81 protein-coding genes and 1 pseudogene are annotated in these 103264 nt (G+C 70.6%); 42 read left to right on the forward strand and 40 right to left on the reverse strand.

Translation table 11 applies throughout. The features are described from left to right. Positions 1 to 248: 248 nt before the first annotated feature. The gene (locus ACIQTP_RS01220; protein ID WP_403395105.1) at positions 249 to 1253 is read right to left on the reverse strand and encodes a hypothetical protein; all 1005 of its coding nucleotides are present in this window, start codon (positions 1251 to 1253) and stop codon (positions 249 to 251) included. A 323-nt stretch (positions 1254 to 1576) separates the two neighbouring features. Between ACIQTP_RS01220 and ACIQTP_RS01225 the strand changes: the two genes are divergently transcribed. Next, positions 1577 to 2104, forward strand: a complete 528-nt coding sequence (locus ACIQTP_RS01225; RefSeq protein WP_403395107.1) for a universal stress protein — start codon at positions 1577 to 1579, stop codon at positions 2102 to 2104. Positions 2105 to 2287: 183 nt separating this feature from the next. Next, entirely contained in the window at positions 2288 to 2857 is a 570-nt protein-coding gene (locus tag ACIQTP_RS01230) for an acetate uptake transporter (RefSeq protein ID WP_054232866.1), read from the forward strand. 154 nt (positions 2858 to 3011) lie between these two features. On the opposite strand, the gene glmS is transcribed toward ACIQTP_RS01230, so the two are convergent. Further along, positions 3012 to 4829: a glutamine--fructose-6-phosphate transaminase (isomerizing) gene (glmS, locus tag ACIQTP_RS01235; RefSeq protein ID WP_402041360.1), complete on the reverse strand. Its 1818-nt coding sequence runs from the start codon at positions 4827 to 4829 to the stop codon at positions 3012 to 3014. Between the two features lie 13 nt (positions 4830 to 4842). Next, positions 4843 to 5100, reverse strand: coding sequence for a hypothetical protein (locus tag ACIQTP_RS01240; RefSeq protein ID WP_075029205.1), 258 nt, complete (start codon positions 5098 to 5100; stop codon positions 4843 to 4845). A 164-nt stretch (positions 5101 to 5264) separates the two neighbouring features. Here ACIQTP_RS01240 and ACIQTP_RS01245 point away from each other — a divergent pair, with 164 nt between their 5' ends. After that, the gene (locus tag ACIQTP_RS01245) at positions 5265 to 6830 is read left to right on the forward strand and encodes a purple acid phosphatase family protein (protein ID WP_403396059.1); all 1566 of its coding nucleotides are present in this window, start codon (positions 5265 to 5267) and stop codon (positions 6828 to 6830) included. A gap of 146 nt (positions 6831 to 6976) precedes the next feature. Here the strand turns inward: ACIQTP_RS01245 and ACIQTP_RS01250 are convergent, their stop codons facing one another. Next, positions 6977 to 7846, reverse strand: coding sequence for a DUF4429 domain-containing protein (locus ACIQTP_RS01250; RefSeq protein ID WP_403395110.1), 870 nt, complete (start codon positions 7844 to 7846; stop codon positions 6977 to 6979). An 85-nt stretch (positions 7847 to 7931) separates the two neighbouring features. Between ACIQTP_RS01250 and ACIQTP_RS01255 the strand changes: the two genes are divergently transcribed. After that, the gene (locus tag ACIQTP_RS01255) at positions 7932 to 9518 is read left to right on the forward strand and encodes a beta-N-acetylhexosaminidase (RefSeq protein ID WP_403395111.1); all 1587 of its coding nucleotides are present in this window, start codon (positions 7932 to 7934) and stop codon (positions 9516 to 9518) included. 58 nt (positions 9519 to 9576) lie between these two features. Here the strand turns inward: ACIQTP_RS01255 and ACIQTP_RS01260 are convergent, their stop codons facing one another. The 10 genes from ACIQTP_RS01260 to ACIQTP_RS01305 form a co-directional block, all read right to left on the reverse strand. Then, positions 9577 to 11349: an IucA/IucC family protein gene (locus ACIQTP_RS01260; protein ID WP_403395113.1), complete on the reverse strand. Its 1773-nt coding sequence runs from the start codon at positions 11347 to 11349 to the stop codon at positions 9577 to 9579. Next, positions 11346 to 11915, reverse strand: coding sequence for a GNAT family N-acetyltransferase (locus ACIQTP_RS01265; protein WP_403395115.1), 570 nt, complete (start codon positions 11913 to 11915; stop codon positions 11346 to 11348). The genes ACIQTP_RS01260 and ACIQTP_RS01265 overlap by 4 nt, the downstream gene beginning before the upstream one ends. Beyond that, positions 11912 to 13198, reverse strand: coding sequence for a lysine N(6)-hydroxylase/L-ornithine N(5)-oxygenase family protein (locus ACIQTP_RS01270; RefSeq protein WP_403395117.1), 1287 nt, complete (start codon positions 13196 to 13198; stop codon positions 11912 to 11914). Before ACIQTP_RS01270 ends, ACIQTP_RS01265 begins: the two co-directional genes overlap by 4 nt. After that, on the reverse strand, positions 13182 to 14639 hold the full coding sequence (gene desA / locus ACIQTP_RS01275) for a lysine decarboxylase DesA (RefSeq protein WP_403395119.1): 1458 nt from the start codon (positions 14637 to 14639) through the stop codon (positions 13182 to 13184). The genes ACIQTP_RS01270 and desA overlap by 17 nt, the downstream gene beginning before the upstream one ends. A gap of 153 nt (positions 14640 to 14792) precedes the next feature. Further along, positions 14793 to 15647: a siderophore-interacting protein gene (locus ACIQTP_RS01280; protein WP_403395121.1), complete on the reverse strand. Its 855-nt coding sequence runs from the start codon at positions 15645 to 15647 to the stop codon at positions 14793 to 14795. A 79-nt stretch (positions 15648 to 15726) separates the two neighbouring features. Further along, the gene (locus ACIQTP_RS01285; RefSeq protein WP_403395123.1) at positions 15727 to 16773 is read right to left on the reverse strand and encodes an ABC transporter substrate-binding protein; all 1047 of its coding nucleotides are present in this window, start codon (positions 16771 to 16773) and stop codon (positions 15727 to 15729) included. A gap of 137 nt (positions 16774 to 16910) precedes the next feature. Further along, positions 16911 to 18071, reverse strand: coding sequence for an acyl-CoA dehydrogenase family protein (locus tag ACIQTP_RS01290; RefSeq protein WP_075029291.1), 1161 nt, complete (start codon positions 18069 to 18071; stop codon positions 16911 to 16913). An 11-nt stretch (positions 18072 to 18082) separates the two neighbouring features. Next, a complete protein-coding gene (locus ACIQTP_RS01295) occupies positions 18083 to 19039 on the reverse strand; it encodes a hydroxymethylglutaryl-CoA lyase (protein ID WP_403395125.1) in 957 nt (318 codons plus the stop codon). Continuing rightward, positions 19036 to 21102 carry an acetyl-CoA carboxylase biotin carboxylase subunit gene (locus ACIQTP_RS01300; protein WP_403395127.1) on the reverse strand — a complete coding sequence of 689 codons (2067 nt, stop codon included), beginning with the start codon at positions 21100 to 21102 and terminating at the stop codon, positions 19036 to 19038. Before ACIQTP_RS01300 ends, ACIQTP_RS01295 begins: the two co-directional genes overlap by 4 nt. Before the next feature lie 14 nt (positions 21103 to 21116). Next, positions 21117 to 22733, reverse strand: coding sequence for a carboxyl transferase domain-containing protein (locus ACIQTP_RS01305; protein ID WP_403395129.1), 1617 nt, complete (start codon positions 22731 to 22733; stop codon positions 21117 to 21119). 98 nt (positions 22734 to 22831) lie between these two features. Between ACIQTP_RS01305 and ACIQTP_RS01310 the strand changes: the two genes are divergently transcribed. The 5 genes from ACIQTP_RS01310 (at position 22832) to ACIQTP_RS01330 (ending at position 27266) form a co-directional block, all read left to right on the forward strand. Next, positions 22832 to 23434, forward strand: coding sequence for a TetR/AcrR family transcriptional regulator (locus ACIQTP_RS01310; protein WP_403395131.1), 603 nt, complete (start codon positions 22832 to 22834; stop codon positions 23432 to 23434). A gap of 290 nt (positions 23435 to 23724) precedes the next feature. Further along, a complete protein-coding gene (locus tag ACIQTP_RS01315; protein WP_168491811.1) occupies positions 23725 to 23880 on the forward strand; it encodes a hypothetical protein in 156 nt (51 codons plus the stop codon). A 261-nt stretch (positions 23881 to 24141) separates the two neighbouring features. Then, a complete protein-coding gene (locus ACIQTP_RS01320) occupies positions 24142 to 25299 on the forward strand; it encodes an acyl-CoA dehydrogenase family protein (protein WP_054232884.1) in 1158 nt (385 codons plus the stop codon). Between the two features lie 46 nt (positions 25300 to 25345). Next, the gene (tesB, locus tag ACIQTP_RS01325) at positions 25346 to 26218 is read left to right on the forward strand and encodes an acyl-CoA thioesterase II (RefSeq protein ID WP_403395134.1); all 873 of its coding nucleotides are present in this window, start codon (positions 25346 to 25348) and stop codon (positions 26216 to 26218) included. A 52-nt stretch (positions 26219 to 26270) separates the two neighbouring features. Next, positions 26271 to 27266, forward strand: coding sequence for a cation diffusion facilitator family transporter (locus tag ACIQTP_RS01330; protein ID WP_403395136.1), 996 nt, complete (start codon positions 26271 to 26273; stop codon positions 27264 to 27266). A 16-nt stretch (positions 27267 to 27282) separates the two neighbouring features. Here ACIQTP_RS01330 and ACIQTP_RS01335 read toward each other — a convergent pair whose 3' ends face one another. The 3 genes from ACIQTP_RS01335 to ACIQTP_RS01345 form a co-directional block, all read right to left on the reverse strand. Continuing rightward, positions 27283 to 27951 carry a hypothetical protein gene (locus tag ACIQTP_RS01335; RefSeq protein WP_403395138.1) on the reverse strand — a complete coding sequence of 223 codons (669 nt, stop codon included), beginning with the start codon at positions 27949 to 27951 and terminating at the stop codon, positions 27283 to 27285. Positions 27952 to 28014: 63 nt separating this feature from the next. Then, positions 28015 to 28803, reverse strand: a complete 789-nt coding sequence (locus ACIQTP_RS01340) for a phosphatase (protein WP_403395140.1) — start codon at positions 28801 to 28803, stop codon at positions 28015 to 28017. A 156-nt stretch (positions 28804 to 28959) separates the two neighbouring features. After that, on the reverse strand, positions 28960 to 30531 hold the full coding sequence (locus tag ACIQTP_RS01345; RefSeq protein WP_403395142.1) for a PucR family transcriptional regulator ligand-binding domain-containing protein: 1572 nt from the start codon (positions 30529 to 30531) through the stop codon (positions 28960 to 28962). A gap of 203 nt (positions 30532 to 30734) precedes the next feature. Here ACIQTP_RS01345 and ACIQTP_RS01350 point away from each other — a divergent pair, with 203 nt between their 5' ends. The 3 genes from ACIQTP_RS01350 (at position 30735) to ACIQTP_RS01360 (ending at position 35140) form a co-directional block, all read left to right on the forward strand. Continuing rightward, positions 30735 to 32222, forward strand: coding sequence for a sodium:solute symporter (locus tag ACIQTP_RS01350; protein ID WP_403395144.1), 1488 nt, complete (start codon positions 30735 to 30737; stop codon positions 32220 to 32222). 234 nt (positions 32223 to 32456) lie between these two features. Then, complete coding sequence (gene speB, locus ACIQTP_RS01355; protein WP_402041415.1) at positions 32457 to 33461, forward strand: agmatinase; 1005 nt, start codon at positions 32457 to 32459, stop codon at positions 33459 to 33461. After that, positions 33458 to 35140 (forward strand): thiamine pyrophosphate-binding protein, encoded by a 1683-nt coding sequence (locus tag ACIQTP_RS01360; RefSeq protein WP_403395146.1) that lies wholly within the window; start codon positions 33458 to 33460, stop codon positions 35138 to 35140. The genes speB and ACIQTP_RS01360 overlap by 4 nt, the downstream gene beginning before the upstream one ends. A gap of 312 nt (positions 35141 to 35452) precedes the next feature. Here the strand turns inward: ACIQTP_RS01360 and ACIQTP_RS01365 are convergent, their stop codons facing one another. Beyond that, positions 35453 to 36256 carry an endonuclease I family protein gene (locus ACIQTP_RS01365; protein ID WP_402041424.1) on the reverse strand — a complete coding sequence of 268 codons (804 nt, stop codon included), beginning with the start codon at positions 36254 to 36256 and terminating at the stop codon, positions 35453 to 35455. Between the two features lie 200 nt (positions 36257 to 36456). Next, positions 36457 to 38757, reverse strand: a complete 2301-nt coding sequence (locus ACIQTP_RS01370) for a glycosyltransferase family 39 protein (RefSeq protein WP_403395148.1) — start codon at positions 38755 to 38757, stop codon at positions 36457 to 36459. A 257-nt stretch (positions 38758 to 39014) separates the two neighbouring features. Here ACIQTP_RS01370 and ACIQTP_RS01375 point away from each other — a divergent pair, with 257 nt between their 5' ends. The 3 genes from ACIQTP_RS01375 to ACIQTP_RS01385 all read left to right on the forward strand — a co-directional run bounded on the left by ACIQTP_RS01375 (position 39015) and on the right by ACIQTP_RS01385 (position 44100). Beyond that, complete coding sequence (locus tag ACIQTP_RS01375) at positions 39015 to 39953, forward strand: serine hydrolase (protein WP_403395150.1); 939 nt, start codon at positions 39015 to 39017, stop codon at positions 39951 to 39953. A gap of 44 nt (positions 39954 to 39997) precedes the next feature. After that, positions 39998 to 40168, forward strand: a complete 171-nt coding sequence (locus ACIQTP_RS01380; RefSeq protein ID WP_403395152.1) for a hypothetical protein — start codon at positions 39998 to 40000, stop codon at positions 40166 to 40168. A gap of 200 nt (positions 40169 to 40368) precedes the next feature. Continuing rightward, positions 40369 to 44100, forward strand: coding sequence for an ABC transporter ATP-binding protein (locus tag ACIQTP_RS01385; protein WP_403395153.1), 3732 nt, complete (start codon positions 40369 to 40371; stop codon positions 44098 to 44100). A gap of 19 nt (positions 44101 to 44119) precedes the next feature. Here ACIQTP_RS01385 and ACIQTP_RS01390 read toward each other — a convergent pair whose 3' ends face one another. After that, positions 44120 to 44596, reverse strand: coding sequence for a hypothetical protein (locus tag ACIQTP_RS01390; protein ID WP_352046936.1), 477 nt, complete (start codon positions 44594 to 44596; stop codon positions 44120 to 44122). A gap of 230 nt (positions 44597 to 44826) precedes the next feature. Between ACIQTP_RS01390 and ACIQTP_RS01395 the strand changes: the two genes are divergently transcribed. Together ACIQTP_RS01395 and ACIQTP_RS01400 are read left to right on the forward strand one after the other, a co-directional pair. Next, positions 44827 to 45153 (forward strand): hypothetical protein, encoded by a 327-nt coding sequence (locus ACIQTP_RS01395; RefSeq protein WP_403396061.1) that lies wholly within the window; start codon positions 44827 to 44829, stop codon positions 45151 to 45153. Between the two features lie 107 nt (positions 45154 to 45260). Then, entirely contained in the window at positions 45261 to 46709 is a 1449-nt protein-coding gene (locus ACIQTP_RS01400) for a S28 family serine protease (protein WP_403395156.1), read from the forward strand. A 68-nt stretch (positions 46710 to 46777) separates the two neighbouring features. On the opposite strand, the gene ACIQTP_RS01405 is transcribed toward ACIQTP_RS01400, so the two are convergent. Together ACIQTP_RS01405 and ACIQTP_RS01410 are read right to left on the reverse strand one after the other, a co-directional pair. Then, positions 46778 to 47410, reverse strand: a complete 633-nt coding sequence (locus ACIQTP_RS01405; protein WP_403395158.1) for a hypothetical protein — start codon at positions 47408 to 47410, stop codon at positions 46778 to 46780. Between the two features lie 159 nt (positions 47411 to 47569). Next, complete coding sequence (locus tag ACIQTP_RS01410) at positions 47570 to 49393, reverse strand: glycoside hydrolase family 3 protein (protein ID WP_403395160.1); 1824 nt, start codon at positions 49391 to 49393, stop codon at positions 47570 to 47572. 396 nt (positions 49394 to 49789) lie between these two features. Between ACIQTP_RS01410 and aroA the strand changes: the two genes are divergently transcribed. Further along, positions 49790 to 51031, forward strand: coding sequence for a 3-phosphoshikimate 1-carboxyvinyltransferase (aroA, locus tag ACIQTP_RS01415; RefSeq protein WP_403395162.1), 1242 nt, complete (start codon positions 49790 to 49792; stop codon positions 51029 to 51031). Here the strand turns inward: aroA and hemC are convergent, their stop codons facing one another. Further along, a complete protein-coding gene (gene hemC, locus ACIQTP_RS01420; protein WP_403395164.1) occupies positions 51032 to 51967 on the reverse strand; it encodes a hydroxymethylbilane synthase in 936 nt (311 codons plus the stop codon). It lies immediately after the preceding gene. Between the two features lie 83 nt (positions 51968 to 52050). After that, the gene (locus ACIQTP_RS01425) at positions 52051 to 52851 is read right to left on the reverse strand and encodes a sugar phosphate isomerase/epimerase family protein (RefSeq protein ID WP_403395166.1); all 801 of its coding nucleotides are present in this window, start codon (positions 52849 to 52851) and stop codon (positions 52051 to 52053) included. Between the two features lie 149 nt (positions 52852 to 53000). Here ACIQTP_RS01425 and ACIQTP_RS01430 point away from each other — a divergent pair. Beyond that, a pseudogene (locus ACIQTP_RS01430) lies at positions 53001 to 53156 on the forward strand (hypothetical protein); the annotation flags it as partial. Positions 53157 to 53324: 168 nt separating this feature from the next. Then, a complete protein-coding gene (locus tag ACIQTP_RS01435; protein WP_403396063.1) occupies positions 53325 to 53642 on the forward strand; it encodes a hypothetical protein in 318 nt (105 codons plus the stop codon). 4 nt (positions 53643 to 53646) lie between these two features. On the opposite strand, the gene ACIQTP_RS01440 is transcribed toward ACIQTP_RS01435, so the two are convergent. Further along, positions 53647 to 54579, reverse strand: coding sequence for a GNAT family N-acetyltransferase (locus ACIQTP_RS01440; protein ID WP_403395168.1), 933 nt, complete (start codon positions 54577 to 54579; stop codon positions 53647 to 53649). A 275-nt stretch (positions 54580 to 54854) separates the two neighbouring features. Between ACIQTP_RS01440 and ACIQTP_RS01445 the strand changes: the two genes are divergently transcribed. After that, positions 54855 to 56282, forward strand: coding sequence for an alkaline phosphatase family protein (locus ACIQTP_RS01445; protein ID WP_403395170.1), 1428 nt, complete (start codon positions 54855 to 54857; stop codon positions 56280 to 56282). A 284-nt stretch (positions 56283 to 56566) separates the two neighbouring features. On the opposite strand, the gene ACIQTP_RS01450 is transcribed toward ACIQTP_RS01445, so the two are convergent. Further along, on the reverse strand, positions 56567 to 57616 hold the full coding sequence (locus ACIQTP_RS01450) for a LacI family DNA-binding transcriptional regulator (RefSeq protein WP_099922543.1): 1050 nt from the start codon (positions 57614 to 57616) through the stop codon (positions 56567 to 56569). A gap of 286 nt (positions 57617 to 57902) precedes the next feature. Here ACIQTP_RS01450 and ACIQTP_RS01455 point away from each other — a divergent pair, with 286 nt between their 5' ends. From ACIQTP_RS01455 to ACIQTP_RS01465, 3 genes are read left to right on the forward strand one after another with little or no spacing between them, the layout of a single operon-like run. After that, positions 57903 to 59054 carry a Gfo/Idh/MocA family protein gene (locus ACIQTP_RS01455; RefSeq protein ID WP_168491754.1) on the forward strand — a complete coding sequence of 384 codons (1152 nt, stop codon included), beginning with the start codon at positions 57903 to 57905 and terminating at the stop codon, positions 59052 to 59054. Then, entirely contained in the window at positions 59051 to 60205 is a 1155-nt protein-coding gene (locus ACIQTP_RS01460; RefSeq protein ID WP_403395173.1) for a dihydrodipicolinate synthase family protein, read from the forward strand. The genes ACIQTP_RS01455 and ACIQTP_RS01460 overlap by 4 nt, the downstream gene beginning before the upstream one ends. After that, a complete protein-coding gene (locus tag ACIQTP_RS01465; protein WP_403395174.1) occupies positions 60202 to 61032 on the forward strand; it encodes a sugar phosphate isomerase/epimerase family protein in 831 nt (276 codons plus the stop codon). Before ACIQTP_RS01460 ends, ACIQTP_RS01465 begins: the two co-directional genes overlap by 4 nt. A gap of 29 nt (positions 61033 to 61061) precedes the next feature. On the opposite strand, the gene ACIQTP_RS01470 is transcribed toward ACIQTP_RS01465, so the two are convergent. The 6 genes from ACIQTP_RS01470 to ACIQTP_RS01495 form a co-directional block, all read right to left on the reverse strand. Next, positions 61062 to 61448 (reverse strand): DUF937 domain-containing protein, encoded by a 387-nt coding sequence (locus tag ACIQTP_RS01470; protein ID WP_403395176.1) that lies wholly within the window; start codon positions 61446 to 61448, stop codon positions 61062 to 61064. A gap of 222 nt (positions 61449 to 61670) precedes the next feature. Then, a complete protein-coding gene (rbsD, locus tag ACIQTP_RS01475; RefSeq protein WP_402041480.1) occupies positions 61671 to 62060 on the reverse strand; it encodes a D-ribose pyranase in 390 nt (129 codons plus the stop codon). Beyond that, on the reverse strand, positions 62057 to 62956 hold the full coding sequence (locus tag ACIQTP_RS01480; RefSeq protein ID WP_403395178.1) for a ribokinase: 900 nt from the start codon (positions 62954 to 62956) through the stop codon (positions 62057 to 62059). The genes rbsD and ACIQTP_RS01480 overlap by 4 nt, the downstream gene beginning before the upstream one ends. 99 nt (positions 62957 to 63055) lie before the next feature. Beyond that, complete coding sequence (locus tag ACIQTP_RS01485; protein ID WP_403395180.1) at positions 63056 to 65005, reverse strand: substrate-binding domain-containing protein; 1950 nt, start codon at positions 65003 to 65005, stop codon at positions 63056 to 63058. Next, entirely contained in the window at positions 64995 to 66539 is a 1545-nt protein-coding gene (locus ACIQTP_RS01490) for a sugar ABC transporter ATP-binding protein (protein WP_403395182.1), read from the reverse strand. The genes ACIQTP_RS01485 and ACIQTP_RS01490 overlap by 11 nt, the downstream gene beginning before the upstream one ends. Then, on the reverse strand, positions 66536 to 67570 hold the full coding sequence (locus ACIQTP_RS01495; RefSeq protein WP_060901924.1) for a LacI family DNA-binding transcriptional regulator: 1035 nt from the start codon (positions 67568 to 67570) through the stop codon (positions 66536 to 66538). The genes ACIQTP_RS01490 and ACIQTP_RS01495 overlap by 4 nt, the downstream gene beginning before the upstream one ends. Positions 67571 to 67784: 214 nt before the next feature. On the opposite strand from ACIQTP_RS01495, the gene ACIQTP_RS01500 reads away from it, so the two are divergent. Beyond that, positions 67785 to 70049, forward strand: a complete 2265-nt coding sequence (locus tag ACIQTP_RS01500) for an ATP-dependent RecD-like DNA helicase (RefSeq protein ID WP_403395184.1) — start codon at positions 67785 to 67787, stop codon at positions 70047 to 70049. A 406-nt stretch (positions 70050 to 70455) separates the two neighbouring features. Further along, positions 70456 to 71745, forward strand: a complete 1290-nt coding sequence (locus tag ACIQTP_RS01505) for a citrate synthase (protein ID WP_403395186.1) — start codon at positions 70456 to 70458, stop codon at positions 71743 to 71745. Positions 71746 to 72352: 607 nt separating this feature from the next. On the opposite strand, the gene ACIQTP_RS01510 is transcribed toward ACIQTP_RS01505, so the two are convergent. The 4 genes from ACIQTP_RS01510 to ACIQTP_RS01525 all read right to left on the reverse strand — a co-directional run bounded on the left by ACIQTP_RS01510 (position 72353) and on the right by ACIQTP_RS01525 (position 76945). Next, positions 72353 to 74638, reverse strand: a complete 2286-nt coding sequence (locus ACIQTP_RS01510; protein ID WP_403395188.1) for a heavy metal translocating P-type ATPase — start codon at positions 74636 to 74638, stop codon at positions 72353 to 72355. A 200-nt stretch (positions 74639 to 74838) separates the two neighbouring features. Next, entirely contained in the window at positions 74839 to 75078 is a 240-nt protein-coding gene (locus ACIQTP_RS01515) for a heavy-metal-associated domain-containing protein (RefSeq protein ID WP_402041505.1), read from the reverse strand. 64 nt (positions 75079 to 75142) lie between these two features. Beyond that, positions 75143 to 76093, reverse strand: a complete 951-nt coding sequence (locus ACIQTP_RS01520) for a PrsW family intramembrane metalloprotease (protein WP_403395190.1) — start codon at positions 76091 to 76093, stop codon at positions 75143 to 75145. A 153-nt stretch (positions 76094 to 76246) separates the two neighbouring features. Further along, complete coding sequence (locus ACIQTP_RS01525) at positions 76247 to 76945, reverse strand: TetR family transcriptional regulator (protein ID WP_403395192.1); 699 nt, start codon at positions 76943 to 76945, stop codon at positions 76247 to 76249. Between the two features lie 190 nt (positions 76946 to 77135). Between ACIQTP_RS01525 and ACIQTP_RS01530 the strand changes: the two genes are divergently transcribed. After that, on the forward strand, positions 77136 to 79598 hold the full coding sequence (locus ACIQTP_RS01530; protein ID WP_403395194.1) for an MMPL family transporter: 2463 nt from the start codon (positions 77136 to 77138) through the stop codon (positions 79596 to 79598). Positions 79599 to 79641: 43 nt separating this feature from the next. Next, a complete protein-coding gene (locus ACIQTP_RS01535) occupies positions 79642 to 80676 on the forward strand; it encodes a zinc-dependent alcohol dehydrogenase family protein (protein ID WP_403395196.1) in 1035 nt (344 codons plus the stop codon). 97 nt (positions 80677 to 80773) lie between these two features. On the opposite strand, the gene ACIQTP_RS01540 is transcribed toward ACIQTP_RS01535, so the two are convergent. Then, the gene (locus ACIQTP_RS01540; protein ID WP_054231835.1) at positions 80774 to 80971 is read right to left on the reverse strand and encodes an AlpA family transcriptional regulator; all 198 of its coding nucleotides are present in this window, start codon (positions 80969 to 80971) and stop codon (positions 80774 to 80776) included. A 562-nt stretch (positions 80972 to 81533) separates the two neighbouring features. Continuing rightward, positions 81534 to 82463, reverse strand: a complete 930-nt coding sequence (locus ACIQTP_RS01545) for a sugar phosphate isomerase/epimerase family protein (RefSeq protein WP_403395198.1) — start codon at positions 82461 to 82463, stop codon at positions 81534 to 81536. A 122-nt stretch (positions 82464 to 82585) separates the two neighbouring features. Here ACIQTP_RS01545 and iolC point away from each other — a divergent pair, with 122 nt between their 5' ends. The 10 genes from iolC to ACIQTP_RS01595 all read left to right on the forward strand — a co-directional run bounded on the left by iolC (position 82586) and on the right by ACIQTP_RS01595 (position 98176). Next, positions 82586 to 83569, forward strand: coding sequence for a 5-dehydro-2-deoxygluconokinase (gene iolC, locus ACIQTP_RS01550; RefSeq protein ID WP_403395200.1), 984 nt, complete (start codon positions 82586 to 82588; stop codon positions 83567 to 83569). Further along, positions 83566 to 84543, forward strand: a complete 978-nt coding sequence (locus ACIQTP_RS01555; protein ID WP_403395202.1) for a deoxyribose-phosphate aldolase — start codon at positions 83566 to 83568, stop codon at positions 84541 to 84543. Before iolC ends, ACIQTP_RS01555 begins: the two co-directional genes overlap by 4 nt. Positions 84544 to 84550: 7 nt before the next feature. After that, positions 84551 to 85435, forward strand: coding sequence for a 5-deoxy-glucuronate isomerase (iolB, locus tag ACIQTP_RS01560; RefSeq protein ID WP_403395204.1), 885 nt, complete (start codon positions 84551 to 84553; stop codon positions 85433 to 85435). Beyond that, complete coding sequence (gene iolD, locus ACIQTP_RS01565) at positions 85432 to 87315, forward strand: 3D-(3,5/4)-trihydroxycyclohexane-1,2-dione acylhydrolase (decyclizing) (RefSeq protein WP_402041533.1); 1884 nt, start codon at positions 85432 to 85434, stop codon at positions 87313 to 87315. Before iolB ends, iolD begins: the two co-directional genes overlap by 4 nt. 14 nt (positions 87316 to 87329) lie before the next feature. Beyond that, positions 87330 to 88832: a CoA-acylating methylmalonate-semialdehyde dehydrogenase gene (gene mmsA, locus ACIQTP_RS01570; protein ID WP_403395206.1), complete on the forward strand. Its 1503-nt coding sequence runs from the start codon at positions 87330 to 87332 to the stop codon at positions 88830 to 88832. 445 nt (positions 88833 to 89277) lie between these two features. Further along, entirely contained in the window at positions 89278 to 90687 is a 1410-nt protein-coding gene (locus tag ACIQTP_RS01575) for an APC family permease (RefSeq protein ID WP_403395208.1), read from the forward strand. A gap of 172 nt (positions 90688 to 90859) precedes the next feature. Then, positions 90860 to 93514 (forward strand): alpha/beta fold hydrolase, encoded by a 2655-nt coding sequence (locus ACIQTP_RS01580; protein ID WP_403395210.1) that lies wholly within the window; start codon positions 90860 to 90862, stop codon positions 93512 to 93514. Beyond that, positions 93511 to 94374, forward strand: coding sequence for an ABC transporter permease (locus ACIQTP_RS01585; protein WP_217566591.1), 864 nt, complete (start codon positions 93511 to 93513; stop codon positions 94372 to 94374). Before ACIQTP_RS01580 ends, ACIQTP_RS01585 begins: the two co-directional genes overlap by 4 nt. Positions 94375 to 94548: 174 nt before the next feature. Continuing rightward, complete coding sequence (locus tag ACIQTP_RS01590) at positions 94549 to 96126, forward strand: von Willebrand factor type A domain-containing protein (protein WP_403395212.1); 1578 nt, start codon at positions 94549 to 94551, stop codon at positions 96124 to 96126. Between the two features lie 130 nt (positions 96127 to 96256). Next, complete coding sequence (locus ACIQTP_RS01595; RefSeq protein WP_403395213.1) at positions 96257 to 98176, forward strand: AMP-dependent synthetase/ligase; 1920 nt, start codon at positions 96257 to 96259, stop codon at positions 98174 to 98176. Between the two features lie 82 nt (positions 98177 to 98258). Here ACIQTP_RS01595 and ACIQTP_RS01600 read toward each other — a convergent pair whose 3' ends face one another. Then, positions 98259 to 98666 (reverse strand): rodlin, encoded by a 408-nt coding sequence (locus tag ACIQTP_RS01600; protein ID WP_403395215.1) that lies wholly within the window; start codon positions 98664 to 98666, stop codon positions 98259 to 98261. A gap of 254 nt (positions 98667 to 98920) precedes the next feature. Then, entirely contained in the window at positions 98921 to 99331 is a 411-nt protein-coding gene (locus tag ACIQTP_RS01605) for a rodlin (RefSeq protein WP_403395217.1), read from the reverse strand. A gap of 251 nt (positions 99332 to 99582) precedes the next feature. Here ACIQTP_RS01605 and ACIQTP_RS01610 point away from each other — a divergent pair, with 251 nt between their 5' ends. From ACIQTP_RS01610 to ACIQTP_RS01625, 4 genes are all read left to right on the forward strand, one after another. Then, positions 99583 to 99996 (forward strand): rodlin, encoded by a 414-nt coding sequence (locus tag ACIQTP_RS01610; protein ID WP_403395219.1) that lies wholly within the window; start codon positions 99583 to 99585, stop codon positions 99994 to 99996. Between the two features lie 283 nt (positions 99997 to 100279). Continuing rightward, entirely contained in the window at positions 100280 to 100537 is a 258-nt protein-coding gene (locus ACIQTP_RS01615) for a chaplin (RefSeq protein ID WP_403395221.1), read from the forward strand. A 128-nt stretch (positions 100538 to 100665) separates the two neighbouring features. Beyond that, positions 100666 to 101514, forward strand: coding sequence for a chaplin (locus ACIQTP_RS01620; protein WP_403395223.1), 849 nt, complete (start codon positions 100666 to 100668; stop codon positions 101512 to 101514). A 211-nt stretch (positions 101515 to 101725) separates the two neighbouring features. Further along, entirely contained in the window at positions 101726 to 103141 is a 1416-nt protein-coding gene (locus tag ACIQTP_RS01625) for a glycoside hydrolase family 26 protein (RefSeq protein ID WP_403395225.1), read from the forward strand. Positions 103142 to 103264: the final 123 nt, after the last annotated feature.

Genomic DNA, 103264 nt, shown 5'->3' on the forward strand with positions numbered 1-103264 from the left:
TGACCAGTTCGGCAGTCGGCAGAATGTCGACATGGCAACTTGGCGTGAAGCATTCGATCACGAAGCGTTGCACTCGTGGGCCTTGCAGGGAAGTGCGCCTCGTGTCAGTGGCCAATCCCCATAGGGTGCGCGCGCCCTCCAGAGGGCTTTCGGTGCAGGTGGAACGCGGGTTGGGGGGTCGTTCGAGCAAGAGATGCACGGGTGACCGAAGTTGGCTGAAAAGAAGCGGGGGCGTGCGCGGAAACCGGTCAGTCAACCGGCTTCTTTCCTCCGCCGTGACGGCCGCCCCTGTGCGCCCCCGGGCCGCTACTGCCCTGCAAGCCGTTCATGATGTGCGAGTCGGCCAAATCCTGTGTGCCACGGTGCCGTGCGGGGCGTTCGAGCGGGGCGCCGCCGCGAGGGGTGTCGCGGTGTGTGTCCTGGTCGCGTGTGTCCCGGCCCCCGGCGTCCCGGACACGGGTGTCCGGATCCTGTGCGTCCCCGTTCCACTCGCTCGGGTCCCACGTGATCAGGTCCTGCGGGGTCAGGTCCCAGGTGATCAGGTTCTCCGGGTGCCCGTCTCGTTCGGCCGGGTTTCCCGGGGTCCGCTCCCGTCCGGCCGGGTTCGCCGTGCCCTGGGCCTGCACGCCAGGATTCCGTCCGTCCGGATTCCGTCCGTCCGGATTCCGTCCGTCCCAGCCCCCCGCGTCCCAGCCCCCTATGTCCCAGCCCCCCGCGTCCCGGCCCCCTGTGTCCCAGCCCTCTGCGTCCCAGCCCCCCGTGTCCCGGTCTCGTGCGGCCCGGTCCCGCGTGGCGCGGCCCTGGTCGCTCCGCGCCCGGGCGCCGGGGGTGGTCCCCTCGGCGTGGGCCGTCTCGCCATGGACCCCGTCGTCCCGGGTGCCGCCGTCTCTCTCCCCGCGGGGCGCCTGGGTGCGGCCCCGGCGGCCACGCCCGGGGCGGCCGTGGTGGTGGGCGCCGCCGTGGAGGCCGGTCCTGCTGTGCCGGGCCCGGGGTGCGGCGGCCTCATCGGCGCGGAGACGGGCCGCGACGCGCTCGGACTGGTGCAGGAGGAGCCGACAGGCACCGGTCACGGCCGCCAGGCCCAGCGCCGTACCGGCCGCGCCGGCGAGGGAGGTGCCGAACCCGACGAGGACGACGGGGACCAGGACGCAGCTGAAGGCCGCCCACCGCACCACCTCGCTTGCCGTGTCCGGCCCGGGCGACGTGGCGTGCGCCGGAGAGGAGGGGTGGGACGCGGTCTCTGGTCCTGGCACGGTCTGCTCCCTGGTTCCCTGGTACTCCAGTGCTCTCCATGGCGGTGGCTCATCGGTTCAACGCGTGTTCGACCCGCCGGTCACCTACGAAAGACCTCGAGCCTGGGTGAACCCTGTGCAAACCGCCTGTACGGGGCAGCAACCATTGCGTTAAGGGCGCCTCTCATGCATGCTCCGGGGAACGCCGCGCAGTGCGCGCGAGATCTGGGCAGAGGAGGCGTGCCGCCGTACCCTTGGGGGTATGGGGTTGGGAAGATGATTCCCGGACACAGCTCTGCCGCACTTTTCGTCCCCACCACGAGGATCTAAACGCCGAGATACCCATGGCCGGTCACGAATTCTTCGATCCCGCGAACCGCAAGCGCCCGCTCGCCGATCCCACGGCGGCCGAGCCCCTGGCGGCGGAAGAACCCCGCCAGCCCTGCGATCCTGCCTTCAAGCACGGCGTCGTCGTCGGTTTCGACGGCTCGACGTCCAGCGAGCGCGCCCTCGCCTACGCGGTCGGCATGGCCCACCGCTCCGGCTCGGGCCTGATCATCGTGCATGTCGCGAACCGGCTGCCCACCACGGTGTGGGCGGGCTGTGAACCACCGGTCTTCGTCGACGTGCCCGACCACCGCACCGAGGTGCTCGGACTGGAACTCGCGTGCGCCGAATATCTGGCCGAGGTGCCCTGGATCCTCGTCGAGCGCGGCGGTGACATCTGTCACGAACTCGAAGAGGTCGGGCGGGAGTACGAGGCGGACGCGATCGTCGTCGGCTCCACGCACGGCATCGTCGGGCGCATCTTCGGCTCGGTGGCCGGACGGCTCGCGAAGCGTGCGCAGCGCCCGGTGATCGTCATCCCCTGACGCGTCCCCCGGGCGCATCCCCTGACCTACCGTCAACTCCCTTTGGCGGGTGCCTGAAACGGCATGAATCTACTCGCGCGTAGAGGTGGTTTGTGCCCTTGTGAAGGGTACATACCGGTCACCGGACCAACCGCACGGCCGGTACCACGCAGCACAACTGCACATGCATGAAGGGAGCCCGCCGTGGACAAAGACGTCTCCGCGGGAAGCATCACCTCGACCCTCGGCCACCTCGCGCTCGGCCTCACCCTGTTGCTCTTCGGCCTCGGTAACACCCAAGTGATCGACGGCGTGACAGCGGCCGACTCCGTCTCCCTCGCCACCTACGTCGGTGGCATCGCGCTCTTCGTAGCCGGGCTGTTCGCCTTCCGCGACCACGACGCCTTCACCGGTACGGCGTTCACGGCGCTCGGCGCGTTCTGGTTCACCTGGGGCGTCACGGCCGGCACGCAGATGTCCGCCAACGCGACCGGTCTCTTCCTGCTCCTGTTCGCGCTTGTCGCGCTCAGTCTGACCGCCGGCGCGAGCGGCGCCCCCCTTCTCACCCGAGGAACGTACGCGCTGCTCTTCGTCGCCCTTCTCCTGCTGGCCGTCGGGCAGTTCGGCGACAGCGGAGGTCTGGGAAAGGTCGGCGGCTGGTTCGCCGTCGCGGGCGGCGCGCTCGCCTGGTACGGGGCCACGGCGGCCATGGCTCACTGGCCCACCGCACTGCCCGGACGCGCCGCCGGCCGGGGGGTGACGGCCACCGGCTGAGGCTGGCGCGGGCCGGGGCATGGGCGGCCCCGGCCCCCTGAAGGAACGGGTCCCTGTGCGCCGGTGGCGTTGGCACAGGGACCCGTTCTCTTTGGCGTTCGGCTGCGGGTGGTGGGGGTTGCTCGCGCAGTTCCCCGCGCCCCTGCAGGGCTCTCTACTCCACCGTCACCGACTTGGCCAGGTTGCGCGGCTTGTCGATGTCGCGGCCCAGGGCCAACGCCGTGTGGTAGGCGAGGAGTTGCAGCGGGATGCCCATGAGGATCGGGTCCAGCTCGTCCTCGTTCTTCGGGACGACGATCGTCTGGTCGGCCTTCTCCTGCTCCTGGTGCGCCACCGCGAGGATCCGGCCGCTGCGGGCCTTGATCTCCTCCAGGGCGGCGCGGTTCTTCTCCAGGAGGTCGTCGTCGGGGACGATCGCGACCGTGGGCAGCGCGGGCTCGATGAGCGCCAGCGGGCCGTGCTTGAGCTCGGAGGCCGGGTAGGCCTCGGCGTGGATGTACGAGACCTCCTTGAGCTTCAGGGAGGCCTCACGGGCCACCGGGTAGCCCCGGACGCGGCCGATGAAGAGCATCGAGCGGGCCTCGGCGTACTCCTCGGCCAGCTTCTTGATCTCGTCCTCCTGCTCCAGGATCTCGGAGATCTGCGCGGGCAGCTTGCGCAGGCCCTCGATGATCCGCTTGCCGTCGCGGACCGACAGGTCGCGGGTGCGGCCGAGGTGCAGGGCGAGCAGTGCGAACGCGACGGTCGTGTTGGTGAAGCACTTCGTCGAGACGACACAGACCTCGGGGCCCGCGTGGACGTACATGCCGCCGTCCGCCTCGCGGGCGATCGCCGAGCCGACGACGTTGACCACACCGAGCACCCGCGCGCCCTTGCGCTTCAACTCCTGCACGGCGGCCAGTACGTCGTACGTCTCACCGGACTGCGACACGGCCACGTACAGGGTGTCGGGGTCGACGACCGCGTTGCGGTAGCGGAACTCGGAGGCCGGCTCGGCGTCCGCGGGGATACGGGCGAGCTCCTCGATCATCTGGGCGCCGATCATGCCCGCGTGGTAGGAGGTGCCGCAGCCGAGGATCTTCACGCGGCGGATCTGGCGCGCCTCACGGGCGTCCAGGTTCAGGCCACCGAGGTGCACGGTGGAGAACCGGTCGTCGATACGGCCGCGCAGCACCCGGTCCACGGCCTCGGCCTGCTCGTGGATCTCCTTGTGCATGTACGTGTCGTGGCCGCCCATGTCGTACGAGGCCGCCTCCCACTCCACGGTGGTCGGCTCGGCCGTCGTACGGGTGCCCTCGGTGGTGTACGTACGGAAGTCGTCGGCCTTGAGGGTGGCCATCTCGCCGTCGTCCAGCGTCACTATCTGGCGGGTGTGGGTGACCAGGGCGGCGATGTCCGAGGCGACGAACATCTCCTTCTCGCCGATGCCGAGGACGACCGGGGAGCCGTTGCGGGCCACCACGATGCGGTCGGGGAAGTCGGCGTGCAGGACCGCGATGCCGTACGTGCCCTCGATCACCCTCAGTGCGTCGCGGACCTTGTCCTCGAGCTTCTCGGCCTGGGAGCGGGCGATCAGGTGGGTGAGGACCTCGGTGTCGGTCTCCGAGAGGAACTCGACGCCGTCCGCCTCGAGCTTCTTGCGCAGGTCGGAGGCGTTGTCGATGATGCCGTTGTGGACGACCGCGACCTTGCTGTCGGCGGACATGTGGGGGTGCGCGTTCACGTCGGAGGGGGCGCCGTGGGTGGCCCAGCGGGTGTGGGCGATGCCGGTGGTGCCCTTGAAGCGTGCGGGGACCTTGGCCTCAAGATCACGGACCCGGCCCTTGGCCTTGACCATCCTCAGGCCGGTCGACTTCGGCGTCGTGACGACGATGCCCGCCGAGTCGTAGCCGCGGTACTCCAGGCGCTGGAGGCCTTCGAGCAGCAGCGGCGCCACGTCACGCCTGCCGATGTATCCGACGATTCCGCACATGTATATGTATTCCTCAGCCGTAGACAATGCGGCGCAGCTGCCTGAGCGTGAGCTCCGGCGGCGCGACCGCGCGGTACTTCAGGTCCGCCTCGATCCGTTCGAAGATCGTCGCGTTGACCAGGCCCTGCGCCTGGAGCTCGCGGTGGCGGCGACGGACGTAGTCCTCGGTCGTCTCGTCGAAGTAGGCGAGCACGTCCTGGACCACCCGCAGTGCCTCGCCCCGGTTCAGGGGGGTGGAGCGCGTCAGGTGATCAACAAGTTCGTCGTGCACCCGTTGATCCTGGGGTACCAAGAGCCGATTCGCAAGAATCCTGCCCGATATCGGGCAAGTGGCTGTTGAAGGTCTTATGGGGGTCTGTTTGCAAGCTGTCCATCCTGTGTCTTGTGCCGCGTCGATTGCCGGGAGCAACTTCTGTGGCCATGGACACTCCACGCATGGGCGTACCGGAGAAGCTCGCCGAGCGCATGACCATGGCAGAGCAGCACGAGTATCTCCGCGCCAAGTTCTCCCGGCGCAACATGATCAGAGGCGGGGCCGTGACCCTCGGCGCCGTCGCGGGCGGCACCTTCGTGCCCGGCGCCGTCGCACAGGCCGCTGCACCGACGCGGGCCGCCACCTCCTCGGCCGAGAAGGTCGACGGCGCCCTCGTCGCGCCCTTCGGCCGTCACCTCGCCTTCGGCAACGACCCGCGTACGGAGATCACGGTCTCCTGGCAGGTTCCGGCCGAGGTGAAGAAGCCGTTCCTCCGCATCGGTGCCCACCCCTGGGACCTCTCCCGCAAGATCGAGGCCGAGGTCCGCACCCTCTACACCCCGGCGGGCGTCGGCGCGAGCGGCGACCACACGCAGTACTACCTGCACGCCAAGCTCACCCACCTGCGCCCCGGCAAGACGTACTACTACGGCGTCGGCCACGCGGGCTTCGACCCGTGCGCGCCTCACCTGCTGGGCACGCTCGGCACCTTCACCACCGCGCCCTCGCACGCCGAGCCGTTCACCTTCACGGCCTTCGGCGACGAGGGTGTCGGCTACCACGGCCTCGCCAACGACGCCCTGCTGCTCGGCCAGAACCCGTCCTTCCACCTGCACGCCGGCGACATCGCGTACGCGGACCCGGCCGGCGCGGGCAAGAAGGAGGACACCGGCTTCGACTCGCGCATCTGGGACCAGTTCCTCGCCCAGACCGAGACGGTCGCCAAGCAGGTCCCGTGGATGCCCGCGTACGGCAACCACGACATGGAGGCCTGGTACTCGCCCAACGGCTACGGCGGCGAGGAGGCCCGCTGGACGCTTCCGGACAACGGTCCCGACAAGAAGAACCTGCCCGGCGTCTACTCCTTCGTCTACGGCAACACGGCGATCATCTCGCTGGACGCCAACGACATCTCCTTCGAGATCCCGGCGAACCTGGGCATATCCGGAGGAACGCAGACGACATGGCTCGAGGGCCAGCTCAAGAAGTTCCGGGCGTCCAAGGACGTCGACTTCATCGTGATCTTCTTCCACCACTGCGCGTACTGCACCTCCACGGCGCACGCCTCGGAGGGGGGCGTGCGACAGGAGTGGGTGCCGCTGTTCGAGAAGTACACGGTGGACCTGGTCATCAACGGCCACAACCACCAGTACGAGCGCACGGACGTCATCAAGGGCAACGCGGTCACCAAGAAGCTGCCGATCGGCGGCACGGCGTACCCGGAGACCGACGGCGTCGTGTACGTGACGGCGGGCGCGGCCGGGCGCAGCCTGTACGCGTTCACCGCCCCCGAGTCGTACGAAGGTCACGAGAACGAGGTCGACTCCGTCGCCTCCTTCATCAACCTCAAGGACGGCAAGCAGAACGAGACGGTCGCCTGGTCCCGGGTGCGCTACCTCAACTACTCCTTCCTCCGGGTGGATGTCACGCCCGCGCACAAGGGGCGGCTGGCCACGCTGACGGTCCGGGGGATCGCCGAGACGGGTGCGGAGGTCGACCACTTCACGGTGGCCCGTCGCGCTCGGTGAATTTGTCTGCGGGCTGAGTGTGGCTGGTCGCGCCCACGCGGCGGAGCCGCACATGTCACAGCCCCGCGCCCCTGAAGGGGCGCTCCACTCGTCGTACGCCTAGAAGGCAGGGTGGGACGACCTCGGGCGGTCCTCGTCGCGGATTTCTACATGCGCTTGAGGACCGCCCGTTTGGCCGTGGCGAACTCCTCGTCCGTCAGGACTCCGGACTTGTGGAGGTCGCCCAGTTCGCGCAGGCGGCGGAGCAGGGCGTCGTGGTCGTCCTCCGGGGCGATCGCGGCGGCCCGCTCCGCCGCCTGCGCGGCTTCCGGGGAGGCCGTGGGATGCGGGAGCCGGGCCTGTACCGCCGCCGCGACCAGCGCCATCAGCGGGTCCTTCTTGAAGCCCCACAGCTCCACGGAGTTGGGGTCGTACTTCGGCGGCGCCTTGGTCTCCGCGCCGCGGACGGTGAAGCGGAGGTAGCCGTTCTCCAGGCCGACCGCGGGGTGCCACTCGACGGTGGTGAGGTCGGTGAGGGCGAGCGAGCGGGCTCCGGCGGCGGACTTGGAGTCCTCGGTCTTCCAGTTCCACTCCAGGCGCACCTGCTCGCCGTCGAAGCTCGCGGTGCCGTCGCCGGCGGAGACGGACAGCGGCACGGAGGGGCCCGGGAGCAGATAGCCGTCGACCGGGCCGGCCGGCACCTGGTCCAGAAGCAGCGCGTCGCGGACCTCGTCCACGACGTACTCGGCGACGCCGTAGCGGTCGGACTCCACGGTGAGCTGGTAGGGGTCGTTCGGCTCGGCGAGCTTGCCGCCGGTCGCCTGGAGCAGCGGGTCGGCGCCGTCGCGCAGCCGGAGCCGCAACCGCCCGCTCTTCTTGCCCTGTTCGAAGGAAATCCCCGCCAACGCTCCCAGCGGGACACTCAGTTCACCCAAGGTCTTGCGGAGCAGGCTCACGTTCTTGTCGCGCCCCGGAGTCAGCCGCAGCGCGTCGCCGTCGAAGGTCCACGTCCCGTCCTTCTGGATGATTTCCGCCATGAGGGGGATTGTTTCACCGGGTCTGCGGAAGAGTGGTCTACACCCATTCGCAATTCATTTGCAGGGTCCTTCGAAGGGAGCGCATGTGAGACAGCACAGAACGCCCCGTCTTCTCGGTACGCTGCTGCTCGTGGCGGCCACCGGCATCTCAGTCGCCGGTGCGGCACACTCCGAGTCGGGCCGCACCGCGACCCCGCTCGGGCAGGTGGTGCCGGCCCCCGCCTCGGTCCACGCGGGCGGAACCCCGTACCGCATCACCGACGGCACGCGCATCCGGGTCGAGGAATCGCCTCAGGCCCGCCGGGTCGGGGCGTATCTGGCCGACGTCCTGCGTCCCTCCACCGGGTATCGACTGCCCGTCACCACGCACGGCACGGGCGGTATCCGGCTGCGGATCGCGGCGGGGTCCACAGGCGCCGAGGGCTATCGCCTGGACAGCGGGCACAGCGGCGTCACCATCACGGCCGCCGCGCCCGCCGGCCTCTTCCACGGCGTCCAGACGCTGCGCCAGCTGCTGCCCGCCGCCGTCGAGAAGAACTCCGTGCAGCCCGGCCCCTGGCTCGTCGCGGGCGGCACCATCAAGGACAGCCCGCGCTACGGCTACCGCGGCGCGATGCTCGACGTCTCCCGGCACTTCTTCGGCGTCGCGCAAGTCAAGCGGTACATCGACGAGTTGGCGCTCTACAAGGTCAACAAACTGCATCTGCACCTGAGTGACGACCAGGGCTGGCGCATCGCGATCGACTCCTGGCCGCGGCTCGCCACGTACGGAGGGTCCACACAGGTCGGCGGCGGGCACGGGGGTTACTACACCAAGGCCGACTACAAGGAGATCGTGCGGTACGCGGCCTCCCGCTATCTGGAGGTCGTCCCGGAGATCGACATGCCGGGCCACACCAACGCCGCGCTCGCCTCGTACGCCCAGCTGAACTGCAACGGGACCGCGCCTGCGCTCTACACCGGCACCGACGTCGGGTTCAGCTCGCTGTGCGTGGCGAAGCCGGTGACGTACGACTTCGTGGACGACGTCGTGCGGGAGCTGGCGGCACTCACGCCGGGCAAGTACCTCCACATCGGCGGGGACGAGGCCCACTCCACCAGCCACGCCGACTACGTCGCCTTCATGGACAAGGCGCAGCCGGTCGTCGCCAAGTACGGGAAGACGGTGGTCGGCTGGCACCAGCTGACCGGGGCGCACCCGGCGAAGGGCGCGATCGCGCAGTACTGGGGGCTCGACGACACCAGTGCCACGGAGAAGGCGCAGGTCGCCGAGGCCGCGCGGAACGGGACGGGGCTCGTGCTGTCGCCCGCCGACCGGGTCTACCTCGACATGAAGTACACCGCGGACACCCCGCTCGGGCAGGACTGGGCGGGCCTGGTGGAAGTGAAACGGTCGTACGACTGGGATCCGGGCGCCTATCTGCCGGGAGCGCCGGCTTCGGCGATCCGGGGCGTCGAGGCGCCGCTGTGGACGGAGACCATCGTCACAGGGGCCGACATCGACTACATGACCTTCCCGCGGCTGCCCGGCGCGGCCGAACTCGGCTGGTCGCCCGCGTCGACGCACGACTGGGACACCTACAAGGTGCGGCTCGCGGCGCAGGGGCCGCGCTGGAAGGCCCTGGGGATCGGCTACTACCGCTCGCCCCAGGTGCCCTGGCCCACGGCGTAAGCGGCGTCAACGCGAGAGATGGGGCTCAGGAGGACCGTACTCCTGAGCCCCACCGGTTTCAGAGACCCGCGATCGGGTTCTTCAGGCTGCCGACCAGCTGGAGCGCGCCGGACGGATCGGCCAGATCCACCATCTGCTTGTTGTCGCGCAGCTGGAGCCGGTTCAGGCAGGACAGCGCGAACTCGGGCGCGAACATGTCGTACTGCCGGAACTTGTCGGCGAGTTCGGGCGCCGACTCCTGGTACTCGCGTACGGACTCGGCGACCGTCCGCCAGAAGTCGTCCTCGTCGAGGATGCCCTCGCCCGCCAGGTCGGCCGCCAGGAAGCGGAAGAAGCAGTCGAAGACGTCCGTGAAGATCGACAGGAGTTTCTTGTCCTCGGGGACCTCGACGCGGATCCGCTCGACCACGGGCGGCAGCACCGCCTGCGGGTCCATGACGGCGATCTCCTCGGCGATGTCCTTGTAGATCGCGCGCTGCACGGCGCCGTCCTTGAGGACGAGGATGACGTTCTCGCCGTGCGGCATGTAGACCAGGTCGTAGGCGTAGAAGCTGTGCAGGAGGGGCGTGAAGTAGGCGCGCAGATAGCGGCGCAGCCACTCCACGGGGGGCAGCCCGGACCGCTCGATCAGCGCCCCCGCGAAGGAGGCGCCCGTGTGGTCGACATGGACGAGGGCGGCCATGGTGGCCAGGCTCTCGCCCTCCTGGAGCGCGGGGACCGGGCTCTCGCGCCACAGGGCCGCGAGCATTTTGCGGTACGGGGAGTAGCGGTCGGTGGCGGCCTCGTACTCGAGGTGGCGGTAGCCGACGGCGGCCCGTTCGCGGATGATCGACAGGCCGGTGGACTTGAGTACCGGGTCGTTCTCGACGAGCTGGGCCAGCCAGTCGTTGATCGCCGGGGTCGCCTCCATGTAGGCGGCGGACAGACCGCGCATGAAGCCCATGTTGAGGACGCTCAGCGCCGTCTTCACATAGTGCTTCCCGGGGCTGGTGGTGTTGAAGAACGTCCGGATGGACTGCTGGGCCAGGTACTCGTCGTCGCCCTCGCCGAGGCAGACGAGATGCCGCTGGGCGACCTCGGCCGCGAAGGTCACCGAGAGCTTGTTCCACCACTGCCAGGGGTGGACGGGGATGAGCAGATAGTCCTCGGGGTCCAGGCCCTGTCCGGTGAGGGTGGCGGCGAACCGCTCGACCGTCCGCGCGCCCAGCTCCTCGCGTACGAAGGACTCGTACTCGATGCCCACACCCGCGGTGAAGGCGGCCCGGGAGCGGTGCGCGGCCAGCCACACCAGCCGGATCGGGCTCGCGGCCTCGGGCGCGTACGAGAGGTACTCGTGCACGCCGAAGCCGAGCCGCCCGTTGTTGGCGACGAAGCAGGGGTGGCCCTCGGTCATGCCGGTCTCGATCTCCTGGAAGGAGGCCTTCGCGAGTTCGGCGGACGGGATCTGCGGCTTGGTGAGTTTGAAGCAGGTGCCCGAGAGGGTGGAGGAGATCTCCTCCAGGTAGACCGGCAGCACCTCGTCGCTCAGGCCCAGCGACGTCTTCAGCTCGATGAAGAAGTCGAGTGCGGCGAGCGGGAGTTCGGCCCCGTCGCGATGGCGGGTGATCGACTCGGGATCGACCTGCCAGTGGTCGAGGGTGCGCAGGGCGGCGGTGAAGCCGTAGCGGGTCAGGCCGTCGTCGCTGCGGACGACGTACCCGCCGTCGCCGTCGGACTCCGGAGTGATCAGGCGCTCGTGCGCGAACTCGGCGAGGGCCTTGCGGACGAGGAGGCGGTTGGCGCGCTCCCAGCGCTCGGGGGAGAGGTGGGCCACGGCGTCGGCGAGGCTCATCCGGCCACCCCCGTCGTCTTCTCGAACCGCTCCCGGGTGCAGAAGCTCAGCAACGCCCTTTTCTCCGGCTTCTCTATCTCGCGCTCGGGCACGAACCCGACGGCTTCGTTCAGCGCGTGCACGGCCGTGTTGCGCACGTCGGGCTCCACGACGACCCGCGCGGTCGTCGGGTCGGCGAACAGGTGCTCCATCACCGCGGTGATCACCGCCCTGGTGAACCCGTGCACCGGCGTCTCCGTCGGCGCGACCAGGAAGTGCATGCCGACGTCTCCGGGCGCGGGCTCGTACAGACCGACCAGCTCCACGCGCGCCGGGTCGTACCTCTCCATCAGGAACACGGGTTCGCCGTCCAGCGACCCCAGGAACGCCTCGTGGTACTCACTGGCCGCGATGGCCGTGTACTCGCGCTCCACGTCGTGCAGTTTCGCCTCCTGCATCATCCAGAAGGCGGCCTTGGGATGCGTCACCCAGCCGTGCAGCAACTCGGCGTCCTGGATGGGGTCGAGGGGGTGGATGGCGAAGGTGCCCACGTCGGTGGTCGTGTCTGTACGGCTCGTGGTGCTCATACGGCGAACTCCTGGAACGCGATCGTCTTCTCGACCGGGTAGTACTCGGTGCCGAGCAGTTCACGGATGATGGACGCGTTGCGGTACGCGCCCATGCCCAGGTCGGGGCTGGTGATGCTGTGGGTGTGGACGCCCGCGTTCTGCAGGAAGACGCCGTGGCCCGTGGTGTCGATGGCGTAGTTGCGGGCCACGTCGAAGTTGCCGCGGGTGTCGTAGCGCAGCCGGCCCTGGACCGGCTTCAGGAACTCGGGCTCGGCGTACTTGTAGCCGGTGGCCAGGATCAGGCCCTCGGAGCTCAGCTCGTAGTCCTTGCCCTGCTCCTCCTGGCGCAGACCCAGGGTGTACGTGCCGTTCTCGTGAGCGGCCGTGTTCAGGGAGGAGTTGGTGAGCAGTCGGGTCGGGACGGGCCCGCCGAGGTTCTTCTGGTAGAGCAGGTCGAAGATCGCGTCGATCAGCTCGCCGTCGATGCCCTTGAACAGGCCCTTCTGCTCCGTCTGGAGGCGGTAGCGGGTCGGCTCGGGCAGCGCGTGGAAGTAGTCGATGTACTCCGGGGAGGTCATCTCCAGCGTGAGTTTGGTGTACTCGAGCGGGAAGAAGCGCGGGGAGCGCGTGACCCAGTTCAGCCGGTAGCCGTGGACGTCGATCTCGCTGAGCAGGTCGTAGTAGATCTCGGCGGCGGACTGGCCGCTGCCGACGAGCGTGATCGACTCCTTCGCCTGGAGCTCCCGCCTGTGCTGGAGATAGCGGGAGTTGTGGATGAAGTCGCCGCCGAGGTCCGCGCAGGCCTCGGGGATGTACGGGGGTGTTCCGGTGCCGAGGACCAGATGGCGGGCGCGCAGCACCTCGCCGGCCGTCGTCCGTACGTGGTACAGATCGCCCTCGTACGTCACTTCCTCGACCGTCGTGCTGAAGCGGACGCTGCTCAGTTTCGAGGCGGCCCAGCGGCAGTAGTCGTCGTACTCGACCCGCAGCGGATAGAAGTTCTCGCGGATGTAGAAGGAGTACAGCCGACCGGACTCCTTCAGGTAGTTGAGGAAGGAGTACGGGGAGGTCGGGTCGGCGAGGGTCACCAGGTCCGACATGAACGGGGTCTGGAGGTGCGCGCCCTCCAGGAACATCCCGGAGTGCCACTCGAAGTCCGGCTTGGACTCCAGGAAGACGGCGTCCAGTTCGGCGATCGGCTCGGTGAGGCAGGCGAGGCCGAGGTTGAAGGGCCCGAGCCCGATGCCCACGAAGTCGTACGTCTTTCCAGTGGCTTCGACGGATTCAGGAAGCGCGGTCAAGGGACTCTCCCAGGTACTGCTCGGCGTGGCCGGCGATCAGATCGAGTACGGCGGCGATGTCGTCGGCCGTGGTCTCGGGGTTGAGCAGGGTGAACTTCAGGTAGTGGCGGCTGCCGACCTTGGTGCCCGCGACGACGGCGTCGCCGGAGGCGAACAGGGCCTTACGGGCGTACAGGTTGGCGCGGTCGATCTCGGCCGGGTCGGTGACGGCGGCCGGGATGAAGCGGAAGACGAGGGTGGACAGGGACGGCTCCACGACCACGTCGAAGCGGGGGTCGGCGACGAGCAGCTTCCAGCCCTCCTGGGCCAGGTCGCAGACCTCGTCGAAGAGTTCGCCGATGCCGTCGGCGCCCATCACGCGCAGCGTCATCCACAGCTTGAGGGCGTCGAAGCGGCGGGTGGTCTGGAGGGACTTGTCGACCTGGTTGGGGATGCGCTCCTGGACCATGCGGCGCGGGTTCAGGTACTCCGCGTGGTAGGTGGCGTGGCGCAGGGTGGCGGCGTCGCGGACCAGCACGGCGGAGGAACTCACGGGCTGGAAGAAGGACTTGTGGTAGTCGACGGTGACGGAGTCGGCGCGGTCGATGCCGTCGAGGCGGTCCCGGTTCTTGAGGGAGGTGAGCAGTCCGCAGCCGTAGGCCGCGTCCACGTGCATCCAGGCGCCGAACCGGGCGCACAGCTCGGCGATCTCGGGCAGCGGGTCGATGGAGCCGAAGTCGGTGGTGCCGGCGGTGGCGACGACGGCCATCGGCACCAGGCCGTCGCGTTCGCAGCGCTCCAGCTCGTGGGCGAGGGCGAGCGTCTGCATGCGCTTGTCCTGGTCGACGGGGATCGAGACGACGGCGTCCGCGCCGAGGCCCAGGAGTTTGGCCGACTTCCTGACGCTGAAGTGGCTGACCTCGGAGGCGAAGATGCGGAGTCTGGCCGCGTTGACGCCCGGTTCGCTCCCTGGCTTGGCCTCCTCGCGGGCCAGCAGCAGGGCCTGGAGGTTGGACTGGCTGCCGCCGCTGGTGAACACGCCGTCGGCGGCCGGGCCGAGGCCGATGCGCTCGTTGGTCCAGTCGATGAGCCGACGTTCGATGAGGGTGCCGCCGGCCGACTGGTCCCAGGTGTCCAGGGAGGAGTTGACGGCGGACAGGACGGCCTCGCCGAGCACGGCGGGTATGACCACCGGGCAGTTGAGGTGCGCGAGGTAGCGCGGGTGGTGGAAGTAGATCGCGTCCCGGAGGTAGACCTCTTCGAGCTCGTCGAGAACGGCGCTGGTGTCGTGCAGCGGGCGGTCCAGGTCGATCCGCTCGATACGGGGAGCGAGGGCGTCGACCGTGACACCCGTGAACGGTCGGTCGGTGGTGGCGAGTTTGGCCGCCACCCGCTCGATTCCTTCGGTCACGGAGCGGCGGTACCGCTCCGCGGTCGTGTCATTGAGCAGGTGCGAGCGCATGTGGGGGTCCTCCGTGCGGGAGAGTCCGAGCGGGACGGGTGGGGCGAGGGCTGGGCCGGGACGAGAAGAGGGGCGGGGCTCCGGCATTAACTTAGGTTAGCCTAACCTAAATTGATCTGCGACCCCGCCCCACCTGCGTCTTTTCGTGAACGGTCACTCCTGCTCGCGCAGTTGCTCCTCGGTCAGCCCGCGCCGCCAGTAGCCGACGAAGGTGACCCACCTGCGGTCGATGCCGCGCTCGCGCACGAGATGACGGCGCATCTCCTTCACGCACCCGGACTCGCCCGCGATCCAGGCGTACGGGTTCTCGGTGGGCGGAAGCCGGGCGGCACGCACCGCGTCGACGGCCATGGGGGCCCCGTCGTCGCGCACGAGCCAGGTGATCTCCGCCTCGGCGATGACCGGCAGGTCCTGGACGTCCGCCGCGTGCTGGACCTCCAGCCAGGCCCGGACGCGGGTGCCGGCGGGCAGGGACTCGAGGATCGCGGAGGCGGCGGGCAGCGCGGTCTCGTCCGCCCACAGGACGACCAGGTCGGTGCCGGCGGGCGGGCGGAAGCGGATCGCCCGGTTGTCCTCGACCGCCGGGCCGAGCAGTACGACGCGGTCACCGGCCGCCGCACGGGAGGCCCACTGGGATGCAGGACCCGCGGGGACCTGGGCGTCCGGCTCCACACCGTGCAGAACGAAGTCGATGTCGATCTCGCTCGTACGGCCCCGGGCGTCTGGGCGCAGCGCCCGCAGCGTGTACGAGCGCATCACCGCCCGTTCGCCGTCGGGGAGTTCGCGCCACCCCTGCCACCAGCTGTCGCCCAGCTCGTAGGGGACGGCGGGCTCGGTCTGGCCGGGGTGCGGCAGGAAGAGGGAGAGGCTCTGGTCCCGGCCATGGGAGGCGAAGGCCACCAGGTCGTCACCGGCGAAGGTGATCCGGACCAGCGACGGACCGAGCCGCCTCGTCCGTACGACCTGGAGGGAGAAAAAACGGAACGGGGCGGCTACGGCCGTCGTCATAAGTGCTCCTGAGTCATCGTCAGGGGTTCACGTCCGGGGTTACTTCGGGGGTTCGCGGCAGGGATGCGCCACGCGGGCGTCAGGCGACCTTCCTGGCCTTCTCGATCGCCTCGGCGAGGTTGTCGAGGAGCGGGGTGCACTTGTCGTACGACACGATCGGCTCGGGGGAGCGGGCGATGACCTGGCCGGCCCTGACGGCGGGCAGCTTCTTCCAGGTGGCCTCGGTGATGTCGGCCGGCTGGATGGTCGCGCTGCGGTCGTCCATGACGATGACGTCCGCCGGGTACTTGTCGACGTTCTCCCAGCTCAGGTTCTCGAACCAGCCGCCGCTGGCCTTCAGGGCCTTGGCGGAGGGCTCGACGATGTTCACGCCGAGCGCCTTGAAGTACTCCAGGTCGATGGAGAGGTTCGAGCCGGAGACGTAGAAGATGTCCTGGCTCGCGGAACCGGCGAGCACCTTGATCTCGGGGCGGGCCTTGGCCGCGGCGCGCAGCCGCGCCGCGGCCGTCTCGAACTTCTTCTTCGCCTCGGCGATCTTGGCGGACTTCTCGTCGGCGCCCAGCGACACGGCGAGCGCGAGCATGCGCTGCAACGACACGGGCATCTGGCGGTCGTAGACGGAGATGCCGACGCTCGGGGCGAGCTTGAGGATCTTCGCCTTGGACTCCTCGGGGACGTACCAGAGGGTGCCCGCGGAGTCGAACATGGTGGAGATCAGCACGTCGGGCGCGAGGGCCGCGTACTTCTCGATGTTGAACTGGCCCCACTCGTTGCCGAGGACGGTCAGCTTGCTGACGTCCATGTCGCCGGCCTGGACGTCGGCCTTGCCGTCCTTGGTCGTGGTCGGGCCGAAGACGCCCTTGACCTCGACGCCGTAGTCGTAGAGGGCGGCCGCGACACCGGTGAAGGCGACGATGTTCGCCGGGACCTTGTCCAGCTTCACCGTTGTGCCGCGGTCGTCCTTGAAGCTCCAGGGACCGGACTTGGCGGCGGCCTTCGTCGACTCCGAGCCACCGTTTTTGCCGTCGTCGTCGCCACAGGCGGCGAGGACGGCGCCGAGACCGAGGGCGCCGCCGGCGGCGAGGATGCCGCGGCGGGTGAGGCGGGTGGCACGGGCGTTGGACATGTGTGTGGCTGCTTTCGGCACGGGGCGGTAGCGCCCGCCGGACAAGTTCGAAGGTAGGTTAGCCTAACCTCACCACTTGTCGAGGGCAGGCGCCGTCCGCCCCGCAAGGGCCGCCTCCCTGCGGCTGACCGTGTTCGTCAGCCCGTCAGTCCCAGTTCCCTCGCGATCAGCATCCGCTGTACCTCGCTCGTGCCCTCGCCGATCTCCAGGATCTTGGAGTCGCGCCACATGCGGGCCACCGGGTACTCGTTCATGAAGCCGTAGCCGCCGTGGACCTGGGTGGCGTCGCGGGCGTTGTCGACGGCGATGGTGGAGGAGTAGAGCTTGGCGACCGCCGCCTCCTTCTTGAAGGGCTCGCCCGCGACGAGGCGGGACGCGGCGTCGCGCCAGCCGACGCGGGCCATGTGGGCCTTCATCTCCATGTCGGCGATCTTGAACTGGATGGCCTGGTTCGCGCCGATCGGGCGTCCGAACGCGTGCCGCTCCTTGGCGTACTTCACCGACTCGTCGACGCAGCCCTGCGCGAGCCCGGTCGCCAGGGCCGCGATGGCGATGCGGCCCTCGTCCAGGATGCGCAGGAACTGGGCGTAGCCGCGGCCCTCCTCGCCGAGCAGGTTCGCGGCCGGGACGCGGACGTCGGCGAAGGACAGCTCACGGGTGTCGGAGGCGTTCCAGCCGACCTTCGAGTACGGGGCGGCGACCGTGAAGCCGGGGGTGCCGGACGGGACGATGATCGCGGAGATGAGTGGCTTGCCGCCGGGCCCCCGGCCGGTGACCGCGGTGACCGTGACCAGGCCCGTGATGTCCGTGCCGGAGTTGGTGATGAAGCACTTGCTGCCGTTGATGACCCATTCGTTCGTGTCCGGGTCCAGACGGGCGGTCGTACGGGTCGCGCCCGCGTCCGAGCCGCCGTCCGGCTCCGTCAGGCCGAAGGCGCCGAGGATCTCGCCGGAGCACAGACGGGGGAGCCACTCCCGCTTCTGGGCCTCCGTGCCGAAGAGGTGGATCGGCATCGCGCCGAGCGAGACACCCGCCTCCAGGGTGATGGCGACGGAGGAGTCCACCCGGGCGAGCTCCTCCAGGGCGATCCCGAGGGCGAGGTAGTCGCCGCCCATGCCGCCGTACTCCTCGGGGAAGGGCAGTCCGAACAGGCCCATGCGGCCCATCTCCCGCACGATCTCGTACGGGAACTCGTGCCGCTCGTAGAAGTCGCCGATCTTCGGGGCCACGACGTCGTGTGCGAACTCCTCGACCGTACGGCGGAGTTCCTCGAGTTCGGGGGAGAGGCGGTGGTCCAGGGGCATGGGGATCATTCCTTGTGGGAGAGGGCTTTGACCGTGCGGGACGGGCTGGGTCGGCCCAGCCGCTCGGCCATCCACACGCTGGTGGCGGTGAGGCGGGCGAGGTCGACACCGGTGTCGATGCCGAGGCCCTGGAGCATCCATACGAGGTCTTCGGTGGCGAGGTTGCCGGTGGCGGACTTGGCGTAGGGGCAGCCGCCGAGGCCCCCCGCGGAGGCGTCGACGGTGGTGACGCCGTGCTGGAGGGCGGCCAGGGTGTTGGCGAGTGCCTGGCCGTAGGTGTCGTGGAAGTGCACGCCGAGCACGCTGGTCGGCACGCCCTCCTCGTTCAGCTCGGCGAGGAGGGTCTGCACATGACCCGGCGTCGCCACGCCGATCGTGTCGCCGAGGCTCAGCTCGTCGCAGCCCATGTCCATCAGGGCCTTGCAGACGCGTACGACCTGGTGGATGGGTACGGGACCCTCCCAGGGGTCGCCGAAACACATCGAGATATAGCCGCGGACGTGCACCTTGTCCGCCTTGGCCCGGGACACCACCGGCTCGAACATGGCCAGGGACTCGTCGACGGTCCGGTTGAGGTTCGCCTTCGCGAAGGACTCCGTCGCGCTGGCGAACAGGGCGACACGGCGGGCGCCGAGGGCCAGCGCCCGGTCCAGACCCCGTTCGTTGGGCACGAGGACCGGGAGGTGCACCCCCGAGGACCTGCCCAGGTCGCTCACGAGCGGGAACAGCTGCTCCGCGTCCGCCAGTTGGGGCACCCACTTGGGGTGGACGAAGCTGGTGGCCTCGATGGTGGTCAGGCCCGAGTCCGCCAGGCGCCGGATGAACTCGGCCTTGACCTCCGTGGGCACGGTCGCCTTCTCGTTCTGCAGCCCGTCGCGCGCGCCGACCTCGTGGATCCGCACCCGCGCGGGCAGGCCCGGGGCCGGTACGACCATGGGGAGGCCGAGTTCGGGGGTGCTCATGTCGTCTCCTCGGACGCTGTCTTCTCCTCGTACGGCGTGATCACGGCCAGCACCTGGTCCATGGCGACCGTGGTGCCCGGCGTGACGTCCAGCTCGCTGACGGTCCCGGCGTGCGGGGCGGAGATGACGTGCTCCATCTTCATCGCCTCGACCACCAACAGGCTCTGTCCCGCGGTCACGTCGTCGCCCACGGCCACCTTCACGACGGTCACCGTGCCGGGCATGGGCGCGGTGAGCGAGTCCACCCCCGCGTGCGCGGCCCCCGTGAGGGAGGCGGCCACGGGGTCGTGGTCGCGCACGTGCCAGGCGTCACCCTCCCGGCCGAGCCAGGTGCCGTCCGGCAGGGCGGCGAAGGTGTGGGTGACGCCGTCGAGCCGGAAGGTGAACCGGGACGCGGTGGGCCCGCCGACGGGCACGGGGAGGGTTCCCCGGAGGGGCCGCTCCTCGCCGTCGAGCAGCAGCTCGACGCCGCCCTCCGCCGCGCGGCGCACGCGGACGGTCACCGGATCGTGTCCCGGCAGCCGCAGGTGGTGAGCCGTCCAGGCAGCCTCGCCGCCAAGACGCCAGCCGTCCGGCACGGAGAACGGATCGACCCAGCCGGTGGCTTCGGAGGCCCCGAAGGCCACCGGGGCCCCGGAAGCCCGGGGGCCGAGGGCCGCCTGGCGCAGCAGCGCCGCCGCCGCGTACACCTCCGCCGGCACCGGCCGCGCGGCGAGTTCGTCCGCCTCCCGCTCCACCAACCCGGTGTCCAGGTCCCCCGCCACCACCGCCGGATGGGCCAGCAGCCGTCGCAGGAACCCGGCGTTGGTCTGCACGCCGAGCGTGACCGTCTCCGCGAGGGCGGCGCGCAGCTTGCGCAGCGCGGTCGCGCGGTCGGGCCCGTACGCGATCACCTTGGACAGCATCGGGTCGTAGAGCGAACCGACCTCCGTGCCCTCGCTCAGCCCCGAGTCGGTGCGCACGCCGTCGCCCTGCGGCTCGTGCAGGGCGAGGACCGTGCCGCCCGAGGGCAGGAAGCCGCGTGCGGGGTCCTCGGCGCAGATGCGTGCCTCCACCGCGTGCCCGGTGAGGCTGATGTCCTCCTGCCCGTACGGCAGTCGCTCGCCGGCGGCGACCCGCAGTTGCCACTCCACCAGGTCGAGCCCCGTGACCAGCTCGGTGACCGGGTGTTCCACCTGGAGGCGGGTGTTCATCTCCATGAAGTAGTACGACGACGGGTCGGAGCCGGGGACGATGAACTCCACCGTGCCCGCGCCCTCGTACCCGCAGGAGCGGGCCGCCTGGACGGCCGCGTCGCCCATCGCGGCGCGGGTGCCGGCGTCGAGGAGTACGCTCGGCGCCTCTTCGATGATCTTCTGGTGGCGGCGCTGGAGAGAGCACTCGCGCTCGCCCAGGTGGACGACGTTGCCGTGGCCGTCGGCCAGGACCTGGATCTCGATGTGCCGGGGGCGGTCGACCCAGCGCTCGACGAGGAGGGTGTCGTCGCCGAAGGAGGCGCGGGCCTCGCGGCGGGCGGCGGCGATCTCGTCGCCCAGCGCCGATGCGTCCCGCACCAGCCGCATGCCCTTGCCGCCGCCGCCCGCCGACGGCTTGAGCAGCACGGGCATGCCGATCTCCCGTGCGGCCTCGCCGAGTTCCGCGTCCGTGAGTCCACTGCCGGACGAGCCGGGGACGACCGGGACACCGGCCGCCTTCACCGTCTCCTTGGCGCGGATCTTGTCGCCCATGAGCGCGATCGCGTCGGCGGGCGGGCCGATGAAGACGAGCCCGGCCTCGGCGCACGCGCGCGCGAACGAGGCGTTCTCGGCGAGGAAGCCGTACCCGGGGTGCACCGCCTGGGCCCCGGTGCGAGCGGCGGCGTCGAGGATCCGCTCCGCCGACAGATAGCTCTCGGCGGCCGGCGCCGGACCGATCCGTACCGCCGTGTCCGCCTCGCGCACATGCCGGGCGTCGGCGTCCGCGTCGGAGAAGACGGCGACCGAGCGCACGCCGAGCGCGCGCAAAGTGCGGATGACGCGTACGGCGATCTCGCCCCGGTTGGCCACAAGGACTGTCTCGAACATCTCGGGCACCCTCATCACATCCGGAAGACGCCGAACTGGGGGTCACCCAGTGGCGCGTTGGCGCAGGCGGTCAGTGCGAGCCCCAGCACCTGCCGGGTCTCCAGCGGGTCGATCACGCCGTCGTCCCAGAGGCGGGCCGTCGCGTAGTAGGCGCTGCCCTGCCGCTCGTACTGGGCGCGGATCGGGGCCTTGAAGGCGTCCTCGTCCTCGGCGGGCCAGGAGTCCCCGCGCGCCTCCAGCTGGTCGCGCTTGACGGTCGCGAGGACGGACGCGGCCTGCTCGCCGCCCATCACGGAGATCTTGGCGCCGGGCCACATCCACAGGAAGCGCGGCGAGTACGCCCGACCGCACATCGAGTAGTTGCCCGCGCCGTACGAACCGCCGATCACCACGGTCAGCTTGGGCACGCGGGTGCAGGCGACGGCCGTGACCATCTTTGCGCCGTGCTTGGCGATGCCACCGGCCTCGTACTGACGCCCCACCATGAAGCCCGAGATGTTCTGCAGGAACACCAGGGGGATGCCGCGCTGGTCGCACAGCTCGATGAAGTGGGCGCCCTTCTGGGCGGACTCGGAGAACAGGATGCCGTTGTTGGCGACGATCCCGACCGGGTGGCCGTGGATCCGCGCGAAGCCCGTGACCAGGGTCTGCCCGAACTCCGCCTTGAACTCGGCGAAGCGCGAACCGTCCACCACGCGCGCGATGACCTCGCGTACGTCGTAGGGGGTGCGGGAGTCGACGGGCACCGCGCCGTAGATCCCGTACGGATCCACCTTGGGCTCGACGGACTGCTCGACCGCCCAGGGCAGGGGCCCGCGCGCGGGGAGTGTGGCCGCGATGTTCCGTACGATCCGCAGCGCGTGCGCGTCGTCCTCCGCGAGGTGGTCGGTGACGCCCGACACACGCGCGTGGACCTCGCCGCCGCCCAGCTCCTCGGCGGTGACGACCTCGCCGGTGGCGGCCTTCACCAACGGGGGCCCGCCGAGGAAGATCGTGCCCTGATTGCGCACGATCACGGCCTCGTCGCTCATCGCCGGGACATACGCGCCGCCGGCCGTGCACGAGCCGAGGACCGCGGCGATCTGCGGGATCCCCGCCCCCGACATCCGCGCCTGGTTGTAGAAGATCCGCCCGAAGTGCTCGCGGTCCGGGAAGACCTCGTCCTGCATGGGCAGGAAGGCGCCTCCGGAGTCGACGAGATAGACACAGGGAAGGCGGTTCTCGAGCGCCACCTCCTGTGCCCGCAGGTGCTTCTTCACGGTCATCGGGTAGTACGTGCCGCCCTTGACGGTGGCGTCGTTGGCGACGATCACGCACTCGCGGCCGCTGACCCTGCCGATCCCGGCGATCACCCCCGCGGCCGGGGCCTGCCCGTCGTACATCCCGTGGGCGGCCAGCGGGGCCAGCTCCAGGAAGGGCGAGCCCGGGTCGAGGAGCGTGTCCACGCGCTCGCGCGGGAGCAGCTTCCCGCGCGCGGTGTGGCGCTCCCGGGCCCGCTCACCGCCCCCGAGGCGCGCCTCGGCGAGCTTGGCGCGCAGCTCCTCGCCGAGGGCGTGATGGGCCGCCTCGTTGGCCCGCCAGGCCTCCGACGCGGGATCTGCCGCGCTCGTCAGCTCCGGTGCTTCGTGCATGTGCCGCGGTCCCCTCACCAGTGGTCCACCAGTTAATGAGCGTTAACGCATGTCGTCCAGGTTAACGACCGCTAACCTCCCTGTCTAGAATTGCTTCCATGGCCACGAGAACCGACGCCCCCACCCGACGCGAGCAGATCCTCAAGGAGGCTGCCCGGCTCTTCGCCGAGCGCGGCTTCCACGGCGTCGGGGTGGACGAGATAGGAGCGGCCGTCGGCATCAGCGGCCCCGGTCTGTACCGGCACTTCGCGGGCAAGGACGCGATGCTCGCCGAGCTGCTGGTGGGGATCAGCGGGCAGCTGCTCACCGGCGGCAAGCGCCGGGCGGCGGAGGCCGCCGGGGGTGCGGAGGCGGTCCTCGACTCGCTCATCGAGGGGCACATCGACTTCGCGCTCGACGACCGTCCCCTGATCACCCTGCACGACCGCGAGCTGGACCGCCTGCGCGACAGCGACCGCAAGCTCGTACGGCAGTTGCAGCGGCAGTACGTCGAGCTGTGGGTGGAGGTCGTGCGCGAGGTGTATCCGGCCCTCACCGAACCCACCGCCCGCTCGGCGGTGCACTCGGTCTTCGGCCTCCTGAACTCGACACCCCACCTCGGGCGGCCAGGGGCGCTGCCGGGGCGCGGTGTGACGGCGGCCCTGCTGCACCGGATGGCGCGGGGCGCCTTCGCGGCGGCGGCCGGGGACGCCGTTCTTTGATTCGGGTCTGTGATCCGGGTCTTTGACTTGGGAGATTCGGGTCTTCGGCTTCCGGGATTCGGGTCTCTGATCCGGTTTTTTTCGCGAGCGGCGGCTCTGTCCCCTGCGCCATGATGGCGGCCATGAACGGACACATGGCCATGGACGGACACGCCCCCGACTGGGTGACCCTCTTCCGCTTCGAGAACGTCCCCGGCCGCCCGCGGCCGGGGCGGCTGATGGCGGTTTGACTGCGTGACCGGGGCATCGACTGGGACCCCTTCGCCGTACGCGATGTACGGATCGACCTCATGTGCGGGGTCCGGTCGGACGGTCACTGGCACGGCACGGTCGTCGTCCGCGTGCGCGCCGACACCCTGCGCCGGCTCGGCCTCCATCCCGATCAGCCGACTTCGGCACCGGCCGACCCGCTGCCGCCCAAGTGGTGGGGTCCATGGGCGCGTTGATCCGTGATGCGTGATCGTGGGACAGGTCGACGGCCTTCGCGCGTTCTCGCCCGGCCGGGCCGGCCGGGCTGGAGCGGGCGTGACGAGCGTCATGGGGGAGGGCGGCCGATGACTCTGGACGGTCGTCGTGACCGACGGGTAACCTGACATCTGAGCAAGCGCTTAGATTTGGGGCCACAACCATCAATTGAGGAACCCAGGCGGCGCGCAACCAGGTACGCGAGAGCGGCGCCGGCTTAGGCGCAAGGAAGGGTGGCGGCGGTGCGCCGTACGGTGTTCAACGAGGACCACGAGGCGTTCCGGGAGACCCTGCGGGCCTTCATAGAGGCCGAGGTCGTTCCCGTCTACGACGAGTGGTTCGCCGCGGGCCAGGCGCCGCGCGACTTCTACTACAAGCTCGCCGAGCTCGGCGTCTTCGGCATCCGCGTGGATGAGGAGCACGGCGGCGCGGGCATCGACTCGTACAAGTTCGAGGCCGTCCTGTACGAGGAGACCGCCCGCGCGGGTGTCTCCTTCGGCGGCTCCGGTGTGCACGTGCTGCTCGGCCTGCCCTACATCAAGCTGCTCGCCACCGACGAGCAGAAGAAGCGCTTCCTGCCGAAGTTCGTCTCCGGCGAGGAGATGTGGGCCATCGCGATGACCGAGCCGGGCACCGGCTCCGACCTCGCGGGCATGAAGACCACCGCCAAGCTCTCCGAGGACGGTACGCACTACGTCCTCAACGGCGCCAAGACCTTCATCACGGGTGGCGTGCACGCCGACCGCATGATCGTCTGCGCCCGCACCTCCGCGCCCACCAAGGAGGACCGCCGCCACGGCATCTCCCTCTTCGTGGTGGACACCAAGGCCGAGGGCTACTCGGTGGGCCGCAAGCTCGACAAGCTCGGCCTGAAGACCTCGGACACCGCCGAGCTGGCGTTCGTCGACGTGAAGGTCCCGGTCGAGGACCTCCTCGGCGAGGAGAACAAGGGCTTCTACTACCTCGGCCACAACCTCGCCTCCGAGCGCTGGGGCATCGCCTTCGGCGCGTACGCGCAGGCCAAGGCCGCCGTCCGGTTCGCCAAGCAGTACGTGCAGGAGCGGGTCGTCTTCGGGCAGCCCGTCGCCGCCTTCCAGAACACCAAGTTCGAACTGGCCGCCTGCCAGGCCGAGGTGGACGCGGCCGAGGCCGTCGTCGACCGGGCCACCGAGGCCCTGGACGCCGGTGAGCTGACCCCCGCCGAGGCGGCCAGCGCCAAGCTGTTCGCCACCGAGGTCGCGCACCGTGTCATCGACCGCTGCCTCCAGCTGCACGGCGGCTACGGCTTCATGAACGAGTACCCGATCGCCCGCCTGTACGCGGACAACCGCGTCAACCGTATCTACGGCGGCACCAGCGAGATCATGAAGTCGATCATCGCGAAGGACATGGGCCTGTAAGGCCCGCGAAAGATCAACGGAAACAACTGCGCGATACAACTGACCCATGAGTCAGGCACTTGAGTCCCTGCTCGATCTGCTCGACCTCGAGCGGATCGAGCAGGACATCTTCCGCGGTCAGTCCCGCTCCGCCGTCGTCCCGCGCGTCTTCGGCGGGCAGGTGGCGGCGCAGGCACTGGTGGCCGCCGGGCGCACGGTCCCCGAGGACCGGCACGCGCACTCCCTGCACGCGTACTTCCTGCGTCCGGGGGACCCCGGCGCGCCCATCGTGTACACGGTGGACCGCATCCGCGACGGGCGCTCCTTCACCACCCGCCGCGTCGTCGCCATCCAGCACGGGCAGCCGATCTTCCACCTCTCCGCGTCCTTCCAGACGTTCGAAGAGGGCATGGAGCACCAGGCCGAGATGCCGTCCGCGCCCGACCCCGAGACGCTGCCCACGGCCGCCGAACTGCTGCCGCTGTACGCCGATGTCATCAAGGACCCCGTCGTCGTCGAACGGCTCCTCGAAGCGCGCGAGTCCGTCGACCTGCGCTACGTCGACGCGCCTCCGTACGGCACGGTCGGGGAGATACGCGAACCGCACTCCCAGGTGTGGTTCCGCACCAACGGCAAACTGGCCGACGATCCCCTCCTCCACGTCGTCCTCGCCACCTACGTCTCCGACATGACGCTCCTCGACTCGATCCTGCTCGCGCACGGGCGCGGCGGCTGGGTGACCGGGGACGTCGTCGGGGCCTCGCTGGACCACGCGATGTGGTTCCACCGCCCCTTCCGCGCCGACGAATGGCTGCTGTACGACCAGGAGTCGCCGTCCGCCTCCGGAGGCCGCGGCCTCGGCCAGGCCCGCATCTACACCCAGGACGGACGGCTGGCCATTTCGGTGATCCAGGAGGGCGTGGTCCGTATCCCCCGGTAGGACCGGGCCTGCCCGGTAAGACTGACGGGGGCCCAGCCGGTAAGACTGGGGCATGGCCATGACTGAAGCGGGAGCCGGACAGCAGGACGACGACGGCGGCGGGGGCGGCGAGAGCACCTTCACGGTGATCGTCGCCGCCCTCGCGAATCTGGGGATCGCGGTGGCCAAGGTGGTCGCGGGCATCATCAGCGGATCGAGCGCGATGCTGTCCGAGGCCGCGCACTCGGTGGCCGACACGATCACCGAGGTGCTGCTGCTCACCGCGCTGAAGCGCAGCGAGAAACCGGCCGACGAGGACCACCCGCTCGGCTACGGCCCCGAACGCTACATCTGGGCGCTGCTCGCCGCGGTCGCCACCTTCGTCGGCGGCGCGGTGTTCTCCCTCTACGACGGCATCCACACCCTCGTCGCGGGCGAGGAGCCGGGCGACCCCCTCGTCTCGTACATCGTGCTCGCGGTCGCCTTCCTGCTGGAGAGCTACTCCCTGCGCACCGGCGTACGCCAGGCGCGCGGGGAGGCGGAGCGAATGGGGGCGCCTTTCAAGCGCTACCTCCGGTACACCCCGGACACCGCCGTGAAGGCCGTGGTCCTGGAGGACTCGGCCGCGCTGATCGGCCTCGTCCTCGCGGCGGGCGGCCTGCTCGGCGGACAGCTCACCGGTTCCGGCGTCTGGGACGGCATCGCGTCTCTCTGCATCGGCCTCCTCCTGCTGTACGTCGCCTGGGTCCTCGGCCGCTCCAACGCCGAGCTGCTGATCGGCCGCCCCCTGCCCAAGCCGATGCGGGAGCGGATCCGGGCCGAACTGCTCGCCGTGGAGCACGTCGAGGCCGTACTGGAGCTCACGACCCTCGTACAGGGGCCGCGCGAGGCGCTGATCGCGGCCAAGGTCGACTTCAGGGACATCTCGACCGCCGCCCAGATCGAATGGGCCTGCGAACAGGCGGAGGCCCGACTACGAGAGGCTTTCCCCATCGTGAGCCGGGTGTATCTCGACCCGACACCGGGCTACGCCCAACGCCGCAACGAGGGCCTGAACCCTTGGCCGTGAGCGTGCCCCGGGGCGCTCAGTCGCGGCGGATCAGCTCCGGGTTCACGCGGCGGCCGATCAGCGGGAGCGTGCCGAGCGCGGCCACCGCCACCGCGCCCACGGCGGCGAGAGCGAGCGGCGCGAGGCCGGCGCCGTCCCAGAACACCGCACCGCCGCCGGTGACGAGATAGCTGGACTCGGCGAGCTTGCCCGCCACGAGCGCCAGGGTCGGGCCGATGCCCAGCGGCAGCACGACCTGGGCGCACTGCACGGCCCGCAGGGTTCTCGCGCGGGCCCCGATCAGGGAGAGCGCGGTGATGTGCGCGCGGCGCTGGACGGCCCGGTCCGTGACGGACACGAGGAACGCCGCGATGCCGATGACCAGGCCCGTGACCAGGCCCATGACCAGGCCGAGCGCCAGCAGCGTCTCGATGACGGCGATCTGCTGCGGCCCGTCGATGTTGACGCCGATCGGGTTGACGTCGGCGGTCGGCAGCGCGGACGGCGGGACGAGGACGGCGGCACCTCCGACCGCCGAGGGGTCGTAGCGACCTCGCCGGGGGCGACGCAGAAGTGGGTGTCCCGGACGGCGAGTTGACTGCCGTAGGAGAGGTCCACTCCCGTGGCGGAGAGGATCGCTGGCGTACTGAGGATCTCTGACGTACTGATGGCTTCCCTCGAGAAGCGATCGGGCCCAGGTGTACAACCTGGACCCGGGTCAGGCAAGTTATTGCCGTTTAACTGACCTGGGCGTGATTTCCGGGGTGGCTCAGATCAGCCCTGCGGAAGCCAGCAGATACGCCGTCAGCGGGTCGTAGAACCGTGGGCTTGTGACGTGGTCGTCGAGGGGGACCGTCACCTGGACCGTGCCCTCGGACTCGGCGAGGAAGAGGGCGGGGTCGTTGCAGTCGGCGTAGCCGACGGAGTCGATGCCGAGCTGGCCCGCGCAGCCGGCCCAGCCGTGGTCCGCGACGACCAGGTCGGGCAGGGGGCGGCCCGCGCCCTCCAGGCCCTTGAGGATCGCGCGCATCGGCTCGCCCGAGTGGGTGTGCCACAGCGTGGCCCCGTGCTCCAGCACCGCCACGTCCGCGAACTGCATGACGTACCCCTCGTCCGTCTGCAGCCCGTCCGGAATGACGACGATCTCGCAGCCGGCTCCGCGCAGCGCGGCGGCCGTGGCACGGTGCACATCGAGCAGGCCGCCCGGGTGGCCGGTCGCGAACAGCACCCGCTGCTCACCGTCCGCCGCCTTGCGCAGCCGCGCCGCCATCCGGTCCAGGGCGTCGACGGTCAGCTCGGGGTCGACGGTGTCCTGGCCGTAGCGGTACTCCGGGTCGTCGTTCACACCGCACCGCTCCGCCATCACGGCGAGCACGTCCTGCTCGTCGGTCCAGCGGTCGCCGAGTTCCAGGCCGAGCCAGAAGTTGCGGTCGCCGTTGGCGAGCTTGCGGTAGTGGGAGAGGTTGTTCTCGCGGGGCGTGGCGACGTCGCCCGCGATACGGGTCTTCACGAGGTGGTCGACGAGCTCGGCGCGGCTGGGGGTCCCGGATATCGGCATGCCACCCATTGTGCCGGGGCGCTCCGCTGGGAGGGCGATTGTCCTGCACCGTGGGATGTGGGTCACTCGGGGGAAGTGGCCGTTGCTGCCTTTCCCGCCCACCCGCCCGAAGCGTCGTGTTGAGAGGCGAGGGTCGGGGCTGCGTTTCCGCGACGCTCAGCTCTCCCTCAGCGCGAACCACAACTCCATCCGCACGTCCGTGTCGTCGAGGTCCGCCTCCAGCAACGCCGCACACCGTGCGATGCGTTGGCGGACGGTGTTGCGGTGGACGGAGAGGGCGACGGCCGTGCGGTCCCAACTGCCGTGCAGGGAGAGCCAGGTGCGGAGGGTCTCGGTGAGGGCGGGGGTGGCGGCGATCGGGGCGAGGAGGGCGCGCGCGTGGGCCTCGGCGTCGGCCGGGGGCACGAGGTCCGCCAGAGCGGGGCGCTCGCCGTGGCGGACGAGGGGCGTGCGGGTCGCCCGGGCGCGGGCCAGGGCGCGGGCCGCCTGCCCGTCGGCGGACGCCCCCTCGTGCGGGCCGACCGCCGCGCTGACCCCGCAGATCCAGCCCTCCTGAGCGGTCGGCTCGCGGTCACCGGGGACGAGGACGCGTACGACACCCCCGCCGGCGTCGATGAGCGCGGAGCCCAGCGCCGCCCCCAGCGCGGAGGCGGCGACGGCGTCCGGCGCCGGGCCGTCCGCCGCGGGACGGGCGTGCACGACGGTCCACCGGTCCTCGCCGAGCAGCGGGGCCACGTCCTCGGGCGCGGCACCCAGCAGGAGGCGTACGAGCGCCGCCGAGCGCGCCGCGCCGCTCCCGCTCTGCTGCTCCCCGGTGAGGAGGGAGAGGAGTACGGCCGCGACGGAGGCGATGGTGTGGTCCCCGGGGTCCCGGCGCGGCGCCGCGACCCCGAGGACGAAGCCGTGCCCGCCGCCGAGGGCGTACGCGGCGAGGTGGGTGCCGCCCACGGTGTCGGTGGCGGACGAAGGAGTGGGGCTGGGAGCGGGAGTGGAGGTGGTGGTGTGCGAGGTGCCGTGGGGGGCCGCGGCCTGGGTTCCTCCGGGGCGTACGACGGCGGCCAGGGTGCCGAGGGCGGTCACGGGGCCCGCCTCCGGTGATCTCCCCGCGCGGGCCAGCTCCGCGCCCTCCGGGCCGTACAGCACCGCCCAGCCGCTCACCCGCTGGGCCAGCTGCCGCAGCACCGCCGACACCGGGTCCGGGCGCGCCGCGGCGGCCGCCAGGCTCTGCTGGGCCTCCGTGACGCGCCGCAGCTCCGCCAGCCGGGCCTGCGCCATCAGCTGCCACACCGCGCGGGCCACCCCCGAGAAGGTGGTCTGGGGCGGGACCTCCAGCAGCGGCAGGCCGTAGGTGTCGCAGGCCGCGACCAGGGCGCGCGGGACCGTGTCGTGCACCGGCGCCAGGCCGAAGCCGAGCGCCGCGCCGCCCGCCGCCACGATCCGGGAGACGTAGTCGTCGAAGTAGGTGCCCGAGCCCGCCGCCTCCGGGATGTGCACCCCGGCGGTCAGCAGCAGCTCACCGCCCAGCAGATACGGGTACGGGTCCGCCATCTCCGACGTGTGCGCCCAGTGGATCACCGTGTCCGGGTCGACGGGGCCCGCGATGTGGCGCAGGCCGAGGTCCTCCCGGGCCAGGAGGGCGGACAGCGGGACCGGTGGGGTGGGTGGGACAGGCTGGACGGGTGGGACTGATGTGGCGGATGTGTCCGGCATGGTGGACGTTCCCTCCATCCGGCTCGGCTGCAATGGATGAAACGTACACTTCAGAGTCATCTTCCGGCCACCTAAGGTCAGTGCCGTCGGCAGCCGCGGGTACGGGCGTATGTCCCCGCGATCAGCTGCCGGACTCCCGGCCGGGTATCGCTCGCCCGGCCCGCGTCCCCACATCCATCTGCACGACACGCCACCGACGAGTGCGCGAAGGAGGGCCCCCTATGGCCGTCGACTACACAGTGATCGTCGTCTATCTGGCCGGCATGCTGGCCATGGGCTGGTGGGGCATGCGCCGCGCCAAGTCGAAGAGTGATTTCCTGGTGGCCGGGCGGCGCCTGGGCCCCGTGATGTACTCCGGGACCATGGCCGCGATCGTGCTCGGCGGCGCGTCCACCATCGGCGGCGTCGGGCTCGGATACCAGTACGGGCTCTCCGGCGCCTGGATGGTGTTCACCATCGGCCTCGGACTCCTCGCCCTCTCCGTCTTCTTCTCCGCCCGCATCGCCCGTCTGAAGGTCTACACCGTCTCCGAGATGCTCGACCTCCGCTACGGCGGCCGGGCCGGTGTCATCTCCGGTGTCGTCATGTGGGCGTACACCCTCATGCTCGCGGTCACCTCGACCATCGCGTACGCCACCATCTTCGACGTCCTCTTCGACATGAACCGGACGCTGGCGATCATCATCGGCGGCTCGATCGTCGTCGCGTACTCCACGCTCGGCGGCATGTGGTCGATCACCCTCACCGACATGGTGCAGTTCGTCGTGAAGACCGTCGGCGTGCTGCTGCTCCTGCTCCCCATCGCGGTGATCAAGGCCGGTGGGTTCAGCGAGATGAAGGCCAAGCTGCCCACGGAGTACTTCGACCCGCTGGGCATCGGCGGCGAGACGATCTTCACCTACGTGCTGATCTACACCTTCGGCATGCTCATCGGCCAGGACATCTGGCAGCGCGTGTTCACCGCCGGCAGCGACAGGACCGCCAAGTGGGGCGGCACCGTCGCCGGCACCTACTGCCTGGTGTACGCCGTCGCCGGCGCCGTCATCGGCACGGCGGCCAAGGTGCTCTACCCGACGCTGCCCAGCGCCGACACCGCCTTCGCGACCATCGTGAAGGACGAGCTTCCGGTCGGCGTACGGGGCCTGGTGCTCGCCGCCGCCCTCGCCGCCGTGATGTCCACGTCCTCCGGCGCCCTCATCGCCTGCGCCACCGTCGCCAACAACGACATCTGGGCCAAGCTGCGAGGGGCCGTACGGCGCGACGGCGAGGTGCGTGACGGCGAGGCGCACGACGAGGTCAAGGGGAACCGGGCCTTCATCCTCGTCATGGGTATCGCCGTGATCTGTACCGCCATCGCGCTCAACAACGTCGTCGAGGCGCTGACCGTCGCGTACAACCTGCTCGTCGGCGGTCTGCTCGTCCCGATCCTCGGCGGACTGCTGTGGAAGCGTGGGACCGTGCACGGCGCGCTCGCCTCCGTCGTCGTCGGCGGCCTCGCGGTCGTCGGGCTGATGGCGACGTACGGCATCCTTGCGAACGAGCCCGTCTACTACGGGCTGCTGTCCTCGCTGGTCGCGTACGTGATCGTCTCCCTGGCCACACCCGCGACCGACCCGGCGGTACTGGCCGCCTGGCGCGAGCGGCTGGCCGGGCGCGGCGCGGCCGACCAGACCGCGGCCGAGGCCGAGCCGACGGCCGTGGGCGCGTGAGCGCTCTGCGGTAGCCCGGAAGCGGTGAGTCTGCGGGCCGGCCACCCGCGCCCCTGACAGGGGCGCGGGACGCGCTCAAGAACTTCGGGCCAGTCGGCCCGGGCGGAACCCGTCCGTGGGGTCCGCGACACTGGAAAAGCACCACCTGTACGACGCATCACCTGTACGACGTATCACCCGCACCACGTATCACCCGTACCACGTATCACCCGTACCACCTGGAGGAGTCCGACGATGAGCAGCACCGAGTACCCGGCAGCAGGCGGCAGCCAGCCACGCGGCCCCGTCGACTCGTCCCGCGTCCCGCGGTACGCGGGCCCCGCGACCTTCGCCCGGCTGCCGCGCCTCGACGAGGTCGGCAGCGCCGACGTCGCCGTGGTCGGCGTGCCCTTCGACTCCGGGGTCTCCTACCGGCCGGGCGCCCGCTTCGGCGGCAACGCCATCCGCGAGGCCTCCCGCCTGCTGCGCCCGTACAACCCGGCGCAGGACGCCTCCCCCTTCGCCCTCGCCCAGGTCGCCGACGCCGGTGACATCGCGGCGAACCCGTTCAACATCAACGAGGCCGTGGAGACGGTCGAGGCCGCGGCCGACGAGCTGCTCGGCACGGGCGCCCGTCTGATGACGCTGGGCGGCGACCACACCATCGCCCTCCCGCTGCTGCGCTCCGTCGCCAAGAAGCACGGCCCGGTGGCCCTGCTCCACTTCGACGCCCACCTCGACACCTGGGACACCTACTTCGGCGCCGAGTACACGCACGGCACCCCGTTCCGCCGGGCGGTGGAGGAGGGGATCCTGGACACGGAGGCCCTCTCCCACGTCGGCACCCGCGGCCCGCTGTACGGCAAGCAGGACCTCACCGACGACGAGAAGATGGGCTTCGGCATCGTCACCTCGGCGGACATCTACCGCCGCGGCGCCGACGAGGTCGCCGACCAGTTGCGCCAGCGCATCGGCGACCGCCCGCTGTACATCTCCATCGACATCGACTGCCTCGACCCGGCGCACGCCCCCGGCACGGGCACACCGGAGGCCGGCGGCATGACCTCCCGCGAGCTGCTGGAGATCCTGCGCGGACTGTCCTCCTGCAACCTGGTCTCCGCGGACGTGGTCGAGGTCGCGCCCGCGTACGACCACGCCGAGATCACGGCCGTGGCCGCGTCCCACACGGCGTACGAACTGACGACGATCATGTCCCGCCAGATCGCGGCGGCCAGGGCTCAGGAGGCCGGGAACAAGTGACTCACGACCACGACCTGGTGCTCCGTCCGTCAGCGGCGCAGACGGAGGCCGCGCTGAATCCGCCCCCCGGCCGCAACGGCGGAGACCTGGTCGTGGAGACCCTCTCCGGTCTCGGCGCCACGACCGTCTTCGGCCTGCCCGGCCAGCACGCGCTCGGCATGTTCGACGCCCTGCGCCGCTCCTCGTTGCAGTACATCGGCCTGCGGGTGGAGAACAACGCGGGGTTCGCGGCCGACGCGTACGGCCGCATCACGGGCGAGGCCGCGCCCCTGCTGCTCTCCACCGGCCCCGGAGCGCTGACCTCCCTGGCCGCGCTCCAGGAGGCCGCCGCGGCCTCCGCCCCCGTCCTCGCCATCAGCAGCCAGGTCCCCACCGCGGGACTGGGCGGCGGACGCCACGGCTATCTGCACGAACTCCCCGACCAGCAGGCGTCGTTCAGGGGTGTCGTCAAGTCCGTCCACACGGTCCGCACGCAGTCGCAGATCCCCTCCGCGATCGCGGAGGCCTGGGAGTCGGCGCTGACCGCCCCGCACGGCCCGGTCTGGGTGGAGATCCCGCAGGACGTCCTGCTCGCCGAGACCCACCTGCCGCAGGTCACGGCGATGGACGCGACCCCGGAGGACGTCCTCCCGCGCCCCGAACTGACGGCGCTGGCGGCCCACTTGCTGTCCTCGGCGGCCCGCCCCGCGATCATCGCGGGCGGCGGGGTCGTACGGTCGGACGCGTCCGGCAAGCTGAAGTCGCTGGCGGAGAAGCTGAACGCGCCGGTCGTCACCACCTTCGGCGGCAAGGGCGCCTTCCCCTGGACCCACCCGCTCTCGCTCCAGTCCTGGCTGGAGGACCGGCACACCACGGACTTCCTGGAGGACGCGGACGTCCTGCTGGTCGTCGGCTCCGGCCTCGGTGAACTGTCCTCGAACTACCACACGTTCAAGCCCCGCGGCCGGGTCGTCCAGATCGAGGCCGACCTCGGCAAGCTGGAGTCCAACTACCCGGCGATCGGCATCCACGCGGACGCCAGGCTCGCGCTCTCCGCGCTCCTGGAGACCGTCGAGGAGCGCCCCGACCCGACGGCGGCGGACCGCGTACGCGTGCTGCTCGACCGGGTGGGGGAGCGTATCGCCGCCCAGGAACTCACCCTGGAACAGGAGGTGCTGGCGTCCGTACGCAGGGCCCTGCCGTCCACCTCCCCGTCCTTCTGGGACATGACCATCCTGGCGTACTGGGCGTGGTCCGCCTTCGACCCGCGCGGGAAGAACACCATGCACTCCGCCCAGGGCGCCGGAGGCCTCGGCTACGGCTTCCCGGCGGCCCTCGGCGCGGCGGCGGCCGATCCCACCCGCCCGGTCCTCGCGGTCTCCGGCGACGGCGGCGCGTTGTATTCGATCGCCGAACTCGCCACGGCGAGGCAGTACGACCTGAACGTCACCTGGCTGATCGTCGACGACGGCGGCTACGGCATCCTGCGCGAGTACATGACCGACGCCTTCGGCCAGGCCACGGCGACGGAGCTGACCCGCCCCGACTACGTGGCGCTTGCCGAGTCCTTCGGCGTCCCGGGGATCCGTACCAGCCCCGAGACACTGGAGGAGGACCTGGCGAAGGCCTTCGCGAGCCCCGGCCCGTCCGTGGTGCTGCTCCCGGCGGTGCTGCGGATGTTCGCACCCACCCACCTCTGAAGCCGGGGAATCGGCGTATCCATTTGTGTCTTCTGCGTGAGGAGATGCGGCAGTGGATGCGGAGCTCGCGCAACACGGCGAGACGCGGGCGCCGGTGAGCAGTACGGCCGCGCAGCGTCTTCAGGCGGAGGTCTCCACATCCCCTCCACCGCTGTCCGTGTCCGGCGAGACCCGGTTCTTACGGGGGACAGCAAAGAACTTCCGCTGCCCAAGGACAGGCGGTGCGACGGGAGATCCGCCGACGGAGGATGTGACGGAACCCCTGGTGGTGCACCAGGAGTTCCGTCGAGAGCTCAACCAGCGCGCGGCCGTCTACCAGATCGCGTCGACCCACTCCGGGTGGTCGATGAACGGGTTGCGGTTGTGCTGGTAGCTGTCGTAGATGACCTGGTTGCGCTTCTCCTCGAAGGCGCTCGGCGGGTCCTCGTCGCTCCACGCCTTGAGCACGGAGAGCTTGCCGATGTACGGGTTGCTTCCGTTGTTCACCTTCTCGTTGGGCTCGAGGTCGGCGAAGCCGTCGTCGCCCTCGTAGCGCACCGCCATGTAGAGGATCATGCGGGCCACGTCGCCCTTGTCCGCGTCGCGCGGCTCGAACGAGTCGGAGTCGGTGAGACTGCCGCCCCCGCCGCTGACCGTGCTGCCGCCGTTGTCGAAGTCCTTGTTGCCACGGATGCTGTTGACCTGGACGTCCGCGGGACGCAGGTGGTGCAGGTCCGTGCCGGGACCGGTCACCTCGCCGAAGTCGCCGTGGGACTTGGCCCACACGTGCTCGCGGTTCCAGTCGCCGACGTCTCCGCCGTTGAGGGACTTGGCGCGCGAGGTGCCGCTGTACAGCAGGATCACGTTGTTGCTGTTGTTCGGGTCCTGGTCGGTGACCATGAGCGCGTTCCAGACCGCGGAGTACGAGATCTTGGTCTGGCTGCTGATGATCGTGTGCAGCGAGGACTTCAGGCTGCTGCCGGTCTTGCCGACCGCGTTCTTGTAGTACGTGCTGTCGTACGCGGTCGTCGTGGCGCTCGCGGGAGTGGCGGTCATCGTCGGCAGGGTGAGGCCTACCAGGACGGCTGAGGTGGTCAGCGCCAGCGTCTTCCAGCGGCGTATGTGCGTGGCGGGCATGGTGGGGGCGTCCGTTCTACGCGGGTTGATCGAGCGGGCAACCGGAGCGTGACATGGACATGCGTTTCAGGGAATGAACGGAGCGTGTCGGTTGCGTGACGGAAACCGGCAAGTCGCTTGCAGCGCAAGCGATGTGACACACCAAAAGGCCCCTGGCCATGGGTTACATGGGCAGGGGCCTTTTGGTGTCCGAGGTCCGGTCAGTTCAGGTCGGACGGGTCCAGGCGGTAGAGCGTCGACGTCTGGCTGTTCTGTGCCGTGGCGTCGGACTCGGAGCCGGAGCCGGAGGTCGAACTCGAACTCGAACCGGACGACGAGGACGACGAGGTCTTGGTGTACGCGCTCGCCTTCACCACGGTCGCGTTCTTCTCCACCCAGGCGGTGATCTGCGAGTTGAGCGTGTTGTCACCGCCCATACCGCCGCCCATGCCGCCGCCGAGCTGGATGTAGTGCAGCTCGCCCTTCTTCACCAGCTCCTTGAGCTTGGCCGGCGTCATGGCCTTGTCGGAGCCGGTGAAGCCGAACATGGAGATGACGGGCTTGCCCGTGCTCACGATCAGCGACGAGGCGCTCTGCGAGTTGGACACCGCGAGCAGCCACTTGGCGCCGTCCTGGTGCTTCTCCAGGTAGGCGACCAGTTCGCTGCTGGTCTCACCGCCCATGCGGCCACCGCCGAAGCCGCCGGTACGACCGGCCCGGCCGCCGGTGCCGGTGTCGGTGCCGCTCGGGGGAGTGCCGCCCGGCTGGCCCTCGGCGCCGTTCGGGGGCGTGCCGTTCTGGCCACCGGCCTGGGCGCCACCGGGGAACTCCCCGTTCGCGCCGCCCGGGAAGCCGGCCTCGGGGGCGCCTTCCTGACCGCTCGCCTGACCGCCCTGCCGGGTGCCGCCGAAGCCGCCCCGGCCGCCGCCGGGACCGCCGCCGCCGAAGCCGCCGTTGCCGGTGGACGGACCGGCGGTCGGGTTGGTGCCACCCATGCCGCCGCCCGCACCGCCACCGGCGCCCGCGGGTACGGCGATCGCGTACGCCGCGGGACCCGCGAGGGCCGCGACGAACGCCGCCGCCACGGACGCGGCCAGCAGCCGTACGCGATGGCCGGAGCGGAAGACGAACAGACCCACGATCGCCAGCGCCATGAGCACCGCAATGGCCGGCCACAGCCAGCTGTTCCAGCCGGAGGCCCGGCGCAGCAGCTCGACCGCCCAGATGCCGGTGACCGCGAGTCCGGCGGGCAGCACCCAGGACCAGCGCGTGTCACCGCCGCGGAAGGCGCGAAGGAGCATCACGCCACCGGCGCCGGTGAGGGCCGCTATACCGGGGGCGAGCGCGGTCGTGTAGTACGGGTGCATGGTGCCCTCGGCCATGCTGAAGGTCAGGAAGTGCAGCAGGGTCCAGCCGCCCCACAGCAGCAGCGACGCGCGCGCCTGGTCGGTGCGCGGGGCGCGGCCGCACAGCACCAGGCCGGCGACGAACGCGATGCCCGCGAAGGGGAGCAGCCAGGAGATCTGGCCGCCGAGGATGTCGTTGAACATCCGGCCGAGGCCCGCGGTACCGGCGAAGGTGCCGCCGCCTCCGCCGCCGCCCGCGCCTCCTCCGCCGCCCGCGCCTCCTCCGCCGCCGTTGCCCTCGCCGCCGAGGACGCGGCCCAGGCCGTTGTAGCCCATGATCAGGTTCCAGGCGCTGCCGTCCGTCGAACCGCCGATGTACGGGCGCTCGTCTGCGGGCACGAGGGAGACGGCCGCCGCCCACCAGAAGCTGGACACGGCCAGGGCCACGGTCGCGAGCAGCAGGTCGCGGACCTTCCGCGCCCAGCCGAGCCGTGACGCGTACAGATACACGGCGAAGACGGCGGGCAGGGCGATGTAGCCCTGGAGCATCTTGGTGTTGAAGGCGAGTCCGAAGCACACCGCCGAGCCGAGGAGCGGCAGCAGCTTGCCGTCGCGGGCGGCCCGCAGGCCCAGCGCGGCGGCCGCGACCATCAGCAGGACGAGGGTGGTGTCGGGGTTGTTGTCACGGTTGATGGCGACGGTGATCGGGGTCAGGGCGAGGACGAGCGCGGCCACGGTGGCAGCCGCGTGCCCGAAGGCCCGCTTCACCGAGGAGTGCAGGATCCAGATCGTGCCGAGCGCGGCAGCGATCATGGGCGCCATCATCTGCCAGGTGCCGAAACCGAAGATCCGGCAGAACAGGCTCATGATCATGAGCGCGAACGGCGGCTTGTCGACCGTGATGAAGTTGCCCGCGTCCAGCGAGCCGAAGAACCACGCCTTCCAGCTGTGCGTGCCACTGAGCACGGCGGCGCTGTAGAAGCTGTTCAGGCTGGAGGACGACAGGTTCCAGGAGTACAGCACCGTGGCCAGCGCCATGATCGCGATCAGGGCGGGGAGGGACCAGCGGGGCGCGGCGGGGGTGGGCGACGGCTCCTGGGGCGGCTCGGCGGCCGGTGCGCCGGGGGCCGCGGAGGGGCCGGGGGCCGGGGGCAGTGGGTCGGTGGCAGATGTCACCAGTGCACCTTGCACACCGCCGATGGGTACGGGCTGTGCTGTGTCTGGGGGCGAGCTGTGGATGGATGAGATGCGGGTAAGAGAGCCGGCCGCCCACCACTCCCGCGGCAGCTCTCCGTGCCTTCAGGACGGCCCCCTCGCCACCCCGAACCCTTGTCCGCAGAATGCGCGTACAACTTTCGGTCACTCACACGAGTCATGAGAGACGAGTGCGCCACGGGCGCGCTCGTATTGGTTCAAGGGGATGGGGAACCTCCATGACTCACCGGATATCCCGGCGTGCCCGCGTGCTCGCGGCGAGCCTCGGCGCCGGGGTGATCGTGCCGTTCGCGGCCGCCGCCGCACCGGCCGCCGCCGCCACGGCACCGCAGGTCAGCTGTACGTCGAGCAAGACGGGCCTGGCCGCCAAGCTGCAGAAGGACATCACCACGGCGCTGAAGGGCCGCGCCGGCACCGTCGGCGTCGGTCTCTACGACCGTACGACGAAAACCACCTGCACCCTGCGGAGCAGCACGGCCTACGACTCCGCCAGCGTCGTCAAGGCCACCGTGCTGGCCACGCTGCTGTGGGACGCCAAGAAGCACAACCGGTATCTGACCAGCCGCGAGCAGACCCTCGCCACGGCCATGATCACCAAGTCGGACAACGACGCCACCAGCACGCTGTGGAAGCAGCTCGGTGTGACCAAGGTGAAGGGTTTCCTCACCGCCGCCGGGATGACGCAGACCAAGCCGGGTGCCAACAACTACTGGGGTCTCACCCAGATCACCGTCCGGGACGAGCAGAAGCTGCTCGCGCTCCTCACCGCCAAGAACTCCGTGCTGAGCGACAACTCCCGCGCCTACGAGCTGAAGTTGATGGGCAAGGTCATCTCCTCGCAGCGCTGGGGCACCCCGGCCGGAGCGCCCTCCTCGGTCGCCGTGCACGTCAAGAACGGCTGGCTGTCGCGTGCCACGCACGGCTGGCGCGTGCACAGCGTCGGCACCTTCAACGGCGCCGGCCACGACTACATGATCACCGTGCTCACGCAGGACAACAGCACCATGCAGTACGGCGTCAACACCATCCAGGCCGTCGCCAAGGCCATTCACAAGGACCTGGTGCCGGCGCCCTCCACGACCAGCGCGAGCGTGCAGCGGTACGTGCCCACGAGCACCCCCCAGGAAGCGATCCCGGCGGTGCCGTCCGCGGGCTGACGCTTCACGAGGCGGTCTCCCGCGCGTCACCCGGCCGACCTGCCGTGACCGGCACGCGCCCGAGAACCGCACTCGCCACCGTCACCGCCGGCCTGGCGGCGGCCACGTCCCTGACCGCCGCCGCCGGGCCCGCTGTCGCCGACACCCGTACCTGCTCGCCCGCCGTCGCGATCACGAGCCACTCCGACGCCCTCGACAAGGCCTCGCCGACCTAGTGAACTGTCCTTCACCGGGCGCCCAGGCCAAGCAGCCCCCGCCCAACTCGCTCCTCGACGACATCGAGGGTCACCCGCCCGTACTCCCTGAGCGCACGGCCGCCACACACGGTGAGCGGCTGATTATTGCGGAGGGATGAAATCCGCTTCTTTCAGCGTTGGTGTCTTCCGGTGGAGTGAGATCTACGGAAGGCACTGGCGTGGTAGTGGAGCAAGGGGACAAGGGCGGCTGGGCGCAGCGGCTCGCCGGGTACGCGTGGCGGTACCCGAAATACGTCCTGCTCGCGCTCGGCTCCTCGCTCGGTGGCATGGCGGTCCTGGCGGTCGTCCCGCTGATCACCAAGGTGATCATCGACGACGTCGTCGGGAACCACACCAGGGCCATGGCGCCCTGGGCGGGCGCGCTCATAGCCGCCGCCGTCCTCATCTACGTCTTCACCTACATCCGCCGCTACTACGGCGGCCGCCTCGCCCTCGACGTCCAGCACGACCTGCGGACCGATATGTACGGGACGATCACCCGGCTCGACGGACGACGCCAGGACGAGCTGTCCACCGGCCAGGTCGTCGGCCGTGCCACCAGCGACCTCCAGCTGATCCAGGGCCTGCTCTTCATGCTCCCGATGACCATCGGGAACGTGCTGCTCTTCCTGATCTCCCTCGGGATCATGGCCTCGCTGTCCCTGCCCCTGACCCTGGTGGCGCTCGCCGTCGCCCCCGCACTCTGGGTCGTCGCCAAGCGCAGCCGCACCAAGCTGCACCCCGCCACCTGGTACGCGCAGGCGCAGGCCGCCGCCGTGGCGGGTGTGGTCGACGGCGCCGTCAGCGGTGTACGCGTGGTGAAGGGCTTCGGGCAGGAGGAGCAGGAGACCGGGAAGCTCCGGGACGTCGGGCGGCGGCTCTTCGCGGGGCGGCTGCGGACCATCCGGCTCAACGCCAAGTACACCCCGGCCCTCCAGGCCGTGCCCGCCCTCGGCCAGGTCGCGATGCTGGCGCTGGGCGGCTGGCTCGCCGTACGGGGACAGATCACGCTCGGCACCTTCGTCGCGTTCTCCTCGTACCTCTCCCAGCTCGTGGGACCCGTGCGGATGCTCGCCGTGGTCCTCACCGTCGGGCAGCAGGCACGCGCGGGCGCCGAGCGCGTCCTCGAACTCATCGACACCGAGCCGTCGATCAAGGACGGCACCAAGACCCTCCCGGCCGACGCGCCCGCGACCGTCGAGTTCGACGACGTGTCCTTCGCCTACGAAGACGGCCGGCCGGTCCTGAACGGGCTGAGCTTCGAGATCCGGCCCGGCGAGACCCTCGCCGTCGTCGGCTCCTCGGGGTCCGGCAAGTCGACGGTGTCGCTGCTGATGCCCCGCTTCTACGACGTCACGCACGGCGCCGTCCTCGTCGGCGGCCACGACGTCCGCGAGCTGACGCAGGAGTCGCTGCGCGCCGCGATCGGCCTGGTCCCCGAGGACTCCTTCCTCTTCTCCGACACCGTGCGCGCCAACATCGCCTACGGCCGCCCGGACGCCACCCAGGAGGAGATCGAGACCGCGGCCCGCGCCGCGCAGGCGGACCGTTTCATCACCGAGCTGCCCGAGGGTTACGACACCAAGGTGGGCGAGCACGGCCTCACGCTCTCCGGTGGCCAGCGCCAGCGCGTCGCCCTCGCCCGCGCCATCCTCACCGACCCCCGCCTGCTCGTCCTCGACGACGCCACCTCCGCCGTGGACGCCCGCGTCGAGCACGAGATCCACGAGGCCCTCAAGGGGGTCATGGAGGGGCGTACCACCCTCCTCATCGCCCACCGCCGCTCCACCCTCAACCTCGCCGACCGCATCGCCGTCCTGGACGGCGGCCGCCTCGCGGAGATCGGCACCCACGAGGAACTCCAGCAGCGCTCCCCGCTGTATCGCCGGCTCCTGACCGACCCGGACGAGCTGGGCGGTGTCTCGCCCGGTCACGCCCAGCCCGCCGTGCCTCAGGAGGACACCTCCGTACGGGACGAGCTGGACGCCGAGTTCGACGCGGAGCGCGGGGTCACTCCCCACCTGTGGACCGGCGACCGGGAGCCCAAGGACAACGCCCTGTCCGGCATGCCCGCCACGCCCGAACTCCTCACCCTGGTCGAGGCGCTGCCCCCGGCCACCGAGACCCCCGGCATCGACGAGGCGCGTGCGGTCAGGCCCGAGGAGTCGTACGGGCTGCGCAGGCTGCTGCGCGGCTTCGGTCTCCCGCTGCTCGTCAGCCTGGGGCTCGTGGCCGTGGACGCGGGCATGAGCCTGCTGCTGCCCGTGCTGATCCGCCACGGCATCGACCAGGGTGTGTCCCGGATGGTCCTCGGCGCGGTGTGGGCCGCCGCGATACTGGCGCTGGTCACCGTGCTGGTCCAGTGGGCCGCGCAGATCGGTGAGACCCGGATGACGGGCCGGACCGGCGAGCGGGTCCTGTACTCGCTCCGCCTGAAGATCTTCGCGCAGCTCCAGCGCCTCGGGCTCGACTACTACGAGCGGGAGCTCACCGGCCGGATCATGACCCGGATGACGACGGACGTCGACGCGCTGTCGACGTTCCTCCAGACGGGCCTGGTCACCGCCTTCGTCTCGGTCGTCACCTTCTTCGGCATCATGGGCGCGCTGCTGGTGATCGACGTACAGCTCGCGCTGGTCGTCTTCATCACCCTTCCGCCGCTGGTCATCGGCACGTTCTTCTTCCGCCGGGCGAGCGTGAAGGCGTACGAACTCGCCCGCGAGCGGGTGTCCGCGGTCAACGCCGATCTCCAGGAGTCGGTCTCCGGACTGCTGATCCTGCAGGCGTTCCGGCGCGAGCGCTCGGGCCGGCAGCGGTTCGCGGAGGGCAGCGACAGCTACCGCAAGGCGCGCATCCGCGGCCAGTGGCTGATATCGATCTACTTCCCCTTCGTGCAGCTGCTGTCGTCGGTCGCGTCGGCCGCGGTGCTGATCGTGGGCGCGCACCGGGTGGACGCCGGCACCCTCACGACGGGCGCGCTGGTCGCCTACCTCCTCTACATCGACCTGTTCTTCGCGCCCGTGCAGCAGCTCTCGCAGGTCTTCGACGGCTACCAGCAGGCCACGGTCTCGCTGGGCCGCATCCAGGAACTGCTCCAGGAGCCGACCTCGACGAAGGCCGCCGACGCACCGCTGGAGGTCCTCTCCCTGCGGGGCGACATCGCCTTCGAGGACGTCGCCTTCGCCTACGGCGATGACGAGGAGGCGCTCAGCGGCATCTCGCTGAGCATCCCCGCCGGACAGACCGTCGCCTTCGTCGGTGAGACCGGCGCGGGCAAGTCCACCCTGGTGAAGCTGGTCGCCCGGTTCTACGACCCGACGGGCGGGCGGGTGACGGTCGACGGCACGGATCTGCGCTCGCTCGACCTGACCTCGTACCGGCACCGGCTCGGCGTCGTCCCCCAGGAGGCGTACCTCTTCCAGGGGACCGTCCGGGACGCCATCGCCTACGGGCGCCCCGACGCCACCGATGCCGAGGTGGAGGCCGCGTCCCGCGCGGTCGGCGCCCACGACATGATCGCCACGCTCGACGGCGGCTACCTCCACGAGGTCGCCGAACGCGGTCGCAACCTCTCCGCCGGCCAGCGCCAGCTGATCGCGCTGGCCCGCGCCGAACTCGTGGACCCGGACGTGCTGCTCCTCGACGAGGCGACGGCGGCGCTGGACCTGGCGACGGAGGCCCTGGTCAACCAGGCCACCGACCGCCTCGCCGGCCGCCGTACGACCCTCGTCGTCGCCCACCGCCTGACGACGGCCGCCCGTGCCGACCGGGTCGTGGTCATGGACCACGGCCGCGTCGCCGAGGACGGCACCCACGACGAACTCCTCCAGCGAGGCGGCCACTACGCGGAGTTGTGGAGGACGTTCGTCGGGGCCCCGGAGGAGGAAGAGCCGGTTCCTTCGACGGCCTGAGCGGTGTGCCCCGGACCTCTCAGCTCTTCGCCTTGATGTCGGAGATCTTCTTCGTGGCCAGGTCCGACTGCACGGTCAGATAGGTGTACGTGGGGTGCTGGGCGGAGCCCCAGGTGAGGCGCACCGTCGACCAGGTGTGGCCCGCGCCGCTGTCTCCCGCCGTCACCTTCCACGCCCGCGGCACGTCCTGCGCGCGCAGCACCCCGTCGGCGTGCTCGCGGCTCTCCCACTTCGCCAGGCGGGTGCGGAGATCCTTGGTCAGGTAGAAGGTGCGCAGCTGGGAGCCGAGGTGACCGCTTCCCTCGTCGGTGACCGCGTCGATGTAGGCGCCGTAGAAGTCGGCCACCCGGTCGTAGGCGGGACCGTTGGCGCCGCTGCGGGCGGGCGGGGGAGCGCTGGAGCCGGCGAACGCGGGCACGGAGGCACCCGCCGTGGCGAGGAGCGCCGCGGCGACGAGCGCGCCGACGGCCGTGCGTGAACGTGACGTGCGGGACATGGATGAGCACCTTTCGTTCGTTTTTCTGACCAGTTGGACACCGAACAAAGGGGTGCGGTTGCCCCAAACACGGAAGAAAACCTCTCTCGGGTGAAGGCAACCATCCGATGTACGTCCTGCGTCCGTACACCAGTACGCTGAATGGCCGGGGGAGGACGACAGTGGACCGTGGTGGTGCGATACGCCGGCGCCTGGCGCTGGGCCTTGCGGTGTTGACCGCGGCTGGGCTGATGGCGTTGATGAGCCCAGGCAGCGCGCAGGCGGCCGACTCGTACTGCTCGGGTCGCAAGGTCAGAACGCTCACCTTCTCGACCGGCTCCGTCCAGATCTACAAGCGCGACGGCTATGTCTGCGCGATGACCGTCCCCAAGCAGCAGCAGTCCCGCAAACGGTCGATGTCCGTCAGCGTGCAGGCGCGCGGCAACCGGCCCGTGGTCGACCAGGGCAGCTTCTCGCACCACGCGGGCCCGGTGACCGTCCACGCGGGCCACCGCTGCGTCCGCGTCAAGGGCTCGGTCGACTCGGGTTCGGTGAGCTCGAGCTGGATCCTGTGCTGAGCCGGCCGAGACACGGCCTTCCCATAGGGTTTTCCCCATCTCCCCTGGTGCGCCTGTGAGTTGCTCCGATAGCTTCCAGCGCACATCCGTTTCACAGGGGAGTGTGCATGCGCAAGGCGCTCAGATGGCTGCTGGCGCTCACGGTGCTGATAGGCACGTTGAGCACGGCGGGGGCGGCCACCGCCGCCCAGCCGGAGGCCGCACCAGGCACCACAAGCACGGACACCGACATCAAGGACAGGCTGCTCGCGATACCGGGCATGAGCCTGATCGAGGAGAAGCCGTACACCGGTTACCGCTTCTTCGTCCTCAACTACACCCAGCCGATCGACCACCGGCACCCGTCCAAGGGCACGTTCCAGCAGCGGATCACCGTGCTGCACAAGGACGTCTCCCGCCCGACGGTCTTCTACACCGGCGGCTACAACGTCTCCACGAACCCCGGCCGCCGTGAGCCCACCCAGATCGTGGACGGCAACCAGGTCTCGATGGAGTACCGCTTCTTCACCCCGTCCCGGCCGGACCCGGCCGACTGGTCGAAGCTCGACATCTGGCAGGCGGCCAGCGACCAGCACCGCATCTTCGAGGCACTCAAGCCGATCTACCGCCAGAAGTGGCTCTCCACGGGCGGCTCGAAGGGCGGCATGACCGCCACGTACTACGAGCGCTTCTACCCGCGCGACATGGACGGCGTCGTCGCCTACGTCGCCCCCAACGACGTGGTGAACAACGAGGACTCGGCGTACGACCGCTTCTTCAAGAACGTCGGCACCAAGGAGTGCCGCGACAAGCTGAACGCCGTGCAGCGCGAGGCGCTGGTGCGGCGCGCACCGCTGGAGAAGAAGTACGAGGCGTACGCCGCCGACAACGGCTACACGTTCACCACCATCGGAGGCCTCGACAAGGCGTACGAGGCGGTCGTGCTCGACTACGTGTGGGGCTTCTGGCAGTACAGCCTGCTCTCGGACTGCGCCTCGATCCCGGCCGACGCCGCCCACGCCACCGATGACGCGATCTGGGACTCCGTCGACACCATCTCCGGCTTCTCGGCCTACACCGACCAGGGCCTGGACACGTACACGCCGTACTACTACCAGGCGGGTACGCAACTCGGCGCGCCCACGATCCACTTCCCGAACATCGAGAAGAAGTACATCCGCTACGGCTACCAGCCGCCGCGGAACTTCGTGCCCCGCTCGATCCCGATGAGGTTCCAGCCGTGGGCCATGGCGGACGTGGACTCCTGGGTCCGCCACCACGCCGACCACATGCTGTTCGTCTACGGCCAGAACGACCCCTGGGGCGCGGAGCGCTTCCGGCTCGGCAAGGGCGCGCGCGACTCGTACGTCTTCACCGCCCCCGGTCTGAACCACGGTGCCAACGTCGCAGGACTCGTCCCCGACGAGAAGGCCCTCGCGACGGCCCGCATCCTGGAGTGGGCGGGTGTCGCCTCGGCGACGGTCCGGGAGAACCCGTCGGCGGCCAGGCCGCTCGCGAAGTTCGACGCGAAGCTGGACCGGCGCGACGTCGAGCGCGAGCCCGCGCTGCGACCGTAACCCGGTTCACCGGCTGTAACCCGCTTCAGCGGCTGCAACCCTTTTCACCGGCTGCGTCCGCCCCTCGGCTACACCGGGCGGGCGCAGCCCACCGGTTCACTTCCGCCCAGTTGGACATAGAGGGCCGTGGACGACGGACACCTGGCGCGGTCGAGGACCGCCGACGTCACCTTGTACTCCGGGGGCTTCCTGCCCTTGCCGTCGCACGCGGTCTCCCGCACCTGCCCGTCACCGGAGCTGTAGACGCAGTCGCCGACGATGGTGCGGGGACCACCGCCCCCGCCCGGATCGCCGGGATGCGGAGCCTCCAGCTTGCGCATGCAGGCGTAACCCTGGGGGACGACCCCATCGCCGTTCTCGTCCGAGGCTGGCCGGGTCTCGCTGATGTGCAGCACGAAGTCCGTGGTCGCGGGGCACAGTGGCCCGTCGGCCACCTTGCCGTCGTAGCGGGCGACCACCCGTGCGGCGGCCCGTTCGCTGCTGCAGGGCACCTCGGTGAAGCTGGTCGTCCCGAAGGAGCTGCACTCGTCGACGGCGAGGAACACCGCCCCGTACCCCGAGGGCTGTGCCGACGTCGACCCCGCGCTGGGCTCGGCGCTCCCCGAGCCTGACCAGCGGTCGCATCCCGCGAGCGCGGCGACGGCCAGCAGCAGTGCGCACACCACCCCAACGCAACGCCGACCCGACGAGCTGGCTCGCATGGCTTCCCCCCGATACCCCCGCCCAGCGTGACCCGTCGCGACGGGCACACGCCAGACATCCGGGGCGCTTTGCGTCCTTTGGGGGTGGTGCGCCGGGTGTGCGGCGTACGGCGTGTACGTCAATCCCCACCCGGCGCAGTACGTCGGCCCATACCGGACCTAGTACGTCAATCCGTACCCGATCGGATACAGCGCCTTCGCCGGGTCGTCCGCCCGCTGCACCTCCACCGGCAGCCTCCCGCGGGGCCTCGCGCTGCCCGCGATCACCCGGGCGGCGGCGCGCAGTTCGACGTCCGTCCAGGAGTAGGTCGCCAAGTAAGCGCGCACGTGAGGGAGTTGAGCCACGTCGTACGGGTTGCGGATCGCGATCGCGACCACCGGGACGCCGGTGGCGACGAGCCGCTCGACGAGGGTCTTCTGCGACCCGGTCGCCGTCACGTTGTACGTGCCGACGACGACCGCGTCCACGCCTCCGGCCGCCGCCACCGCCTGGTCGATGATCGCCGCGGAGGGCGCCGTTCCGGTGGACAGTGCCGTCGCCGTGAAACCCAGCTCGGTGAGGGCGGTCGCGAGGACGGTCGTGGGCGGCCCGTCGGTACCGGACGGCGAGGCGGGATCGGCGCCCACGACGAGGACGCGCGGGGTGCGCCGGCGCGAGAGCGGGAGCAGGTGTTCCTCGTTGACCAGCAGTGTCGTCGTGCGCTCGGCGATCCGGTCGGCCGCCCTGCGATGGGTGGCGGTGCCGACCGTGCGGTCGACGCCGGTGTCGCTGACGTACGGATTCTCCAGCAGGCCCAGCTTGGCCTTGAGGCGCAGGACGCGCAGGACGGACTCGTCGAGGCGGGCCTCGGTGAGCTCGCCGCCGTGCACGGCGTTCAGGACCGCGTGCCAGGCCACGTCGATGGACGGCGGGTTGAGGAGCTGGTCGGCACCGGCCTTGAGCGCCAGTACGGGGACGCGGTCGTCGCCGTACTTCGTCCGGACGCCCTCCATCCCGAGCGAGTCGGTCACCACGAGCCCGTCGTAGCCGAGTTCCTCGCGCAGGATGCCGGTGAGGATCGGGTGGGAGAGCGTCGCGGGGTCCCCGGACGGGTCGAGGGCCGGGACCATGATGTGGGCGGTCATGACCGAGTCGATGCCGGCGCGGATGGCGGCCCGGAAGGGCACGGCGTCGAGGGCCGACCACAGCTCGCGGCTGTGTGTGATGACGGGGAAGCCGAAGTGGCTGTCGACGGCGGTGTCCCCGTGCCCCGGGAAGTGCTTCGACGTGGCCGCGACCCCGGCGCTCTGATAGCCCTTCACCTCGGCCGTCACCAGCCCGGCCACGGCGTCCGGATCGGCGCCGAAGGAGCGTACGCCGATGACCGGGTTGGCCGGGTTGACGTTCACGTCGGCGACCGGGGAGTAGTCCTGCCGGATGCCGAGGGCGCGCAGCTCGGCGCCGCCGAGGCGTCCCACCGTACGGGCGTCCTCCCGCGAGCCGCCCGCGCCCAGTGCCATCGCGCCCGGGAACAGCGTCGCGGGCTTGCCCACCCGGGCCACTATTCCGTGCTCCTGGTCGGTGGAGATGAGGACGGGCAGGCCGCGCGGCTGGTCGAGGGACACCTTCTGGATGCCGTTCGAGAGGGCGGCGATCTGGTGCGGGTCGCGGGTGTTGTGCGCCCAGGTGAAGTAGATGATCCCGCCGACGCGGTACCTGGCGATCAGCTCGGCGGCCGTCCTGACGCCGAGCTCCTTCAGGTTGGCGTCGATGTCGGCCTGGTCGGGCGCGGTGGCCGAGTGGCCGTACACCCGCATCACGAAGAGCTGGCCGACCTTCTCCTCCAGCGTCATACGGGAGACGAGAGATCGGAGTGACGCTTTGTCAGGTCGGTCCTCGGCCGCCCGGACGGAGGTGGTGCTCAAGGTCAGGGCCGCGGTGGTCCCGGCGGTGGCGGCGAGAACGGTACGTCTGGACGGTCTGGCGGATCTCGATGGCCCCACGTGCGCTCCTCCCTCATGAAGGAAACTTCCGAGGAGTCACGAATATCCGGGAAGTTTCTTCCAGTCAAGGGTGTGCACAGTATCCCGGGGAGGGGCCGTCACCGGCGCAGTTGGAGGGGGGCGCGCCGGTGACGGCGTGCTGCCGGCCGCAGGCGGCGGAGAGGGTGGTCAGCGTTCGCAGCCAGCAGCGAGGCCGACACCGCTCTGCGGAGACTCATCCGGCAGTATGCGGATTGGACGAACCGGTGCGGGTCGGGGTTCCCCGGTTTCTGCCGGTTCGGGGAATTGGTGCGGGTGGGGCGAACGGGTGGGACGGTTCGACGCCGGGCTCGCACAGACAGGTCCATTTGGCGGACGCTCCCGCGCCGGAGCAGGTCGGGAAGCCAGCATGAGGACATGGCCGTCGTCGACATCCCCGGTTCCAAGTCCATCACCGCGCGTGCGCTCTTCCTCGCGGCGGCGGCCGACGGGGTCACGACCCTCGTACGGCCGCTCCGGTCGGACGACACGGAGGGCTTCGCGGAGGGCCTGACCCGGCTCGGCTACCGCGTCGGCCGCACCCCGCACGCCTGGCAGATCGACGGCCGCCCCCAGGGCCCGGCGGCCACCGACGCCGACGTGTACTGCCGCGACGGCGCGACCACCGCCCGCTTCCTGCCGACCCTCGCCGCCGCCGGACACGGCACCTACCGCTTCGACGCCTCCCCGCAGATGCGCCGCCGCCCGCTGCTCCCGCTCACCCGCGCCCTGCGCGACCTCGGCGTCGACCTGCGGCACGAGGAGACGGAGGGTCACCATCCGCTGCGGATCGCGGCGGCCGGCGTGGAGGGCGGTGACGTGACGCTCGACGCGGGCCAGTCCTCCCAGTACCTGACCGCCCTCCTGCTGCTCGGCCCGCTGACCCGCAAGGGCCTGCGCATCCACGTCACGGACCTGGTCTCGGCGCCGTACGTCGAGATCACGCTCGCGATGATGCGGACGTTCGGCGTGTCCGTGCGCCGGGAGGGTGAGGTGTTCGTGGTCCCGCCCGGCGGCTACCGCGCCACCACCTACGCCATCGAGCCCGACGCCTCTACCGCGAGCTACTTCTTCGCCGCGGCCGCCGTGACGGGCCGCGAGGTGACGGTCCCCGGCCTCGGCACCGGCGCGCTCCAGGGCGACCTGGGCTTCGTCGACGTACTGCGGCGGATGGGGGCGCGGGTGGAGGTCGGCTCCGGCGGGACGACGGTCGCCGGCACCGGCGAACTGCGCGGCCTCACGGTCAACATGCGCGACATCTCCGACACGATGCCGACGCTGGCCGCGATCGCGCCCTTCGCCTCGGGCCCGGTCCGCATCGAGGACGTCGCCAACACACGCGTGAAGGAGTGCGACCGCCTGGACGCCTGCGCGGAGAACCTCCGGCGGCTGGGCGTACGGGTGCGGACCGGGGCCGACTGGATCGAGATCCACCCGGGTGCGGATACCGTGCCGGGCGCGGAGATCAAGACCTACGGTGACCACCGCATCGTCATGTCCTTCGCGGTGACCGGGCTCCGCGCGCCGGGCGGCGTCTCGTTCGACGACCCCGGCTGCGTACGGAAGACGTTCCCCGCCTTCCACGAGACCTTCGCCGCCTGGGCCGGCCCGCTGGGGTGATCAGTGGGGGATGTCGTCGATCAGTTCGCGGGCGCCCTGGCGCAGCAGGGCGACGGCGACCGACGTGCCGAGGGTCGCGGCGTCGAGGCGGCCCGCCCACTCGTGCGCGTTCAGTACGGTCTTGCCGTCCGGGGTGAACACGCAGGCCCGCAGGGACAGTTCGCCACTGCGGTCGGCCTTCGCGAAACCGGCGATCGGTGAGTTGCAGTGGCCCTGGAGGACGTGCAGGAACATCCGCTCCGCCGTGGCCTCGCGATGCGTGTTCGGGTCGCCGAGGTCGCTGATCGTCTCGATCACCTCGGTGTCGCCCTCACGGCACTGCAGGGCGAGGATCCCCGCCCCGATCGGCGGCATCATCGTCTCGGTCGACAGGACCTCGCTGATCACGTCCGCCCGGCCGATCCGCTCCAGCCCCGACATCGCCAGCAGCAGCGCGTCCGCCTCACCCGCGGCCAGCTTCTCCAGCCGCCGGTTGGCGTTCCCCCGGAACGGCACGCACTCCAGGTGCGGGTGCGAGGCGGCCAGCTGAGCGACCCGCCGTACGGACGAGGTGCCGATCCGCGTACCCTGCGGCAGCTCGTCCAGCGTGAGCCCGTCCGGGTGCACGAGGGCGTCCCGGATGTCGTCCCGTGCCAGGAACGCGGCGAACATCGTCCCCGCCGGGAGGGGACGGTCCGCCGGGATGTCCTTCACGCAGTGCACCGCGAGATCGGCCGCGCCGGCCAGCAGCGCCGCGTCGACCTCCTTGGTGAACGCGCCCTTCCCCTCGACCTTGGCCAGGTCGCCCATCCACTTGTCGCCGGTCGTCTTCACCGGCACGACCTCGGTACGGATGTGCGGATGGAGCGCGCCCAACTCGGCACGGACGCGCTCCACTTGGGCCAGGGCCATGGGCGAGTCGCGGGAGACGATACGGATCAGTTCCGGTGCCGACATGCGGTCCACGATAGCCCGTCGGCGAGGTGCGGCGGGCCGCGGGAAGCCGGCCCGGGCGTGTGCGCGCGTCCCCGGAGCAGAGCCTAGGCGGAGTCGTTCAGCAGGCGCCCGAGGTGCTCCCGGCCCGGCCCCAGCAGCTCAGGAAGCGGCGCGACCCCCTCGTACCACCGCTTCTCGTACTCCCAGCACAGCCAGCCGTCCCAGCCCTCCCGGGAGAGGAGTTCCACGCACTCGGCGAGCGGCAGGACACCCGCGCCGAGCGGGAGCGGGGTGGTGTCCGCGGCGGAGGCGATGTCCTTGACCTGGAGGTAGCCGAGGTAGGTGCACAGGGCCGCGTAGGTCTCCGGCGGCTCCTCGCCGCCGAGCCAGGTGTGCATGACGTCCCACAGCGAGCCCACGTGGTGGTGGCCGACCAGGCCCAGGATCCTGATCGCGTCCGCGCCGGTGCGGTGCGAGTCATGGGTCTCCAGCAGGATCCGTACGCCCAGGTCGGCGGCGTACTCCGCCGCCGTGCCGAGCCGCCGCGCCGCCGTCGCGTCCGCCTCCTCGACGCTCTGCTCGGAACTCGCGCCCGGGAAGACGCGTACGAACGGGGCGCCCAGGTCGTGGGCGAGGTCGAGGAGCTCCCTGATCTCGGCGACGACGGTGTCGTCGTCGCCCGGCGCCGCCACCCGCGCGTAGCCCGCCACGCCCAGGATCTCGATGCCGCCCGCCTTGAACTCGGCGACCACCTCGGCCCGCTCGGCCGCCCCGATCCCGGGGTGCACCGGCTCCTCGGGATGCGCGCGCAGCTCCACGCCGTGGTAGCCGTGCGCGGCGGCGAGTCGTACGACGTCGGGGATGGGGAGCCCGGGTACGCCGAGCGTGGAAAATGCCAGCTTCATGCGCACGGACCCTACTCGCGTGCCGATGTCGGCCGTTGTCGGTCGAAAGGAGAGTCGAAGGGAAAATCGGTTGTGGGTGGTTCGGGAGGTCCTTTTCCCCATGCGCTACGACATGCCCTTTGTGTCGCTAAGATGCCGAAATCACTGGCGTGCGGGGGAGGCATCGACCGGGCCCCATGGGCGGTGGCCTGGAACTGATCGGCGTGGTGCTCAGCAACGCCGTGGGCCTCGACGGACTGCTCCTCGCCGTCGCCCACTGGCGTCAGTCGCGTGGGAACGGGCCCGAGGTAGGGGTGGAGCATCGCGGGGTCACCGTGCGCCCCGCACGGTGCGAGGTCGGCCACGGGACTCGGCGGGATGTCGGACATCGGCGGCACGTTCGTGCTGACCGCGACCTCGGAGGCCCGGACGGCGCTCGCACCGCCGGGAGAGACGTACACGGCGTTCACCGGCGAGCTGATCGGCGCCATGCCATGCCCTGGTGGCCTAGGGGCGCCCGACGCCGCAGCAGCGCAACGAAGGCGGGCCACAAGACCCCTTACGGCCCGTACGGCGGCTATGCGTATGACGCGACCCTGGCCCTGATCCATGCCTTCAAGTCCGCCCACATCAGCCCCCTCGGCACCACTGTGCCCTCGGCCGAACGTGAAAGCCTGCGAGCGGTGGTGGGGGACGTCAACTTCGACGGGGCGATGGGAAAGGTCGGCTTCGACGCGAACGGCATTGCCCTGTCCCAGGTGGTGACCGTCTACCGGTTGAGCGGCGGCGCCTGGAGAGCCGTGGAGACGTGACCGGTCACTCCTGGGTGCCGCGCAGATCCAACCGCCAGTCCTGGCCCAGCAGGTCCGCTCCGAACGAGCGGTGCGGTTTCTCGGCGACGAGGACGAAACCGTGGCGCTGGTAGATGCGGCGGGCGGCGGAGAGGACGTCGTTGGTCCACAGGACGAGGTCGTGGTAGCCGCCGTCCCGCGCGAAGTCGATGACGGCCTCGACCAGCCGGTCGCCGATGCGCAGCCCGCGCGCGTCGGGATCGACGAGGAGGAGGCGGAGGCGGGCGGTTCCGGGCGCGTCGTCGCGTACGCACATCACGCAGCCCACCGGACGGCCGTCCAGCTCGGCGATCCACACCCGCTCCAGGTGCGGATCGTGGTCCTCGGCGAAGTCCGCCACGATCCGGGCGACCAGTCCCTCGTAGTCGGTGTTCCAGCCGTACTCGGCGGCGTACAGTGCGGCGTTGCGCTGCACGATCCAGCCGAGGTCGCCGGGTCCGGGTTCGCGCAGGACGACGTCCTCGCGGCGGGGAGGGCGGCCGGAGGAGAGGAGCGTGCGCACGGTCTGCATCGCCTCGGCGAGCCGGGGGCGGTCGTCCGCCGGAACGGTTGCCAGGAGCGCCCCCACCGATTCCCGTGAGCGCTCGTCCAGCAGGGCCGCCGTCTCCCTGCCCCGTGCCGTCAGCGTGATGCGGCGCCGCCGTGGGTCCCGCTCCGAGGGCGTCCGCTCGATCAGGCCGTCCTGCTCGAACCTGTTCAGGATGCGGCTCAGGTAACCGGCGTCCAGGGACAGTTCGGCGCGGAGGTCGGCGGCGTCGGTGCGGGGGGAGTGGGCGAGCTCGTACAGCACGCGGGACTCGGTGAGGGTGTAGGGGGCGTAGAGGTGGCGGCCGTAGTCGAGGGCGCCGATGACGTTCGTGTAGAAGCGGTTGAAGGAGCGGAAGTCCTGGACGGTCATGATCACTCAACCCCGGATGATCGGCTCTGGATAGTTGACTCAGTCAGAGGTATGTGTCGAGCCTACGACTTCGGCCAAGCGTGGGCAACGGCCGGGCAACTCCACGCCAGCCCGGGTCATGACTTGGCCAACCCCTTTCCGCACGTTGGCCACGATTTCATCGCACGCCCCTGCCAACTCTCGTTCTCCCCTAGGAGAGTGAACCGGCGGGCCCGCCCCCGTGCGGGCCGCAGTTCGACTCCGGAGAGCTGGCGAAGTCTCAAGAAGGGGCAGCAATGGCCGAGTTGACACGTCGTAGACTCCTGGGTTCGGCCGCGGGCGCGCTGGGCGGCGCCGCGGCACTCTCCCTCCTTCCGCCGAGCGTCCAGAAGGCCGTCGCGGCCGGCCCGCCGAAGCACGGCTCGCTCCGCGACATCGAGCACGTCGTCATGCTGATGCAGGAGAACCGGTCCTTCGACCACTACTTCGGCACGCTGTCCGGCGTCCGCGGCTTCGCCGACCCGCACGCGCTGAAGCTCGACACCGGGCGGTCGGTCTTCTACCAGCCCGACGCCGTGAACCCGAAGGGATACCTGCTCCCCTTCCACCTCGACACCCACACGTCCAGCGCCCAGGCGATCCCGTCCACCAGTCATGCCTGGTCGGTGCAGCACGAGGCGTGGAACGGCGGGAAGATGGACCGCTGGCTCCCGGCCCACCGCAAGGCGGACGGCGTCAACGGCCCGTACGTGATGGGCTACTACACGCGTGAGGACATCCCGTTCCAGTTCGCGCTGGCGGAGACCTTCACCATCTGTGACCACTACTTCTGCTCGGTGTTCGGGCCGACCTGGCCCAACCGGCTGTACTGGATGACGGGCACGATCGACCCGGGCGGTACGCAGGGCGGCCCGGTCCTCGTCAACAAGGCCCCGACGCCGTACCGGTGGACGACGTACGCGGAGCGGCTGCAGGCGGCCGGGGTCAGCTGGAAGGTGTACCAGCAGGACGACGACTACGGCTGCAACATGCTGGAGCAGTTCGCGAGCTTCCGTGCGGCGGCGCCGGGGTCCGACCTGTACGAACGTGGTGTACGTCCGCAGCCGGAGGGCACGTTCGAGGACGACGCGCGCAACGACCGGCTGCCGGCCGTGTCGTGGATCATGCCGACGAGCTTCCAGTCCGAGCACCCGGACTACCTGCCCGCCGCGGGCGCCGATTTCGTCGCCTCGAAGATCGAGGCGATCGCCTCCAACCCGAAGGTGTGGCGGAAGACCGCGTTCATCCTGAACTACGACGAGAACGACGGCCTGTTCGACCATGTGCCGCCGCCGACGCCTCCGGCCGGAACCGCCGACGAGTTCGTCCAGGGACAGCCCATCGGAGGCGGCTTCCGCGTCCCCGCGATCATCGTCTCGCCCTGGACGGTGGGGGGTTGGGTGGCCTCGGAGGCGTTCGACCACACCTTGGCGCTGCAGTTCCTGGAGCGGTTCACGGGAGTCGAGGAGCCCAACGTCAGTGACTGGCGGCGGTCGGCGTTCGGTGACCTCACGTCGGCGTTCCGCTTCTCGCACGGGCGTCCGCGTCCGCCGCGGCTGCCCGATGACACGGCGGAGCAGCTGGAGAAGGCGAAGGAGGAGGTCGCGACCCTTCCGAAGCCGACGCTGCCCGGCGCCGACCAGTCGTTCCCCCGTCAGGAGAAGGGGCACCGTCCGCACGTGTGACCGCGGGCCCCGGCGGGCGGGTCGGGGCCGTGCCGGTACGTCGAGCCCGTCGCCGCCGGATCAGACGTGGACCGGGCAAGCGACCCGCTGCTCGATCCGAACGTAAGCGACGGGTTTGCGACGCACCGCCCCGCCCCCCTCCCGCGCCCCGCCCAGGGGCGCGGGGAACTGCGCGACCAGCCCCCACTCGCCCGCAGTCGAAGAACGCACCGCGGGGGTCTGGGGGCGGAGCCCCCAGGTTGAGGATGGGACGGGTAGGGGCGGCGGGGGTGAAAACCCCACGTTCAGACCCGCGGCACCCCCGTGGACCCCCGCACCATCAATTCCCCCCGCACTGTCGCGATCCCACCCGGCGGCGGCTCCTCGCGCCCCATCGCGATACGCCCGGCCCGGGCCCCCGCCTCCGAGAGAGGCAACCGCACCGTCGTCAGCGCGGGGACGGCGTCGATGCTGAAGGGGAGGTCGTCGAAGCCGACGACGGACACGTCGTCGGGAATACGCAGGCCCGCCTCCCGCAGCGCGGCACACGCGCCGAGGGCCACGGTGTCGTTGGCGGCGACGACAGCCGTCAACGACGGGTCCCGCCGCAGGAGTTCGAGGGTCGCCTCGTAGCCGGCGCGACGGTCGTAGCGTCCGTGCACCGTGCGGCGCGGATCGTCCTCGATGTCGTGCGCGGCCAGCGCGGCACGGTGCCCCTCGAGACGGTGCCGGGTCGTCGTCCGTTCCTCCGGGCCCGCGATGTAGCCGAGCCGGCGGTGGCCGAGGCCGATCAGGTGCTCGGTGAGCTGCTGTCCGCCGCCCCGGTTGTCGAAGGTGAGCGCGATCGCCTCGGGGGCGTCGGGCGCGGGCGGCCGTCCGCACAGGACCACCTGGGTCCCCGCGTCCCCGAGCTTGCGCAGCTTCGCCGCGACCGCCGCCGCGTGCGGCGCGTCCTCGACGGCACCGCCCGTCAGGACGACCGCGGCGGCGCGCTGGCGCTGAAGGAGTGTGAGGTAGGTGAGCTCACGCTCCGGGGAGCCGCCGGTGTTGCACACGACCCCGAGCCGTTCGCCGCCCGCACGCCCCCCGGGGCCGCCGATCTCCGACTGGATCGCGGCCGCCATGATCCCGAAGAAGGGGTCGGCGATGTCGTTCACCAGGATGCCGACCAGGTCGGAGGTGGCGGCGGCCAGCGAACTCGCGGGCCCGTTCAGTACGTAGTCCAGGTCGTCCACCGCGCGCAGCACCCGCTCGCGCGTGGACGCCGCGACGGGATAGTTCCCGTTCAGTACCCGGGACACGGTCGCGGGCGAGACCTGCGCACGCGCCGCCACGTCCGCCAGGGTCACGGTCATCTCGTCGTCCTCCGGTCACGCATCTCGTAGCACCTCATCGTGCTTCTCGTGCTTCTCGTGCTCGCTGTGCTCTTTGGCCTGCCGTACCCGTCGTGCTCGTAGTGCTCCATCCGACCGTGCCACGCCCCCTACGTCCAGCCGTCCGGACGGTCGAACATCTCGTCGTCCGTATGGTCTTGTCCAATCGGCTCGACAGAGGCTAACTTCTTCTTGTGTAGAAAGCGCTTGCTGTCACGTTCACCAGTGGGGCGTACGCGGCGCGGAACCCGCGTACGAAGGGAATCACGTGACACGCAAGACGGTGCGCATCGCCATGAACGGCGTGACGGGGCGCATGGGCTACCGCCAGCACCTCGTCCGCTCGATTCTCGCCCTGCGCGACCAGGGCGGCCTCGACCTCGGCGACGGCACGGTGCTGTGGCCGGAGCCGGTCCTCGTCGGCCGCCGCGAGCACGCGCTGAAGGCGCTCGCCGAGCAGCACGGCCTGGAGCACTGGTCGACGGACGTGGACGAGGTCCTCGCCGACCCGACCGTGGACCTCTACTTCGACGCCCAGGTGACTTCCGCCCGCGAGGAGGCCATCAAGAAGGCCATCGCCGCGGGCAAGCACATCTACACCGAGAAGCCCACCGCCACCGGCCTCGACGGCGCCCTGGAGCTGGCCCGTCTCGCCCATGAGAAGGGCATCAAGCACGGGGTGGTGCAGGACAAACTCTTCCTCCCGGGGCTGCTGAAACTCAAGCGGCTCATCGACGGGGGCTTCTTCGGGCGGATTCTTTCCATCCGCGGGGAGTTCGGGTACTGGGTCTTCGAGGGCGACTGGCAGAGCGCCCAGCGGCCCTCCTGGAACTATCGCGCGGAGGACGGCGGCGGCATCGTCGTCGACATGTTCCCGCACTGGGAGTACGTGCTGCACGAGCTGTTCGGCCGGGTCACCTCCGTCCAGGCGCTCACCGCCACCCACATCCCGCAGCGCTGGGACGAGCAGGACAAGCCGTACGACGCCACGGCCGACGACGCCGCGTACGGCGTCTTCGAGCTGGAGGGTGGCGCCATCGCCCAGATCAACTCCTCCTGGGCGGTGCGCGTCAACCGTGACGAGCTGGTCGAGTTCCAGGTCGACGGGACGGAGGGGTCGGCCGTCGCCGGGCTGCGCAACTGCCGCGTCCAGCACCGCTCGGCGACCCCCAAGCCGGTCTGGAACCCTGACATCCCGGCCACCTACTCCTTCCGCGACCAGTGGCAGGAGATCCCCGACAACGCCGAGTTCGACAACGGCTTCAAGGCGCAGTGGGAGCTGTTCCTGCGGCATGTGTACGCCGACGCCCCCTACCACTGGGACCTCCTCGCCGGCGCCCGCGGCGTCCAGCTCGCCGAACTGGGGCTGAAGTCCTCGGCCGAGGGCCGCCGTCTCGACGTGCCGGAGATCTCGCTGTGACCATCCAACTGCCGTCCGTCGGCGGGCGGTTGAAGGCATATGAGCCGCGGGCCGACCCGCTCGCCCTCGCCACCGGCGCACCCTTCACCTCTCGTACGGTCTTCTCGGCCGCGCATGTCGTCGCCGACCCGTTCGCGGACGTCTCGCCCGACTCGGCCGCCGCCGTCGACTGGGACGCCACCCTCGCCTTCCGCCGCCACCTGTGGTCCCACGGGCTCGGCGTCGCCGAGGCGATGGACACCGCGCAGCGCGGGATGGGCCTGGACTGGGCGGGCGCGGCGGAACTCATCCGCCGGTCGGCGGCGGAGGCGAAGGCGGTCGGGGGCCGGATCGCGTGCGGTGTCGGCACCGATCAGCTCACCGGCCCGGCATCGCTCGAAGCGGTACGCACGGCGTACGAGGAGCAGTTCGCCCTCGTCGAGGAGTCGGGGGCGCAGGCCGTCCTCATGGCCTCCCGGGCGCTCGCGGCGACCGCGAAGGGGCCCGAGGACTACCTGGAGGTCTACGGGCATCTGCTCCGCCAGGCGGCCGAGCCCGTGATCCTGCACTGGCTCGGCCCCATGTTCGACCCGGCCCTTGAGGGCTACTGGGGGTCCGGCGACCTGGACGCGGCGACGGACGTGTTCCTGGAGGTCATCGCGGCCCACCCGGACAAGGTCGACGGCATCAAGGTCTCCCTCCTCGACGCCCGGCGTGAGGTCGACCTGCGCCGCCGTCTGCCGCAGGGCGTCCGCTGCTACACCGGTGACGACTTCAACTACCCCGAGCTGATCGCGGGCGACGAGCAGGGCTTCAGTCACGCCCTGCTCGGCATCTTCGATCCGCTGGGCCCGCTCGCGGCGGAGGCGGTACGGGTGCTCGACACCGGGGATGTGAAGGGCTTCCGTGAGCTTCTCGACCCCACCGTCGAGCTCTCCCGCCATCTCTTCGAGGCGCCGACCCGGTTCTACAAGACGGGCGTCGTCCTGCTGGCGTGGCTGGCAGGGCACCAGGAACACTTCACCATGGTCGGCGGACTCCAGTCGGCCCGCTCGCTGCCGCACTGCGCGCGGGCGTACGAACTGGCGGACACCCTGGGCCTGTTCCCGAACCCGGAACTCGCCGAGACCCGGATGAAGACCCTGCTGGCCCTGTATGGAGTGACCTCATGATCGGTCTCGCCCGTTTCTCCATCAACCAGATGACGGTCAAGCAACTGTCGATGCCCGAACTGGTCGAGTGCTGTCTTGAGCTGGGGGTCCCGGGCGTCGGACTCTGGCGTGAACCCGTGCAGTCGTACGGCCTCGACGCCACCGCCAAGCTCGTCCGCGACGCCGGTCTGGCCGTCACCACGCTCTGTCGTGGCGGCTTCTTCACGGCGATCGACCCGCGGGAGCGGACGCGTGCGCTCGACGACAACCGTGCGGCCGTCGACGAGGCCGCCACCCTCGGCACCGACACCCTGGTACTGGTCTCCGGGGGGCTGCCGGCCGGCTCGAAGGACCTGCACGGCGCGCGGGAGCGGATCGCCGACGCGCTGGGGGAGCTGGGCCCGTACGCCGCCGAGCGGGGTGTGCGGCTGGCCATCGAGCCCCTCCACCCCATGTACGCCGCGGACCGTTGTGTGGTGTCCACCCTCGCCCAGGCCCTGGACCTCGCTGAACGCTTCCCCGCGGACCAGGTGGGCGTCACCGTCGACACCTACCACATCTGGTGGGACGACACGGCTCCCGCCCAGATCGCCCGCGCGGGCGCCGGCGGCCGTATCCACACCTTCCAGCTCGCGGACTGGACGACTCCGCTGCCCGAGGGCGTCCTCAACGGCCGCGGTCAGATCGGCGACGGTTCGATCGACATGCGGGAGTGGCGGGGGTACGTCGAGGCGGCGGGATATTCCGGGCCGATCGAGGTCGAGCTGTTCAACGACGGGCTGTGGGCGCGGGACGGGCGGGAGGTGCTGGCGGAGACGGCGGCACGGTTCGTGGAGCACGCGGGGTAGCCCCGTCGGCGGCCGCTGTCACTTCTCGGTCACCTCTTGCGTGCCGCCCGCTTGCTGAGGACCGTCAGTACGACCGGGACGAGCATCTCGATGACACGGGTGACCGTGGCCGCCGGGATCCCCGTCTTCTTGGCGATGGCGTTCGCGACCGGCTTGCTCACCTTGGCCAGCACCCCGGCCATGAGACCGCCGGTGGCGAACCCGCCCAGGGTGGACACGCCCTGCAGCGGGGCCTCCTCCTCGGGCGCCGCCGCGGCCTCCTCCTGTACGGGGCCGGCGAGTGCCGAGACCGTGGTCCCGACCACCTCCTGGGCACCTGCCGCGTCGGTCCCCAGCAGCCCCGCGATCTCCTGGAGCTTGTCGTCGCCCAGTTCACCGAGCACGTCGTCCTCGAAAGAGGAACCGGATTCGCTCATGCCTGAAACGCTACGTCCGCCCCGGTTCGTCGGCACGCCGAAAAATCCGAGAAGACCGTGCAACCCTTCGCCCACCTTGTGGGTCGTACTTGGCATCAGGACTTCTGGGGGGGGATCTGGGGGGATCGCGGGGGTTCTGATGGTGGAGGGGAAATCCGAGGGGCCCGGTCGACGGACCGGGCCCCTCGAAGCATGTCGGACACGGGGCCGAACCCGTCGGACCTAGAAGAACACCCCGCAGCGCAGCAGCACATTCGCGTACGGCCGTGCCTCTCCCGTGCGGACGATCAGCTTCGCGCCCGCCGACAGCGACTTCAGTTCCTCGTGGGAGACCGTCGACAACTCGGGGAAACGGGCGTCCAGCAGGGCCGTCGCCTCCGGGTTCGCCCCGCGGACCTCGCGCGCGGCCGTGGCGCCCTCCACCACGAGTTCCTCCAGCAGCCCGTCGAGCACCTCGGCGAAGGACGGCACCCCGGCCCGGAAGGCCAGGTCCACGACGCGCGGACCGGCGGGGATGGGCATCCCGGCATCGCAGACGAGCACCCCGTCCCCGTGGCCCAGCTCGGCCAGCGCGCCCGAGAGGTGGCGGTTCAGGATTCCGGCCTTCTTCACAGCGACGCGACCTCTTCGGCCGTCGGGAAGGACTCCTGTGCGCCGGCGCGGGTGACCGCCGCCGCACCGACGCGGGCGGCGTACGCGGCCGCGTCGGCGAGACGCTCGTCGAGCCCGAGCCGCCACGCCAGCGCCGCCGTGAACGCGTCCCCCGCGCCCGTCGTGTCCACCGTCTCCACCTTCACCGACGGCACCCGCGCGGCGCCCTCGGCGGAAGCCACCAGCGCGCCCCGCGCGCCCAGCGTGATCACCACCGAGCGCGGGCCGAGGGCGAGCAGGGCGGACGCCCAGTCCTCCGGAGAGTCCCCGAGATCCGTGCTGACGATCACCCGCGCCTCGTGCTCGTTCACGATCAGCGGATCGCAGGCCGCGAGCACCTCGGCGGGCAGCGCGCGCGGCGGCGACGGGTTCAGTACGAATCGGCTGCCGGGAGCGAGATTCCGTACGACCTCCACGACCGTCTCCAGCGGGATCTCCAGCTGCGCCGAGACCACCCGGGAGGCCGCCAGGAGGTTTCCGGCGGCCTGTACGTCCTCGGGTGTGAGACGGCCGTTGGCACCCGGCGAGACCACGATGCTGTTGTCCCCGGAGGGGTCCACCGTGATGAGCGCGACCCCGGTCGGCGCCCCGCCGACGAGCACGCCCGCCGTGTCGACCCCGGCCGCCCGCTGCGAGTCGAGCAGCAGCCGCCCGTGCGCGTCGTCGCCGACCCGGGCCAGCAGCGCCGTACGGGCTCCGAGGCGGCCGGCGGCGACCGCCTGGTTGGCGCCCTTGCCGCCCGGGTGGACGACGAGGTCGGAGCCGAGCACCGTCTCGCCGACCGCGGGTCGCCGCTCGACCCCGATCACCAGGTCGGCGTTGGCCGATCCCACGACCAGCAGGTCGTAGTCGTACATGAACTTTCTCCCTATAAAGGTGAGCTGAGGCAACGGCGTGAGCCGCCCGGCGGCGCGCGGAGGTAGTCCGTGTCGCGCTGCCCGGGCGGCCCGCTCAGGTCATCCGCCGAAGCCGGCCACATTCTCCTTCGTGACCACCTTCACCGGCACCATCACCGTCTTCTCGACCTTCTTGCCCTCGGCGGCGTTCAGCGCGTTCTCCACCGCGATCCGGCCGAGCTCCGTCGGCTGCTGGGCCACGGACGCGTACATCGTGCCGTCCTTGACCGCCTTCAGACCGTCCGGTTCGCCGTCGAAGCCGATGACCGAGACCGACGTGCCGGCCTTGGAGCCGAGCGCCTTGATCGCGCCGAGCGCCATCTCGTCGTTCTCGGCGAAGACGCCCTGGATGTCGGGGTGCGCCTGGAGCAGGTTCGTCATTACGTCGAGCCCCTTGGTGCGGTCGAAGTCCGCGGGCTGCCGGGCGACGACCTCGATGCCCGGGTAGGCCTTCAGACCCTCGGCGAAGCCCGCGCCGCGCTCGCGGCTCGCGGACGTCCCGGCCAGGCCCTGCAGGATCACGATCTTGCCCTTGCCGCCCAGCTTCTCGGCCATCGCCTTGGCGCCGAGCTTGCCGCCCGCGATGTTGTCGGAGGCGACCAGCGCGGCCGTGTCGGCCTTGTTCACGCCGCGGTCCACGCCGACGACGGGGATGCCGGCCTTGTTCGCGGAGCGGACCGCCGGGCCCGCCGCGTCCGAGTCCACCGGATTGACGATGATCGAACCGAGACCCGAACTGGTGAAGTTCTGGAGCTGGTTGGCCTGCTGCGAGGCGTCGTTCTGCGCGTCCGTGACCGTCAGGTCCACGCCGAGCTTCTTCGCCTCCTGCTGGGCACCCGACTTGATCTGCACGAAGAACGGGTTGTTCAGGGTGGAGAGGGACAGGCCCACCTTCTTCGTCGCCGACGAGGAGCCGTTGTGCAGGAAGGACATCGCACCGACGACGGCCGCCGCGACCACGGCCGCGATGAGGTACGTCGCCGCCTGCTTGCCCCTGCCGCCCGGCGCACCCGCCCCGGCGGCCACCGGAGTCGCCCCGGCCTTGCGCCGCACCGTGTCGAGGAGCACCGCCAGCGCGATCACGACACCGATGACGACCTGCTGCCAGAAGGCGGAGACGGAGAGCAGGTTCAGACCGTTGCGGAGCACCGCGAGGATCAGGGCGCCGATCAGCGTGCCGGACGCCTTGCCGGTGCCGCCCGCCAGGGAGGCGCCGCCGATGACGACCGCGGCGATCGCGTCCAGTTCGTAGCCCTGCGCGGCCTGCGGCTGCGCGGAGGACAGGCGGGAGGCGAGCACGATGCCCGCGGCGGCCGCGAAGAGACCCGACAGGGCGTAGATCGCGAGCTTCTGCCTCTTCACCCGCAGACCCGAGAGGCGCGCGGCCTCCTCGTTGCCGCCGATCGCGTACATGGAGCGGCCGATGTACGTACGGCCCAGGATCAGGGCGGTGATCAGGCCCATGACGACCATCACCAGGACAGGCACCGGCAGCCAGCCGCCGAGGGTGTCACCGAGGTGCGAGACCGAGTCGGGGAAGGCGATCGGGGAGCCCTGCGAGATCACCAGGGACAGACCGCGGCCCACCGACAGCATGGCGAGCGTCGCGATGAACGGCGGCAGTTTCCCGTACGAGATCAGGACGCCGTTGACCAGGCCGCACGCTATGCCGGTCGCGACCGCGAGGATCACCGCGATCCAGACCGGGACGCCCTGGGAAGTCGCCATCCAGGCGAGGACGGTGGCGGACAGCGCGGCGACCGAGCCGACCGACAGGTCGATGCCCGCCGAGACGATCACGAAGGTCACACCGAAGGCGAGGATGGCGGTCACGGCCGCCTGGACGCCGATGTTGAGCAGGTTGTCCGTCGTCAGGAAGTCGCCGGACAGCGCCGACATCGCGATGACGAGGGCGATGAGCGCGGTGAGCGCCCCGTTGTCGAGCAGAAGGCGGCGGACCGCCGAGGCGCCACTCGCGCCCGTAGTGCTCTTGAGCGTGTCAGTGGCCACGGGAGCCCTCCACAGCGGTAACAGAGTTGGTGGTCGGTGTGCTGACGGCGAGTGCCATCACGGAGTCCTGGGTCGCCTCGTCGGCGGACAGCTCGCCCGCGATCCGGCCCTGGGCCATCACCAGCACCCGGTCGCTCATGCCGAGCACCTCGGGCAGATCGCTGGAGATCATCAGGACGGCCGCGCCGGCGGCCGTCAGTTCGTTGACGAGCTGGTAGATCTCGACCTTGGCGCCGACGTCGATGCCACGGGTCGGCTCGTCGAGGATCAGCACCTTGGTGTCGGCGAGCAGCCACTTGCCGATGACGACCTTCTGCTGGTTGCCGCCGGAGAGGGTGCGCACGTGCTGGCCGAGACCGGCCATCCGGACGCCGAGCTGCTCGGCGATCCGCGCGGCGGCCTCCCGCTGGCCCTTGAGGTCGACGAGCCCGCCATGGGTCGCCGCCCGCATGGTGACCAGGCCGAGGTTCTCCTCGACGGAGGCGTCCAGGAGCAGCCCCTGGCCCTTGCGGTCCTCGGGGATGAGCCCGATCCCGGCCGCCATCGCCGCGTTCACGTCGTGCCGCCGCAGCTGGCGACCGGCGACCTTGACGGCCCCCTTGTCGTACGGATCGGCCCCGAAGACCGCTCGTACGACCTCCGTGCGCCCGGCCCCCACGAGCCCCGCGATGCCGACGACCTCACCGGCCCGCACCTCGAAACTCACGTCGTGGAAGACCCCGTCACGGGTCAGCCCCTCGACGGTCAGCAGGGCGGCCCCGGAGCCCTTGTCGCCAGTGGCCCGCTCGCGCGGGTACTGCTGCTCGATCGACCGCCCCACCATGAGCCGTACGAGCTCGTCCTCGGTGGTGGAGGCCGGGACCTGCCCGACGCTCTTGCCGTCCCGGATGACGGTGACCCGGTCCCCCAGGGCGGCGATCTCCTCCAAGTGGTGCGTGATGAAGACGATGCCGACACCGTCCTCGCGCAGCTGGCGCACGATGGCGAAGAGTTTTTCGACCTCTTCGGAGGTGAGCACCGCGGTCGGCTCGTCCATGATCAGAACGCGGGCGTTCAGGCTCAGCGCCTTCGCGATCTCGACCATCTGGAGACGTGCGATACCGAGTTCACGCACCCGCGCGCGCGGGGAGACGCTGACACCGACCCGTTCCAGCAGTTCGGCGGCCTCGGCCTCCATCCCCTTCCGGTCGATCAGCCCGTAGCGGCGCGGCTGCCGCCCCAGGAAGATGTTCTCGGCGACCGTCAGATCGGGAACGAGGTTGAACTCCTGGTAGATGGTCGCGATCCCGAGGCGCTCGGAGTCCTGCGCACCGTGGACGCGCACCTCCTCGCCGTCGACGAGGACGCGCCCGGAGTCGGGCTGGTAGGCGCCCGAGAGCATCTTGATGAGCGTGCTCTTGCCGGCACCGTTCTCGCCGAGCAGCACATGCACCTCGCCGCGGCGCAGATCGAAGTCGACGCTGTCGAGCGCGACCACGCCGGGGAAGGTCTTTCGGATGCCCTCGATGCGCAGCAACTCGTCCTGGTTGCTCACGACTTACTCCTGTTCGTTACGGGGGAGTGCGGGGTGGGGGCCGGTTCGCCGCACGAACGGCGGACGACGAGACGGGCGGCGAGGGTGACCGACTGCGGGGGGCGCCCCTCGATCCGGTCGACGAGCGCGCGTACGGCGGCCCGCCCCAGCTCGCCGGTCGGCTGGGCGACCGCGGTGATCGGCGGATCGGTGTGCACGAACCACGGGATGTCGTCGAACGCCGCGAGCGCGATGTCCTCGGGAACCCGCAGCCCGCGCGCGCGGACCGCGTCCAGCGCGCCGAGCGCCATCAGGTTGTCGGCGGCGAAGACGACCTCGGGCGGCTCGGGCAGGTCGAGGAAGCCCTCGGTGACCCGCCGCCCGCTCTCGGCCTGGAAGTCGCCCTGGCCTATGTAGGCGTCCGGGAGCGGCAGCCCGTGCTCGGCCATGGCCTCCCGGAAGGCCTCGACGCGCTCGCTGCCGGTGGTGGTCGCCGCGGGCCCCGCGATGATCGCGAGCCGGCGGTGTCCGAGCCCGTGCAGATGCGCCACGAGATCCCGGACCGCCGTCCGGCCGTCCGCCCGTACGACGGGCACGTCCACGCCCGGGATCCAGCGGTCCACGAAGACCATCGGCGTCCCCGCCCGCGCGGCGTCCAGCATTCCGGGGGAGCCGCCGTCGGCGGGGGAGACGAGCAGTCCGTCGATCCGCCGGTCCAGCAGGGTCCGTACGTGGTGGTCCTGGAGGTCCGGCCGTTCGTCGGCGTTGCCGATGATCACGCTGTAGCCGAGGGCGCGGGCCTCCTCCTCGACGGAGCGGGCCAGCTCGGTGAAGTACGGGTTGAGTACGTCGCTGATGACCAGGCCGAGGGTGCGGGTCTGGTCGGTGCGCAGGGAGCGGGCGACGGCGTTCGGGCGGTAGCCCAGGGTCTGTACGGCGGCCAGCACGCGGGTGCGTGCGTCTTCGCTGACCGACGGATGATCGTTCAGGACGCGCGAGACCGTGGCGACGGATACGCCGGCCTCGGCGGCAACGTCCTTGATGCTCGCCATCGCCGCTCCACCTCCTCGTGGAATCGATTACACGGAGGATTGGAATCGATTACACGGGTATTAATCAAGACCTCAACCACATGCCGAGACCGGATCGTGATGAATCAGGCTCGGATGAGCGGAGTGAGGGTGATCCGGACGCGGCCCCATGGACAGGAGCCGGTGCCGTCCGCCGCGGCGCCCGGCTGTCAGTCGGCACAGGTACCTTCGGATCATGTCCAATCAGGCGGGGAACCGGCAGGTGCAACTGGCGGTTGTCGAGGGCGTGCTCGAGCGGATCACGTACGCCAACGAGGAGAACGGGTACACGGTCGCGAGGGTGGACACCGGCCGCGGCGCCGGCGATCTGCTCACCGTCGTGGGCGCGCTCCTCGGCGCCCAGGTGGGCGAGTCGCTCCGGATGGAGGGCCGTTGGGGCTCCCACCCGCAGTACGGCAAGCAGTTCACGGTGGAGAACTACACGACCGTCCTGCCCGCAACGGTCCAGGGCATCCGCCGCTACCTCGGCTCCGGTCTGGTCAAGGGCATCGGCCCCATCTTCGCCGACCGCATCACCCAGCACTTCGGGCTGGACACGCTCCAGATCATCGAGGAGGAGCCGAAGCGCCTCATCGAGGTCCCCGGCCTCGGCCCCAAGCGCACCAAGAAGATCGCCGACGCATGGGAGGAGCAGAAGGCGATCAAGGAGGTCATGCTCTTCCTCCAGACCGTCGAGGTGTCGACGTCGATCGCGGTGCGCATCTACAAGAAGTACGGCGACGCGTCGATCTCGGTCGTCAAGAACCAGCCCTACCGCCTGGCCGCCGACGTCTGGGGCATCGGCTTCCTCACCGCCGACAAGATCGCCCAGTCCGTCGGCATCCCGCACGACAGCCCCGAGCGCGTCAAGGCGGGCCTCCAGTACGCCCTGTCGCAGTCCGCCGACCAGGGCCACTGCTTCCTCCCCGAGGAGCAGCTGATCGCCGACGCGGTGAAGCTGCTCCAGGTGGACACGGGCCTGGTCATCGAATGCCTCGCGGAACTGGCGGAGCCGACCGAGGACGAGGGCGAACCCGGTGGCGTACGGGAGCCGGGCGTCGTACGCGAGAAGGTCCCCGGTCCCGACGGCGGCCCGGACACGGTCACGGCCGTCTACCTGGTCCCCTTCCACCGCGCCGAACTCTCCCTCTCGGCCCAGCTGTTGCGCCTCCTGCGCACCACCGGGGACCGGATGCCCGGCTTCCATGACGTGGCCTGGGACAAGGCACTGACCTGGCTGAAGGGGCGTACGGGCGCGGAGTTGGCGCCCGGGCAGGAGGAAGCCGTCCGGCTGGCGCTCACCAAGAAGGTCGCGGTGCTCACCGGAGGCCCCGGCTGCGGCAAGTCGTTCACGGTCCGCTCGATCGTGGAGCTGGCGCGTGCCAAGCGGGCGAAGGTCGTGCTCGCGGCGCCGACGGGCCGCGCCGCCAAGCGACTCGCCGAGCTGACCGGAGCGGACGCCTCCACCGTGCACCGGCTCCTGGAGCTCAAGCCGGGCGGGGACGCGGCGTACGACAAGGACCGGCCGCTGGACGCCGACCTGGTGGTCGTGGACGAGGCCTCCATGCTCGACCTCCTCCTCGCCAACAAGCTGGTCAAGGCGGTGCCGCCGGGCGCCCACCTGCTGTTCGTCGGGGACGTCGACCAACTCCCCAGCGTCGGCGCCGGCGAGGTCCTGCGCGATCTGCTCGCCGACCGGAGCCCCATCCCCTCCGTCCGTCTGACCCAGGTCTTCCGCCAGGCCCAGCAGTCCGGAGTGGTAACGAACGCGCACCGGATCAACTCCGGGCAGCACCCCGTCACCGACGGCATGAAGGACTTCTTCCTCTTCGTCGAGGACGAGACCGAGGAGGCCGGGCGGCTCACCGTGGATGTGGCGGCACGGCGGATTCCGGCCAAGTTCGGGCTCGACCCGCGCCGGGACATCCAGGTGCTGGCACCCATGCACCGCGGCCCGGCGGGCGCGGGCACCCTCAACGGCCTGTTGCAGCAGGCGATTACGCCCGGCCGCCCCGACCTGCCGGAAAAACGCTTCGGCGGCCGGGTCTTCCGGGTCGGCGACAAGGTGACCCAAATCCGCAACAACTACGAAAAAGGGGAGAACGGCGTCTTTAACGGCACCGTGGGCGTGGTCACCTCGCTCGACTCCGAGGAGCAGCGTCTGACGGTGCTGACGGACGAGGACGAGGAGGTTCCCTATGACTTCGACGAACTCGACGAGCTGGCCCACGCGTACGCGGTGACGATCCACCGCTCCCAGGGCAGTGAGTACCCCGCGGTGGTGATCCCGGTCACCACCGGCGCGTGGATGATGCTCCAGCGCAATCTGCTCTACACGGCGGTCACCCGGGCCAAGAAGCTCGTCGTCCTGGTCGGCTCCCGCAAGGCGATCGGCCAGGCGGTCCGCACGGTGTCGGCGGGCCGCCGACACACATCCCTCGACCACCGCCTCACCACGTGAGGGCCTCAGGCTTTCAGGGGCGCGGGGAACTGCGCGACCGGCCCCCACTCACCCGCAGCCGAAAAAGGCGCCCCACGGGGTCCGGGGCGGAGCCCCGGGGGGATGGGAACGGGTAGGGGCGGCGGGGGCGAGAGACCTCGCGCGGCACCGTTGAACGGCCACTGGGCGACCGCGCCGACCCCTCCGCCCCAGGCATCACAAAAAATGATCGATCAAATGAGTCGCAAAGGTCACACAGCACTTCCGGAACCAGGGCGAAGGGGGGCAGGATGAGCAGGTTGGCGGCACTGAGTGCCGCCAATAGGCCCAATGGTCGACCCCGAGTGCACTCTCCAGGGCCAAATGGGGGATGGTAGAGACAGTCAGGGCACCTCGAAGAAGAGGCACAACGTCGGTGAGGGATGACGTGAGCGACAACTCTGTAGTACTGCGGTACGGCGATGGCGAGTACACCTACCCGGTGATCGACAGCACCGTCGGCGACAAGGGCTTCGACATCGGGAAGCTCCGCGCCCAGACCGGGCTGGTGACGCTGGACAGCGGATACGGCAACACCGCCGCGTATAAATCCGCGATCACCTACCTCGACGGTGAGCAGGGCATCCTCCGGTACCGCGGCTACCCGATCGAGCAGCTGGCCGAGCGCTCCACCTTCCTTGAGGTGGCCTCTCTGCTGATCAACGGCGAACTGCCGAACGTGGACGAGCTCTCCACCTTCAAGAACGAGATCACGCAGCACACCCTGCTGCACGAGGACGTCAAGCGCTTCTTCCAGGGCTTCCCGCGCGACGCCCACCCGATGGCGATGCTGTCGTCGGTGGTCAGCGCCCTGTCGACGTTCTACCAGGACAGCCACAACCCGTTCGACGAGAAGCAGCGTCACCTTTCGACGATCCGCCTTCTTGCCAAGCTTCCGACGATCGCGGCGTACGCCTACAAGAAGTCGATCGGTCACCCCTTCGTCTACCCGCGCAACGACCTCGGGTACGTCGAGAACTTCCTGCGCATGACCTTCTCGGTCCCCGCCCAGGAGTACGAGCTCGACCCGGTCGTCGTCGCCGCGCTCGACAAGCTGCTCATCCTGCACGCCGACCACGAGCAGAACTGTTCGACCTCCACCGTGCGCCTGGTGGGCTCGTCGCAGGCGAACATGTTCGCGTCGATCTCCGCCGGCATCAGCGCGCTGTGGGGCCCCCTGCACGGTGGCGCCAACCAGTCCGTGCTGGAGATGCTCGAGGGCATCCAGGCCTCCGGGGGCGACGTCGACTCCTTCATCCGCAAGGTGAAGAACAAGGAGGACGGCGTCCGTCTGATGGGCTTCGGCCACCGCGTCTACAAGAACTTCGACCCCCGGGCGAAGATCATCAAGGCGGCGGCGCACGATGTCCTCTCGGCGCTCGGCAAGTCCGACGAGCTGCTGGACATCGCGCTCAAGCTGGAGGAGCACGCGCTCTCCGACGACTACTTCGTCTCGCGCAGCCTCTACCCGAACGTGGACTTCTACACCGGTCTGATCTACCGCGCCATGGGCTTCCCGACCGAGATGTTCACGGTCCTGTTCGCCCTCGGCCGCCTCCCGGGCTGGATCGCCCAGTGGCACGAGATGATCAAGGAGCCCGGCTCCCGCATCGGCCGCCCGCGCCAGATCTACACGGGCGAGGTCCTGCGCGACTTCGTCCCGGTCGAGGCCCGCTAGGCCCAGGTCGCTCACGGTGCCCTGAGGCGAACCGAGTCCTCAAAAGAAAACGGAAAGCGCCCTGCTACCGGTCCCCCCACGGGCCGGCAGTCAGGGCGCTTTCCTTGTCCCGGTGCGGATTCCCCCCACGGGATCCGGCCGGGCGTCTGTGGGACAGCGCCTGAATCGCTGCGAGCGTGCCGTCGCGTTGCTCCCGGCCGACCGGGCTGACCGGACCGGCCGTGAGCAAAACGAGCAAAACTCTCTGTACTACTGCGGTGCTCATGTACTGCTGGGGTGCGGTCTGCCGGGACCCGTACCGACGGGAGGGCCGCTCAAAGCTCCCCGCTGCACGTGCCCCGGCAACGCAGTTCCGGGAACGTCCCCCAAGACATCCCCAGATGTCAGAGACGCCCCCCAAGACGTCTCCGGCATCGCCAACTTAGACTCACGAACCCCTTCGGTGGTTACGTTCACATCACTGTGATCTGCGTCTCTTGCGTATGTCCTGAAGATACGCAAGAGCCTGATATGGCAATCGAGGCCCAAGCGTAAGGAAGATGCGCGAGCCTTGTGAAGAGCTTATGTGAGGCTCCCGTTGGACTCTAGGGGGACTCTTGCTCTGTCGTCATGAGAATGTCCTGAGTCGAAGGCTGTTCGTCACCACGAACACCGACGAGAAGGCCATCGCGGCCCCCGCGATCATCGGGTTGAGGAGTCCGGCCGCGGCGAGCGGCAGCGCCGCCACGTTGTATCCGAACGCCCACACCAGGTTCCCCTTGATCGTGGACAGGGTCTTGCGTGACAGCCGGATCGCGTCCGCCGCCACCCGCAGATCCCCCCGGACCAGCGTCAGGTCGCTCGCCTCGATCGCCGCGTCCGTGCCCGTCCCCATCGCGAGGCCCAGGTCGGCGGTGGCGAGCGCCGCCGCGTCGTTCACCCCGTCGCCGACCATCGCCACGGTCCGCCCCTCGCTCTGGAGGCGCTTGACGACGGCGACCTTGTCCTCGGGCAGCACCTCGGCGATCACCTCCCCGGGGTCGATGCCGACGGCACGCGCCACGGACTGGGCGACCGCCCGGTTGTCCCCGGTCAGCAGGACCGGTGTGAGCCCCAGGCCGCGCAGCGCGCGCACCGCCTCGGCGCTGGTCTCCTTGATCGCGTCGGCGACGGTCAGGACACCGAGTGCCACCCCGTCCCGGGTGACCACGACGGCCGTACGTCCCTCCGCCTGCGCCTCGGCCTTGGCGCGGGCCAGCGACTCCGGGAGTTCGCCTTCGTGGAGCCGCCCCACCTGGACGTCGTGACCCTCCACGCGCCCGCGTACGCCGAGCCCGGGGACGTTCTCGAAGTGCTCCACCGGGGGAAGGTCACCGGCCCGCTCCTGGGCGCCCGCGGCGATCGCCCGGGCCACCGGATGCTCGGAGGCGTGTTCCAGGGCGCCTGCGAGCCGCAGGAGCTCCTTCTCGTCGGTGCCGGCGACGACGTACACCTCCCGCAGTGTCATCCGTCCCGTCGTCACCGTGCCGGTCTTGTCCAGGACGACCGTGTCGACGCGGCGCGTGGACTCCAGGACCTCGGGGCCCTTGATGAGGATGCCGAGTTGGGCGCCGCGGCCGGTGCCGACCATCAGGGCGGTCGGGGTCGCGAGGCCGAGGGCGCAGGGGCAGGCGATGATCAGCACCGCGACGGCCGCGGTGAAGGCGGCGGCCGTGTCGCCGGTGACGCCGAGCCACACCCCGAAGGTGCCGAGCGCGATCACCAGCACCACCGGCACGAAGATCCCGGAGATCCGGTCGGCGAGGCGCTGCACCTCGGCCTTGCCGTTCTGCGCGTCTTCGACGAGCCGGGCCATCCGGGCGAGTTGGGTGTCGGCGCCGACCCGGGTCGCCTCGACGACGAGCCGTCCGCCGGCGTTCACGGTCGCGCCGATGACGGCGGAACCCACCGTCACGTCCACCGGCACCGACTCGCCCGTCAGCATGGAGGCGTCGACGGCGGAGGAACCCTCCACCACCGTCCCGTCGGTGGCGATCTTCTCGCCGGGCCGCACGACGAAACGGTCGTCCGTCGCCAGCCGCGCGACCGGGATACGGACCTCACGGCCGTCCCGTAGCACCGCGACGTCCTTGGCCCCCAGTTCCATCAGCGCCCGCAGCGCGGCTCCGGCCCGCCGCTTGGAGCGGGCCTCCAGATAGCGGCCCAGCAGGATGAACGCGACCACGCCCGCGGCGACTTCGAGATAGATCGTCGACGACCCCTCCGTACGCGAGACGGTGAGGTCGAAGCCGTGCCGCATGCCCGGCATGCCCGCGCGCCCCCAGAACAGCGCCCACAGGGACCAGCCGAACGCGGCGAGCGTGCCGACCGAGACGAGGGTGTCCATGGTGGCCGCGCCGTGGCGCGCGTTGGTGAACGCGGCCCGGTGGAAGGGCAGCGCGCCCCAGACCACGACGGGTGCGGCGAGGGTCAGCGAGAGCCACTGCCAGTTGTCGAACTGCAGCGCCGGGATCATCGACATCAGGACGACGGGGAGCGCGAGCAGGGCCGAGACGACGAGCCGTTCGCGCAGGGAGACGAGTTCGGGGTCCTCGTCGGCGGCGCCGGGGTCGGTGGCCGGTTCCGGCGTTTCGAGGCGCGGGGGCGGGGGTTCCTCGGCCGTGTATCCCGTCTTCACGACGGTGGCGATGAGGTCGGAGACCTGTACCCCCACCGGGTACGAGACCTTCGCCTTCTCCGTCGCGTAGTTGACCGTGGCGGTGACGCCGTCCATGCGGTTGAGCTTCTTCTCGACACGGGCCGCGCAGGAGGCGCAGGTCATTCCGCCGATGGTGAGCTCCACCTCCGACGGCGCGGCTGTCGCGGTGGCCGGGGTCGTCACGGTTATGGCCGGGTCGGGTGCTGCGGTGGTCATGGTCGGGCTCCATGGAATGAGCCGGGCCGTACGGAGCCAGTATCAGCTGGTCGGTACGGCCCGGTGTGGAGAGCTGCGTGAAGTGCTGGGTGGTGCGGGGTGAACGGGCGATGCGGGTGATACGGGGTGAACGGGCGATGCAGGTGATGCGGGGAACTGGAAGGCGCGGGGGAGCGACTGGTGAGTGCGAGGCCGGTGACTCAGGCCTTGCCGGCGAGCTCGAAGCCCGCCTCGTCGACGGCGGCGCGCACGGCCTCCTCGTCGAGCGGCGCCGCGGAGACCACGGTCACCTCGCCGGTGGCGGCGACGGCCTTAACCGAGGTGACCCCGGGGATCTCGGAGATCTCGCCGGAGACGGAGCCCTCACAGTGCCCGCAGCTCATTCCGCTCACCTGGTAGACGGTCGTGACGGAACCCGGGGTGTCGGTCTGCGCGGTCATGGCGTACTCCTCGTCGAGGCGTGTGGGGTTCGGGTGACTTGCTCGGATGACCAACAGTATACCCCTAGGGGGTATTTCTCCAAGCGAAGTCGCGGCGTGTCAGCGAACGCACCCAGCCGACCCCCGCCAGGGCGACGATGATCAGGCCGCCCACCGAGAACAGCGTGAAGAGATGTTTCTGCTCGTCGGTGGGCCCCTGTAGGTACCCCAGTGCGAAGGGCGTCCGGTCGAGCCCCGTCGTGGTCAGCCGCGCGACCAGCCAGAGCGCGATGCCGTGCGTCGAGTCCCACAGGGCGTGCAGCAGCGACACGCCGGCGTAGGTGCCCGCCATCGGGCCGGCGTACTGGAAGCGCCCGTGCGGGTGGCGGTACGTGAGCAGCACCGCTCCCGTGATCGCCGTCCACAGGCCGTGTCCGAACGGGGTGAGCAGCCCGCGCAGGATCTCCGTCTCCAGCAGTGCGCGCGGATCCAGTCCCTTGAGGGAAGCGGCGGCGTTGAACGCGTACCCCGCGCTCTCCAGGGCCGCGAAGCCGAAGCCGACGCCCGCGCCGAGCACGAGACCGGCCCGCAGTCCCCGGAGCCGGGGGTGGCGGCGCAGGACGAACATCAGCGCGGCCAGCTTCGCCGCCTCCTCGATCAGTCCGACGCCGACGCATCTCGACAGCGAGGGGTGGAGCAGGTGGCTGTCCATCACCGACGCGCCCAGCACTCCGAGGGCACCGCCGGTCAGGAGGCAGCCGAGGATCACCTGGACACCGAGGTCGCGGCCGTGGCGCTCGTACGCCCAGAGTGCGAAGACGACGGGCACCAGGAAGCAGCCGAGCAGGATCAGGGTGGGCAGCGGCGTGGTGTTCCTCGTCGTGTACGTGACGATCGCCGTCAGCGTCCAGAGCGCGAGCCCGCCGCCTAGGCAGCGTCGCCACAGTCCGGTGCGGATCTGGGGGTACGACGGCGGGGGCTGCTGAGGTCCGGGAATGCGGGCCCGGGGCGCACCGGGCGGCTGATTCTGGGTCACGGCTTGCCCCTTGGGCTCGGTCTGATTTATCCGAACCTTATGGCAGATGTCCGCTATGTCGCAGTATGGGGTACTCCGTCACGGCCGAGGCGTGGGCGGCCGTGCTCGACGGCCGGGTCGACGTGTGCGGTCGGGGGTTGGGGTCGTGTGCGGTCAGGGGGTTGGGGCCGTGAACTCCGCGGGGCCGGCGGTGAGGTCCGCCGGGGTGGGTGTCCTGTCGTGGATCAGCGGCGCCAGGTAGCGGAGCAGGACGTCCTTCAGCTCTCGGACGTACGCCTCGCGCTCGGCTCCCTCGTTCGAGAGGACCAGCTCCAGGCCGGCCTTGTAGATGCCCAGGCACACGTGCGCGATGCGCGTGACCTCGGTGGCGGGCGCGTCGGTCATGAGGGAGGAGAGCAGCCCCTCTATCCGCGAGATCAGGGTCGCGTGCAGGGCGTCGTGCTCCTCGGCGATCCGGCCCGGGATGTCGGGGCCGTGCATCAGCGCGAAGAACACGGGGTGATCGCAGTTGAAGGCGATGAACCGGTCGACCGCGGCGCCCACGGCCGCCTCCACCGGGGTCCTGGGGTCGACCGGAGCGAGCGCCTCGCCGTACATGTCGCGCATCTCGTGCATGAGCCGGTCGCCCAGCTCGATCGCGATGGCCTCTTTGTTCGGGAAGAACTGGTACAGCGTGCCCGGCGAGACGCCCGCCTCGCGGGCGATGGCGTTGGTGCTGGCGGCGGTGTAGCCGGTGGTGCAGAAGACGGAGGCGGCGGCCTCCAGCAGCTGGGCGATCCTGCGCTCGCCGCGGGCCTGCCGTCGGCGGGGCCGCTCGTCGGCGGTGTGCTGCGTCTCGGGCTTGTCGGGCACGAGTTATCCCCAGCTCTCCGAACGTGATTGACAAACGCGAGTGGTCGCTCGCATTCTGGTGAAACGCGAGCGATCTCTCGTGTTTGCCATTCTATGGCAATGGTCGACCCCTGCTGCCTGTGCGCACGCCCGGATGGCCGGACGGACGCCGCCGCGCGGACAGGGGTCACGGTGAAGGGGACACCGCACGATGACCGAAGTCAACAGCGTGGATGACGGCCACGGGAGCGGCGCGGGGCGCGGGAGGGGCGCGAGCGTCGACGCGAGCGCGGGCGACGACCCGCGGGTGGTCGGAGCCCCGCCGGAGAGCGGAAGTCCGCCGGGGAAGAGCGGTCCGCGGGCCGGTGACGGCCGACGGACGAGCGGTGGCCCGCGAACCGGTCGCGGTGCCCGGGTCGGTGGCTGGACCCGGTTCGTGACCGCGCGCCCCCGGCTCTCCCTGCTCGTCGCGCTGCTGCTCACCGGGCTCGCCGTGGTGGCCGGCAGCGGGGTCGCCGACCGGCTGGGCAGCGGCGGCTGGCAGGACCCGACCGCCGAGTCGACGTACGCGACCAAGGCGCTGGAGCGGGAGTTCCCCGCCTCGCAGCCCAATCTGCTGCTCCTGGTCGACTCGGGGCGCGCCACGGTCGACGCTCCCTCGGTCGCGGCCGAGGCGAAGCGGCTCGCGGCGCGGCTCGCCACCGAGCGGGGCGTCACGGGGATCGGTTCGTACTGGGCGTCGGGCGCACCGGCGCTGACGGCGAAGGACGGCCACGAAGCGCTGATCGCCGCGCGGATAACGGGCGATGAGAAGACGGCGAGCGAGACCCTGGACCGTCTGGCGCCCTTCTACCGAGGAACGCACGGGCCCCTCGAGGTCAGGGTCGGCGGCCCGGTCGCGGTGCAGCACGAGATGCAGACGACCATCCGCGAGGACCTGACCCGGGCCGAGATGATCGCCCTGCCGGTGACCCTCGTGCTGCTGGTGATGGTCTTCGGCAGCGCGATCGCGGCCCTGCTGCCGCTCGCCGTGGGCATCGTCGCGATCCTGGGCACGAACGCGGTACTGCGCGGCCTCACCGAGTTCACCGACGTCTCGGTCTTCGCGATGAACCTCACCACGGCCCTGGGACTCGGCCTCGCCATCGACTACGCCCTGTTCATCGTCCGCAGATTCCGCGAGGAACTGGCCAAGGGCGCCGCGCCCTCCCCGGGCTCACCACCGCGTTCGAGCCGGGAAGACACCATCAGGGCCATCGCCACGACCCTGCGCACCGCGGGCCGCACGGTCCTCTTCTCCTCTCTCACGGTCGCCGTCTCCCTGGCCGCGATGCTGCTCTTCCCGCAGTACTTCCTGCGCTCCTTCGCCTACGCGGGCATCGCCGTGGTGCTGCTGGCCGCAGCCGCCGCCCTGGTTCTGCTCCCGGCGGCGCTGGTGCTCCTCGGCCACCGGGTGAACTCGCTGGATCTGCGCCGCCTGTTCCGGCGCGCAAGGCCGTCGGCGAGCGCGGACGGGGCCGCCTGGGGACGTATGGCCTCCCTCGTCATGCGCAGGGCGCCGGTCTTCGCCGTCGCCACCACCGCCGGGTTGATCGTGCTCGGACTGCCCTTCCTGGGCGTGAAGTTCGGCACCGCGGACGACCGCCAGCTGCCCTCGGATGCAGAGTCCCACGTCGTCCAGCAGCACATACGGGACGGCTTCCCGGGCAGCCCCGGTGGTGCCCTGGAGGTGCTCGCGGAGGGCCGGGCGACCGAGGCCCAGTACGCGGCCTACAAGGACCGGATCGCCGCGCTGCCCGAGGTGCTGCGGGTGGACGGGCCCCTGGCGCAGGGCGACTCGGCCTACTTCACGGTGCTGCCGAAGGGCGAGGCCGTCGGCGACGGAGCCCAGCGGCTGGTGCGCGAACTGCGGGCGACACAGGCCCCGTTCGACACGGCGGTGACCGGCACGGCGGCGGTCCTGGTCGACTCCAAGCACGCCATAGCCGACCGGCTCCCCTGGGCCGCGGCCTTCATAGCGATCGTCACCCTGCTCCTGGTCTTCCTCCTCACCGGCAGCGTGCTGATCCCGATCCAGGCGGTCCTGCTCAACGCGCTCAGCCTGACGGCGATGTTCGGCGCGGTGGTCTGGGTCTTCCAGGACGGCCATCTGTCGGGCCTGCTCGGCTTCACCAGCCCGGGATCGATAGAGACGACGCTCCCCGTCCTCATGTTCTGCGTCGCCTTCGGCCTCTCCATGGACTACGGAGTCTTCCTGCTCTCCCGGATAAAGGAGGAGTACGACCACACGGGCGACCACCGGGAGGCGGTCCGCTTCGGCCTCCAGCGCACCGGCGGCCTGATCACCGCCGCCGCGGTCATCCTCGCCGTGGTGATGGTCGCGATCGGCACCTCACGCGTGACCAACACCAAGATGCTCGGCCTGGGCATCGCGCTCGCCGTGCTGATGGACGCGATGGTCGTTCGCAGCCTGCTGGTCCCGGCGGTCATGCGCCTCACGGGCCGCGCGACCTGGTGGGCACCGGGACCGCTGCGGCGCTTCCACGACCGGTTCGGGCTGAGCGAGGGCGAGGCGGAGCCGGGCAGCACCTGGCAGGCGGACGATCGGGAGGACGACCAGGCGGACGACCGGGAGGACGACAGGGAGCGGGACAAGGTCGAGGCGCGCGGATAGCGTTCGCTCCGAAGGGTGATCTTCGGGCGGAGGGGCGAGACGGATGCGGGCAGTGGTGTTCGAGCGGTACGAGGAGCCGGCCGAGGTGCGCGAGGTGGCGGACCCGGTGCCCGCGGAGCACGGGGTGGTGGTGCGGGTCGAGGCCACCGGGCTGTGCCGCAGCGACTGGCACGGCTGGATGGGGCACGACCCGGACATCACCCTGCCGCATGTGCCGGGCCACGAACTCGCGGGGACCATCGAGGCGGTCGGTGCGCGGGTAACCGGCCGGCGCCCCGGCGACCGGGTCACCGTCCCGTTCGTCTGCGCCTGCGGAACGTGTCCCTCCTGCGCCGCGGGTGACCAGCAGGTGTGCGAGCGGCAGACCCAGCCGGGGTTCACCCACTGGGGTTCCTTCGCCCAGTACGTGGCACTCGACCACGCCGAGGTGAACCTGGTGGCGGTGCCGGACGAGCTGTCCTTCGCGACGGCGGCGTCGCTGGGCTGCCGGTTCGCCACGGCGTTCCGCGCGGTGGTCGCGCAGGGCCGGGTGGCGGCGGGGGAGTGGGTCGCGGTGCACGGCTGCGGAGGCGTGGGACTGTCGGCGGTGATGATCGCGGCGGCGGCCGGGGCACGGGTCGTGGCCGTGGACCTCTCGCCCCAGGCCCTGGACCTGGCGCGGAAGTTCGGCGCGGTGGAGGTCGTGGACGCCTCGCGGGTCGGGGACACGGCGGCGGCGATCCGGGAGCTGACCGGCGGCGGCGCCCATCTCTCCCTCGACGCGCTCGGCTCCCCGGTCACCTGCGCGGCCTCGGTGAACGGGCTGCGCCGCCGGGGGCGCCACGTCCAGGTCGGTCTGCTGCCCGAGGACCCCGCGGTTCCGATGGCCCGGGTGATCGGCCTCGAACTCGAACTCCTGGGCAGTCACGGCATGCAGGCACACGCCTACCCCCGCATGCTCGAACTGGTCCGCGCCGGGGTGCTCCGCCCCGATCTCCTGGTCACCTCCACCATCCCGCTGGACGCGGTCCCCGCGGCCCTGGCGGCGATGGGGGCGGCGCCCGGGGCGGGGGTGACGGTCATCGAACCGTGGAGCTGAGCCCGGACAGGGGCTGTGCCCCGCACCCGAGCGAGGGGCGGGGCGCAGCGAGGGAGTGCGGTCAGGGGATGCGGCGCGCGGGAGACGGGGCGCGTGGTCAGTCTCTTCGGCCGCGGTTTCCGGGGCGGGAGGCGACCCAGGCGCGGACGGTGTCCGCGTACCAGTAGGGCTTCCCGCTCTCCACGTGGTCGGGCGGCGGCAGCAGTCCGTGCTTGCGGTACGACCGCACGGTGTCCGGCTGCACCTTGATGTGCGCCGCGATCTCCTTGTACGACCAGAGCCTACGGTCGGTCATGAGTGGCACCTCCCTGCGCGCACCGCGGCGGCGGCCGGGGGGTGGCCGTCGGGGGAGCCGGGCGCTGCGCTGGCGATCACAAAGCCTGCGCCCGTTGAACGACACAGAGTGACCGCAGGGCAGGGCCTGTTGGACGGGTGTGACGCAAGACCCGCGTACACGTGACATGTGTGACAGTGCGGTGGTTTTTGTGACACGCGTGACGCATTCGCGCCGAGGGGACCGGCGGCGGGCCGGGTGCGTCGTGCGTACGCGAGCGGCGGGCCGGACCCGCGCCGCATCCGACCCGCCGGATGGCCGTAGAACCCGCAGGCCGCCCGAGCGCGAGACGATGCGCGTCACCACCGGCCCACCCGCCGCCGCCCGCACCCGGGGAACACCCATGGTGTCGGCCGCACCCGGGGAACACCCATGGTGCCGCCCGCACCCGGGGAACACCCATGGCGCGACGCGGCACGGCGACGCCGGAAGGCCCGCCGAGGCGCGGGCTCTCGACGGGCCCCACGGCTCCCCGCGGAGGGTCAGGCTCCGCGGGACACCATGAAGGGGTCACACCGAACGGTCACGCTCCGCAGGACCTCAGGAACGCCCGGGTGCGCTGGGCGATCGGCAGCGGCTTGTCCGGCGGGCACGGGTACATGTCCTGCTCGACGATGGCGAAGAGCTCGACGTCGAGCTTCTGGGCGGCGGCGAGGACGGGCTCGAGCGCCGGTACGCCGGTCGGCGGTTCGCACATCACGCCCTTGGCCACGGCGGGCCCGAACGGCACCTCGTTCGCCCGCACCTCGGCCAGGACCAGCGGATCCACCTGCTTGAGGTGGAGGTAGCCGATGCGCTCCCCGTAGGTCTCGATGAGCTTGACGTTGTCGCCGCCGCAGTACGCGTAGTGGCCGGTGTCCAGGCACAGCGACACCAGGGAGGAGTCGGTCGCGTCGAGGAAACGCGTGACGTTCTCCTCGCTGTCGATGTGTGTGTCCGCGTGCGGGTGGACGACGATCTTCAGCCCGTAGCGCTCCCGCACCTCATGGGCGAGCCGCTCGGTCTGAGCGGTCAGATTGCGCCACTGCGTCGGCGTCAGCGTCCTGTCCTCCAGCACCTCGCCCGTCTTGTCGTCCCGCCAGAACGCCGGGATGACGACGAGGTGCTCGGCGCCCATCGCCTGGGTGAGCGCGGCGATGTCCGAGACATGCGCCCACGTCGCGTCCCACACCTCGGGACCCCGGTGCAGCCCGGTGAAGACGGTGCCGGCCGACACGGTGAGCCCGCGCCGCGCGGTCTCCTCCTTGAGCAGGGCCGGATCCGTGGGCAGGTAACCGTAGGGGCCCAGCTCGATCCACTCGTATCCGGACTGGGAGACCTCGTCGAGGAAGCGCTGCCAGGGGACCTGCTGAGGGTCGTCGGGGAACCAGACGCCCCAGGAGTCCGGAGCCGAACCGATCCGGATGCGGGACAGTGAGGACTGAGGTGATGCCTGCGGTGACAACGACGTCATGGGCGTCAGCTTCGGGCGGCACGAGGGAGGTGTCAAGGCCTGGTCCGAATGTCCGGACAAACTGTTGACAGGGCTCCCCGCGCGGCGCTAGACCTTGGGGGAGCCGAAGCGAAGGGAAGTCGATGGCGTACGACCTGATCACCATGGGGCGGATCGGTGTGGACCTCTACCCGTTGCAGACGGGGGTCCCGCTGGCGCAGGTGACGTCCTTCGGGAAGTTCCTGGGCGGCTCGGCGACGAACGTCGCGGTGGCCGCGTCCCGGCTCGGACGGCGTACGGCGGTGATCACGCGCACGGGTGACGACCCCTTCGGTGCGTACCTCCACGAGGCGCTGCGCGGCTTCGGCGTGGACGACCGCTGGGTCACCCCGGTCGCCGGGCTGCCCACCCCGGTGACGTTCTGCGAGATCTTCCCGCCCGACGACTTCCCGCTGTACTTCTACCGGCAGCCCAAGGCCCCGGACCTGGAGATCGACGCCCACGAGCTCGACCTGGACGCCGTCCGCGAGGCGCGCATCTTCTGGGTGACCGGGACCGGCCTGAGCGAGGAGCCCAGCCGGACGGCTACGCTCGCCGCGCTCGTCCACCGCGCTAAGTCCGCCACGACGGTCTTCGACCTCGACTGGCGGCCCATGTTCTGGGAAAGCGCAGCCCGGAAGGACGCGGCCGGGAAGGGCCCCGAGGACTCCGCCCGGGCCTTCTACGCCGAGGCCCTGCGCCACACCACCGTCGCCGTCGGCAACCTCGACGAGGTCGAGATCGCCACCGGCGTCCGCGAACCGCACGCGGCGGCCGAGGCCCTGCTCAAGGCGGGCGTCGAACTCGCCGTCGTCAAACAAGGCCCCAAGGGCGTCCTCGCCGTCCACCGCGACGGCACGTCGGCCGAGGTCCCGCCCCTCCCGGTGACGGTCCTCAACGGCCTCGGCGCCGGTGACGCGTTCGGCGGCTCCCTCTGTCACGGCCTGCTCGCCGGCTGGGACCTGGAGCGGATCATGCGGCACGCCAACGCGGCCGGTGCCATCGTCGCCTCCCGGCTGGAGTGCTCCTCCGCGATGCCGACCCCCGAAGAGGTCGAGGACGCGCTCACGGCGGGAGCGGTCCGATGAGGGCGGGACGCGTGGGACACGAGGGCGGCGACGCCATCCGCGTGGGACACGAGGGCGGCGACGCCATCATTCCCGCCACGCCCGCCCCGCCCCGGGCCGTCGACGCGGCGGAGCTCGTCCGGCTCCGCGCCCACCACCCCGAAGCCGTCGCCGAGGCCGCCGCGCGCCGCCCCCGCCGCCCTCTCGTGGGCGACCACGGGCGACTGATGATCATCGCCGCGGACCACCCGGCCCGCGGGGCGCTCGCCGTCGGCGACCGCAAGTTCGCCATGGCGAACCGCGCCGACCTGCTGGAACGGCTCTGCCTCGCGCTCTCCCGCCCCGGCGTCGACGGCGTCCTCGCGACCGCCGACATCCTCGACGACCTGCTGCTCCTGGGCGCCCTCGACCACAAGGTGGTCCTCGGCTCGATGAACCGCGGCGGTCTCCAGGGCGCCTCGTACGAGCTGGACGACCGTTTCACCGGCCACCGTCCGCAGGACATCGAGCGGCTCGGCTTCGACGCGGGCAAGTTGCTGCTGCGCATCGACTACGACGATCCGGGCTCGCTCAACACCCTCGAGTCCACCGCCCGCGCGATCGACGAGATGGCGGAGCGGCACCTCCCGGTCTTCGTCGAACCGTTCCTCAGCCGCCGCACGCCGGAGGGCAGGCTGGTCAACGACCTGAGCGCCGAGGCCGTCATCAAGTCCATCGCCATCGCCAGCGGCCTGGGCGGCAGTTCGGCGTACACCTGGCTGAAGGTCCCCGTCACCGACAACCCGGACGACATGGCCCGGGTCATGGAGACCTCCACCCTGCCCGCCGTACTGCTCGGCGGCGATGTCGGCGAGGACCAGGAGGGCGCGTACGAGAAGTGGCGCGGCGCGCTCCAACTGCCCACCGTGCAGGGCCTGGTCGTCGGCCGCTCGCTGCTCTACCCGGCCGACGGGAACGTGACCGCCGCGGTGGACACCGCCGTAGGACTGCTGTGAGGACCCGATGACGGACCCCAGGACGCACTCGACGACGGACTTGACGACGCACTCGACGACGGACGTGACCCGGAGCGCGGGCCTGTACGTGCCCAAGGGCGCCACCGCCGGCGGGCTGTACGCCGTCGACATCGACCCCAAGCACGCCGGCTGGACCCACAGCAGTCTGCGCGTGGTCGAACTCGGACCGGGCGGCACACACACCTTCACGACCGGCGACAGCGAGTGGATCGTGCTTCCGCTGGGCGGCGCCTGTACCGTGCGCATTGAGGACGAAGAGTTCCAAATCCTGGGCAGGGAAAGCGTGTTCGCGGGGGTCTCCGACTTCGCGTACGTGCCCCGAGACGCCCGGGCCCAGATCGCCTCCGGTGCGGGAGGCCGCTTCGCCCTGGCAGGAGCGAAGTGCGAGCGCCGACTCCCCGCCCGCTACGGCCCCGCGCCGGAGGTCCCCGTCGAAGACCGAGGCAGTGGCGACTGCGCACGCCAGGTGCGCAATTTCGCCTCCGCCGACGCCTTCGAGTGTGACAAGCTCATCGCCGTCGAGGTCATCACCCCCGGCGGCAACTGGTCCTCGTATCCGCCGCACAAGCACGACGAGCACCGGCCCGGTGTCGAGTCGGAGCTGGAGGAGATCTACTACTTCGAGATCGACGGCCCGAACGGATTCGGCTATCAGCGCGTATTCCCTTCGCGCGAGGGGGGATCCGACGTCCTCGCCGAGGTCCGCACCGGCGATGCCGTCCTCGTCCCCGACGGATGGCACGGCCCGTCCATCGCCCAGCCCGGCCACACCATGTACTACCTGAACGTGATGGCCGGACCGGGCGAGGAGAGGGAGTGGCGGATCTGCTTCCACCCGGGACATCTAGAGAGCACAGAGGGATACCGATGACCTCAACGACGAGGCTGACGGTCGCACAGGCGCTGGTGCGCTTCCTGGCCGCCCAGTACACGGAGCGGGACGGCGAGCGGCGGCGGCTGATCGGCGCCACCTGGGGCATTTTCGGTCACGGCAACGTCGCCGGACTCGGCCAGGCGCTGGTCGAGTACGCCGACGAGATGCCGTACCACCAGGGCCGTAACGAGCAGGCGATGGTGCACGCGGCGGTCGGCTTCGCCCGCCAGTCCAACCGGCTGTCGGCGCACGCCGTGACCACCTCCATCGGACCCGGCGCCACCAACCTCGTCACCGGCGCCGCGCTCGCGACGATCAACCACCTCCCGGTGCTCCTGCTGCCCGGCGACATCTTCGCGACCCGCCCCGCCGACCCGGTCCTCCAGCAGCTCGAAGTCCCCTACGCGGGCGATGTGTCGGTCAACGACTGTCTGCGCCCGGTGTCGAAGTACTTCGACCGCGTCACCCGGCCCGAGGCGCTGATCCCGGCCGCCCTGCAGGCCATGCGCGTGCTCACCGACCCGGTCGAGACCGGCGCAGTCACGCTCGCGCTGCCGCAGGACGTGCAGGCGGAGGCGTACGACTGGCCGGAGGAGTTCTTCCAGGAGCGGACCTGGACGGTGCGCCGTCCGGCGGCCGACGGCTCCGAGCTGGCCGCCGCCGTCACGGCGATCCGCGAGGCCCGGCGCCCGCTGATCGTCGCGGGCGGCGGGGTCCACCACAGCCGCGCCGAGGACGTGCTCGCCGAACTCGCCGCCGCCACCCGTATCCCCGTAGCCTCCACACAGGCGGGCAAGGGATCACTGAAGTGGGACCACCCGCAGGACGTCGGCGGTGTCGGCCACACCGGCACGGCGACCGCGAACGAGCTCGCCCGCACCGCCGACCTGGTGATCGGCGTCGGCACCCGCTACACCGACTTCACCACCGCCTCCGGCACCCTCTTCACCGCCTCGAACGTCCGCTTCCTGAACCTCAACATCGCGCCGTACGACGGTCACAAACTGTCGGGGATCCCCCTGATCGCGGACGCGCGGGCCGGCCTGGAAGCGCTCACCGAGGCACTGCTGCTGCACGAGCACCGCGTGGAGCCCGCGTACGCCACCGAGTACACGGACGACAAGGAGCGCTGGGAGTACCGCGTCGACGCGGCGTACGAGGCCGAGGACATCGACATCCGGCCCACCCAGCCGCAGGTCCTCGGCGTCCTCGACGAGCTCGTCACCGAGGACGACATCCTGATCAACGCGGCCGGCTCGCTCCCCGGTGACCTGCACAAACTGTGGCGGGCCCGGTCGCGCGACCAGTACCACGTCGAGTACGGCTACTCGTGCATGGGCTACGAGATCCCGGCCGCGATCGGCGTCCGGATGGCGGCCCCCGACCGGCCCGTGTGGGCGCTGGTCGGCGACGGCACCTACCTGATGATGCCGACCGAGATCGTCACCGCCGTGCAGGAGGGCGTCGCGATCAAGGTCCTCATACTCCAGAACCACGGGTACGCCTCCATCGGCGGCCTCTCCGAGTCCGTAGGCGGCGAGCGGTACGGCACCGCGTACCGTTACCGCTCCGAGGACCGTACGTACACGGGGGCGCCGCTGCCCGTGGATCTCGCCGCCAACGCGGCCAGCCTCGGCATGCGGGTGCTGCGCGCGAAGACCGTCCGTGACCTGCGGGCGGCCCTTGCCGAGGCGCGCGCCGCGGACACTCCCACATGTGTCTACGTGGAGACCGAAACGGCAGACACAGTGTCGGGCGCGCCCCCGGCCCAAGCCTGGTGGGATGTACCTGTGGCCGAGACCGCGACCCGATCGTCGGCGGTCAAGGCACGTGAGGAGTACGACCGGCACGTCGCCGCCCGACGCCGCCATCTGTGAAGGAGTTTTTGGCCATGACGAAGACCGTCAACCACTGGATCGGTGGCAAGACTGTCGAGGGTGCGTCGGGTACGTACGGGCCGGTCACCGACCCGGCGACCGGCGCCGTGACCACCCAGGTCGCCTTCGCGACCGTCGACGAGGTGGACGCCGCGGTCGCCGCGGCCAAGGACGCGTACGCGACCTGGGGCCAGTCCTCGCTGGCCAGGCGGTCCACGATCCTCTTCAAGTTCCGGGCGCTGCTCGACGCGAACCGGGACGCGATTGCCGAGCTGATCACCGCCGAGCACGGCAAGGTGCACTCGGACGCGCTCGGCGAGGTGGCGCGCGGTCTGGAGATCGTCGACCTGGCGTGCGGGATCACCGTGCAGCTGAAGGGCGAGCTGTCGACCGAGGTGGCCTCCAAGGTCGACGTGGCGTCGATCCGGCAGCCGCTGGGCGTCGTCGCGGGCATCACGCCGTTCAACTTCCCGGCCATGGTGCCGATGTGGATGTTCCCCATCGCCATCGCGTGCGGCAACACCTTCGTGCTGAAGCCGTCCGAGAAGGACCCGTCGGCCGCCATGAAGGTCGCCGAGCTGCTCGCCGAGGCCGGTCTGCCCGACGGTGTCTTCAACGTCGTCCATGGTGACAAGGTGGCCGTCGACCGCCTCCTGGAGCACCCGGACGTCAAGGCGGTGTCCTTCGTCGGCTCGACCCCGATCGCCCGCTACATCCACACCACGGCCTCCGCGAACGGCAAGCGCGTGCAGGCCCTGGGCGGCGCCAAGAACCACATGCTGGTCCTCCCCGACGCGGACCTGGACGCGGCCGCGGACGCCGCCGTGTCGGCCGCCTACGGCTCCGCCGGCGAGCGCTGCATGGCCATCTCCGCCGTCGTCGCGGTCGGCTCGGTCGGCGACGCGCTGGTGGAGAAGATCCGCGAGCGCGCCGAGAAGATCAAGATCGGCCCCGGCAACGACCCGGCCTCCGAGATGGGTCCGCTGATCACGGCCGTACACCGCGACAAGGTGGCGTCCTACGTCACGGGCGCGGCGGCGCAGGGCTCCGAGGTCGTCCTCGACGGCACCGGGTACACGGTCGAGGGGTACGAGGACGGCCACTGGATCGGCCTCTCGCTGCTCGACAGGGTGCCGGTGACCTCGGACGCGTACAAGGACGAGATCTTCGGCCCGGTGCTGTGCGTGCTGCGCGTGGACACCTACGAGGAGGGCGTCGCCCTCATCAACGCGTCGCCCTTCGGCAACGGCACCGCGATCTTCACCCGGGACGGCGGCGCCGCGCGCCGCTTCCAGCTGGAGATCGAGGCGGGCATGGTCGGTGTGAACGTGCCGATCCCGGTGCCCGTCGGCTATCACTCCTTCGGCGGCTGGAAGGACTCCCTCTTCGGGGACCACCACATCTACGGCAACGACGGCACGCACTTCTACACCCGCGGCAAGGTCGTCACCACCCGCTGGCCCGACCCGGCCGACGCCCCGACGGGCGTGGACCTGGGCTTCCCGCGCAACCACTGAGCGACCCTCTGGTGCCCCGCCCTCCGTCCCGGGGGGCGGGGCACCGCCATGCTCGGCTCCCCTGTTCGCCAGGCGTCCCGGAGTGCGGACCAATCCTGGTGAATTTCGAGGCCCCGACTGCGGTTCTCGTCATGAGGTGATGAAACGGGTAGCGGAGGCAGTTTGGTGTTGTGACCTTCGAAAGCAAGGTCACATTCCGATAGATCTTGATGATTGCAACATGTAGGCGTCGGGACCTGGGAAAGTGATGTGACCTGCGTCGCTTTGCCAGTGCGGATTCCGTAGGTAAACGGCCATTGACGCAACGGTTTCCGTCAAGGTTCCATCAGCGTCGGGAGCGGACGACGAGATGAACGACGCGAGCCGCCGGAGGCGATAGCGCTCCCGCCCGAATCACCTGACGCACGAGTCGTCTTCTGACGCATGAGTCGATCGGAACCGCTTCATGACCGACACGCTCCGCCCTGTCGAGCAGGCCCTGCCGGACGCCGCCCCCACGGCCTCCGGAAGCCCCCAAAAGCTCAAGCGTTCCATCGGTATCGTCGGCGGCACCCTGCTGACGCTCTCGTGCGTGACGCCCGCCTCCACGCTCTTCGTGGTCGTGCCCGACCTGTTCTCGTCCCTCGGCACGGCGACCGCGCTCACCATCGCGATCGGCTCGCTGCTCTGTATCGCCGTGGCGTTCTGCTACTCGGAGCTGGGCACCCTCATCCCCAGCGCGGGCGGCGAGTACGCCATGGTGTCGACGATGGCCGGACGACTCGCGGGCTGGCTGGTCTTCGTGCTCTCCCTCCTCGTCGTCATGATCGTGCCGCCGGTGATCGCGATGGGCACCGCGGACTACCTGGCGCCGATCGCGCACCTCAACCCGTCGATGGCGGGCGCGGGCGTGATGCTTCTGGCCACCCTCGCGGGCCTGCTCGACCTGCGGGCCAACGCCTGGATCACCGGCGTCTTCCTCGTCCTGGAGGTCATCGCGGCGGCCGTCGTGGCGGTGCTGGGCTTCACGCACAGCCGGCGCGGTCTGGGCAGCCTCACCTCGATGCAGGTGGCGGGCTCCGGCGGCCACACGGACACCGTGACGGCCATGCTGGTGGTCTCGGGGCTCGCGATCGCCCTCTTCATCACTCAGGGCTTCTCGACCGCGGTCTACCTCTCCGAGGAACTGGAGGACCCGCGCCGCAACGTCGCCCGTACGGTCCTGGCCACCCTCGCCATCTCGACCGTGATCATCCTCGTCCCGGTCGTCGCGATCACCATGGGCGCCTCGGACCTGTCCACCCTCACCGGCGGCGACATCAGCAGCATGGTCACCGCCTGGTCCAACTCCGCCGTCGGCACCTTCGTCAGCCTCTGCGTCGCCCTCGCGATCATCAACGCGGGCATCGTGATGGTCATCCAGAACTCCCGGGTGCTGTTCGCCTCCGCCCGTGACAAGGCCTGGCCCGAGCCGGTCAACCAGGGACTCTCCCGCCTCGGCCGCTTCGGCTCCCCGTGGGTCGCCACCCTCCTGGTGGGCGTCCCCGGCGCCCTCCTGTGCTTCGTCAACCTGGACACCCTGTACGGCGTCACGGGTGTCTCGGTGACGGCCATGTACCTGCTCGTCGCGGTCGCCGCCCTGCTCGCCCGGCGCGGCCAGCACCGCCACACCCCGGCCTGGCGCATGCCGCTGTGGCCCGCTGTGCCCGTGCTCCTGATCGCGGTCCTCGTCTACATCCTGAGCCAGCAGGAGATGACGTACCTGCTGTGGACCGGCGGCATCACAGCCGTCGCCACCCTCTACTGGGCCTTCTACCTCCGTCCGCGCCGCGAGACCCGCTGGCTGGTGTCGATCCCGGAGGACGCCCAGGTCTGAGCCCCCCGGGGTCACGCGAAGTCCCCCGTCCGCACCGCGCTCGTGAAGATGCCCGGGGGGGGCTCGTACCACGGGCGCGGTATGCGGGGAGTGCCTCGTACGCCCGGAGGAGGGGCGCGGGTTCAGACCGGTGGCTGCCTTCGTTGTCGGTGGCGGCCCGTACCGTTGACACATGGATCTTCGACTGCCCCGACTGCGCGGGCCCGCACAGCGACGCCGACGGTGGTTCGCCGCCGCGGCCGTCGTCGTCGTGCTCGCCGGCGCCGGTACGTGGACCGCTGTCGCCTCGGACGACGGGCCGGCCGTCCACCGCACCGACCGTGTGATGAGCACGGGCGCCGGGGTGAACATCGACACGTCGTTCTTCACCGCGGGCTCCGGCCGCCGCCCCGCCGTGCTCCTCGGGCACGGCTTCGGCGGCAGCAAGGACGACATGCGCCGGGAGGCGGAGCAACTCGCGCGCGACGGGTACGCGGTGATGACCTGGTCGGCACGCGGCTTCGGCCGTTCCACCGGCAAGATCGGGCTGAACGATCCCAAGGGCGAGGTCGCCGACGTCTCCAAGCTCATCGACTGGCTGGCCAGGCGGCCCGAGGTCCGGCTCGACAAGAGCGGCGACCCGCGCGTGGGAGTCGCCGGAGGATCGTACGGCGGCGCGATCTCCCTGCTGGCCGCCGGGTACGACAAGAGGGTCGACGCGATCGCCCCCTCGATCACGTACTGGAACCTGGCGGACGCGCTCTTCCCGAACGACGTGTTCAAGAAGCTCTGGGCCGGCGTATTCATCAACTCCGGCGGCGGCTGCGGCCACTTCGAGGCGCAGCTGTGCGCGATGTACAACCGGGTGGCGGAGTCGGGGAAGCCGGACGCCCAGGCGCGCGCCCTGCTGGAGCAACGCTCGCCGTCCGCCGTCGGCGACCGCATCAAGGTGCCCACGCTCATCCTGCAGGGCCAGACCGACTCCCTCTTCCCGCTCGGCCAGGCCGACGCGATGGCCAAGGCGATCCGGGCCAATGGCGCGCCCGTGGACGTCGACTGGATCGCCGGCGGGCACGACGGCGGAGACCCGGAGACGAGCCGCGTCGAGGCCCGTGTCGGCTCCTGGTTCGACCGCTATCTGAAGGACGACAAGAGCGCCGACACCGGTCCCGCCTTCCGCATCACCCGCACCGGCGGCATCGACTCCACCGACGGCGCCGCGCAGCTGCGGGGCGCGAGCGGGGACGTCTACCCCGGCCTGGAGAGCGGCGAGCACGGCATCGCGCTGGGCGGCGGCCGACGCGAGCAGACCTTCCAGAACCCCGCGGGCGCCAGTCCGCCCGCGATCTCCGCGCTCCCCGGACTCGGCGGCACCGGCGGCCTGTCCCAGCTGTCCGCGCTCGGACTCGGGGTGTCCCTCGACTTCCCGGGCCAGTACGCGCGGTTCGACTCCTCGGCGCTCCGCGGCGACCTGCAGATCACCGGGTCGCCGACCGTGACCGTCCACGTGCGGTCGAACACCGACGACGCGGTCCTCTTCGGGAAGGTGTACGACGTCGGGCCGGGCGGCACCCATCAGGTACTGCCCTCGCAGCTGGTGGCGCCCGTGCGGGTGACCGGCGCGAAGGCGGGCAAGGACGTCACGATCGTGCTGCCCGCGATCGACCACGACGTCCGCAAGGGCCACCGGCTGCGCCTGGTCCTCGCCTCGACGGACCTCGGCTACGCCTCACCGGCGGCCCCGGCGACGTACACGGTCTCCCTGAAGAGCGACCTGCGCGTGCCCACCGCGCCCGGTGTGAAGACCGCCGCCGCCGCGCTGCCCTCATGGGTGTGGTGGCTGCCCCTGGCCGGCGCGCTGGCCGCCGCCGCACTCCTGCTGACCGGCCGTCGTCGTACGGCCCCGGTCGCGCCCGACCCCGAACTCGCCGAAGTCCCGCTCCAGATCTCCGACCTGAGCAAGCGGTACGCGAAGTCGGCGGACCGGTACGCGGTACGGGACCTGTCGTTCCGCGTGGAGAAGGGCCAGGTCCTGGGCCTGCTGGGGCCGAACGGCGCGGGCAAGACGACCACGCTGCGCATGCTGATGGGCCTCATCACGCCCGACGGCGGCGAGATCCGCGTCTTCGGGCACGCGATCCGGCCGGGCGCCCCGGTGCTCTCCCGGGTCGGGGCGTTCGTCGAGGGCGCGGGCTTCCTGCCGCACCTCTCGGGCCGCGAGAACCTGGAGCTGTACTGGCGGGCGACGGGCCGTCCGGCCGAGGACGCCCACATGGAGGAGGCGCTGGAGATCGCGGGCCTGGGCGACGCGCTGGCCCGCGCGGTCCGCACCTACTCCCAGGGCATGCGCCAGCGCCTGGCCATCGCCCAGGCGATGCTGGGCCTCCCGGACCTCCTCATCCTCGACGAACCCACCAACGGTCTCGACCCGCCCCAGATCCGCGAGATGCGCGAGGTCATGATCCGCTACGCCGCCGCGGGCCGCACGGTCATCGTCTCCAGCCACCTGCTGGCCGAGGTCGAGCAGTCCTGCACCCATCTGGTGGTCATGGACCGTGGCCGGCTCATCCAGGCCGGCCCGGTGAGCGAGATAGTCGGCTCCGGGGACACCCTCCTCGTCGGTACGGGCGCGCCCGTGGAGGGGCCGCTCGTCGAGAAGGTCGGCGCGCTGCCCGGCGTGGCCTCGGCCGTCGCCGCCGAGGGCGGGCTGCTGGTCCGCCTCGACGAGGGCGGCAGCGCCGAGCGCCTGCTCGTGGAGCTCGTACGACTGGAAGTCCCCGTGCGGTCGGTGGGCCCCCACCGACGGCTGGAAGACGCGTTCCTCACCCTGATCGGAGGTGCCGCATGAGCACGCTCGTCGAACGGGCCGAGACGGCGGACGGGTACCGGGCGCGGCACACGCTGCCGCTCCGGGTCGAGCTGCTACGGCAGTTGAAGCGGCGCCGCACGCTCGTCATGGGCGCGATCCTCGCGGTGCTGCCCTTCGTGCTCGTCGTCGCCTTCGCGATCGGCGGTGACCCGGGCTCGCGCAACGGGCAGGTCACCCTGATGGACACGGCGACCGCGTCGGGCGCCAACTTCGCCGCGGTGAACCTCTTCGTCTCCGCGGGCTTCCTCCTGGTCATCCCCGTCGCGCTGTTCTGCGGGGACACGATCGCCTCCGAGGCCAGCTGGTCCTCGCTGCGCTATCTGCTCGCGGCCCCCGTGCCGCGGGCCCGGCTGCTGTGGTCCAAGCTCACCGTCGCGCTGGGCCTCAGCCTCGCCGCGATGGTGCTGCTGCCGATCGTCGCGATCGCGGTGGGCACGGCGGCGTACGGCTGGGGGCCGCTGGAGATCCCCACCGGCGGCGCGCTCTCCGCGGGCACCGCGGCCCAGCGGCTCCTCGTGGTCATCGCGTACGTCTTCGTGTCCCAACTGGTCACGGCGGGGCTCGCGTTCTGGCTGTCCACCAAGACGGACGCACCCCTGGGCGCGGTCGGCGGCGCGGTCGGCCTGACGATCGTGGGGAACGTCCTGGACGCGGTCACCGCCCTCGGCCACTGGCGCGACTTCCTGCCCGCGCACTGGCAGTTCGCCTGGGCCGACGCCATACAGCCCAACCCGGAGTGGGGCGGCATGATCCAGGGCACCGCGATTTCGATAACGTACGCCCTCGTCCTGTTCGCCCTGGCCTTCCGGGGTTTCCGGCGCAAGGACATCGTGTCGTAGATCTCCGGAGCGTCACCTACCGGTCTCGACGACCGCCCTTCGTGGCCGCTTCGAGATCCATCCGCAACGCTCCGTAGCGCACATCCGGGCCCCCTCGGGCGTCACAGTCACAGACGTCGGCCCAACGACGTCGGCAGACAGCCGGCGGACGGACGACTCACCGAGGGGGCACGGATGACACGGACGGGGAACGGCGAACACACAGGGCGACCGCGGCGACTGGCCGCCACTCTGATCGGCCTCACGCTCGCCGGCGGCCTGCTCCTCACCGGCTGCGGCGCGGGCGAGAGCAACGGCTCCTCGACGGACGGTTCGAACAAGTCCGGCGGACGCGGGTTCCCGCAGCCCGCCCCGAACCGGACCTCCGGAACCTCCCAGGGCGAACAGAAGGACACGCCGACGGGCGACGCGAGCCGTGAGGTCGCGCCGTCCCCCGACTACCTCTCCACCTTCGCCCTCGACGTCGACACCGCCTCCTACGGCTACGCCCGCCGTGCCCTTGACGACGGCCGGCTGCCCGACGCGTCGACCGTCCGCCCCGAGGAGTTCGTCAACAGCTTCCGGCAGGACTACCAGCGCCCCGACGGCAACGGCTTCTCGGTCACCGTCGACGGTGCCCGCACCCAGGAGAAGGGCTGGTCGCTGGTCCGCGTCGGCCTCGCCACCCGCGATACCACCCGGAGCGGCAAGCGCCCGCCCGCCGCCCTCACCTTCGTCATCGACATCTCCGGCTCCATGGGCGAGCCCGGCCGGCTCGACCTCGCCAAGGACGCCCTCGGCGTGATGACGGACCGGCTGCGCGACGACGACTCGGTAGCCGTGGTCACCTTCAGCGACGAGGCCCGGACCGTGCTCCCGATGACCCGCCTCGGCCACCACCGCGACCGCGTCTACGAAGCGATCAGGGGACTGGAACCGACGGAGTCGACCAACCTCGGCGCGGGCGTGCGCACCGGGTACGCCACGGCCGTCAAGGGGCTGCGCGAGGGCGCCACCAACCGCGTCGTGCTGATCTCCGACGCCCTCGCCAACACCGGCGAGACCGACGCGGACGCCATCCTCGAGAACATCTCCACCGCCCGCCGCGACCACGGCATCACCCTCTTCGGCGTCGGCGTGGGCAGCGAGTACGGTGACGCCCTCATGGAGCGCCTCGCCGACAAGGGCGACGGCCACACGACGTACGTCTCGACCGTCGAGGACGCCCGTAAGGTCTTCTGCGAGCAGCTTCCGCAGAACATCGACCTCACGGCCCGCGACGCCAAGGCACAGGTCGCCTTCGACCCTCAGACCGTCAAGCAGTTCCGGCTGATCGGATACGACGACCGTCAGGTCGCCGACGAGGACTTCCGCAACGACCGCGTGGACGGCGGTGAGATCGGCCCCGGCCACACGGTCACCGCTCTCTACGCGGTCCGCACCAGGCCCGGCGCCTTTGGCCACCTCGCCACCGCGAGCGTCCGCTGGCTCGACCCCGACACCCGCGCCCCGCACGAGGAGTCCGGCCAACTGGAGACCGGCTCCCTCGACAAGGACCTGTGGACCTCCTCCACCCGCCTCCAGGTCGACGCCGTGGCCGCGTACTTCGCCGACGACCTGCGCACCGGAGACGACAAGGGGAACCCGCTCCCCGGCGCTCTCCCGCTCGGCGAACTCGCCGACCGCGCCCACCGGGTGGCGTCCGCCGCGGAGGACAAGGCGGTGGACGACCTGGCGGACGCGGTGGAGCGGGCGAGCCGGCTCATGGGATAGCGGCGGCGTCGGTCCGTCACGGCGCGCACCGCACCGGGGCCGAGCCCGAGTCCGAACGACGCATTGAACTTCCGTTACGAGTGAGTAAGTTGACTCCGGAGTAAGAACCCTGCGACCTGGTGGAGCCGTGATGGGCGTACGCAAGGATCTGAAACGGGCGAAGCGACGCACCGACCTGGCGTCCCGCGGCGAGGTCGAGCTGATCAGGGACGGGACGGGGGCGGTGCGCGAGGTCCGCGCCGCCCCCCTGGCCCCGCGCCCCACCACCGGCAGCGTCGCCGACCTGCCCTTCACCCACGCGGCCGAGGCGCCGGACGCCGTGGTCCTGCGCCGCAGGGACGGCGAAGTCTGGCGCCCGGTCACCGCGGCGGTCTTCGCCCGCGAAGTCTCCGACACGGCAAAGGGGTTGATCGCGGCGGGCCTCGAACCGGGCGCCCGGGTCGCGGTGATGTCCCGTACGCGCTACGAGTGGACCGTCCTCGACTTCGCGATCTGGGCGGCCGGCGGCCGGTCCGTCCCCGTCTACGCGACCTCGTCCGCCGAGCAGGTGGAGTGGATCGTGCGGGACTCGGGGGCGCGCTTCGTGATCGTCGAGACGGACCGGAACGCCGACACCGTGACCACCGCCACGGCCCGGCACCCCGAACCCCCGCGCGTCTGGCGACTGGACACGGACGCGCTCGCCGAACTCGCCACTCTGGGACGGGACATCCCCGACGAGGAGGTCACCAAGCGCCGCGCCGCGCTCACCCCCGACACGGTCGCGACCCTCTGCTACACCTCCGGCACCACCGGACGGCCGAAGGGCTGCGTTCTCACCCACGCCAATCTGCACGCCGAGGCCGCCAACACGGTCGAACTGCTGCACCCCGTCTTCAAGGAGGTCACCGGCCAGACCGCCTCGACCCTCCTGTTCCTGCCGCTCGCCCACATCCTGGGCCGCACCCTTCAGATCGCCTGCCTGATGGCCCGCATCGAGCTGGGCCACTGCCCGAGCATCAAACCGGACGAACTCCGGCCCGCGCTCCGGGAGTTCCGTCCCACTTTTCTCGTCGGCGTGCCGTACCTCTTCGAGAAGATCCACGACACCGGCCGCGCCACCGCCGAGAGGATCGGCCGCGGCGCCTCCTTCGACCGCGCCGACCGCGTCGGCGTCCGCTTCGGGCAGGCGTATCTGAACAAGTTCCTCGGGACGGGCAACGGTCCCGGCCCCGGCCTGTACGCGGCCTGGGCGCTGTACGACCTGCTGGTCTACCGCCGCGTCCGCAAGGAACTCGGCGGCCGTATGCGCTACGCCATCAGCGGCGGCTCCCCGCTCGACCGCGACCTCAACCTGTTCTTCTACGCCGCCGGAATCATCGTCTACGAGGGGTACGGCCTGACGGAGACCACCGCCGCGGCGACGATCGTGCCGCCCCTGCGGCCCCGCCCCGGCACCGTGGGCCTCCCGGTCCCCGGCACGGCGGTCCGTATCGCCGACGACGGTGAAGTCCTCGTCAAGGGCGGTGTCGTCTTCGGCGCCTACTGGAACAATCCGGCGGAGACGGAAGCTGCCCTGCGCGACGACTGGTTCACGACCGGCGACCTGGGCGCCCTCGACGAGGACGGGTACCTCACCATCACCGGCCGCAAGAAGGACCTCCTCGTCACCTCCGGCGGCAAGAACGTCTCGCCGGCCGTCCTTGAGGACCGGCTGCGCAGCCGCCCGCCGGTCGGCCAGTGCGTCGTCGTCGGCGACAACCGCCCGTTCGTCGCCGCCCTGATCGCCCTGGACCCCGAGGCCCTCGCCCACTGGCTCACCGTCCGCAAACGGCCCGCCGACACCCCGCTGTCCCAACTCGTGGGGGATCCCGCTCTGCGCGCCGACGTCCAGAAGGCCGTGGACCACGCGAACGAGGCCGTCTCACGCGCCGAGTCCATCCGCGCGTTCGCCCTGGTGGAAGGCGAGTTCAGCGAGGACAACGGCCTGCTCACCCCGTCCCTGAAGGTCAGGCGGCACGCGGTGACGGCGGCGTACGCGGCCGAGATCGAGGCGCTGTACGGCGGCTGAGAGCCGTACGGCGGCTGAGAGCCGCACACATGGAAAAGCGGGCCGCCGAGGTGCTCGGCGGCCCGCTCTCGCGGCGTTGGGATCAGCCGTTGTTGGCACCGTTGCCCGAGAGGACCGGGATCTGGTCCAGGATGTGCGACAGCGGCTCGTCGCCCTTGGCCTGGGTCGAGTTCTCGACACACTGCTGGTTCTGCGGGGCCGACAGGATCGGGACGTCCTGGACGGCGATCGGGATGGCGCCGACGAGCGAGCCCGCGTTGACCTTGGCCGGCAGGCCGATGCAGGGCTTGTTCAGCGAACCCTGGACCAGCGAGAGCTGCGGGCTCATGTCGCCGAACGTGGCGGAGTTGCCGAACGACTGCTCGGCGCCGTTGCCGCTGACGGACGTGGTACCGCCGTCGTCACCGATGGCCAGGGCCTGGGGCGCGGCCGTGGCCGAGATCCCGGCGATGGAAGCGGCGACAGCAGCGGTTGCCCACAGCTTCTTCATGTTCATTCCCTTCGGAAAGCGGACTCCTGTTGGGGAGCTGCATGATCATCAACTGGGAAGACCACGTAGGGGTTGCGGGTTATACCCCGTTCGGCCCAGCGTGCGGGGGTTTCAACCGTCATGCGTGCGCCGGTGGGCTCCCCCAGGCCGTGGTCGGCGGTCGGCCGTGTGCGCACGGGGAGAGAAAGCCAACGGGCCGCCGAGAGTTCGGCGGCCCGTTGACGAGGTCCCAGGAAGGGGACGGCGGTGGGGTACTAGTGGTTGTTCGTGCCGTTGCCCGAGAGGACCGGGATCTGGTCCAGGATGTGCGACAGCGGCTCGTCGCCCTTGGCCTGGGTCGAGTTCTCGACACACTGCTGGTTCTGCGGGGCCGACAGGATCGGGACGTCCTGGACGGAGATCGGGACCAGGCCGACGAGCGAGCCCACGTTGCCCTTGACGGGCAGGCCGATGCAGGGCTTGTTCAGCGAACCCTGGATGAGCGCCATCTGCGGGCTCATTTTGCCGTAGGTCGCCGAGTTGCCGAACGACTGCACCGCACCGTTGCCGCTGGTGGACGTCGTGCCACCGTCGTTCCCGATGGCCAGCGCCTGCGGCGCGGCGGCTGCGGAAGCGCCGACGACGGAAGCGGCGACCGCCGCGGCGGCCATAACCTTCTTGATCACTAGCTAGTCCCTTCTGGAGAAACCCCGTCCACCGGAGCGCCATGGTCAACTGCCGCGGACGCCCTTGGTTGCTCTGGTTCACTCCGATGGCCCACAACGAAGAGTGATTCCGCGACCCGTGAGCACCCAGGGATTCCCACGAATTCGCCGCCGGTGAACGGGCCGATCGGGTGAACCACCGAAACCAATCCAGGACCGCCGGGTTGATGCGAGAGCAGGAACATGTGTCTCTGCCAGGAAAGGAACGAGAAATGTTCAAGAAGGCAATGGCCGCGGCGGCGGTCGCCGCTTCCGTCGTCGGTGTCTCGGCGGCGGCCGCGCCCCAGGCGCTTGCCATCGGCGACGACAACGGCACCACGTCGGTCAGCGGCAACGGCGCCAAGCAGGCGTTCGGCAACTCCGTGACCAAGGGCAAGATGAGCCCCCAGCTCAGCCTGGCGCAGGGCACGCTGAACAAGCTCTGTGTCGGCCTGCCCGCCAAGGCGAACGTCGGCTCGGTCGTCGGCGTCCTCGTGCCCGTCGCCGTCCAGGACATTCCGGTCCTGTCGGCCCCGCAGAACCAGCAGTGCGCCGAGAACTCGACCCAGGCCAAGGGCGACGAGCCGCTGTCGCACATCGCGGACGGCATTCCGGTCCTGTCGGGCAACGGCGTGGGAAACCACTGACCGTCGCCGCAGATCATCGCCTGAAGAGCTCGGGCCGCCCGCGTAAAACGCGACGGGGCCCGAGCTCTTCGGTGTCATATAGGCGGTTCATTCAAGGGAAGCGTTTCTTCTCGTGGGTGCGTGTGAAGCTTCGGTGTTGATTCGAATGCGGGGCGATTCGAGTGAATTCCCAAGCGGCTGACGTTCTGTAGTTTCTTCCGACGTCTATCCCTCGTTTACAGCCTGCAGGTCATGGTGCGAGCCGTTCAAGCTGTGCTCGCTCGGTTTCGGCCGTCATAGGGGCATGACCGCAGAGAAGGGAAAGTACGTGAAGCACAAGAAGAGCGCTGCTGTCGTCGCCGGCGCGATCATGACCCTGGGGATGGCCGCCCCGGCTTTCGCGGACGCCGGTGCCGAGGGCGCCGCCGTCGGGTCTCCGGGTGTCCTCTCGGGCAACGTGGTCGAGGTCCCCGTGCACGTTCCCGTCAACCTGTGCGGCGACACGGTCGACGTCATCGCCCTGCTCAACCCGACGTTCGGCAGCGCCTGCGCCAGCGACTGACGCGCAGTACGGCAGCCTTCCAGGCTGTGTCCTGGCCGGTCTTGGGCGCCCTTTCGGCTCCAAGGCCGGCTTTCCTCACTTCTTCAAGCAGGAAGACAACGAGATTGCGACAGACCCTGAGTAGGGGAATGGTCGTGGCCGCAGCCGCGGCCGCGACGAGCATCCTGTCTCTGTACGGCACCCCCGTGTTCGCCGACGCGGACGCGCAGGGCGGCGCGTCGGACTCGCCCGGCGTGGCGTCGGGCAACACCGTTCAGCTCCCGGTGCATGTGCCGGTGAACGCCTGCGGCAACACCGTCAACGTGATCGCCGCGCTCAACCCGGCCTTCGGGAACTCCTGCGCCAACGGCTCGAGTTCACGCGGGTCGCAGGGTTCGCACGGGTCGCAGGGTGCGCCGCAGCAGCCGGCTCCCCACGAGAGCGCCTCCGACTACGGCTCCGGCTCCTCGGACAGCGGCTACGGCGAGGAGACGGGCCCGTACGGCGGTCCCTCCGACTCCTCGGCGTACGGCGGTCCTTCCGGTTCCACGGCGCACGGCGGTTCCTCGGCGTACGGCGAGACACACGGTTCGCCCGGTGTCGGGTCGGGCAACGCCGTCCAGCTCCCGGTGTATGTGCCGGTGAACGCGTGCGGCGACACCGTCAACGTGATCGCCGCGCTCGACCCGGCGTACGGCAACACGTGCGAGAACGTTCCCGACTACGGCGACACCCCGCCGACGACGCCTCCCACCACTCCTCCGACCACCCCGCCGACGACGCCCCCCACGACGCCGCCGACGACACCTCCCACCACCCCGCCGACGACGCCCCCCGTGACGCCGCCGACGACTCCGCCCGTCACTCCCCCCGGGCTCCCGCCCACCCTGCCCCACACCGGCAGTGAGAACGTGCTCGCGGCCTCGGCCGCCAGCGCCGCACTGCTGCTCGGCGGGTCAGTGCTGTACCGAAGGGGCCGAGCCGCGTCCCGTCGTTAGTACGACCCTCTGGGTGCCGGACGCCTCGCCGCGTCCGGCACCCGGGCTCGCGTCATCCATCGGGATCAAAGGACGCGGCCTCGGTTGGCGGGATTCCTCTTCATATGACTGAGTGTCAGTAGAGGGAAAAGTATGAACAACTGACGGAAGGCGCGTCCGAGCCCTGGGAGTCGGCGCATTCGGAGCTATGAGAGTGGAGAGGGGAGCAGGCATGGCCCCACGAAAGCAACGGCCCCGAAGCGGAAGGCCGGCCGTCGTCGCGGTCGGCATCGTCGCCTCGGTCGCCCTGGCGGCCGGTCCTGGACACGCCGTCGGCGGCGGTGCGCCGCGGGCCGCCGACCCTCCAGCACCGACGACGGTGACACCGACACCGCCCACACCGCCGACGCCGGCCACCCCGACGGCATCGACGACGGTGACACCCACACCTCCGACACCCACATCCCCGACACCGGCCTCGGTGACACCGCCCGCGCCCACGCCCGTGACATCAACGGTGCCCGCGCCCGTCACGTCCACGAAGCCGCCGGCACCCGCGACGCCGACGAAACCCGCGTCCGAACCCGCCCAGCCGCTCCCCGCGTTCGGCGCCTACCTCGACTACGGCCCCCGGGGTGTGGCCCGGATCGCGCAGCTCAGCCAGTGGCTGGGCGGTGCCCAACTCCGTGTCGCGCACACGTATCTGCCGGGCGACCGCTGGAGCAACATCGAGGGCGCACCCGGCTTCCTCGACGTCTGGGCGGACTGGCGGCGCGAGCGGAAGGACCGGATGCTCGTCCTCAACGTGCCGATGATGGAGCGCAACGAGGAGAACGTTTCCGACGCCGAGGTCCGGATGCTGCTGCACCAGGGTGCCGCCGGCGCGTTCGACCGGCACTTCCGCGCCCTCGCGCAGCGCCTGGTCGAGCTGGAGGTCCCGGACACCGTCATCGTGCTCGGCTGGGAGATGAACGGCATCACCTACACCCACCGTTGCGGGCCGGACCCGGAGGCGTGGAAGACGTACTGGAACAGAATCGTCACCACCATGCGTGCGGTGCCGGGCCAGAGATTCCGGTTCGACTTCGCCCCGAGCCGCGGCCGGGACGCCGTTCCCTGGACGCAGTGCTATCCCGGGGACGACACGGTCGACATCGTCGGCATGGATTCGTACGACCAGCCGCGGGGGCTGTCGTTCGACGAGGAGGTGAACGAGCCGTACGGCCTTCAGGAGCACGTGGACTTCGCCAAAGCCCACGGCAAACCCATCTCCTATCCTGAATGGGGTCTCTTTCGCAACGGCGACAACGCGGCGTACATGAAACGCATGCTCGCGTGGATGGACGACCACAAACCGCTGTACAACACGCTGACCGACTACTGTCCGCACGGCGTGTGGCAGTGCGCCCAGAACCCGAGGGCGGCCGAGGTGTACCGCTCGGTGCTCTTCGGCCGCACCGACCCCACACCGCAGCCGACGACGCCCGTACCCACGCCCGTGACGCCCGTGCCGACGCCTGTCCCGACACCCGTACCCACGCCGGTGGTCCCGCCCAACTGTTCGCCGCTGGACCTGGGCGACTGGGTGGAGTACTGGCTCGGCGGGAAGCTCTGTCTGCGCCTCGACTGGTGGTCGCGCACCCGGTGACACCGGCCCGGGGGGGGGGGGGCCCCGCCCCCCCCCCCCCCCCCCCCCCCCCCCCCCCCCCCCCCCCCCCGCCCGCCGCCCCGCCCCCCCCCCCCCCCCCCCCCCCCCCCCGGTTCGGGAGGG

Source organism: Streptomyces sp. NPDC090798, from assembly GCF_044768965.1.
Classification (GTDB): domain Bacteria; phylum Actinomycetota; class Actinomycetes; order Streptomycetales; family Streptomycetaceae; genus Streptomyces.

Bases quoted from the DNA above. Each gene is read 5' to 3' on its own strand.
- ACIQTP_RS01225 (WP_403395107.1), top strand. From the start codon at position 1,577: ATGGCCGGTCACGAATTCTTCGATCCCGCGAACCGCAAGCGCCCGCTC.
- glmS (WP_402041360.1), bottom strand. From the start codon at position 4,829: ATGTGCGGAATCGTCGGATACATCGGCAGGCGTGACGTGGCGCCGCTG.
- ACIQTP_RS01245 (WP_403396059.1), top strand. From the start codon at position 5,265: ATGGGCGTACCGGAGAAGCTCGCCGAGCGCATGACCATGGCAGAGCAG.
- ACIQTP_RS01250 (WP_403395110.1), bottom strand. From the start codon at position 7,846: ATGGCGGAAATCATCCAGAAGGACGGGACGTGGACCTTCGACGGCGAC.
- ACIQTP_RS01260 (WP_403395113.1), bottom strand. From the start codon at position 11,349: ATGAGCCTCGCCGACGCCGTGGCCCACCTCTCCCCCGAGCGCTGGGAG.
- ACIQTP_RS01265 (WP_403395115.1), bottom strand. From the start codon at position 11,915: ATGAGCACCACGAGCCGTACAGACACGACCACCGACGTGGGCACCTTC.
- desA (WP_403395119.1), bottom strand. From the start codon at position 14,639: ATGCGCTCGCACCTGCTCAATGACACGACCGCGGAGCGGTACCGCCGC.
- ACIQTP_RS01280 (WP_403395121.1), bottom strand. From the start codon at position 15,647: ATGACGACGGCCGTAGCCGCCCCGTTCCGTTTTTTCTCCCTCCAGGTC.
- ACIQTP_RS01285 (WP_403395123.1), bottom strand. From the start codon at position 16,773: ATGTCCAACGCCCGTGCCACCCGCCTCACCCGCCGCGGCATCCTCGCC.
- ACIQTP_RS01295 (WP_403395125.1), bottom strand. From the start codon at position 19,039: ATGAGCACCCCCGAACTCGGCCTCCCCATGGTCGTACCGGCCCCGGGC.
- ACIQTP_RS01300 (WP_403395127.1), bottom strand. From the start codon at position 21,102: ATGTTCGAGACAGTCCTTGTGGCCAACCGGGGCGAGATCGCCGTACGC.
- ACIQTP_RS01305 (WP_403395129.1), bottom strand. From the start codon at position 22,733: ATGCACGAAGCACCGGAGCTGACGAGCGCGGCAGATCCCGCGTCGGAG.
- ACIQTP_RS01310 (WP_403395131.1), top strand. From the start codon at position 22,832: ATGGCCACGAGAACCGACGCCCCCACCCGACGCGAGCAGATCCTCAAG.
- ACIQTP_RS01315 (WP_168491811.1), top strand. From the start codon at position 23,725: ATGTGCGGGGTCCGGTCGGACGGTCACTGGCACGGCACGGTCGTCGTC.
- tesB (WP_403395134.1), top strand. From the start codon at position 25,346: ATGAGTCAGGCACTTGAGTCCCTGCTCGATCTGCTCGACCTCGAGCGG.
- ACIQTP_RS01330 (WP_403395136.1), top strand. From the start codon at position 26,271: ATGGCCATGACTGAAGCGGGAGCCGGACAGCAGGACGACGACGGCGGC.
- ACIQTP_RS01340 (WP_403395140.1), bottom strand. From the start codon at position 28,803: ATGCCGATATCCGGGACCCCCAGCCGCGCCGAGCTCGTCGACCACCTC.
- ACIQTP_RS01345 (WP_403395142.1), bottom strand. From the start codon at position 30,531: ATGGAGGGAACGTCCACCATGCCGGACACATCCGCCACATCAGTCCCA.
- ACIQTP_RS01350 (WP_403395144.1), top strand. From the start codon at position 30,735: ATGGCCGTCGACTACACAGTGATCGTCGTCTATCTGGCCGGCATGCTG.
- speB (WP_402041415.1), top strand. From the start codon at position 32,457: ATGAGCAGCACCGAGTACCCGGCAGCAGGCGGCAGCCAGCCACGCGGC.
- ACIQTP_RS01365 (WP_402041424.1), bottom strand. From the start codon at position 36,256: ATGCCCGCCACGCACATACGCCGCTGGAAGACGCTGGCGCTGACCACC.
- ACIQTP_RS01375 (WP_403395150.1), top strand. From the start codon at position 39,015: ATGACTCACCGGATATCCCGGCGTGCCCGCGTGCTCGCGGCGAGCCTC.
- ACIQTP_RS01390 (WP_352046936.1), bottom strand. From the start codon at position 44,596: ATGTCCCGCACGTCACGTTCACGCACGGCCGTCGGCGCGCTCGTCGCC.
- ACIQTP_RS01395 (WP_403396061.1), top strand. From the start codon at position 44,827: ATGGCGTTGATGAGCCCAGGCAGCGCGCAGGCGGCCGACTCGTACTGC.
- ACIQTP_RS01400 (WP_403395156.1), top strand. From the start codon at position 45,261: ATGCGCAAGGCGCTCAGATGGCTGCTGGCGCTCACGGTGCTGATAGGC.
- ACIQTP_RS01405 (WP_403395158.1), bottom strand. From the start codon at position 47,410: ATGCGAGCCAGCTCGTCGGGTCGGCGTTGCGTTGGGGTGGTGTGCGCA.
- aroA (WP_403395162.1), top strand. From the start codon at position 49,790: ATGGCCGTCGTCGACATCCCCGGTTCCAAGTCCATCACCGCGCGTGCG.
- hemC (WP_403395164.1), bottom strand. From the start codon at position 51,967: ATGTCGGCACCGGAACTGATCCGTATCGTCTCCCGCGACTCGCCCATG.
- ACIQTP_RS01425 (WP_403395166.1), bottom strand. From the start codon at position 52,851: ATGAAGCTGGCATTTTCCACGCTCGGCGTACCCGGGCTCCCCATCCCC.
- ACIQTP_RS01435 (WP_403396063.1), top strand. From the start codon at position 53,325: ATGCCCTGGTGGCCTAGGGGCGCCCGACGCCGCAGCAGCGCAACGAAG.
- ACIQTP_RS01440 (WP_403395168.1), bottom strand. From the start codon at position 54,579: ATGACCGTCCAGGACTTCCGCTCCTTCAACCGCTTCTACACGAACGTC.
- ACIQTP_RS01445 (WP_403395170.1), top strand. From the start codon at position 54,855: ATGGCCGAGTTGACACGTCGTAGACTCCTGGGTTCGGCCGCGGGCGCG.
- ACIQTP_RS01450 (WP_099922543.1), bottom strand. From the start codon at position 57,616: ATGACCGTGACCCTGGCGGACGTGGCGGCGCGTGCGCAGGTCTCGCCC.
- ACIQTP_RS01465 (WP_403395174.1), top strand. From the start codon at position 60,202: ATGATCGGTCTCGCCCGTTTCTCCATCAACCAGATGACGGTCAAGCAA.
- ACIQTP_RS01470 (WP_403395176.1), bottom strand. From the start codon at position 61,448: ATGAGCGAATCCGGTTCCTCTTTCGAGGACGACGTGCTCGGTGAACTG.
- ACIQTP_RS01480 (WP_403395178.1), bottom strand. From the start codon at position 62,956: ATGTACGACTACGACCTGCTGGTCGTGGGATCGGCCAACGCCGACCTG.
- ACIQTP_RS01495 (WP_060901924.1), bottom strand. From the start codon at position 67,570: ATGGCGAGCATCAAGGACGTTGCCGCCGAGGCCGGCGTATCCGTCGCC.
- ACIQTP_RS01500 (WP_403395184.1), top strand. From the start codon at position 67,785: ATGTCCAATCAGGCGGGGAACCGGCAGGTGCAACTGGCGGTTGTCGAG.
- ACIQTP_RS01510 (WP_403395188.1), bottom strand. From the start codon at position 74,638: ATGACCACCGCAGCACCCGACCCGGCCATAACCGTGACGACCCCGGCC.
- ACIQTP_RS01515 (WP_402041505.1), bottom strand. From the start codon at position 75,078: ATGACCGCGCAGACCGACACCCCGGGTTCCGTCACGACCGTCTACCAG.
- ACIQTP_RS01530 (WP_403395194.1), top strand. From the start codon at position 77,136: ATGACCGAAGTCAACAGCGTGGATGACGGCCACGGGAGCGGCGCGGGG.
- ACIQTP_RS01535 (WP_403395196.1), top strand. From the start codon at position 79,642: ATGCGGGCAGTGGTGTTCGAGCGGTACGAGGAGCCGGCCGAGGTGCGC.
- ACIQTP_RS01540 (WP_054231835.1), bottom strand. From the start codon at position 80,971: ATGACCGACCGTAGGCTCTGGTCGTACAAGGAGATCGCGGCGCACATC.
- ACIQTP_RS01545 (WP_403395198.1), bottom strand. From the start codon at position 82,463: ATGACGTCGTTGTCACCGCAGGCATCACCTCAGTCCTCACTGTCCCGC.
- iolC (WP_403395200.1), top strand. From the start codon at position 82,586: ATGGCGTACGACCTGATCACCATGGGGCGGATCGGTGTGGACCTCTAC.
- ACIQTP_RS01555 (WP_403395202.1), top strand. From the start codon at position 83,566: ATGAGGGCGGGACGCGTGGGACACGAGGGCGGCGACGCCATCCGCGTG.
- iolB (WP_403395204.1), top strand. From the start codon at position 84,551: ATGACGGACCCCAGGACGCACTCGACGACGGACTTGACGACGCACTCG.
- iolD (WP_402041533.1), top strand. From the start codon at position 85,432: ATGACCTCAACGACGAGGCTGACGGTCGCACAGGCGCTGGTGCGCTTC.
- mmsA (WP_403395206.1), top strand. From the start codon at position 87,330: ATGACGAAGACCGTCAACCACTGGATCGGTGGCAAGACTGTCGAGGGT.
- ACIQTP_RS01575 (WP_403395208.1), top strand. From the start codon at position 89,278: ATGACCGACACGCTCCGCCCTGTCGAGCAGGCCCTGCCGGACGCCGCC.
- ACIQTP_RS01580 (WP_403395210.1), top strand. From the start codon at position 90,860: ATGGATCTTCGACTGCCCCGACTGCGCGGGCCCGCACAGCGACGCCGA.
- ACIQTP_RS01585 (WP_217566591.1), top strand. From the start codon at position 93,511: ATGAGCACGCTCGTCGAACGGGCCGAGACGGCGGACGGGTACCGGGCG.
- ACIQTP_RS01590 (WP_403395212.1), top strand. From the start codon at position 94,549: ATGACACGGACGGGGAACGGCGAACACACAGGGCGACCGCGGCGACTG.
- ACIQTP_RS01595 (WP_403395213.1), top strand. From the start codon at position 96,257: ATGGGCGTACGCAAGGATCTGAAACGGGCGAAGCGACGCACCGACCTG.
- ACIQTP_RS01600 (WP_403395215.1), bottom strand. From the start codon at position 98,666: ATGAAGAAGCTGTGGGCAACCGCTGCTGTCGCCGCTTCCATCGCCGGG.
- ACIQTP_RS01610 (WP_403395219.1), top strand. From the start codon at position 99,583: ATGTTCAAGAAGGCAATGGCCGCGGCGGCGGTCGCCGCTTCCGTCGTC.
- ACIQTP_RS01615 (WP_403395221.1), top strand. From the start codon at position 100,280: ATGACCGCAGAGAAGGGAAAGTACGTGAAGCACAAGAAGAGCGCTGCT.
- ACIQTP_RS01620 (WP_403395223.1), top strand. From the start codon at position 100,666: ATGGTCGTGGCCGCAGCCGCGGCCGCGACGAGCATCCTGTCTCTGTAC.
- ACIQTP_RS01625 (WP_403395225.1), top strand. From the start codon at position 101,726: ATGGCCCCACGAAAGCAACGGCCCCGAAGCGGAAGGCCGGCCGTCGTC.